This is a genomic window from Bradyrhizobium sp. USDA 3262 (genome assembly GCF_054060035.1).
Genome location: NZ_JBSSCT010000001.1, coordinates 4,965,998 through 5,077,044, shown reverse-complemented (window position 1 = coordinate 5,077,044; position 111,047 = coordinate 4,965,998). Strand labels below are relative to the sequence as shown.

The 111,047-nt window shown below is 65.0% G+C and carries 110 protein-coding genes and 4 pseudogenes (2 of these 114 running past the window's edge); 67 read left to right on the top strand and 47 right to left on the bottom strand.

The window, feature by feature from the left end; translation table 11 throughout:
* Window positions 1–172, top strand: the 3' portion of a protein-coding gene (locus ACVWYP_RS23290) for a DapH/DapD/GlmU-related protein (RefSeq protein WP_304500006.1). Its footprint begins 461 nt before the window's first position; only the last 172 of its 633 coding nucleotides appear in the window; its start codon lies off the left edge, out of view; the stop codon is at window positions 170–172.
* Window position 173: 1 nt separating this feature from the next.
* Here the strand turns inward: ACVWYP_RS23290 and ACVWYP_RS23285 are convergent, their stop codons facing one another.
* Window positions 174–1,796 (bottom strand): ABC-F family ATP-binding cassette domain-containing protein, encoded by a 1,623-nt coding sequence (locus tag ACVWYP_RS23285; RefSeq protein WP_304500005.1) that lies wholly within the window; start codon window positions 1,794–1,796, stop codon window positions 174–176.
* A 159-nt stretch (window positions 1,797–1,955) separates the two neighbouring features.
* On the opposite strand from ACVWYP_RS23285, the gene ACVWYP_RS23280 reads away from it, so the two are divergent.
* Window positions 1,956–2,399 (top strand): DMT family transporter, encoded by a 444-nt coding sequence (locus ACVWYP_RS23280; protein ID WP_016843015.1) that lies wholly within the window; start codon window positions 1,956–1,958, stop codon window positions 2,397–2,399.
* An 11-nt stretch (window positions 2,400–2,410) separates the two neighbouring features.
* Here ACVWYP_RS23280 and ACVWYP_RS23275 read toward each other — a convergent pair whose 3' ends face one another.
* Window positions 2,411–3,115 carry a GrlR family regulatory protein gene (locus tag ACVWYP_RS23275; RefSeq protein ID WP_304500004.1) on the bottom strand — a complete coding sequence of 235 codons (705 nt, stop codon included), beginning with the start codon at window positions 3,113–3,115 and terminating at the stop codon, window positions 2,411–2,413.
* A 284-nt stretch (window positions 3,116–3,399) separates the two neighbouring features.
* On the opposite strand from ACVWYP_RS23275, the gene ACVWYP_RS23270 reads away from it, so the two are divergent.
* From ACVWYP_RS23270 to ACVWYP_RS23255, 4 genes are all read left to right on the top strand, one after another.
* Window positions 3,400–4,491 carry a hypothetical protein gene (locus tag ACVWYP_RS23270; protein ID WP_304500003.1) on the top strand — a complete coding sequence of 364 codons (1,092 nt, stop codon included), beginning with the start codon at window positions 3,400–3,402 and terminating at the stop codon, window positions 4,489–4,491.
* 144 nt (window positions 4,492–4,635) lie between these two features.
* Window positions 4,636–7,410, top strand: a complete 2,775-nt coding sequence (locus ACVWYP_RS23265) for a xanthine dehydrogenase family protein molybdopterin-binding subunit (RefSeq protein ID WP_304500289.1) — start codon at window positions 4,636–4,638, stop codon at window positions 7,408–7,410.
* Window positions 7,407–7,931, top strand: a complete 525-nt coding sequence (locus ACVWYP_RS23260; protein ID WP_038383760.1) for a (2Fe-2S)-binding protein — start codon at window positions 7,407–7,409, stop codon at window positions 7,929–7,931. Before ACVWYP_RS23265 ends, ACVWYP_RS23260 begins: the two co-directional genes overlap by 4 nt.
* Window positions 7,932–7,942: 11 nt before the next feature.
* Window positions 7,943–8,560, top strand: coding sequence for an Isoquinoline 1-oxidoreductase subunit (locus ACVWYP_RS23255; protein WP_304500002.1), 618 nt, complete (start codon window positions 7,943–7,945; stop codon window positions 8,558–8,560).
* Between the two features lie 16 nt (window positions 8,561–8,576).
* Here ACVWYP_RS23255 and ACVWYP_RS23250 read toward each other — a convergent pair whose 3' ends face one another.
* From ACVWYP_RS23250 to ACVWYP_RS23230, 5 genes are all read right to left on the bottom strand, one after another.
* Window positions 8,577–8,726 carry a hypothetical protein gene (locus ACVWYP_RS23250; protein WP_016843021.1) on the bottom strand — a complete coding sequence of 50 codons (150 nt, stop codon included), beginning with the start codon at window positions 8,724–8,726 and terminating at the stop codon, window positions 8,577–8,579.
* 63 nt (window positions 8,727–8,789) lie between these two features.
* Window positions 8,790–9,608, bottom strand: a complete 819-nt coding sequence (locus tag ACVWYP_RS23245) for a tetratricopeptide repeat protein (RefSeq protein ID WP_304500001.1) — start codon at window positions 9,606–9,608, stop codon at window positions 8,790–8,792.
* 32 nt (window positions 9,609–9,640) lie between these two features.
* Complete coding sequence (locus ACVWYP_RS23240) at window positions 9,641–10,327, bottom strand: substrate-binding domain-containing protein (RefSeq protein ID WP_304500000.1); 687 nt, start codon at window positions 10,325–10,327, stop codon at window positions 9,641–9,643.
* A gap of 5 nt (window positions 10,328–10,332) precedes the next feature.
* The gene (locus ACVWYP_RS23235; protein ID WP_304499999.1) at window positions 10,333–11,037 is read right to left on the bottom strand and encodes a GrlR family regulatory protein; all 705 of its coding nucleotides are present in this window, start codon (window positions 11,035–11,037) and stop codon (window positions 10,333–10,335) included.
* A gap of 197 nt (window positions 11,038–11,234) precedes the next feature.
* Window positions 11,235–12,269: a glutamine synthetase beta-grasp domain-containing protein gene (locus ACVWYP_RS23230; protein ID WP_024581543.1), complete on the bottom strand. Its 1,035-nt coding sequence runs from the start codon at window positions 12,267–12,269 to the stop codon at window positions 11,235–11,237.
* 539 nt (window positions 12,270–12,808) lie between these two features.
* On the opposite strand from ACVWYP_RS23230, the gene ACVWYP_RS23225 reads away from it, so the two are divergent.
* Window positions 12,809–13,021, top strand: a complete 213-nt coding sequence (locus ACVWYP_RS23225) for a DUF2735 domain-containing protein (RefSeq protein WP_304499998.1) — start codon at window positions 12,809–12,811, stop codon at window positions 13,019–13,021.
* 90 nt (window positions 13,022–13,111) lie between these two features.
* On the opposite strand, the gene ACVWYP_RS23220 is transcribed toward ACVWYP_RS23225, so the two are convergent.
* Window positions 13,112–13,423 (bottom strand): MliC family protein, encoded by a 312-nt coding sequence (locus ACVWYP_RS23220; protein ID WP_028344849.1) that lies wholly within the window; start codon window positions 13,421–13,423, stop codon window positions 13,112–13,114.
* A gap of 85 nt (window positions 13,424–13,508) precedes the next feature.
* On the opposite strand from ACVWYP_RS23220, the gene ACVWYP_RS23215 reads away from it, so the two are divergent.
* Window positions 13,509–14,252 (top strand): tyrosine-protein phosphatase, encoded by a 744-nt coding sequence (locus tag ACVWYP_RS23215; RefSeq protein WP_028344848.1) that lies wholly within the window; start codon window positions 13,509–13,511, stop codon window positions 14,250–14,252.
* Between the two features lie 75 nt (window positions 14,253–14,327).
* Here ACVWYP_RS23215 and ACVWYP_RS23210 read toward each other — a convergent pair whose 3' ends face one another.
* Window positions 14,328–14,534, bottom strand: coding sequence for a hypothetical protein (locus ACVWYP_RS23210; protein WP_035634033.1), 207 nt, complete (start codon window positions 14,532–14,534; stop codon window positions 14,328–14,330).
* A gap of 120 nt (window positions 14,535–14,654) precedes the next feature.
* Window positions 14,655–15,344, bottom strand: a complete 690-nt coding sequence (locus ACVWYP_RS23205) for an SGNH/GDSL hydrolase family protein (RefSeq protein ID WP_051448198.1) — start codon at window positions 15,342–15,344, stop codon at window positions 14,655–14,657.
* A 125-nt stretch (window positions 15,345–15,469) separates the two neighbouring features.
* Here ACVWYP_RS23205 and fabG (ACVWYP_RS23200) point away from each other — a divergent pair, with 125 nt between their 5' ends.
* Window positions 15,470–16,150, top strand: coding sequence for a 3-oxoacyl-ACP reductase FabG (gene fabG, locus ACVWYP_RS23200; RefSeq protein WP_028344847.1), 681 nt, complete (start codon window positions 15,470–15,472; stop codon window positions 16,148–16,150).
* 48 nt (window positions 16,151–16,198) lie between these two features.
* On the top strand, window positions 16,199–16,408 hold the full coding sequence (locus ACVWYP_RS23195) for a hypothetical protein (protein WP_411783709.1): 210 nt from the start codon (window positions 16,199–16,201) through the stop codon (window positions 16,406–16,408).
* Window positions 16,409–16,687: 279 nt separating this feature from the next.
* Here the strand turns inward: ACVWYP_RS23195 and ACVWYP_RS23190 are convergent, their stop codons facing one another.
* The gene (locus ACVWYP_RS23190) at window positions 16,688–17,032 is read right to left on the bottom strand and encodes a GrlR family regulatory protein (RefSeq protein ID WP_035634127.1); all 345 of its coding nucleotides are present in this window, start codon (window positions 17,030–17,032) and stop codon (window positions 16,688–16,690) included.
* A 134-nt stretch (window positions 17,033–17,166) separates the two neighbouring features.
* On the opposite strand from ACVWYP_RS23190, the gene ACVWYP_RS23185 reads away from it, so the two are divergent.
* The 3 genes from ACVWYP_RS23185 to ACVWYP_RS23175 all read left to right on the top strand — a co-directional run bounded on the left by ACVWYP_RS23185 (window position 17,167) and on the right by ACVWYP_RS23175 (window position 18,655).
* Window positions 17,167–17,850, top strand: a complete 684-nt coding sequence (locus ACVWYP_RS23185; RefSeq protein ID WP_304499997.1) for a DUF2161 domain-containing phosphodiesterase — start codon at window positions 17,167–17,169, stop codon at window positions 17,848–17,850.
* Window positions 17,851–17,957: 107 nt separating this feature from the next.
* Entirely contained in the window at window positions 17,958–18,257 is a 300-nt protein-coding gene (locus ACVWYP_RS23180) for a putative quinol monooxygenase (protein WP_304499996.1), read from the top strand.
* Between the two features lie 89 nt (window positions 18,258–18,346).
* Window positions 18,347–18,655, top strand: coding sequence for a hypothetical protein (locus tag ACVWYP_RS23175; protein ID WP_016843036.1), 309 nt, complete (start codon window positions 18,347–18,349; stop codon window positions 18,653–18,655).
* 136 nt (window positions 18,656–18,791) lie between these two features.
* Here ACVWYP_RS23175 and ACVWYP_RS23170 read toward each other — a convergent pair whose 3' ends face one another.
* Together ACVWYP_RS23170 and ACVWYP_RS23165 are read right to left on the bottom strand one after the other, a co-directional pair.
* Complete coding sequence (locus ACVWYP_RS23170; RefSeq protein WP_304499995.1) at window positions 18,792–19,415, bottom strand: GNAT family N-acetyltransferase; 624 nt, start codon at window positions 19,413–19,415, stop codon at window positions 18,792–18,794.
* Window positions 19,416–19,555: 140 nt separating this feature from the next.
* Entirely contained in the window at window positions 19,556–19,954 is a 399-nt protein-coding gene (locus ACVWYP_RS23165; protein ID WP_028344842.1) for a PaaI family thioesterase, read from the bottom strand.
* 148 nt (window positions 19,955–20,102) lie between these two features.
* Between ACVWYP_RS23165 and ACVWYP_RS23160 the strand changes: the two genes are divergently transcribed.
* Window positions 20,103–20,891 (top strand): cobalamin-binding protein, encoded by a 789-nt coding sequence (locus tag ACVWYP_RS23160; RefSeq protein ID WP_304500288.1) that lies wholly within the window; start codon window positions 20,103–20,105, stop codon window positions 20,889–20,891.
* A gap of 210 nt (window positions 20,892–21,101) precedes the next feature.
* On the opposite strand, the gene ACVWYP_RS23155 is transcribed toward ACVWYP_RS23160, so the two are convergent.
* Together ACVWYP_RS23155 and ACVWYP_RS23150 are read right to left on the bottom strand one after the other, a co-directional pair.
* Complete coding sequence (locus tag ACVWYP_RS23155; RefSeq protein WP_304499994.1) at window positions 21,102–22,379, bottom strand: ArgE/DapE family deacylase; 1,278 nt, start codon at window positions 22,377–22,379, stop codon at window positions 21,102–21,104.
* Window positions 22,380–22,433: 54 nt separating this feature from the next.
* A complete protein-coding gene (locus ACVWYP_RS23150; protein WP_304499993.1) occupies window positions 22,434–23,126 on the bottom strand; it encodes a pyridoxamine 5'-phosphate oxidase family protein in 693 nt (230 codons plus the stop codon).
* Between the two features lie 106 nt (window positions 23,127–23,232).
* On the opposite strand from ACVWYP_RS23150, the gene pdxR reads away from it, so the two are divergent.
* The 3 genes from pdxR (at window position 23,233) to ACVWYP_RS23135 (ending at window position 25,300) form a co-directional block, all read left to right on the top strand.
* Entirely contained in the window at window positions 23,233–24,747 is a 1,515-nt protein-coding gene (pdxR, locus tag ACVWYP_RS23145) for a MocR-like pyridoxine biosynthesis transcription factor PdxR (protein WP_304499992.1), read from the top strand.
* Window positions 24,748–24,893: 146 nt separating this feature from the next.
* Entirely contained in the window at window positions 24,894–25,043 is a 150-nt protein-coding gene (locus tag ACVWYP_RS23140; RefSeq protein ID WP_016843044.1) for a hypothetical protein, read from the top strand.
* Window positions 25,044–25,054: 11 nt separating this feature from the next.
* On the top strand, window positions 25,055–25,300 hold the full coding sequence (locus ACVWYP_RS23135) for a DUF6719 family protein (protein WP_304499991.1): 246 nt from the start codon (window positions 25,055–25,057) through the stop codon (window positions 25,298–25,300).
* 51 nt (window positions 25,301–25,351) lie between these two features.
* On the opposite strand, the gene ACVWYP_RS23130 is transcribed toward ACVWYP_RS23135, so the two are convergent.
* Both ACVWYP_RS23130 and ACVWYP_RS23125 read right to left on the bottom strand, forming a co-directional pair.
* Entirely contained in the window at window positions 25,352–25,759 is a 408-nt protein-coding gene (locus ACVWYP_RS23130) for a hypothetical protein (RefSeq protein WP_304499990.1), read from the bottom strand.
* A 40-nt stretch (window positions 25,760–25,799) separates the two neighbouring features.
* Entirely contained in the window at window positions 25,800–25,949 is a 150-nt protein-coding gene (locus tag ACVWYP_RS23125; protein WP_196238897.1) for a hypothetical protein, read from the bottom strand.
* 441 nt (window positions 25,950–26,390) lie between these two features.
* On the opposite strand from ACVWYP_RS23125, the gene ACVWYP_RS23120 reads away from it, so the two are divergent.
* The gene (locus ACVWYP_RS23120) at window positions 26,391–26,615 is read left to right on the top strand and encodes a hypothetical protein (protein ID WP_028344836.1); all 225 of its coding nucleotides are present in this window, start codon (window positions 26,391–26,393) and stop codon (window positions 26,613–26,615) included.
* A gap of 43 nt (window positions 26,616–26,658) precedes the next feature.
* Here ACVWYP_RS23120 and ACVWYP_RS23115 read toward each other — a convergent pair whose 3' ends face one another.
* On the bottom strand, window positions 26,659–27,216 hold the full coding sequence (locus tag ACVWYP_RS23115; protein ID WP_439711179.1) for a CreA family protein: 558 nt from the start codon (window positions 27,214–27,216) through the stop codon (window positions 26,659–26,661).
* Between the two features lie 223 nt (window positions 27,217–27,439).
* On the opposite strand from ACVWYP_RS23115, the gene ACVWYP_RS23110 reads away from it, so the two are divergent.
* From ACVWYP_RS23110 to ACVWYP_RS23095, 4 genes are all read left to right on the top strand, one after another.
* Window positions 27,440–29,143, top strand: coding sequence for a L,D-transpeptidase (locus ACVWYP_RS23110; RefSeq protein WP_304499988.1), 1,704 nt, complete (start codon window positions 27,440–27,442; stop codon window positions 29,141–29,143).
* Window positions 29,144–29,250: 107 nt separating this feature from the next.
* Window positions 29,251–29,820, top strand: coding sequence for a glutathione peroxidase (locus ACVWYP_RS23105; RefSeq protein WP_304499987.1), 570 nt, complete (start codon window positions 29,251–29,253; stop codon window positions 29,818–29,820).
* Between the two features lie 171 nt (window positions 29,821–29,991).
* Window positions 29,992–30,990, top strand: a complete 999-nt coding sequence (locus ACVWYP_RS23100; RefSeq protein ID WP_304499986.1) for a polysaccharide deacetylase family protein — start codon at window positions 29,992–29,994, stop codon at window positions 30,988–30,990.
* Between the two features lie 17 nt (window positions 30,991–31,007).
* Window positions 31,008–31,565: a dihydrofolate reductase gene (locus tag ACVWYP_RS23095; protein WP_304499985.1), complete on the top strand. Its 558-nt coding sequence runs from the start codon at window positions 31,008–31,010 to the stop codon at window positions 31,563–31,565.
* A gap of 106 nt (window positions 31,566–31,671) precedes the next feature.
* Here the strand turns inward: ACVWYP_RS23095 and ACVWYP_RS23090 are convergent, their stop codons facing one another.
* Together ACVWYP_RS23090 and ACVWYP_RS23085 are read right to left on the bottom strand one after the other, a co-directional pair.
* Window positions 31,672–32,124: a DoxX family protein gene (locus ACVWYP_RS23090; protein ID WP_028344830.1), complete on the bottom strand. Its 453-nt coding sequence runs from the start codon at window positions 32,122–32,124 to the stop codon at window positions 31,672–31,674.
* A gap of 154 nt (window positions 32,125–32,278) precedes the next feature.
* A complete protein-coding gene (locus tag ACVWYP_RS23085) occupies window positions 32,279–34,588 on the bottom strand; it encodes an NADP-dependent malic enzyme (RefSeq protein ID WP_304499984.1) in 2,310 nt (769 codons plus the stop codon).
* 232 nt (window positions 34,589–34,820) lie between these two features.
* Between ACVWYP_RS23085 and ACVWYP_RS23080 the strand changes: the two genes are divergently transcribed.
* Together ACVWYP_RS23080 and ACVWYP_RS23075 are read left to right on the top strand one after the other, a co-directional pair.
* Window positions 34,821–35,426, top strand: coding sequence for a hypothetical protein (locus ACVWYP_RS23080; protein ID WP_304499983.1), 606 nt, complete (start codon window positions 34,821–34,823; stop codon window positions 35,424–35,426).
* Window positions 35,423–36,811 carry a hypothetical protein gene (locus ACVWYP_RS23075; protein ID WP_456684140.1) on the top strand — a complete coding sequence of 463 codons (1,389 nt, stop codon included), beginning with the start codon at window positions 35,423–35,425 and terminating at the stop codon, window positions 36,809–36,811. The genes ACVWYP_RS23080 and ACVWYP_RS23075 overlap by 4 nt, the downstream gene beginning before the upstream one ends.
* A gap of 120 nt (window positions 36,812–36,931) precedes the next feature.
* Here the strand turns inward: ACVWYP_RS23075 and aspS are convergent.
* Window positions 36,932–38,846: pseudogene (aspS, locus tag ACVWYP_RS23070) on the bottom strand (aspartate--tRNA ligase).
* A 199-nt stretch (window positions 38,847–39,045) separates the two neighbouring features.
* On the opposite strand from aspS, the gene ACVWYP_RS23065 reads away from it, so the two are divergent.
* Window positions 39,046–40,518, top strand: a complete 1,473-nt coding sequence (locus tag ACVWYP_RS23065) for a protein adenylyltransferase SelO (RefSeq protein WP_304499980.1) — start codon at window positions 39,046–39,048, stop codon at window positions 40,516–40,518.
* Window positions 40,519–40,568: 50 nt separating this feature from the next.
* Here ACVWYP_RS23065 and ACVWYP_RS23060 read toward each other — a convergent pair whose 3' ends face one another.
* Window positions 40,569–41,312: a hypothetical protein gene (locus ACVWYP_RS23060; RefSeq protein ID WP_304499979.1), complete on the bottom strand. Its 744-nt coding sequence runs from the start codon at window positions 41,310–41,312 to the stop codon at window positions 40,569–40,571.
* 260 nt (window positions 41,313–41,572) lie between these two features.
* On the opposite strand from ACVWYP_RS23060, the gene ACVWYP_RS23055 reads away from it, so the two are divergent.
* The 5 genes from ACVWYP_RS23055 (at window position 41,573) to ACVWYP_RS23035 (ending at window position 45,883) form a co-directional block, all read left to right on the top strand.
* Entirely contained in the window at window positions 41,573–41,776 is a 204-nt protein-coding gene (locus ACVWYP_RS23055) for a hypothetical protein (RefSeq protein ID WP_304499978.1), read from the top strand.
* Window positions 41,777–41,798: 22 nt separating this feature from the next.
* Complete coding sequence (locus ACVWYP_RS23050; RefSeq protein ID WP_304499977.1) at window positions 41,799–42,296, top strand: YciE/YciF ferroxidase family protein; 498 nt, start codon at window positions 41,799–41,801, stop codon at window positions 42,294–42,296.
* A gap of 175 nt (window positions 42,297–42,471) precedes the next feature.
* The gene (locus tag ACVWYP_RS23045) at window positions 42,472–42,993 is read left to right on the top strand and encodes an OsmC family protein (protein WP_304499976.1); all 522 of its coding nucleotides are present in this window, start codon (window positions 42,472–42,474) and stop codon (window positions 42,991–42,993) included.
* Window positions 42,994–43,440: 447 nt separating this feature from the next.
* The gene (chrA, locus tag ACVWYP_RS23040) at window positions 43,441–44,664 is read left to right on the top strand and encodes a chromate efflux transporter (RefSeq protein WP_304499975.1); all 1,224 of its coding nucleotides are present in this window, start codon (window positions 43,441–43,443) and stop codon (window positions 44,662–44,664) included.
* 70 nt (window positions 44,665–44,734) lie between these two features.
* Window positions 44,735–45,883 (top strand): acyltransferase family protein, encoded by a 1,149-nt coding sequence (locus tag ACVWYP_RS23035; protein ID WP_453946037.1) that lies wholly within the window; start codon window positions 44,735–44,737, stop codon window positions 45,881–45,883.
* Window positions 45,884–46,033: 150 nt separating this feature from the next.
* Here ACVWYP_RS23035 and ACVWYP_RS23030 read toward each other — a convergent pair.
* Window positions 46,034–49,502 (bottom strand): annotated as a pseudogene (locus ACVWYP_RS23030) (ATP-binding protein).
* A gap of 778 nt (window positions 49,503–50,280) precedes the next feature.
* Between ACVWYP_RS23030 and rnd the strand changes: the two are divergent.
* Together rnd and ACVWYP_RS23020 are read left to right on the top strand one after the other, a co-directional pair.
* Window positions 50,281–51,429, top strand: a complete 1,149-nt coding sequence (gene rnd / locus ACVWYP_RS23025; RefSeq protein ID WP_018271312.1) for a ribonuclease D — start codon at window positions 50,281–50,283, stop codon at window positions 51,427–51,429.
* Between the two features lie 349 nt (window positions 51,430–51,778).
* Entirely contained in the window at window positions 51,779–51,982 is a 204-nt protein-coding gene (locus ACVWYP_RS23020) for a cold-shock protein (protein WP_016847412.1), read from the top strand.
* A 77-nt stretch (window positions 51,983–52,059) separates the two neighbouring features.
* Here the strand turns inward: ACVWYP_RS23020 and purN are convergent, their stop codons facing one another.
* Together purN and purM are read right to left on the bottom strand one after the other, a co-directional pair.
* Window positions 52,060–52,710, bottom strand: a complete 651-nt coding sequence (purN, locus tag ACVWYP_RS23015) for a phosphoribosylglycinamide formyltransferase (protein ID WP_304499972.1) — start codon at window positions 52,708–52,710, stop codon at window positions 52,060–52,062.
* Window positions 52,707–53,780, bottom strand: coding sequence for a phosphoribosylformylglycinamidine cyclo-ligase (gene purM / locus ACVWYP_RS23010; RefSeq protein WP_304499971.1), 1,074 nt, complete (start codon window positions 53,778–53,780; stop codon window positions 52,707–52,709). Before purM ends, purN begins: the two co-directional genes overlap by 4 nt.
* 160 nt (window positions 53,781–53,940) lie before the next feature.
* Here purM and ACVWYP_RS23005 point away from each other — a divergent pair, with 160 nt between their 5' ends.
* The 4 genes from ACVWYP_RS23005 (at window position 53,941) to ppx (ending at window position 59,101) form a co-directional block, all read left to right on the top strand.
* Entirely contained in the window at window positions 53,941–54,483 is a 543-nt protein-coding gene (locus tag ACVWYP_RS23005; protein ID WP_016847415.1) for a CDP-alcohol phosphatidyltransferase family protein, read from the top strand.
* A gap of 88 nt (window positions 54,484–54,571) precedes the next feature.
* Window positions 54,572–55,249: a P-loop NTPase family protein gene (locus ACVWYP_RS23000; protein WP_304499970.1), complete on the top strand. Its 678-nt coding sequence runs from the start codon at window positions 54,572–54,574 to the stop codon at window positions 55,247–55,249.
* 132 nt (window positions 55,250–55,381) lie between these two features.
* Window positions 55,382–57,586 (top strand): RNA degradosome polyphosphate kinase, encoded by a 2,205-nt coding sequence (locus ACVWYP_RS22995; protein WP_304499969.1) that lies wholly within the window; start codon window positions 55,382–55,384, stop codon window positions 57,584–57,586.
* Window positions 57,587–57,598: 12 nt separating this feature from the next.
* Window positions 57,599–59,101, top strand: coding sequence for an exopolyphosphatase (gene ppx, locus ACVWYP_RS22990; protein WP_304499968.1), 1,503 nt, complete (start codon window positions 57,599–57,601; stop codon window positions 59,099–59,101).
* A gap of 25 nt (window positions 59,102–59,126) precedes the next feature.
* Here ppx and ACVWYP_RS22985 read toward each other — a convergent pair whose 3' ends face one another.
* Together ACVWYP_RS22985 and ndk are read right to left on the bottom strand one after the other, a co-directional pair.
* The gene (locus tag ACVWYP_RS22985) at window positions 59,127–59,966 is read right to left on the bottom strand and encodes a TerC family protein (RefSeq protein WP_304499967.1); all 840 of its coding nucleotides are present in this window, start codon (window positions 59,964–59,966) and stop codon (window positions 59,127–59,129) included.
* Between the two features lie 110 nt (window positions 59,967–60,076).
* Window positions 60,077–60,499 (bottom strand): nucleoside-diphosphate kinase, encoded by a 423-nt coding sequence (ndk, locus tag ACVWYP_RS22980; protein WP_016847423.1) that lies wholly within the window; start codon window positions 60,497–60,499, stop codon window positions 60,077–60,079.
* A gap of 348 nt (window positions 60,500–60,847) precedes the next feature.
* Here ndk and ACVWYP_RS22975 point away from each other — a divergent pair, with 348 nt between their 5' ends.
* The 3 genes and pseudogenes from ACVWYP_RS22975 (at window position 60,848) to ACVWYP_RS22965 (ending at window position 63,476) form a co-directional block, all read left to right on the top strand.
* Complete coding sequence (locus ACVWYP_RS22975) at window positions 60,848–61,111, top strand: hypothetical protein (protein ID WP_028344813.1); 264 nt, start codon at window positions 60,848–60,850, stop codon at window positions 61,109–61,111.
* A 223-nt stretch (window positions 61,112–61,334) separates the two neighbouring features.
* The gene (locus tag ACVWYP_RS22970) at window positions 61,335–61,505 is read left to right on the top strand and encodes a hypothetical protein (protein WP_304499966.1); all 171 of its coding nucleotides are present in this window, start codon (window positions 61,335–61,337) and stop codon (window positions 61,503–61,505) included.
* Between the two features lie 107 nt (window positions 61,506–61,612).
* Window positions 61,613–63,476, top strand: a pseudogene (locus ACVWYP_RS22965) (ABC-F family ATP-binding cassette domain-containing protein).
* 234 nt (window positions 63,477–63,710) lie between these two features.
* Here the strand turns inward: ACVWYP_RS22965 and ACVWYP_RS22960 are convergent.
* The 3 genes from ACVWYP_RS22960 to ACVWYP_RS22950 all read right to left on the bottom strand — a co-directional run bounded on the left by ACVWYP_RS22960 (window position 63,711) and on the right by ACVWYP_RS22950 (window position 66,338).
* Window positions 63,711–64,220 (bottom strand): hypothetical protein, encoded by a 510-nt coding sequence (locus tag ACVWYP_RS22960; protein ID WP_439711178.1) that lies wholly within the window; start codon window positions 64,218–64,220, stop codon window positions 63,711–63,713.
* Between the two features lie 144 nt (window positions 64,221–64,364).
* Complete coding sequence (locus ACVWYP_RS22955) at window positions 64,365–64,817, bottom strand: DNA polymerase III subunit chi (protein ID WP_028335176.1); 453 nt, start codon at window positions 64,815–64,817, stop codon at window positions 64,365–64,367.
* A gap of 15 nt (window positions 64,818–64,832) precedes the next feature.
* A complete protein-coding gene (locus ACVWYP_RS22950; RefSeq protein WP_304499964.1) occupies window positions 64,833–66,338 on the bottom strand; it encodes a leucyl aminopeptidase in 1,506 nt (501 codons plus the stop codon).
* Window positions 66,339–66,708: 370 nt separating this feature from the next.
* Here ACVWYP_RS22950 and lptF point away from each other — a divergent pair, with 370 nt between their 5' ends.
* The 8 genes and pseudogenes from lptF (at window position 66,709) to ACVWYP_RS22910 (ending at window position 76,807) form a co-directional block, all read left to right on the top strand.
* On the top strand, window positions 66,709–67,875 hold the full coding sequence (lptF, locus tag ACVWYP_RS22945) for an LPS export ABC transporter permease LptF (protein WP_028335174.1): 1,167 nt from the start codon (window positions 66,709–66,711) through the stop codon (window positions 67,873–67,875).
* Window positions 67,872–68,970, top strand: a pseudogene (gene lptG / locus ACVWYP_RS22940) (LPS export ABC transporter permease LptG). The gene lptF and the pseudogene lptG overlap by 4 nt, the downstream one beginning before the upstream one ends.
* Window positions 68,971–69,047: 77 nt before the next feature.
* Window positions 69,048–71,471, top strand: a complete 2,424-nt coding sequence (locus tag ACVWYP_RS22935; protein WP_304499963.1) for an LPS-assembly protein LptD — start codon at window positions 69,048–69,050, stop codon at window positions 71,469–71,471.
* An 86-nt stretch (window positions 71,472–71,557) separates the two neighbouring features.
* A complete protein-coding gene (locus ACVWYP_RS22930) occupies window positions 71,558–72,505 on the top strand; it encodes a SurA N-terminal domain-containing protein (protein ID WP_028344807.1) in 948 nt (315 codons plus the stop codon).
* Between the two features lie 17 nt (window positions 72,506–72,522).
* Window positions 72,523–73,524, top strand: coding sequence for a 4-hydroxythreonine-4-phosphate dehydrogenase PdxA (gene pdxA, locus ACVWYP_RS22925; RefSeq protein ID WP_304499962.1), 1,002 nt, complete (start codon window positions 72,523–72,525; stop codon window positions 73,522–73,524).
* Window positions 73,525–74,379 carry a 16S rRNA (adenine(1518)-N(6)/adenine(1519)-N(6))-dimethyltransferase RsmA gene (gene rsmA, locus ACVWYP_RS22920; RefSeq protein WP_038383706.1) on the top strand — a complete coding sequence of 285 codons (855 nt, stop codon included), beginning with the start codon at window positions 73,525–73,527 and terminating at the stop codon, window positions 74,377–74,379.
* 19 nt (window positions 74,380–74,398) lie between these two features.
* The gene (locus ACVWYP_RS22915) at window positions 74,399–75,457 is read left to right on the top strand and encodes an alcohol dehydrogenase (RefSeq protein ID WP_304499961.1); all 1,059 of its coding nucleotides are present in this window, start codon (window positions 74,399–74,401) and stop codon (window positions 75,455–75,457) included.
* Between the two features lie 291 nt (window positions 75,458–75,748).
* Entirely contained in the window at window positions 75,749–76,807 is a 1,059-nt protein-coding gene (locus ACVWYP_RS22910; protein ID WP_453946039.1) for a hypothetical protein, read from the top strand.
* A 61-nt stretch (window positions 76,808–76,868) separates the two neighbouring features.
* On the opposite strand, the gene gmk is transcribed toward ACVWYP_RS22910, so the two are convergent.
* The 9 genes from gmk to ACVWYP_RS22865 form a co-directional block, all read right to left on the bottom strand.
* Window positions 76,869–77,522: a guanylate kinase gene (gene gmk / locus ACVWYP_RS22905; protein WP_304500286.1), complete on the bottom strand. Its 654-nt coding sequence runs from the start codon at window positions 77,520–77,522 to the stop codon at window positions 76,869–76,871.
* Window positions 77,523–77,525: 3 nt separating this feature from the next.
* Window positions 77,526–78,413 (bottom strand): YicC/YloC family endoribonuclease, encoded by an 888-nt coding sequence (locus ACVWYP_RS22900; protein ID WP_172648060.1) that lies wholly within the window; start codon window positions 78,411–78,413, stop codon window positions 77,526–77,528.
* A 213-nt stretch (window positions 78,414–78,626) separates the two neighbouring features.
* Window positions 78,627–79,877: an endolytic transglycosylase MltG gene (mltG, locus tag ACVWYP_RS22895; protein WP_016844279.1), complete on the bottom strand. Its 1,251-nt coding sequence runs from the start codon at window positions 79,875–79,877 to the stop codon at window positions 78,627–78,629.
* A gap of 127 nt (window positions 79,878–80,004) precedes the next feature.
* Window positions 80,005–81,270, bottom strand: coding sequence for a beta-ketoacyl-ACP synthase II (fabF, locus tag ACVWYP_RS22890; protein WP_028344799.1), 1,266 nt, complete (start codon window positions 81,268–81,270; stop codon window positions 80,005–80,007).
* A gap of 96 nt (window positions 81,271–81,366) precedes the next feature.
* Window positions 81,367–81,606: an acyl carrier protein gene (locus ACVWYP_RS22885; protein ID WP_002716125.1), complete on the bottom strand. Its 240-nt coding sequence runs from the start codon at window positions 81,604–81,606 to the stop codon at window positions 81,367–81,369.
* 289 nt (window positions 81,607–81,895) lie between these two features.
* Window positions 81,896–82,633, bottom strand: a complete 738-nt coding sequence (gene fabG / locus ACVWYP_RS22880) for a 3-oxoacyl-[acyl-carrier-protein] reductase (RefSeq protein WP_024581467.1) — start codon at window positions 82,631–82,633, stop codon at window positions 81,896–81,898.
* 21 nt (window positions 82,634–82,654) lie between these two features.
* Window positions 82,655–83,608, bottom strand: coding sequence for an ACP S-malonyltransferase (gene fabD, locus ACVWYP_RS22875; protein ID WP_028344798.1), 954 nt, complete (start codon window positions 83,606–83,608; stop codon window positions 82,655–82,657).
* 276 nt (window positions 83,609–83,884) lie between these two features.
* The gene (locus ACVWYP_RS22870; RefSeq protein WP_304499959.1) at window positions 83,885–84,910 is read right to left on the bottom strand and encodes a fatty acid desaturase family protein; all 1,026 of its coding nucleotides are present in this window, start codon (window positions 84,908–84,910) and stop codon (window positions 83,885–83,887) included.
* Entirely contained in the window at window positions 84,907–85,623 is a 717-nt protein-coding gene (locus ACVWYP_RS22865; protein ID WP_304499958.1) for a TetR/AcrR family transcriptional regulator C-terminal domain-containing protein, read from the bottom strand. The genes ACVWYP_RS22870 and ACVWYP_RS22865 overlap by 4 nt, the downstream gene beginning before the upstream one ends.
* A gap of 341 nt (window positions 85,624–85,964) precedes the next feature.
* On the opposite strand from ACVWYP_RS22865, the gene rpsF reads away from it, so the two are divergent.
* The 4 genes from rpsF to rplI all read left to right on the top strand — a co-directional run bounded on the left by rpsF (window position 85,965) and on the right by rplI (window position 88,427).
* Window positions 85,965–86,432: a 30S ribosomal protein S6 gene (gene rpsF, locus ACVWYP_RS22860; RefSeq protein ID WP_026192679.1), complete on the top strand. Its 468-nt coding sequence runs from the start codon at window positions 85,965–85,967 to the stop codon at window positions 86,430–86,432.
* Between the two features lie 6 nt (window positions 86,433–86,438).
* Window positions 86,439–86,678, top strand: a complete 240-nt coding sequence (gene rpsR / locus ACVWYP_RS22855) for a 30S ribosomal protein S18 (protein ID WP_016844287.1) — start codon at window positions 86,439–86,441, stop codon at window positions 86,676–86,678.
* 126 nt (window positions 86,679–86,804) lie between these two features.
* Window positions 86,805–87,773, top strand: coding sequence for a YybS family protein (locus tag ACVWYP_RS22850; RefSeq protein ID WP_304499957.1), 969 nt, complete (start codon window positions 86,805–86,807; stop codon window positions 87,771–87,773).
* Between the two features lie 51 nt (window positions 87,774–87,824).
* A complete protein-coding gene (gene rplI, locus ACVWYP_RS22845; RefSeq protein WP_212057593.1) occupies window positions 87,825–88,427 on the top strand; it encodes a 50S ribosomal protein L9 in 603 nt (200 codons plus the stop codon).
* A 40-nt stretch (window positions 88,428–88,467) separates the two neighbouring features.
* Here the strand turns inward: rplI and ACVWYP_RS22840 are convergent, their stop codons facing one another.
* The 3 genes from ACVWYP_RS22840 to ACVWYP_RS22830 form a co-directional block, all read right to left on the bottom strand.
* Entirely contained in the window at window positions 88,468–88,929 is a 462-nt protein-coding gene (locus tag ACVWYP_RS22840; RefSeq protein WP_028344793.1) for a PaaI family thioesterase, read from the bottom strand.
* A complete protein-coding gene (locus ACVWYP_RS22835; RefSeq protein ID WP_304499956.1) occupies window positions 88,926–89,522 on the bottom strand; it encodes a TetR/AcrR family transcriptional regulator in 597 nt (198 codons plus the stop codon). The genes ACVWYP_RS22840 and ACVWYP_RS22835 overlap by 4 nt, the downstream gene beginning before the upstream one ends.
* An 87-nt stretch (window positions 89,523–89,609) precedes the next feature.
* The gene (locus ACVWYP_RS22830) at window positions 89,610–90,590 is read right to left on the bottom strand and encodes a hypothetical protein (protein WP_304499955.1); all 981 of its coding nucleotides are present in this window, start codon (window positions 90,588–90,590) and stop codon (window positions 89,610–89,612) included.
* A gap of 258 nt (window positions 90,591–90,848) precedes the next feature.
* On the opposite strand from ACVWYP_RS22830, the gene ACVWYP_RS22825 reads away from it, so the two are divergent.
* Window positions 90,849–92,102 carry an SAM-dependent methyltransferase gene (locus tag ACVWYP_RS22825; protein WP_304499954.1) on the top strand — a complete coding sequence of 418 codons (1,254 nt, stop codon included), beginning with the start codon at window positions 90,849–90,851 and terminating at the stop codon, window positions 92,100–92,102.
* Window positions 92,103–92,122: 20 nt separating this feature from the next.
* Here the strand turns inward: ACVWYP_RS22825 and ACVWYP_RS22820 are convergent, their stop codons facing one another.
* A complete protein-coding gene (locus tag ACVWYP_RS22820) occupies window positions 92,123–92,443 on the bottom strand; it encodes a hypothetical protein (protein ID WP_304499953.1) in 321 nt (106 codons plus the stop codon).
* A 34-nt stretch (window positions 92,444–92,477) separates the two neighbouring features.
* On the opposite strand from ACVWYP_RS22820, the gene ACVWYP_RS22815 reads away from it, so the two are divergent.
* The 14 genes from ACVWYP_RS22815 to ACVWYP_RS22750 all read left to right on the top strand — a co-directional run bounded on the left by ACVWYP_RS22815 (window position 92,478) and on the right by ACVWYP_RS22750 (window position 107,875).
* Window positions 92,478–92,600, top strand: a complete 123-nt coding sequence (locus tag ACVWYP_RS22815) for a hypothetical protein (RefSeq protein WP_304499952.1) — start codon at window positions 92,478–92,480, stop codon at window positions 92,598–92,600.
* A gap of 292 nt (window positions 92,601–92,892) precedes the next feature.
* On the top strand, window positions 92,893–94,395 hold the full coding sequence (locus tag ACVWYP_RS22810) for a replicative DNA helicase (RefSeq protein ID WP_028344789.1): 1,503 nt from the start codon (window positions 92,893–92,895) through the stop codon (window positions 94,393–94,395).
* A 48-nt stretch (window positions 94,396–94,443) separates the two neighbouring features.
* Window positions 94,444–95,769: an alanine racemase gene (gene alr, locus ACVWYP_RS22805; protein WP_304499951.1), complete on the top strand. Its 1,326-nt coding sequence runs from the start codon at window positions 94,444–94,446 to the stop codon at window positions 95,767–95,769.
* A gap of 30 nt (window positions 95,770–95,799) precedes the next feature.
* Complete coding sequence (locus tag ACVWYP_RS22800; RefSeq protein WP_304499950.1) at window positions 95,800–96,570, top strand: exodeoxyribonuclease III; 771 nt, start codon at window positions 95,800–95,802, stop codon at window positions 96,568–96,570.
* Between the two features lie 342 nt (window positions 96,571–96,912).
* A complete protein-coding gene (locus ACVWYP_RS22795; RefSeq protein WP_369525585.1) occupies window positions 96,913–97,854 on the top strand; it encodes an IS110 family transposase in 942 nt (313 codons plus the stop codon).
* Between the two features lie 112 nt (window positions 97,855–97,966).
* On the top strand, window positions 97,967–98,692 hold the full coding sequence (locus ACVWYP_RS22790) for a sulfite exporter TauE/SafE family protein (RefSeq protein WP_028335150.1): 726 nt from the start codon (window positions 97,967–97,969) through the stop codon (window positions 98,690–98,692).
* A gap of 452 nt (window positions 98,693–99,144) precedes the next feature.
* Window positions 99,145–99,432: a hypothetical protein gene (locus ACVWYP_RS22785; RefSeq protein WP_225159092.1), complete on the top strand. Its 288-nt coding sequence runs from the start codon at window positions 99,145–99,147 to the stop codon at window positions 99,430–99,432.
* A gap of 174 nt (window positions 99,433–99,606) precedes the next feature.
* Window positions 99,607–100,221 (top strand): hypothetical protein, encoded by a 615-nt coding sequence (locus ACVWYP_RS22780; protein ID WP_304499948.1) that lies wholly within the window; start codon window positions 99,607–99,609, stop codon window positions 100,219–100,221.
* Between the two features lie 96 nt (window positions 100,222–100,317).
* Window positions 100,318–101,808 carry a DNA repair protein RadA gene (gene radA, locus ACVWYP_RS22775; RefSeq protein ID WP_304499947.1) on the top strand — a complete coding sequence of 497 codons (1,491 nt, stop codon included), beginning with the start codon at window positions 100,318–100,320 and terminating at the stop codon, window positions 101,806–101,808.
* A 205-nt stretch (window positions 101,809–102,013) separates the two neighbouring features.
* Window positions 102,014–102,649 carry a CvpA family protein gene (locus ACVWYP_RS22770; protein WP_026192677.1) on the top strand — a complete coding sequence of 212 codons (636 nt, stop codon included), beginning with the start codon at window positions 102,014–102,016 and terminating at the stop codon, window positions 102,647–102,649.
* A gap of 34 nt (window positions 102,650–102,683) precedes the next feature.
* Window positions 102,684–104,210 carry an amidophosphoribosyltransferase gene (gene purF, locus ACVWYP_RS22765; protein ID WP_028344783.1) on the top strand — a complete coding sequence of 509 codons (1,527 nt, stop codon included), beginning with the start codon at window positions 102,684–102,686 and terminating at the stop codon, window positions 104,208–104,210.
* A 176-nt stretch (window positions 104,211–104,386) separates the two neighbouring features.
* The gene (locus tag ACVWYP_RS22760) at window positions 104,387–105,127 is read left to right on the top strand and encodes an SDR family NAD(P)-dependent oxidoreductase (RefSeq protein ID WP_304499946.1); all 741 of its coding nucleotides are present in this window, start codon (window positions 104,387–104,389) and stop codon (window positions 105,125–105,127) included.
* Between the two features lie 232 nt (window positions 105,128–105,359).
* Window positions 105,360–106,499 (top strand): NHL repeat-containing protein, encoded by a 1,140-nt coding sequence (locus ACVWYP_RS22755; RefSeq protein WP_304499945.1) that lies wholly within the window; start codon window positions 105,360–105,362, stop codon window positions 106,497–106,499.
* Between the two features lie 149 nt (window positions 106,500–106,648).
* Window positions 106,649–107,875: an ABC transporter substrate-binding protein gene (locus tag ACVWYP_RS22750; RefSeq protein ID WP_028344780.1), complete on the top strand. Its 1,227-nt coding sequence runs from the start codon at window positions 106,649–106,651 to the stop codon at window positions 107,873–107,875.
* 48 nt (window positions 107,876–107,923) lie between these two features.
* On the opposite strand, the gene ACVWYP_RS22745 is transcribed toward ACVWYP_RS22750, so the two are convergent.
* From ACVWYP_RS22745 to ACVWYP_RS22730, 4 genes are all read right to left on the bottom strand, one after another.
* Window positions 107,924–108,490, bottom strand: a complete 567-nt coding sequence (locus tag ACVWYP_RS22745) for a DUF2147 domain-containing protein (RefSeq protein ID WP_304499944.1) — start codon at window positions 108,488–108,490, stop codon at window positions 107,924–107,926.
* Between the two features lie 52 nt (window positions 108,491–108,542).
* Complete coding sequence (locus ACVWYP_RS22740; protein ID WP_453946041.1) at window positions 108,543–109,205, bottom strand: DUF3313 domain-containing protein; 663 nt, start codon at window positions 109,203–109,205, stop codon at window positions 108,543–108,545.
* A gap of 392 nt (window positions 109,206–109,597) precedes the next feature.
* Complete coding sequence (locus tag ACVWYP_RS22735) at window positions 109,598–110,272, bottom strand: TetR/AcrR family transcriptional regulator (RefSeq protein WP_304499943.1); 675 nt, start codon at window positions 110,270–110,272, stop codon at window positions 109,598–109,600.
* A 169-nt stretch (window positions 110,273–110,441) separates the two neighbouring features.
* On the bottom strand, window positions 110,442–110,702 hold the full coding sequence (locus tag ACVWYP_RS22730) for a hypothetical protein (protein ID WP_028344776.1): 261 nt from the start codon (window positions 110,700–110,702) through the stop codon (window positions 110,442–110,444).
* Between the two features lie 194 nt (window positions 110,703–110,896).
* Between ACVWYP_RS22730 and ACVWYP_RS22725 the strand changes: the two genes are divergently transcribed.
* Window positions 110,897–111,047, top strand: the start of a protein-coding gene (locus ACVWYP_RS22725; RefSeq protein ID WP_304499942.1) for a nuclear transport factor 2 family protein. It continues 242 nt past the right edge of the window; 151 of the gene's 393 nt are visible here — the first part of the coding sequence; it begins with the start codon at window positions 110,897–110,899; the stop codon falls past the right edge of the window.

Below are 111,047 nucleotides of genomic sequence, written 5' to 3'. Positions count from 1 at the left end.
CATCGTCGGCGGCGTGCCGGCCCGTCCGATCAAGGAGCGGTTCAACCGCAAGATCGCCGCCGAGCTGTCGCAGATCGCCTGGTGGAACTGGCCGGCTGAGACCATCTGGGAGCGCCTGCCGGAATTCCAGTCAGGCGATGTCGAGGCGTTTTGCGCGCGGTGGAGAGCTTGAGCTAGCTCCGCAGTCCCGGCGCTTCCTGGCCGGTACGCGCGACATACTCAGTGTAGCCGCCGCCATATTGGTGGATGCCGTCAGGCGTCAACTCGAGCACGCGGTTGGAGAGCGCCGCGAGGAAATGCCGGTCGTGCGAGACGAACAGCATCGTGCCCTCGAACTCGGAGAGCGCTGATATCAGCATTTCCTTGGTGGCAAGATCGAGATGGTTGGTCGGCTCGTCCAGCACCAGGAAGTTCGGCGGATCGAACAGCATCTTGGCCATGACGAGCCGCGCCTTCTCGCCGCCCGAGAGCACCCGGCACTTCTTCTCGACGTCGTCACCGGAGAAGCCGAAGCAGCCGGCGAGCGCGCGAAGACTGCCCTGGCCGGCCTGCGGAAACGCGTCCTCCAGCGACTGAAACACGGTGCGCTCGCCGTCGAGCAGGTCCATCGCATGCTGGGCGAAATAGCCCATCTTGACGCTGCCGCCGACCGCGACCGCGCCGTCATCGGGCTCGGTTGAACCGGCGACCAGCTTCAGCAGCGTCGACTTGCCGGCACCGTTGATGCCCATCACGCACCAGCGCTCCTTGCGGCGGATCATGAAGTCGAGCCCGTCATAGATGCGCCTGCTGCCATAGGTCTTGTGGACGTTCTTCAGGCTGACGACGTCCTCGCCGGAGCGCGGCGCCGGCTGGAATTCGAACGCCACCGTCTGCCGCCGCCGCGGCGGTTCGACCCGCTCGATCTTGTCGAGCTTCTTGACACGGCTCTGCACCTGGGCGGCGTGCGAGGCGCGCGCCTTGAAGCGCTCGATGAACTTGATCTCCTTGGCGAGCATCGCCTGCTGCCGCTCGAACTGCGCCTGCTGCTGCTTGTCGGAGAGCGCGCGCTGCTGTTCGTAGAACTCGTAATTGCCAGAATAGGTGGTGAGCTGGCCGGCGTCGATCTCGACCACCTTGTTGATGATCCGGTTGATGAACTCGCGGTCATGCGAGGTCATCAGCAGCGCGCCCTCATAGCCTTTCAGGAACTGCTCGAGCCAGATCAGGCTTTCGAGATCGAGATGGTTGCTCGGCTCGTCGAGCAGCATGACGTCCGGACGCATCAAGAGGATGCGCGCCAGCGCCACCCGCATCTTCCAGCCGCCGGAGAGTTTGCCAACGTCGCCGTCCATCATCTCCTGGCTGAAGCCGAGACCCGCCAGCGCTTCGCGCGCGCGGCCGTCGAGCGCGTAGCCGTCGAGTTCCTCGAATTGATGCTGCACCTCGCCATAGCGCGCGATGATGTCGTCCATCTCGTCGGCTTTGTCGGGGTCGGCCATCGCGGCCTCGAGTTCCCTGAGCTCGGCCGCGACCACGCTGACGGGCCCTGCCCCATCCATGACCTCTGCGACCGCGCTGCGGCCGGACATCTCGCCGACATCCTGGCTGAAATAGCCGATCGAAATGCCGCGATCGAGCGAGACCTGGCCCTCGTCCGGGATTTCCCGGCCCGAAATCATCCGGAACAGCGTGGTCTTGCCGGCGCCGTTCGGCCCGACGAGGCCGATCTTCTCGCCCTTCTGGAGCGCGGCGGAGGCTTCGATGAAGAGGATCTGGTGGCCGACTTGCTTGGAGACGTTATCGAGGCGGATCATGCTTTAATACTGGGGAACTGAGGGTTTGCGGCCTCTTATTCGATCTGGGACGTGGGTGGAAGCCTATTCCGCAGGTTCGTGCCGCGTTTCGTGCATGCCACGATCGTTGCCGATCGAATATGACATGAAGCGGTTCGATGATCGGTTTTGGGGCATCTTATGCAAGTCTGGTTTCTCTATCTCCTCGCGCTTGGCGCCGGTATCTGCGTTGCCGTTCAGCAGGTCCTGAACGGCAATCTCAGGTCCGCCCTCAACTCGCCGGCCTGGGCCGGGCTCGTCAGCTATCTCGGCGGGCTCGTGACCATGGCGGTCGTGCTGGTCGCGACGCGCGAGCCGGTGCCGTCCTGGAAGCTGGTGACGGCTGTGCCGTGGTGGGCCTGGAGTGGCGGCGTCCTCGGCGGCATCTTCATCCTGTTGATGATCCTGCTGCTGCCGCCACTCGGCGCTGCGACCCTGCTGGCACTGGTGGTTGCGGGTCAAATGCTCGCGGGCATCGCGATGGACCATTTTGGCCTGTTCGGGTTGGCGCAGCACCCTGTGTCGGTGTCACGGCTGGCCGGCATCGCGCTGATCATCGGCGGCGTGCTTCTGATCAAGGATTGACGGACCTCTAGTCAGGCGCGGCGCATCAGCCGCAATTCGGCCGACAGGCGAAGGCTGCGCTTGCCGGCCAGCGCGATGCCTTCCAGCTCGGCACCGTCAGCACCGCACGAACCGGCGAAGCCGATGCCGACTTCATAACCGCCGAACACCGGGTACTCGCCCTTCGCCGGCGTATGCTCCTGGTTGACGATCTCGCCTCGCCAGCGGCCATCCGCGGACGAATACGAACCGAGATAGTAGAAGAACGCATCGCCGCCGAGGATGCGGCCGTCCATCAGCAGCATGACCCCGGTGAGCCCCGCGTCGACACCGTCGAGCGCGCGCAGATGGATGGAGTACAGTCCGTTGACGATGCCGCCGGGACCGACCGCCCCGCGCGGCGGCAACGCCTCGTCGTCGAGCGGCGCCAAATTCGCCCAGAACACGCCGTCCGGCATCGCGTCGGCCTTGCCTTCGAGCAGGATGGTGGACCCCTCGCTCCTGCCGCGCACCTTGATGACGGTGACGTCGGCGCCCATCAGCGGCTTGAAGTTCGGATCGTCATTGTGGCGCTCGGTGATCACCTCGGCGGCGATCTCGCCTTCTGTCACCTGATAGGTGCCGAGATGGGCAAAGGCCGAATTGCCGCCCAGCATCTTGCCGTCATGCATGCACATGATGCTGCGGCCGAATGCGCCGTTGATGCCGTACTCGACCTTGTAAAGTCCATTGAGCACGCAAAAATCCAAAAAATAAAATTGATTCTGTTCGCCACATAGCACCGGGCCGAACGCCGCACCATTGCGTCTTTTGGCGCAGGCAACCCCGCAATGTCCGGGTGTGGACAGCAGCCGATTCGTCGCTTAGCTGTAGGCACCGTCCGCGTCGTGTTGCGTCACGCGGGATCCGGTCTGCCGGTTCTCTACTCTCCCAGTTCATTGTGTCCAAGCATTTGCGCATTCCGCCAATGGTCGCGCGGCCGCACCCGGCCCGACGCAGGCGAGGCTTCGAGGAGCATCACATGATCAATCGCTTTGGCCTGGCCGCCGCGCTGGCGCTGCTGCTCGGCAGCAGCGGCACAGCCCTGGCCCAGTCGCTGCCCGACTATATGGGGCCGATCTCCGGTAAGACCTCATCAACGCCGGCCGACGTCGCGACCAAGGACGTGCTCGCGCTCAACACCGGTATGTTCGAGCTCTATGGCGATGCGGCGCGGATCTTCCAGAAGAACATCCTCGACAAACACCCCGTGATCCTCGGCCTGTTCTCCGGCGCCGGCGGCCGTCTGATCCTGTACCGGCCGGGCAAGCCGCCGACCGAAGCACCGCAGGTGCCGATCGTCTATCAGCTGCTCAAGTCGGTCGGCCACAGCACGATGGCGCTGGCCGAGGTGGTCGGCCCCTATGTCAACAATCCCGACGACAAGGCATGGCGCGGATCGATGCAGGCCTATCGCAGCCGGATGCAGTCGGCGCTCGACGGGCTCGATGCCACGCCGATGCAGGCGGACTGGCGCGACAACAACCGCGCCATCCTCAAGAACAACCTCGCCTTCATGGATGAATGCCTCATCGCCGGCGCCATTCCCTTCGCGACGCTGGAGGCGTTCGGCAAGAAGCAGGCGCCGCTGCTCGCCAAGAACGTCGCCTGGGCCGCGCAGACCCAGGTCGCGCACTGGATGACGGTCATGGCCGACTGGAAGAGCCAGCTCGGCGCCGACTGGGACAAGACCTATGGCGCGAGCAACACGATCTATGTGGCGCGGCAGAACAACGTGATCTTCAGCGTGCTGGCGCAGTTCTTCGGGCCTGACGCCATCAACAGCCGCCTGATGCTGATCGAGACGATCTCCTTCACCACGACGCCGTCGGACATGCTGGAGTCGCTGACCCGGATCATCGCGGACCGCTCGGTCGGCGCGCTGTTCTTCGGCAGCTATCACCTGATGGACTATGAGCTGATGGGGGGCGACGCGCGCGAGGCGATCATCGCCGAGACCAAGAAGCGCGGCATGACGGCCTTCCTGCCGCCGCTGGTGCCGTTCGGTTCCAAGCAGTGGCCGACGCTGATCACGCCAGGTCCTGGACCGGCCACCATCGCCGACCTCAAGTGAGGCCAAAGCTACAGTGAGGCAGCTACGACCTATTGCGGCGTTGCGGTTGCGCTCGCTTTGCCGCAATACTTTCGCGTGTATTGCACAAATTGTTAAACCCCGGCGCGATATGCCGTCGTCGAGGTGTCGATGAAAGATCAGACCATGCGGCCTTCACGACGCGAATTCGTGAAGTGGTTGTCGGCAGGCGGCATCTCGGTCAGCCTGTCGCATCTGGCGCTGGCGAAGGAACCGGCTTTCGCGACCCGCGAGACGCTGCCCGGGCGCGGCCATTTCAATCCGGCGGAAAAGGGCGCCGGCCGCGTCGACGGCGTGGCCAAGGTCACCGGCGCAAAGCTCTATGCGTCCGACTTTCGCGCCGCCGACATGCCGGGCTGGCCCGCGACCACCGCGCACGCCATCCTGGTCCGCGCCGATGACGCAACGCATGTCTATGCCGGCATGGACCTCGCCCGCCTCGATGGTACGGCAAAGCCGTCGGTTGTCGTGACCGCTGCCGATCTCGACCGGATCGGCACGCGGGTCCCGGAATTCTATACCGGCGACCTGTTCTGCCCGGTCGGCAAGACGCCGCTCTACCTCGGACAGCCGGTCGCGCTGTTGATCTTCGAGCAGTTCGACGCCTTCGACCGCGCGCGCCTCGCGCTGCGCGACGGCGGCTTCGTCAAATTCGGCGACGAGACCGGACCGGTCATCCTGCCGAACTACGGCGCGTATCGCTTCACGCGCGTGGCGGGCGCCACGCCTGACGCGCCCGACCTCTATTCGCCGATCCTGGCCGGCTGGGTTTCGCCGAGCCGCATCCAGAACGCGGCGCTGCCGGTCTGGCTGCCGCTCGCCAAGGAGACCAAGGCCGACTACGCCAAGGCCGCGACCCATGGCGAAGCGATCCGCGCCCAGCTCGCCAAGGACGAGCCGACACAGCTCGTGCTCGACCGCGAGTTCGAGACCCAGTCGGTCGATCCGATGTTCCTGGAGCCGGAGAGCGGTCTCGCCTGGTACAGCGACAACAGCGGCAATCTCGAACTGGTGCTCGGCGTGCAGTCGCCCTATGAGGCGACCGAGTCGATCGCCTTCATGCTCGGCAAGGCCCGCCCGCCGTTCCGGCCCTCGCACATCAACGCGCAGTTCGCCCATGTCGGCGGCGGCTTCGGCGGCCGCGACCATACCTCGTTTGTGCTTTACGTGGCGCTGGCGGCGATGTTCTTCCCGGGCCGGCCGGTGCGGCTGGCGCAGGACCGCTACCAGCAATTCCAGGGCGGCATCAAACGCCACCCGATCAAGATGCGCTCGCGGATCGGCATCGATCGCGCGAGCGGCAAGATCACCGCGTTCGCCGCCGACCATGTGCTCGACGGCGGCGGGCTCGCCAACTTCTCGGCAAATGTCGCGGTCGTCGCTGCGACCGCCGCGATCGGCATCTACGACATCCCCAAGGTCGACGTCACCACCGTGGCGCTGCATTCGCGCGGCGTCACCGCAGGCTCGATGCGCGGCTACGGCACACTGCAGACCATGACCGCGCTCGAAGTCCTGATCGACGAGGCGGCGAGCGAGCTCAAGGTCGATCCGATCGCATTCCGGCGCAACAATGCGCTGAAGCAGAACGGCCGGACCATGACCGGCAATCCCTACATCGTATCGGTGCGCACGCCAGACATCCTCGACAAGCTCGAGACGCATCCGATCTGGCGGCAGCGCGCTGACTTCAAGGGGAAGGCGCCGGAGGGACGGCTGGTCGGCACCGGCGTCGCCTGCGTCACCAAGGACTACGGCTCGGGCGCGGATTGCTCGCTCGGCCGGGTCGAGATCGATTCCGGGGGACGGATCGCGATCCACTGCGACCACGTCGAGATGGGCAATGGCGTCGGCACCGCGCTCGCCAACCGGGTCGCTAGCCATCTCGGCGCCGTCGCCGACGAGGTCGCCGTCTCCCGCGTCGACAGCTATGACGCGCTTGGCCTGGTCACCTCGGGCGATCCCTACACGATGGATCAGAAGACCCAGGATATCGCCGAGAAGAATCCGCGCTGGGTGCCTGCGATCAGCTCGGCGACCAGCGCGTCGATCGGCGCCCATGTCGGCACCCACTCCTCGGCCGAGGCGGCCCGCGTCATCTTCCGCTTCGGCCTGTGGCCGGCGGCGCTCGAGCTCTGGCACATCGGCAAGGCCGATCCCCGCGCCCGGCAATGGGACAGAGCGCGCTGGCAGGACGGACAGCTCGTGCTCGATGATCTCGCACCGCTGCCGTTGGCAAAGCTTGCCGCGACCGCGCATACGCGCGGCTTCGTCACCGGCGCCATCGCGCACAGCTTCTCGCGCTGGGCCTGGTCGCGCGCCCGCTTCCCGCTGTTCGGCGAACAGTACCGCGCCGAGATCGATGCGCTCGCTGTTCGTCGCGGCCGGAGCCAGTTCGAGCGGATTGACCGAACAAGCGTGAAATTCCCGCCGACCGACAACAACCGGATCGGCACCGCCTACACCTCGATGTGCGGCACGCTGGTCCGCGTCGAGATCGAGCGCGCGACCGGCAGCTTGCGCATCGCCAAGGCCTACAGCGTGTTCGAATGCGGCCAGGCGCTGGTGCCTGAAGTGGTGCTCGGCCAGTCGCATGGCGGGTTCGCGATGGGCGTCGGCTACGCCCTGCTGGAAACCCTGCCGCCGTTCGAAGGCGGGCCCGGCAACGGTCAGTGGAATCTCGGCCAGTACCTGATCGCGCGCGGCTCCGACCTGCCGCTGCACGATCTCGAGATCGAGATGCTGCCGCCACTGACGCCGGACGAGCCGCCGAAGGGCATGGCCGAGGTGGTGATGATCCCGATCGTGCCGGCGCTGCTCAACGCCATCAACGATGCGACCGGCCACCGCTTCCGCTCACTGCCGGTGACAACGAGCCTGCTCAAGGGAGCGCTGGCGTGACGACGCTCAACCTCACCATCAACGGCCAGAAGCACGGCCCGATCGAGGTCCGCGACGACCTCTCGATGAACGATTTCCTTCGGGAAATGCTCGGCATGACCGGCACCAAGTTCGGCTGCGGCGCCGCGCAATGCCTGAGCTGTGCCGTTATCATCGATAATCCCGACGGCACGAGCTACACCACCCCGACCTGCGTGGTGCCGGCGGCCAATTTCGACGGCAAGGCGATCCGCACCGTCGAGGGCCACGCCAGGAACGGCGAACTCTCGGCGTTGCAACGCGCCTTCATCGATCACTTCGCGTTCCAGTGCGGCTATTGCACGGCCGGCTTCCTCAACGAGGGCCAGGTGCTGCTCGAACGGTTGGCGAAGACGCCGGTGGCGCGGGACCAGCTCGAGAGCGTCATTGCGGATGCGCTCGACGGCCATCTGTGCCGCTGCACCGGCTACATCAAATATCACCAGGCGGTGCGCGACGTGATCCTCGCCGATTCCAAACGCTATCTGACCGCCAACAAATGAGCGCGCGAGCAATGCCATCGGAAACGCGGTTTCGGATCGTTGCGGTGCTGACGGCGCTCGCGACCAGCCTGTGCGCAGGCTACGCGGCGTCGGAGAGCGCGAACCATGCCCTCGCCTCGCCGGAAAGCTTTGCCGGCATCGAGAATGTCGAGCAGCGCTCGGCGGCGATCTTCACCGAGCTCGGCAAGGTTCTGACGCATCCGCGCTGCACCAATTGCCATCCCGCCGGCGACAGCCCGCGGCAGGGCGATATCGGCCGCATGCATCAGCCACCAGTGACGCGCGGTGCCGACGGCCACGGCAAGGACGCCATGCGCTGCTCGATCTGTCACCAGCACGCCAATTTCGATCCCGGCCGGGTGCCGGGCCACCCGGAATGGCACCTTGCACCGCGCGAGATGGCATGGGCCGGCAAGACCGTCGGCGAGATCTGCGCGCAGATCCGCGACCCCGCGCACAATGGCGGCCGCAAGGTCGAGGAGCTGATCGAGCATATCGGCAAGGACACGCTGGTGGGCTGGGCGTGGCATCCCGGCTTCGGCCGCGCACCGGCACCGGGCACGCAGGCGCAGGCCGGCGCGCTGGTCGAGGCCTGGGTGAAAACCGGCGCCGCCTGCCCCGCACCCTAGTCGCCCGACGTCCGAACTAGTGGCGCTTGAAATACTGCACGTCGCGCTCGTGCTTCTCCGCCGCCGCGCGCGACTTGAAGGTGCCGAGATTGCGGCGCTTGCCGGTCTTCGGATTGACCTTGCGGGAATAGAGTCGGTACTCGCCGGAACGCAGTTTGCGGATCATGACATCGCCTCGCCAATGCCTTCCGCATGTCAACGACATGTCGCGGTGGGCGTTCCAGTTCGGTCAGAAGCAGAGATTGGTCACGGCATTGCCGCGCTTGTCCTTGATGACATAGGGACAGCGGGCCCGCTCCAGCGCCTTCTTGGCATCCTCGTCGCCGAGCGCCGCCGCCCGCTCGTAATAGGCCTTTGCGGCATCGCTATCCTTCGGGCCGCCGCGGCCGGCTTGCGCGAAGGCGCCCATCCGCTCCAGCGCGCCGGGATGGTTCTGCGCGGCGGCCTTCTCGAACAGCGCCCGCGCGCCGGCATCGTCCTGCGCGCCGCCCTTGCCTTCGGCCAGCATCATGCCGAGCTGGTACTGCGCTTCGGCATTGGTCTCGGCGGATTTGGCGAGCAATTCGCGCGCGCGTGCCGGATCAGCCGCCGCGCCGCCGCCGAGCGCGGCGAGATTGCTGACGCCACGCGCGTTGCCGGCCTGCGCCGCGCGCTCGAACAATTTGCGCGCCTGCGCCTCGTCTTTGGCAACGCCGGTGCCGTTGCCGTAGAGCACGCCGAGCTCGACCATCGCCGATGTCGAGCCCTTGTCGGCCGCCTTGCGCCAGGCGCTTGCGGCTTCCGCGGTCTGCCGGTTGGCGGCATAGGCCCGGCCGAGCTCGTACATCGCCCGGCGCGACGATCTTGCGGCCACCGCGCAGTACTTGATCGCGGTCGCGATGTCGGCCGACGCGATGTCGGGCACGCCCTTCACGTCGGCCGGCTTGTCGGGATCGGTGGGATCGGCGGCAAGCCGGTCGCACAGCGCGAGGTCGGCCGATTGCGCATGGGCAAGCACGGGCGCGGCCAGCGCCACAGCGAAGACAATCGCGTGAAGTGGTTTGAGCATGACCAGCAGGTTGCGTCGCGGTGCGGGCAAATTCAAGGCTCGAGCCCGGTCTCGCGCAGCACCGGCGCGACATCGGCCGACGACAGATAGCGCAGCAGATGATCGGCGGCCGCTGCGCGTTGCGACGCTGCCATGCGGCCGGCGGAGAACACCGCCGGGGTCTGCAAATCCAGCGGAATCGGCCCGACGACCTCGATGCCCTGGATCTGCTTCAACTCGCTGACCTGCTGGATTGCGAGATCGGCGTCGCCAGTGACGAGCCTCTCCGCGGTGAAGCCGCTCGGAATGATCACCGCCCGCGCGTTGATCGCCTCGACAATGCCGAGACGCTCGATCAGCTGCGCGAACAGGATGCCGCTGGCGCCGAGCCGCGAATAGGCCACCGCCCGCGCACCGAGCAGCGCCGCACGCAGCGCGGCTTCGGTTGCGATGTCGGGATGCGCGGCCCCCGCCTTCACCGCGACGCCCACATAGGAGCGCGCGAGATCGACAGCACTTTCCCGCGCAACGCGGCCCTCGCCGATCATCTCATCGAGGCCCTCGCGGGTCAGGATCACGAGGTCGGCGCCCTCGCCGCCGCGCAGGCGTTCGAGCAGCGCCAGCGTCGGGGCGAAATCTGCGTCGATCGCAACGCCGCTCGCCGCCTGATAGGCGGCGGCAAGCCGCGCGACGGCGCCCCTCAGCGCCAGCGTCGAAAGAACGCGAACCGAATTGCCCATATGGCCTATGCCCGCCGCATCAGCTTGAGCGCGGCCGTGAGGCGCAGGCTGCGCTTGCCGGCAAGCGCGGTCGCCTCCAGCACGGCGCCCTCGGCGTCGCAGGTGCCGGCAAAGCCGATGCCGACCTCGTGGCCGCCAAAGATCGGATTCTCGCCCATCGCCGAAGTGTGCTCCTGATTGAGGATCTGGCCCTTCCAGCGGCCTTTCTCGGAGGTGTAGGTGCCGAGATAGTAGAAGAAGGCGTCGCCGCCGAGGATGCGACCGTTGTTCAGCAGCATCACGCCGGTGAGGCCGCCGTCGACCCCGTCGAGCACGCGGATGTCGATTGAATAGAGCCCGTTGATCACGCCGCCCTCGCCGACCCCGCCGGCGATCGGGATGTCCTCCCCGGTGATCGGCGTCATCACCGACTGGAACGGCACGCCGGGCAACTCCTTCAGCTCGCCCTTGAAGCGATAAAGTTCGCCGTCCGGCCGGCCTTTGGCAATCAGCGTGGCGTCATCGGTACCGGCCATCGCGCGGTAGTTCGGATCGGGGTTGTGGCGGACGGTCTGGATCTCGACTGCGACCTCGTCGCCGGCTTTCTGGTAGGTGCCGATATGGGCGAACGCCGAATTGCCGCCGAGCATCTTGCCGTCGCCGACATACATCACGCTGCGGCCGACGGCGCCGCCGAGTTCGAACCGGACCTTGTAAAACCCCTCAAACAAGCGCCGCGTCCCCGGCAGCCAAGATGTACCCGTTATCTAGCGCGGTTCATAACGCAGCGAAACCGGTTTCGGCGGAGGCGGTCTGCAAAGGGTATCGCTAAATAGCGAAGGTCCGCCAAGGCTGTCACCCTGGCGGACCCGATTTGCGGTACCGGATGGCTCCATCCGGGTCCGATAGCAGCTTAGGCCGCAGCCATTTAAGCCGCAGCCTTGGCGCCGGTCGGAACCTCGGAGATCGTCTTCAGGATCTGCGAAGCGATCTGGTAGGGGTCGCCTTGCGAGTTCGGGCGGCGGTCTTCCAGATAGCCCTTGTAGCCGTTGTTGACGAACGAGTGCGGCACGCGGATCGAGGCACCACGGTCAGCCACGCCGTAGCTGAACTTGTTCCAGGGCGCGGTCTCGTGCTTGCCGGTCAGGCGCTTGTCGTTGTCCGGGCCGTAGACGGCGATGTGATCCATCAGGTTCTTGTCGAAGGCCTTCATCAGGCTCTCGAAGTACTCCTTGCCGCCGACTTCGCGCATGTACTTGGTCGAGAAGTTGGCGTGCATGCCCGAGCCGTTCCAGTCGGTATCGCCGAGCGGCTTGCAATGGAATTCGATGTCGATGCCGTAGCTCTCGGTGAGGCGCAGCATCAGGTAGCGGGCCATCCACATCTGGTCAGCGGCGGTCTTGGAGCCCTTGCCGAAGATCTGGAATTCCCACTGGCCCTTAGCCACTTCGGCGTTGATGCCCTCGTGGTTGATGCCAGCGGCGAGGCAGAGATTGAGATGCTCTTCGACGATCTTGCGGGCGACGCTGCCGACGTTCTTGTAGCCGACGCCGGTGTAGTACGGGCCCTGCGGCGCCGGATAACCCTCTTCCGGAAAGCCGAGCGGACGGCCGTCCTTGTAGAAGAAGTATTCCTGCTCGAAGCCGAACCAGGCGCCTTCGTCATCCAGAACGGTGGCGCGCTTGTTCGAGACATGCGGCGTCTTGCCGTCGGGCATCATGACTTCGCACATCACCAGCACGCCGTTCTCGCGCGCGGCGTCGGGATAGCAGGCTACCGGCTTCAGCACGCAGTCAGAGCTGTGGCCTTCAGCCTGCTGGGTGGATGAACCGTCAAAGCCCCACAGCGGAAGCTGTTCGAGGGTCGGGAACGACGCGAATTCCTTGATCTGCGTCTTACCGCGCAGGCTCGGCGTCGGCGTATATCCGTCGAGCCAGATATACTCGAGCTTGTACTTGGTCATTGAACCTCTCTGTTGATGATGCAAAACCGTGAGGAACCGAAAGCCAGTCGGCCGCCGCACGCGTACCCGGCCACCATCGGCCGGCTCTTACTAAGCAATTAAAATGCCAGTCGCTGCACTGCGGCGCGCGCCCGGTCGCGGATGTCCACAGCGGACATCGCATTTTTTTCTGCGACATAGCAGCGCGGCTGGCATGCGCCGCGGTCAGTCAAAATCTTCTCTCAGCGCCCTCCGCCGCCCGTTTCTGCAGCAAATTCGGCTACGGCATCGCCTGCCGCTTAATGCGGCGGCAGCGCCATGTGACAGTTCGTGTCCAACGGTCGGGCGCCCTGCAACCACCGCCACGGCTCAAGCGTTGGTCAGCTGCATCCTGCCTCACAGGAAGCAAACCAGAATCTGCCTACGAATTAGCCAAACAATGACTATTTCTTGGTCACTTGCACCCCGCCCAGCCCGGGCCGATATCGAAAACACGGTAACCACACGCGAATGAGTCGGGCGCACCATGGAGGCTCGCTCCGGCCAGAGGAGACTTCGACATGATCACCACGGGCCAAAACCAAGGACCGATCCAGGGATCGGCAACGATCTATCAATTTCCGGCAGGGGGCCGCGCGGCTCTCGGCGGACGCCGCTACGGCGAGACGCGGACCGCGCTCGAACTCGCCGCTCAAGTCGAGACGTCGGCCTGCAGCGAGAGCTGGTACCATCAGGCGGCCATCGACGACGCCAAGCCGGGCCGCGATCACTGATGCCGACGCGACAGAGAGGCGTGACGCAAAAACGTCAGACAGCAGCAGAGCAATAACAAGGGTCGGAACGCGAGCGTTTCGGCCCTTTTTTCATGCCAGCTCGCAGGTCGTCGCCGGCCGCCTCGCATGCCGGAGCCTGGCAAGCCCAGCCCGGTTGATCTCGAGCGTGACCCCGCCACCCCTGTAGCGTGTGCCCGTCAGCGACAGGCGCTTCTTCAGCGTCACCGCCTTGCCGTCGAGCTGTAGATGCGCGCGCGTATCCCCGTTGAAGAACCCGGCAATGAACTGCGTGCCGTCGGCACAGCGATAATTCCGGAAGGCGGACTGCGCCGACACGTTCGCGGAACCGAAGAGCTCGAAAAGAATTGCGCCGATGACAATGGCGCCCCCGCGATAAGTCATATTCTCCCCCTGACGGGCCGGTTATAGACCTGTCTGCGCCGCTATTCCTGCGCCAAGACCTCATCAGCTGCAACAGGCCCGCCCGATGTCCGAAGCCCCTGCCCGTCATCTCAATCTCGCCGGCGCCAGCAATTTTCGCGACCTCGGCGGCTACCAGACGCGCGACGGGCGGACGGTGCGCTGGCGCCAGATCTTCCGCTCCAACCATCTTGCGCATCTCACCGAGCACGACGTCGCCGTGGTGCGCTCGCTCGGGGTCAGAAGCGCGTTCGATTTTCGCGGCGTCGCCGAGCGCGCCGAGGCGCTGTGCGGCATGAGCGACGTCACCGTGCATTCGCTCCCTGTCGAGCCGACCGTGGTGGCTTCGCTGCGCGAGATCGCCAGCAACCGTCAGCTCTCCGAAGCCGATGCGATCGACGTGATGCGTGATTCTTACCGGGGCTATGTGCAGGACAACACCGCGCGCTACCGCACGCTGTTCGCCCATCTATTGGAAGACCGGGCGCCGCTCGTGATCCACTGCACCGCCGGCAAGGACCGCACCGGCTTTGCCTGCGCGCTGATCCTGCATGCGCTCGGCGTGTCCGATCAGGTGATCGCGGACGACTATCTCCTGACCAACCAGTTCTACAAACGCGACCCGGCCCACAGCACCGAGCTGCCCGATGATGTCAAGCAGGTGCTCGGCACGGTGCGCGCGGCGTTTCTGGAGGCTGCATTCGAGGCGATCGATGCCGATTACGGCAGCCTCGACGGTTATTTCCGCGACGGCCTCGGGCTCGGCGAGGCCGAGCGCAAGGCGCTTGAAGGCCGCTATCTGCAGGCCTGATCCGTCCGCGCGACAGCGTTTTCGAGCGGAGTGGACACCGGTTCGCGTGAAGAAAACGCGGCCAAGCCGAAAAGCTCAGGCCGCCGCGGCCTCGAGCTCGAGCTCCGCATCGAGGTCGGCAATCACATCCTCGAACGCCGAGATCGCCTGCTGGATCGCCGCGATCTGCATCAATTCCCAGCTGCCCACTGGTCCCTTGCGGTTTTGCAGCGCCACCACGAGATCGCGCCGCTGCTCCTTAAGCTGAACGAGCGGTAAACCGTGGTCCGGAAGATTTCCCATTCGCATAACCCCTACCTTGGCTGGAGTTCCGCTTCTAAGGAAAGGGTTCTGCAAACGACTTACGGAACTGCTGCAAATTTTATCCATCCGGCCCTACCCCGTAGTCTTACGTAGTCGGCGTCACGTGATCGCCTCCGGCTTCAATGCGTCGTCGATCGCGCCGAACAGCGACTGGGTCACGCAATTGGTCGCCCACTCGCTGGTGTGAAGCTGTCCGCCATCGTCGAGCTCGCCAAGCGGAATCCCGTCATCGGTCCAGCGCTTCATCAGCGCGAAGCGGCTGAACAGATTCACCTTCCTGCTTGCGGCCACTTCGGCGATCATCGGCATGATCACGTTGGCGAGATTGAGCGCAGCTTCCGTGCCGACGATCGCCTGCGTGTACTGGGAATCCATCACGACCACGTCAAGCGGAAGCGCTGTGAGCACGTCGAGCCCCGCCTCCAGCGTGGCGCGCACTTCGGCGGGATTGTAGCTCTTGTAGACGGCGTTGGTGCCGACCTGCCAGATCACCAGCACCGGCGCCTCAACGGTCACGTCGGACTCGATGCGCGAATACTCCTCCGGCGCCTCCTGGCCGCCGATCCCCCGGTTGATCACGTCGATCATCCGGCCGAAGAAGCGTTGCCGCAGCAGCATCTCGAGCCGCGGCGGGAACGGCAGGATGTTGTCGGCGCCCGCGGTCGACGACGATCCGAGCGCCACCAGCTTGATCTTGCGCTGATGCCGGAGCGCATCCGCGAAGTGCGGCAGCTTATGTCCGAATTTGACGAGATCGAGATGGGTTTCGCACGGTCTGGGCGTCGGCATCGCAAACATCCTTGAGGCGAATGAATTGATGAATGCGCGCAGTAGGAGGCGAAATTGGCGGCATTGCAAATGAATTCCGCCTGATCATAGTGGGCATTCGTTTGCTCGCGAATGCGGAGACCGCCATGCACGGAAAAGCCATCGTCATCACGGGCGCGCTCGGCGCGCTTGGCAAAGTGGTCGCCACAGAGGCGCTGGCGCGCGGCGCGCGCGTCGCCGGCATCGATCATGCCGCGTCAACGCTTGCGGCGACGGCCGACCATATCGAGCTGGGCGGTGTCGACCTCACCGACACCGCGCAGGCGACCGCGGCGATCGACAAGGCGGCCGCGCATTTCGGCCGGCTCGACGGGCTGATCAACATCGCCGGCGGCTTTACCTTCGAGGCGGTCAGCGACGGCGACCCGGCGACCTGGCAGCGCATGTATGCGATGAACGTGATGACGGCGCTCAACACCTCGCGCGCCGCCATCCCGCATCTCACCAAGTCGGGCGCCGGGCGGATCATCAATATCGGCGCACTCGGCGCCTTGCAGGCCGCCTCCGGCATGGGTCCCTACGCCGCCTCGAAGGCCGGCGTGCACCGCCTCACCGAGTCGCTCGCCGCGGAACTCAAGGGCAAGGTCACGGTCAACGCGGTGCTGCCCTCGATCATCGACACTGCAGCCAATCGCGCCGCGATGCCGAAGGCCGACATCTCCAAATGGGTGACGCCGAAGGAGCTTGCCGAGGTGATCCTGTTCCTCGCCAGCGATGCCGCGAGCGCCGTCACCGGCGCGCTGCTGCCGGTCAACGGGCGGGTTTAGACCCGCCCCTCTCCTGGACGCCTTTCGGGTCGATCCGGCCAATGCTATATGTTCGTGATGACTACTGCAGAAGACATCGAAAAGGCCGTCGAACGGCTGCCTCCTCGTGAGCTGGCCCGCTTTCGCGCCTGGTTTGAAACGTTCGATGCCGAACGTTTCGATGCAGCGATCGAACGCGACGCAAAGGCCGGGAAACTCGACGCCTTGGCGGACGGGGCCTTGGCAGTTCATCGCGCCGGACAGTCGCGCGACTTGTGAAGCACTCGGCCTCCCCCAAATTTTGGACTGCCTACGAACAACTACCCGTTCCAATCCGCGAGCTTGCCGACGCGAACTTTGCGCTGTTGAAGCGCGATCCACGTCATCCATCCCTACAATTCAAGAAGATCGGGCGATTTTGGTCCGTTCGGGTTGGCTAGCGTTATCGCGCGCTCGCTGTCGAAACAAACGAGGGATATCTCTGGTTCTGGATCGGCTCTCACGCAGAATATGACCGCCTGATCAGCTGACGCCGCGGGCGCGGCCAGCATCGGCAGTTCAATCCGCTACCAGCAGCCGCAGTTTCGACCTGAAGCGGATGCTCTGCTTGCCGGCGAGCGCCATGCCGTCGCCTTCGGCGGTCTGATCGGTATAGGTGCCGGTAAATCCGATCGTAACCACCTTGCGTTCCCACACCGGGCGCTCGCCATAGGTCGGCGAATGCTCCTCGTTGGTGACCTCGCCCTTCCACTTGCCGTCGGCTGCGGTGTAGCTGCCATAGGCAAAGAAAAACGAGTCGCCGCCGCGCATCTGTCCGTCGCGCAGCACCATGACGCCCTGGTTGCCGCCAGAGACGCCGTCGAGAAATTCGACGGTGATGTGATAGAGCCCGTTCCGGATCATGAGCTGCGCCTGGTCCCGGTTCCGACAATAGCCGCTCGGCCGTGCCTTGAGCAAATTCCATCCGCTTCGGCGGACGCAATTCCGCGCTATGCTGGCGCACCGAGTCGCGGCCGGATGCCGCAGGAGCCTGCCTGTTGGAAACCGCGCTTTATCTGCCCGTCAAACGCTTCCTGGAAAAGCTCGGCTTCACGGTGAAGGGCGAGATCGGTGGCTGCGATCTCGTGGCGTTGAGCGGCGATGATCCACCGGTCGTCGTGGTCGGTGAACTCAAGCTCGCCTTCAATCTCGAACTGATCCTGCAGGCGGTCGATCGCGCCGGCGCCGCCGACGAGGTGTGGATCGCGGCCAAGGTGTCGGCCCGCGGCAAGGGCCGCGAGAGCGACGCGCGCTATCGCAATCTGTGCCGGCGGCTCGGCTTCGGCATGCTCGGCGTGACCGATCGCGGCGACGTCGAGGTGCTGGTGCCGCCGCCGACCGCGGCGCCCCGCCGCAATCCGAAGAAGCGTTCACGCCTGATCACCGAACACCGGAAGCGCAAGGGCGATCCCGCCATGGGCGGATCGACGCGGGCGCCGATCATGACCGCCTATCGTCAGCAGGCGCTGGCCTGCGCCTCGGCGCTGTCGGATGGGCCCCGGCGGGTGCGTGACCTCCGCGCGGATATTCCCGACGCCGGCAAGATCCTGCTGCATAATGTCTATGGCTGGTTCGATCGCGCCGAGCGCGGCATCTATGTGCTGACCGATGCCGGCCGCGCCGCGCTGAAGCGCTGGCCGCAGCAACAGATGAGTGCATCCGGGGCAGAAGCCACCCCGTAGAGCATGATCCGGAAAAGTGCGAAGCGGTTTTCCGAAAAGATCATGCTCAAACAAGAACCTAAAGCGCGATGATGACCTGGCTTCATCGCGCATTGGAGGGGGATATCATGATCGTCGTCACCGGCAGCGTCACCGCCCGCCCCGACTCGTTCGACGAGGTACGGCGCTTGAGCCTCGAGCATGTCCATCGCTCGCGCACCGAGCCCGGCTGCATTTCGCATGCGGTCCATGTCGACTGCGAGAATCCGCTCAGGCTGGTGTTCTTCGAGCAATGGGCCGATCGCGCCGCGCTGGCTGCGCATTTCACGGTCCCTGCGTCACGCGATTTCGTCCGCTCGCTGCAATCTCTCGCGGCCGCGGCGACCACCATCGAACTTTATGACGCTCACAAGATTGAGAGACTCTAGCTGCATGGCTGGATTGCCATCTCACATTCATATTGCAATGCAACATTGGGGACCTTACGTATCTCCCGCGATTCAAAGATGAGGCGGCGATGAGCGGAGACTGGAATACCAAGTATGGCACCCGGCGCGTGCGGCATGATCCCCCGACGCTGGAGGAAGCAATCTTCGCTGCCATCGGCATCACCGATGACGTGGAGGCCCAGGCCGAGATCGCGTCGGCCCTGATGGGGCTGCCCTATGACGATGTGCTCGCCGAGGTGAAGAAGACCGCGCGCGTCAGTGCCCGCACCGGCACGGCAACCCGCGTCATCGCCGGCGAACAGGGCGCGCAGCGCTCCGTTGTGGTCGAGCGCCGCGTGGTCCGCCGCTTTGCGACCGACAAGCGCACCGGCACCTGAGAAGCACCATCCAACTGCTGAAAGAAAAAGGGCAATCCATTGAATGGATTGCCCTTTTTCGTTTGATTTGAGATTCTTGCTGGACGCGTTTCCTTCACGCGAACCGGTATCCACTTCGCTTGGAAACGCTACCGGCTCAGGCCGCCCGGCCCCAGCCGGAGATCTGCATCACCATGCGCCAATAGGCGCGGTTCATGTCGACGATCGCGCGCGCGGCGTCGACCGGCGTCACGGCGGCGACAGCCGGCGCCGCTTGGGGCTGCTGCTGCTCGGTCAGGTCGATGCTGCCGGTCGACTCCCCATGACGGAAGGTCAGCTGGGCACCGAACTTGGTGGCGAGCGCCCGCATCGCATCGTTCTGGGCGCCGGTGGTGATGCGCAGGCTGCTATAGCCCTTAGCATGCGCCTCGGCGATCAGCTTGCGGAACAAGGTGCTGCCGACGCCCTTCCGCCGCGCCGACCGCTCGACGCTGAAGGCGATCTCGGGCTGTGCATCCGGAGACTGCTCCGGGGGATGCAATTCGGCCGCGCCGCGGACCACGCCGTGCTCGAAATAGGCGATGATGACGGTGCCGTCATTGGCGCAGCGCTCGGCGTATCGGCGGATGAAGCTGTCGTCGATGAAGCCATGAAAACGATCATGACGGCTGGTGCGATCCAGCCGCAACAGGTGATCGCGCAGCAGCGGAAGCTCTTCCTGCTGAATCAACGTCCGCACGGTGCCCTTGGCGGGCGTCGGACGAATGGAATCATAGTTCATTTCATAACTCCTCTTGGTAGCCCTCGAGGAGGCGTCGAGTCCCTAGCAATTGCTATATTGTGCGACGCACCATAAAATTCAAGTACCCAGATTCATTCAATTAAGGCATGTGGTGATTAGAAAATCACATTATCGCCCCATCATAGTACCAGCTGTGTCTGGGTCACCACCGCGACCAGCTTGCCGTCTTCGGTCTCCAGCCTGGTCTGCCACACCTGGGTCCGCCGCCCCCGGTGAACCGGTGTTGCCGTCGCAATCACGGTCATCCCCTCCTTGGCGCCGCCGATGAAGTTGGTCTTGCTCTCCAGCGTCGTGGTGCCCTTGGCGTCCTCCGGCAGGTTGATCACGGTCGCGGCGGCGCCGACCGAATCCGCAAAGGCCATCACCGCGCCGCCATGGATCGTGTTGCGGAGGGTGCAGAGGTCCGGCCGCACCACCATTTTCGCGACCACCCGGTCCTGGTCGGCCTCGGTGAAGGTGACGCCCTTCAGTTCCGCAAACGGCATCTTCATCGATTGGATCTTTTCGAGCGGCGTCATGGGCACTCCCTGCTTCGTGGCCTTCTTCGAGGTTGATATCGGCATGATGGATTGCCTGAGCGGGCCCGGCAATGACGTCTGAGGTAATGGCGCGAATGACGTCATGACATCAGTGACAATGTGGCGCCGAGCCTGCATACCGTCATCGATGCGCGACTTCCCTCCCCGCCGGATCGTCTGCCTGACCGAAGAGACGGTCGAGACGCTCTATCTGCTTGGCGAGCAGGACCGCATCGTCGGCGTCTCCGGCTACGCGGTGCGGCCACCGCAGGTCCGCCGCGAGAAGCCGCGCGTTTCGGCGTTCATCTCCGCCGACATTCCAAAGATCCTCGCGCTCGATCCTGATCTGGTGCTCGCCTTCTCCGATCTGCAGGCCGATATCGTCGCCGATCTCGTGCGCGCCGGCGTCGCCGTTCACGTCTTCAACCAGCGCGACGTTGCCGGCATCCTTGCGATGATCCGCAGCCTGGGCGCAATGGTCGGTGCCGCCGACCGCGCCGACCGGCTCGTGCAGAACCTCGAACAACGGCTGGCCACGATCGCGGCAACGCCGCGTCCGGCACCGCGGCCAAGGGTCTATTTCGAGGAATGGGACGATCCGCTGATCAGCGGCATCGGCTGGGTGTCTGAACTGATCGAGATCGCCGGTGGCACCGATGCGCTGCCGCATCTGCGCGCGCACAAGGCGGCCAAGGATCGCATCGTCACGCCTGACGCGGTACGTGCGGCGATGCCCGACGTGATCCTGGCGTCCTGGTGCGGCAAGAAGGTCGTGCCCGACCGCATCCGCAAGCGTGAGGGCTGGAGCGACATCCCGGCGGTACGCAACGACCGCATCGTCGAGATCAAGTCGCCGATCATCCTGCAGCCCGGCCCCGCCGCGCTGACCGACGGGCTCGATGCAATCGTGAAGGCGTTGTGGGGGAAGCACGCATAAGCTTTCGCCGTCGTCCGGCCGGGTGCGCGATTGCGCACGGAGCCGGGACCCATAACCACAGATCTTGCTTGTTGTGCGGCTCTGCAAGGACGAGTCCCGATCACAACATCCGCCGCGGAGTATGGGTCCCGGCTTTCGCCGGGACGACAGCGAATTTGTTGCGCTATCGCGCGCAAGACTGTCATTGCAATGACGTGAGCGAGAGGCTGCCTACGCCTTCTCCACGCCGCACCATTCCGCGATGAACAGCGCCATCGCCTTGGTCGCTTTCCGCAGCGACTCCAGTTCGACATATTCGTTGAAGCCGTGCATCGCCGCGCCGGTGGCGCCGAAACAGAGGCTCGGGATGTTGTGGTTCAGGCCGTAGAAGCGCGTGTCGGTCAACGCGGTGAAGGCGCGGTCTTCCACCGCGCCGCCATAGACGACCTGGTGCGCCTTGGCGAAGGCAGCTTCCGGTGCCTCGGAGTTGACCAGCTCGTAGCCTTCCGAAAGGAAGCCCGACCATTCGACCTGCGGCGGATTGTTGGAGAGGAAGCGATGATCGCGCGCCGCCGCCGACACGCACGCCAGAATCTCCTTCTGGCACTCGGCGATCGACCAGCCCGGCAAGACCGCGATGCGGCAGTCGACGTCGCACCAGGCGGGCACGCTGGAGGCCCAGTCGCCGCCCTTGATGATGCCCGGATTGAAATTGATCGGGTGATTGACGTCCTTGAAATGGCGGTCGGCCTTGGCGCGCTCGTTCCAGGCGATCTCAAGCTTCTCCAGCGCATGCACCAGATGATACGCCGCCATGATCGCGTTCGAGCCCGCGCCGGCCTCGAACACATGCACCGGGAAACCGCGCACCTTCAGGCGGAACCAGATCACGCCGACCTGCGAGCGGATCATCGTGCCGTTGGTCGGCTCCGGGATGAAGCACGCATCGGCGCGATAGCCGCGCTGCAGGGTCGAGAGCGCGCCGACGCCGGTGCTCTCCTCCTCGATCACGGACTGGAAGTGAATCCGCGCCGTCGGCTTCAACCCAGCCTTCCTGATCGCGTCGAGAGCATAGAGCGCGGCGATGGTGCCGGACTTCATGTCGCAGGCGCCGCGACCATACATCCTGCCGTCCTTGATGACGGGCGAGAACGGCGGCGTCTCCCACATCTCGAGCGGACCGGTCGGCACCACGTCGCAGTGGCCCTGCAGGATCAGCGATTTGCCGACATTGGCGGCCGGGCGGTAGGTGCCGACCACCGTGCGCGCCTTCGAGAAATCATGCTCGATCGGGCCGAAGCCGCGCAAATCCTTGAGCTCGTCGGGATTGATGTGCCAGTCGTCGACCTCGTAGCCGCGCTCGCGCAGGAGATCGCCGACCATGTCCTGGCACGGCCCCTCGGCGCCGCGGGTCGAGGGGATCGCGACAAAGGCCTGCGTCGTCGCAAGCTGCGCATCGAATCCCTCGTCAACGGCGCTAAGGATTCGTTGTTGCGTCTCGGCAGTCATGCTTTGGCTCCATCGGGAAAACAGATCAGGCGGGAGCCGCAACGTAGCCCGAATTCACTCCGCCTTGTATTGCGCAAAATAGGCATCCCGCAATGCATCTTCGAGCAGCCGGCCCTCCGAATAGCCATCGAGCGTCTTCGGCCGCGTCACGCCGTCGAGCAGCCGCGGACACGGCTCGGGCGCGCCGAGCACGGTGCGCACCGGAATGCGCTCGGCATAGATCGGCAACTCGTAATCCTCGTCATCATCGGCGACGCCCTTGGCGCGAATTTTTGCCGCAGCCTCCTCGATCTCCATCGCGATGAACGAGGTCGCCTTGATCTCCTGCTTGTTGCTGGCACGCAGGCTCGCGGTGCGCTCGGGAAAGAAGCGGTCGACCATCGCGACGATCGCGCGTTCCTTCTCTGCCGGGTCGGTGACGAGATAGGCTGACCCGAACGCCATCACCGCGCGATAGTCGGCCGAGTGGTTGAAGCCGCAGCGCGCCAGCACCAGGCTGTCGAGATGGGCGACCGTCAGGCACACGCGTTGCCCTTCGGACTGGTTCTCCAGCATGCGGCTCGCGCTCGAGCCGTGCCAGTAGAGCCTGGTGCCCTCGCGCCAGAAGAAGGTCGGCGTGCAATAGGGCTGGCCGTCGATCACGTAGGAGACGTGGCACAGCATCGAGGCGTCGAGGATCCTGTGCACGGTGGCGTGGTCGTAGAAGCCGCGGTCGTGGCGGCGCTTCACCCGGTTGCGGGAGGACATGGGGTAGGACGGAGCGGATGCGCCTTCGGTCACGGTGGTGCCTTTCGAAATCTGGAATCTGTCCAGAGTTGTAGCGGCCCATTTGGTCTGCGATAGTGCCAATTCCATGCGAAAAATTCCGACCAATTCCCGGGAGCCCGCGGCGCGCAAGGCCGAGCTGCCGCTCGACCTCGGCGGCCCGCATGTGACGCCGGGCGCGGCCTCGCAGCAGCGGCTCTATCAGGCGCTCTGCCACGCGATCGTCGGCGGCCTCGTCAAGCCGGGCGAGCCGCTGCCCCCGTCGCGCGCGCTCGCCAGGCAGACCGGCTTCCGCCGCAACGCCGTCACCACGGCCTATGAGCGGCTGATCGCCGACGGCTTTGCGGTGGCAACCACGGGCTCCGGAACCTTCGTCGCGGCGCGCATTCCGGCGCAGGCCGCCGCGCCGCGCCGCGCAAGGATTGCGATCGAGCCACCGCAGCACAATGCGCTGTCGCTCGGCTGCACCCATATCGACGAGCGCGCGCTACAGCGCTTCCGCGCCTTTGCCGGCCGCAGGCTGCGCGCGTTCGGGTCCGAGCATCTGCATTACGGCGACCCCCGCGGCAGCAGCGAGCTGCGCGCCGCGATATCGGACCATCTGCTGTCGGCGCGCGGGCTGCGCTGCGACCCCGACCAGATCATGCTGGCCTCGGGGACGCTGCATGCGCTGCGCATCGTGCTCGGGGCGATCCTCAGGCCCGGCGACCAGGTGTGGTGCGAAGACCCCGGCTATCCGGCGGCGCGGCGTGCGATCGAGCATTGCGGCTATCGTCCGGTGTCGGTGCCGGTCGACATGTCGGGCATGCGCATCGACAAGGGGCGCGCGTCCGCGCCGCAAGCGCGCGCCGCCTATGTCACGCCCTCGCACCAGTTTCCGCTCGGCGTGCAGATGTCGATGCCGCGCCGGCTCGAGCTGCTCGACTGGGCCAGGGATGCCGGCGCCTTCGTGTTCGAGGACGATTACGACAGCGAGTTCCGCTATGACGGCGCGCCGCTGCTGTCGCTCGCCGGCATCGATCATCTGCGCCGCGTGATCTACATGGGCACGTTTGCGAAGACGCTGTTTCCGGGATTGCGGATCGGCTATTGCGCGCTGCCCGAAGCCTTGATCGGCCCGGTGACGGCGGCGCGCGCCGCGCTCGACCGCTTTCCCGCCACGTTGATGGAAGGCGCGGTCGCCGACATGCTGAACTCCGGCGCCTTCGCGGCCAACTTGCGCAAATCGCGCAAACTCTATCGTGAGGCGCGCGACATCCTGGCGTCGACGCTCGCTAATGCCTCCGAGGGCGAGCTCACGGTTCCCGTGCCCTCGCAGGGCCTGCACCTCGTGGCGCGGCTCGATCCCGCGACCGATCCGCTGATTGCCGCGCAAGCAAAGGCCAATGCCGGCGTCGGCGGCTGGCTGCTCGCCGAGACCTATCATCGCGCGCCGCCACTGCCCGGCTTCGTGCTGGGATTTTCCGGCCATCCGGTTCCGCAACTCGTCGCGTCGGCGGAACGACTGGCGAAGACAACGCTCACCGCGCTGCGCGCGACGCGCAAGACATCGGTCAAGCCATCCGCCAAGCCGCGGCGCTCTAGGAGAATCGCAGTCACCTGACTAAGGTCGCACGCGTTGAGTCAGGGCCTTCCGTTCCGGTGGAATCGGAACGGGGCTCTTGATCCTTGTTTCGAAGCGTTTTCTTCACGCGAACCGGTATCCACTTCGCTTGAAAACGCTCCAGTGCGAGCTTACGGAGATACCGGATGCCAAATCGCAACGTCCTGTATCTCGTGATCGCCGCGCTGGTCGTGATCGCAGGCATGCTCGGCTACAATCTTTACCAGGCGAAGAAGCAGCCCGAAGGCCTTCAGATCAATGTCGGCCCCGACGGGCTCAAGATCCAGAACAAGTGAAGGAGGCTGCGATGCTGCGCTTGGGATTCATCGCGCTGGTCAGCGTCGCAGCTCTTGGCGCGATGGCGCAATCCGCCGCAGCAGAGCAGTCCTACATGCGTGAGGGCGACATCGTCGATCTCAGGGTCGGCCAGCGCGTCCTTGTCGATGACGGCTCGTGCCCGGCCGGGCAGATCAAGCAGGTCGTCGGCTCCAGGCTGAGCCAGAACGGCGTGGTGCGGACCAGCAGCTGCGTGCCGCGCCTCGCCAAAAAGTAAAACGCCCCGCTGTCGCGAGGCGCTGCGGTCCTCATTGCTATGAGGCGCGGCTCAGTTCGAGACCGGCTCGAACATGCATTGCAGGGTCGGCTTGGCGATCTTGGTGAAGGTCGGGCCGATCTCGCCCTGCTTGGACGGCGGCACCCAATCGGTCTCGATGGTCGGCACACCGGTCTCGCTGATGCCGCGCAGCAGCGCCTGGCGCAGGTCGGGATCGTCCACCGTCGCGGCGGCGTGGTCGTGCAGGCAGCCGCACACGGCCTCGGGATGCGCCCAGCGGCCAAGCATATGCGGCGCGCATTGCCGCACGAACTCGTCGCGCGGTTCGGGCACGCGGTACAGCGAGCGGATCTGCATCGATTCGAGCGGGAGCTGGGATTGGGCCTGCGCGGCGCCCGCAAAGGGGCCCATCAGGACGAGCGATGCCAAGATGGCGGCGGAACAGATACGGAGCACCATGGGGGAGCCTTTACCGGCAGTTCTATTTTTTGCGTCGCGATCAGTTAGCCTGTGCCATCACCATCGGGGCCGGGGTGACCACCGGCGAGCCGTTATAGGAGAAGGTGCCGATTCCGGGCAAACCGCTGTCCGGGGAGCCTGCCATCGACGAACCGGCCATCACAAAGGCGAAGGCGAGGATCAGGCTCATGGTCCGCATCTGACAGTCTCCGTTATTCCGCTCGGCATTCGGCGCCGTTGTGTGACGGTCTGATAACGATCTGCCGTTTCCGGAGTTCTGCGGAACAAGCCGAAAATGGTTTCGTCGGACCTGGAATTGTTTCGTCGACCAGCGGTCCACGAAACATTCGCCGGAAAACACCAATGATTTCAGCGGTAGGAGCGTGCCTGGAAAGGCTGTTGAAAACTTCACGCGACAATGCCCGCCCCCGGCTACTGCCGGAGCGACGGCCAATTATGCATGCAAACTGAACGAGCTAGCGGGCTTTGTTAACGTTCCTCTGCTGAGAGAGGAAGCAGCACAGCAAGTACGGCGGTGAACCTGGCGGCGGTTTGGCCGACTCATATCTGGGCGCCGTGCAACCATCTTCGCGGTGGCACGTTGTGATACTCCCTCCCGATCCAACGAAGGATGTCAGTCGTGGGCAATGGCAACATCGGTGTTGGCAATGAATCCGCGGCGAGCAAATCCGGCCAGCAGCAGATGACGGCCGCGATGCCGCAGCAAGGCGCCTACGTCATGGGCGACAATGAGTGCGCGCCGCAGAAGCTGGTCCGCCTCGTCGGCTGCCGCGACTCGAAGGTCAAGCCGGGCCTTCGCATCAGCGCGAAGCAGTTCGGGCAAACCGAGCGCTAGCTCGCCCACCGCCTCAGCCGCTTGGGCCAAGCCCCTGCTCCAGCTATTGAATGAACTCGCCACACTTCTGCACGGCGGCATCGGCCGCGCCCCACGGCATGATCGGTACCGACGACGTCGAGTTCTTTGGCGAGCCCTCGATCAGGCGGTCCGAATACACCATGTAGACCAGCACATTGCGCTTGGCGTCGCAGCCGCGCACGATCTGCATCTTCTTGAAGAACAGCGACCGGCGCTTGCTGAACATGTCGTCGCCCTGCCCGAGCTTGGTCTTGAAGCGGATCGGCCCGATCTGCCGGCACGCCAGCGAGATATCGGAGACTTCCTCGGCAAGGCCAAGCCAGCCCTTGAAGCCGCCCTTCTCCGGCACCGTGAAGTGACAGGCAACGCCCTCGACCTCGGGATCGTCGACGCCATAGGTCGCGAGCTTGTCGTTGGGGCTCACCCATTTGAACACGGTGGAGCGGCGGAAGATCAGGTCCGGCTCGTCGGCCGCGGCCGCAGGACGTGCCTGCCCCAAAGCCAGCAACATCAGCAGCGCCGCGCACCCCCAGCGAGACAACCGTCGCAGGTCACACAAGCTCACAGTTCTCGATGTCATTGAGGTCTCCGCGGGGTGGGTCCCGCCTATGTAGTGCGCAAACGCCGCACAGGAAGGCGCTGACAGTTCGGTGATCGGACCGCGCGCTTTAACCTCTTGTGAGGCTTTTTTGCTACTCTTTCGTCGAAAATTCGCCCCTCACGGAAGGGTTAGAACGCTTGCGCTGGTGAACGCGTTGTGCGTCTGCGACAACCAACAGGTAGTTTGGACTGGGATTCGGAATATGCGCGCAGGTGGACGGCGGATTTCGATTTTTGATCTTGCGAATGAGCGGTTCTGGCAGTTTGCAATTCTGACGACCGCCGGCACCGTCGCCGCCTCCACACAGGCCGATGCAGCGCTCTATTACTGGAACCGCGACTCCGCCTTCTACGGCGACTACGAGCCGATGCCACAGCCGCACCGGCAGAAGCCGAAGCGCAACACGGCCAAGAAGAATCCGGCGCTCGAGAAGGAGGCCGGCAGCAAGCCGCAAGGTCCCCTGATCATCTCGGTCTCAATCGACCAGCAGCGGGTCAGCCTCTACGACGCCAACGGCCTCTATGCCGAGAGCCCGGTGTCAACGGGCATGAAGGGGCACTCGACCCCGATGGGTGTCTTCAGCGTCATCCAGAAGCAGAAGTATCACCAGTCCAACATCTACAGCGGCGCGCCGATGCCGTATATGCAGCGCGTTACCTGGTCGGGCATCGCCATGCACGCCGGGGTGCTGCCCGGCTATCCGGCCTCCCATGGCTGCATCCGCATGCCGATGTCGTTCGCGGTCAAGATGTACAACTGGACGCGAATGGGCGCCCGCGTGTTCGTCACGCCGGGCACGATCTCTCCGGAGAGTTTCTCGCATCCGCTGCTGGTCACGCAGAAGGTGGCGCCGCAACAGCCGGTCGCCGACGACATCCTGAAGATGGACGCGCCGCTCGGCGTGAAGAGCGACAAGGGCGCCGACAAGCAGTCCAGTCTCGATTTGCGCAGCAGCGTCGGCCATGCCGCCGCGTCGCTGCGCGACAACACCCACACCGCCGACGCCAGCAGCGCGATGCCGGCAGCGAGTGCGTCAGTGACAATGTCCGATGCGTCCTCTTCCACAGCGCGCGACGCCATCGCGGAGAAGCTCGCAGCGGACAAGCCCGAGACGGTGAAACCCGAGACGGCCGCCGCCGACAAGCCGGCCGAGACCAATTCCGCCGCCGCCCGCGAGAGCAACACGACCACGGATGACAACACGGTCGGCGAAACCACCGCCAGCACCGACACGCCAAAGAGCGAGGTCTCCGCAAGCGATCCGGTGAAGGCGGAGGCCAAAGCCGACGAGCCGAAGGCGGACACCGCCAAGCCCGGCGTTGCCGAGGTGCCCAAGACCGACGCATCGAAGGCCGCTGACAAGCCCGCCGAGGCTGCCACCGCCGCCGATGCGCCCGACGCCAAGAAGGATCCGGCGCGGCTGCCGGGCACCGCGAGGATCGACGCGCCAAAGCGCGCCGGCCAGATCGCGGTGTTCATCAGCCGCAAGGATTCCAAGCTCTATGTGCGGCAGAATTTTGCGCCGCTGTTCGAGGTGCCGGTGACGATCGCGGCAAGCGACCGGCCGCTCGGCACGCATGTGTTCACCGCGCAAGTCGACAAGACTGATACGAACCTGCTGCGCTGGTCGGTGGTGACGCTGCCGACCCGCAACGCCGCCCGCATCGACGTCGAGGAGCGCGCCTCGCATCGCCGCAAGGTCGCGGCCGCGGCGGTGGCCGAGGCTAAGCCGCAGCCGCTGACCAACACTCCGGCCGAGGCGCTCGACCGCATCTCCATTCCGGCCGACGTGATGGCGCGGATCAGCGAAGCGCTCGGCACCGGCGGATCGATCATCGTCTCCGACCTCGGCGTGAACCAGGGCGAGACCGGCGAAGGCACCGACTTCATCCTGCCGCTGCGCTGAGGTGTCCGTTCGGGCGACCCACTGGGCCCGCCCATAACGCCTTCTTGAAAGCCTGAGCCGGCCCGCTGGATTATGATGTCCACGACATCTGTTCCGGGGACGAGACCATGATGGACCGCAGGACATTGATCGTGACGGCCTTTGCCGCGGCCGCAGGATCCGGTGCGCTTCATGCCGAGCAGCCCGCGATGAGCCGGATCACCGCCTACGCCTTCTCATTTCCGGCACTCGGCGGCGGCGATATCAGACTTGCCGACTATGCCGGCCGTCCCCTGATGATCGTGAACACGGCCTCGCTCTGTGGCTTCACGCCGCAATATGCCGGCCTGCAGCAACTCTGGACCGAATTCCGCGATCGCGGCTTCGTCATCATCGGCGTCCCCTCCAATGATTTCGGCGGCCAGGAGCCCGGCGGCCCGACCGAGATCGCCGAGACTGCGCAGCATCAATATGGCGTCACCTTCCCGATCGCGGCGAAAGCAATCGTCCGCGGCGCGAGCGCACATCCGTTCTACCGCTGGGCGGCGGAGGCCCGGCCCAAGGACGTGCCGCGCTGGAATTTTCACAAATACCTGATCGGCCGCGACGGCTACATCGCCGACGTTTTCGCTGAGTCGGTTGCGCCCGACGACACGCGCATCAAGACCGGGATCGCACGGGCATTGGCGGCCGCCTGAGATATGGCGATAATCCCCGGAATTAACTGATCCGACGAGGATTTTGGGCACGCGCTCGCCACGTTCATTGCCTTGGCGTCGCCACTGCGACTAGGGTACGATCGGTTGGGGGCGAAGCGACCCGGTCGCGGCATTGCCGGCGCCGGGAGCGCGATCAGCAGGGAACACGCCATGCGCATTGCGACAGGTCTGATTTTCGCAGGGACCGTATCGTTGCTCGCGTCGAGCGCAGCTTGGTCGCAGACGCCGCCCGCCAAGGGCGCCACCGCGGCACCGGCAGCACCAGCGGCCGCGGCTCCCGCGCCCACCGCCGCAGCCCCGCCACCAACCGCAACGGCAGCCCCGGTTCCGCCGAAGCAACCGCCGCAGCCGGCGCGCGCCGCCTGCAACAATCCGAACGCGCTCGGCGTCGGCCGCACGGTCGAGATCGACACCACCGGCGGTCCCGGCTTCGGCTTCGAGCATTTCAAGCAGCTCGACTTCCTGCGCGACCATGAGGTGGTGCTGACCTTCGACGACGGCCCGTGGCCGGGCAACACGCCGGCGGTGCTGAAGGCGCTCGCGGATGAATGCACCACGGGCATCTTCTTCCCGATCGGCAAGCATGCGACCTATCACCCCGAAATCCTGCGGCAGGTCTATGCAGCCGGCCACACGGTCGGCGCCCACACCTGGTCGCACGCCAATCTGAACAACAAGAAGCTCACCGAGGATCAGAAGAAGGACGAGATCGAGCGCGGCTACGCCGCGGTCAAGTGGGCGCTCGAGACCTCACCCTCGCCGTTCTTCCGCTTCCCGGCGCTGCAGCATCCGCCGGAGATGGTGACCTATCTCGGCAACCGCAACATCGCGATCTTCTCCTGCGACCTCGACTCCTTCGACTTCAAGGCGAGCAAGCCGCAGCAGGTGATCGACACTGTGATGAAGAAGCTGAACAAGCTCGGCAAGGGCATCATCCTGATGCACGACTTCCAGAAGCACACCGCGGAAGCCCTGCCCACGCTGCTGACGCAGCTCAAGGCCGGCGGCTACAAGGTGGTCGCGATGCGCGCGAAGTTCCCGGTGACGGTGCTGCCGCAATACGAGCAGGAGCTCGCCAAGGACGTCAAGCTGCCGACCGTAAGCTCGCGCCCGGTGAACAGCGTCGTCACGACCGTCGATCAGCAATAGCGCCGGCGACAATCCTGGTGCCGGCGTTGCGCATCGAAGGCTTCGTCATCGTCTCCGCCGATGGCCGGCTGGCGAATGCGCGGAATGTGATGCCCGACGACCTCAAGATTGAGGGCGACAAGCGGTTCTTCACGGCGGCCCTCGACCGCGCCGACCTCGTCGTGCATGGCCGCCACTCCCGGGAAGAGCAGCCGAACGCGCCAAAGCGGCGGCGCCTGATCCTGACCCGCAAGGTCGCGGCCACTGCGCCCGACCCTGACAATCCGAAGGCGCTGCTGTGGAATCCCGCCGGCTGCCCGTTCGAGGCGGCGAGCCGCGAGGCCGGCGTGACCTCGGGCATGGTCGCGATCATCGGCGGCCCCGGCGTGTTCGGCATGTTCATGGACCGCTACGACACGTTCTGGCTCTCGGTCGCGCCGAACGTGCGCATCCCCGACGGCGAGCCGTGCTTTCCCGGCGTCCCCGCCCGCACCCCGCAGCAGGTGCTGTCAACGCACGGCCTGCACGCCGGCACGCCGGAACTGATCGACGCCGCGCATGATGTCAGCGTGACGCCGTGGCGGCGCGTGGGTTGAAAGCGGCAATGCCCGTAGGATGGGTAGAGCGAAGCGAAACCCATCGATTGCTCGGCACAAAGATGATGGGTTTCGCTGCGCTCTACCCATCCTACGCTGCCGCGTCCTACACGTCCCCATAGGCCGGGTCGTCACGGCGCGGGCCGCGGCCGTAGCCGGCGATGATGAACAGCGCGCCGATCAGCGACAGGTTCTTCAGCGCATCGATCAGCGTCCTGAGGTTGTCGGGCGCCGGCTGATTCCAGAAATCATGAAAGTAGAAGGTGGCGAAGCACACGAAGATGATCAGGAGGATCGCGAAGAACCGCGCCAGCACGTTCACCGCGATCATCAGCCCCGCGACGATCTCGAAACCGCCGATCGTGATCGCCAGCAGCTGCATGAACGGCATGCCGACGGCGGCTTCGATCTGCTGCGTATAGGGCGCGACCACCGCCGGGATCGTCACCTTGGCCGCGAGCAGATCCGCCGTCGCCTGGATGCCGAACAGCTTGCTCGCTCCCGAATACAGGAACAGCACGGCGAACAGGATCCGCCCGAAGGTGATGAACGCTGGCATGGGTCGGCCTCACTGGATGGCGGAAATCGGACGAAGCAGGCGAAGCGATTATGGTCGCTCCGCCTGCCTCGATCAAATCGAATCCATCCCGGTTCAAACACGATGCGGAAAACCGCTGCGGTTTTCCGAACATAACGTGCTCAAACAACGGCCGTCAGCCGAACAGCGTCGGCTGCGCGCGGCCGGCGCGCTCCTGGGCTTCGACGGCGGCGACCGCCGTCATGTTGAGGATGCCGCGCGCCGTCACGCCGGGGGTGAGGATGTGCGCGGGGCGGGCCGGACCGATCAGGATCGGCCCCACCGGCAACGCGTTGGCGAGCGATTTGATCATCTGGTAGGCGATGTTGGCGGCATCGAGGTTCGGCATGATCAGGATGTTGGCCTCGCCTTCCAGCCGCGACTGCGGCAGCACCAGTCGCCGCGCCGCCGCCGACAGCGCGGTGTCGCCCTGCATCTCGCCGTCGGCCTCGATCTCCGGATGTTTGTCCTTCAGGAGCTGGGTCGCCCGCCGCATCTTGCGCGAGGAATCCGTGTCATAGCTACCGAAGTCGGAATGTGACACGAAGGCGACCCTCGGCTTGAAGGCGAAGCGCTGGACGTGGATTGCCGCGAGCGACGCCACTTCAGCGAGTTCCTCCGCGCTCGGGTTCGGCCGCACCTGGGTATCGGCGAGGAAATGGGCGCCGGTGGAGGTAATCATCAGCGCCAGCGCGGCATAGTCGCTGACACCCGGCAGGAAGCCGATGATCTCGCGGACATGGCGCAGATGGCTCATGTAGCGGCCCTCGACGCCGCACAGCATGGCGTCGGCCTCGCCACGCGAGACCGCAAGCGCCGCGATCACGGTATTGTTGGTGCGGACCACGGTCCGCGCGGCCTCCGGCGTCACGCCGCGCCGGCCGGCGACGTCGATATAGGACTGCACATAGGAACGGTAGCGCGGATCGTCCTCGGGATTGATCAGGTCGAAATCGCGGCCGGCCTTGATCGACAGACCGAAGCGCTTGATCCTGGTCTCGACCACCGACGGCCGGCCGACCAGGATAGGCCGCGCCAGCTTTTCCTCGAGCACCACCTGCGTCGCGCGCAGCACGCGCTCGTCCTCGCCTTCGGCGTAGATCACGCGCACCGGCTGGGTCTTCGCCTTGGCGAACACCGGCTTCATGGTGAGGCCGGAGCGGAAGGCGAAGCGTTCGAGATTGGCTGCGTATTCGTCGAAATTGGCGATCGGCCGGGTCGCGACGCCGGACTCGATCGCGGCCTTGGCCACCGCCGGCGCGATGCGCAGGATCAGGCGCGGATCGAACGGGCTCGGGATCAGCGAGCCCGGGCCGAACCCCTGGGTCTCGCCGCTCTCGAAACCATGGGCCACCGCATCCGACGGCGGATCGCGCGCGAGCTGCGCGATCGCATCCACCGCGGCGTGCTTCATCGCCTCGTTGATCGCGGTGGCGCCGACATCGAGCGCGCCGCGGAAGATGAAGGGGAAGCAGAGCACGTTGTTGACCTGGTTCGGGAAGTCCGACCGTCCGGTGCAGATCATCGCGTCGGGACGCGCCAGACGCGCCTCATCCGGCATGATCTCCGGCACCGGATTGGCAAGCGCCATCACCAGCGGCTTGTCACCCATCTGCTTGACCATTTCGGGCTTCAGCACGCCCGGCGCCGACAGGCCGATGAAGATGTCCGCGCCCGGAATGACGTCGGCGAGCACGCGTGCGTCGGTCTTCTGGGTATAGACCGCCTTCCAGCGATCCATCGTCGTGTTGCGGCCCTCATAGACCACACCGTCGATGTCGCAGACCCAGATGTTCTTGCGCTGCGCCCCCATCGAGACCAGCAGATTGAGGGTTGCGATCGCAGCCGCGCCCGCGCCCGAACAGACGATCTTCACGTCGGACAGTTGCTTGCCGTTCAATAACAGCCCGTTGACGATCGCGGCGGCGACGATGATGGCGGTGCCGTGCTGGTCGTCATGGAAGACCGGAATCTTCATGCGCTCCTTGAGCTGCGCCTCGATCTCGAAGCACTCGGGTCCGCGGATGTCCTCGAGGTTGATGCCGCCGAAGGTCGGCTCCAGTGCGGCGACGGTCTCGACCACGCGCTCGATCGTGTCGGCCTTGATCTCGATGTCGAACACGTCGATGCCGGCGAATTTCTTGAACAGCACCGCCTTGCCTTCCATGACGGGCTTGGAGGCCAGCGGACCGATATTACCGAGACCGAGCACCGCGGTGCCGTTCGAGACCACGGCGACCAGATTGGCCCGGGCGGTCAGCGTCGCCGCCTCGGCCGGGTTCTTGGCGATCTCGGTGCAAGCGGCGGCCACGCCCGGCGAATAGGCCAGCGCCAGGTCGCGCTGGTTGGCAAGCGGCTTGATCGCCTGGATCTCAAGCTTGCCCGGCCGCGGCAGCCGGTGATAGGCGAGCGCCGCGTTATGGAGTTCTTCAGACGATGACGACATGCGTACTCCCCGCGTTTCCGGCCCAAATTTCTTGTTTCTGTGCTAATCCAGGCGAAAGTCATTTGTCCGGCAAATCGAGCCGGATGTGAAGCATGTCCAGCCGCTTGGATGCAACATCCGATAATGTCCCCGTCAACAGGCCCGGGCCGGCCGTTCATCGACGCCTGCCCCTCCCCGCGCCATTCGGCCGGGATTGGCAATTTTTTCCCCTTGATCATCCGGAGTTGACCGAATGAAGAAAATTCTGCTCGGCCTGATCGCCGTGGTTGTGATCGCGGCCGCCGGCTTCTTCGGTTTCGACTTCTATGCCCAGCGCCGGGTTACGCGCGACGTCGAGGCCGCCTTCGAGCAGGTCCGTGCCACCGGCGCCAAGGCGAGCCACGGCAAGATCACCTTCGACGTCAAGAGCCGCACCCTGACGATCGCGGACGTCGCCACCGAGTCGGGGACGCAATCCCCGGTCAGCGTCAAGATTGCCCGTCTCACGATGACAGGCCTCGGTCAAACCGATACGGCACGGGTCTCCGCCGGCAACGTCGAGTTCAGCGATATCGAGATCGGCGTGGCGGGACCGACCCCGACGATCACCTCACTGACCTACAAGGCGCCGCGGATCACGGTGAAGGATTATTCCGGCCCCGCCAGCCTGCCCCCGCTTCCGGCCTCGTCGTCGATCTTGGAGCTGTACCGGTCCGCGTTCGGACTGCTCGCGAGCATCAACGCGTCATCGGTCACTGCGCCCAACTTGACCGGAACGATAACCTTCAGCGCCGCCGCAAAAGCCGGCGACGGCGCCAGCGGCGAATTCGCCTATTCGGCATCGCCATCGAAAACATGAAGGACGGAAAGATCGCGTCCAGCAAGACCGGCAAGGTTGTGTTCACGATCAACCAGCAGGCAGCAGGCAAGCCGATCAAGCTGACTGGCGAACTCGCCAATGTCGCCGCGGCCGACATCGACGTCGGCGCGATGGCGGCGATATTCGATCCAGGCAGGGCCAACGATGACAGGGAGTACCGGGTTCAGGGACGCGTTTCGGCCGGTCCGTATGTCATCACCGCGACGCCAGGCGTGAACATGCGGATCGACGGCATCACCGTCGACGACGTCAGGATCAACCCGGCACGGATGCAGCTGCCGGCGCTGCTGGCAATGATCCCGCCGCAAGGGAGCTCGCCGCCGTCTGCCGCCCAGGCACGCGAACTGCTGGACAAGGTCGCCAGCCTCTATTCGGGCGTCGGAATTGGAAATGCGGAGATGCATGGGCTCTCGGTCGAGACGCCACAGGGCCCGCTCAAGCTCGCCTCGATGCGGTTCAATTTCGAACACGGCAAGATCGGCGAGCTTGCGGTCGAGGGACTCGATACCCGTGCGCCGAACGGTCCCATCAAGGTCGGACGCTTCGCGCTGAAGTCGCTGGACATTGCCAGCTTCATGCGGCTCTCGGCGCAGTTCGCCGCGCAGAAGCCGTCCGCTGAACAGGCGCTGGCGTTGTTCCCGCTGATCGAGGGCGTCGAGGTCAAGGGCGTCGCGTCGCCCTACAAAGCCACCGGCAAGCCGGTCAACATCGACGTCCTCAGCCTCGACTGGGGTCAGTTCGTCGGATCGATCCCGAGCAAGCTGCGGCTGATCGCGAAGCTGGCGGCACCGCTGGACGCCGCCGATCCGCGGCAGCAACCGCTCGTCGCCGCCGGGATCGACCGGATGGCGGTCGACGCCGATCTCGGCGCCGTTTGGACCGAGACCTCACGCGCGTTCGCGCTCGAGCCGGTCAAGCTCGACATGGCGGGCCTGCTCAATGCGTCGGCCAGGGTCGCGCTCGGCAACGTGCCGCGCGAGGCATTCTCGACCAGCCCCGCGGAAGCCATGGGCGCGGCCGCGCAGATCGAAGCCGGCACGATCGAGCTCACGGTCCATGACCTCGGCGTCATCGATCTCGCGATCGCTCAATTTGCGCGCACCCGGAACATCAGCCGCGACGAGGCGCGCAAGGTCATCCTCGACGCCATCAAGGCGCAGGGCGGCGAGATCGGCGGGGGTAATCCCGACGCCACCGGCCTCCTCACCGCGATCAGCCAGTTCATCGAGACGCCGGGACAGACGCTGGTCATCAAGCTGACCCCGCGCGCGAAAGCGCCGGCGCTTCAGCTGATGCAATTGCTCAAGACCGACCCGCAATCGGCGCTGGCGCAGTTCCGGATCGACGCCTCGACGGGGTTGTGATTCTCCCACCCGTAGCCCGGATGGAGCGAAGCGCAGTCCGGGAACAGCGTCGCCGCAGGAGGGACCGCCCCGGATTTCGCTTTCGCTCCATCCGGGCTACGGTTTCACTCTTCCTTCCGCCTAACCCTTCGCCGGCAGGTTGGTGCGGATGTGCAGCTCCTTGAGCTGCTTCGGGGTCGCTTCCGACGGCGCGCCCATCAGCAGGTCCATGGCCTGCTGGTTCATCGGGAACAGCGATATCTCGCGCAGATTGTTGGTGCCGCAGAGCAGCATCACGATGCGGTCGAGGCCGGCCGCCATGCCGCCATGCGGCGGCGCGCCATACTGGAACGCACGGTACATGCCGCCGAAACGGTCGATGACCTCCTGCTCGCCATAGCCCGCGATCTCGAACGCCTTCACCATCGCTTCCGGCTTGTGGTTGCGGATGCCGCCGGACGCGATTTCGTAGCCGTTGCAGGCGATGTCGTACTGGAACGCTTTGATGGTCAGCGGGTCCTGCGACGTCAGCGCGTCGAGGCCACCCTGCGGCATCGAGAACGGGTTGTGCGAGAAGTCGACCTTCTTGTTCTCCTCGTCGTACTCGTACATCGGGAAGTCGACGATCCAGGCGAGCTCGAACCGGTCCTTGTCGATCAGGTTCAATTCCTCGCCGAGCTTGGTGCGCGCGAGGCCTGCGAACTTCCAGAACTTCTCGGGATCACCGGCGACGAAGAACGCCGCATCGCCTTCGCCAAGGCCAAGCTGACTGCGGATCGCATCAGTCCGCTCGGCTCCGATGTTGTTAGCAATCGGACCCGCACCAGCCACCTTTGGTTCGCCGCCCAATTCCGTCGGATTCACGCCCAGATATTTGTTCGCTTCGACGACCTTTCCTTCCTTGAGGAGTTGCTCAACGATATCCCGATCTTTCTTCTGATCGGGTTTCGCGAGATCAAGCGTAACGTCTCCAGCGCGCCACATGATGTAGCCGAGGCCAGGTTGGCCTTCTCCCTGCGCCCATGAATTCATACGATCGCAGAAGGCACGGGATCCGCCCTTGGGTGCCGGGATCGCCCAGACCTGGTTCTTCGGGTCCTCCAGCATCCGCGCAAACACCTTGAAGCCGGAGCCGCGGAAGTGCTCGGAGACTTCCTGCATCACGATCTTGTTGCGCAGGTCCGGCTTGTCGGAGCCGTATTTGCGCACGGCCTCGGCGAACGGAATCCGCGGCCAATTCTTCGTGACCGGCTTGCCCTTGGCAAAGTCTTCGAACACGCCGGTGATGACAGGCTCCATCGCCGCGAACACGTCGTCCTGGGTCACAAAACTCATCTCGACGTCGAGCTGATAGAACTCGCCCGGCAGGCGGTCGGCGCGCGGGTCCTCGTCGCGGAAGCACGGCGCGATCTGGAAGTAGCGGTCGAAGCCCGACATCATCAGCAGTTGCTTGTACTGCTGCGGCGCCTGCGGCAGCGCGTAGAACTTGCCGGGATGAATGCGCGAGGGCACCAGGAAGTCGCGCGCGCCTTCCGGCGAGGACGCCGTCAGGATCGGGGTCTGGAATTCGAAGAAGCCCTGCTCCTTCATCCGCTTGCGCATGGAATCGACCACCGCGCCCGCGGGTCATGATGTTCTGGTGCAGCTTCTCGCGACGCAGGTCGAGGAAGCGGTACTTGAGCCTGATATCTTCGGGATATTCCTGCTCGCCGAACACCGGCAGCGGCAGCTCGGCCGCCGGGCCCAGCACCTCGATCTCCTTGATGTAGATCTCGACCATGCCGGTCGGCAGCTCCGGATTGTCGGTGCCGGCGGGACGGCGGCGCACCTTGCCGTCGATCCGCACCACCCATTCGGAGCGGAACTTCTCGACCTCGGTGAACGCCGGCGAGTCCGGATCGGCCACGCATTGGGTGATGCCGTAGTGGTCGCGCAGATCGACGAACAGCACGCCGCCATGGTCGCGGACCCGGTGAACCCAACCCGAAAGCCGGACCGTCTGGTCGATATCGCCCTCTCGGAGCGCGCCGCATGTGTGTGACCGGTAGCGATGCATAGTCTGTCCAAAAACTGATGTCGGAGGAGAATCGCGATAGGAAACTTCCTATCCGAAGGCGCTGGGTTTACCCGAGCCCGCTCGGGGCGGCAACCAAGGGAACGCCCGCTTTTGGCCCGAAACTGCAGATTTTGCCGCGATCCGGCGCCAGGGGCCGCCAACCGTTTGCCTATTCGGCCGGCAGGCCTATCTTCGGGATATGACCATTCATTTCCCGTTCCAGAACACCTATTCGGCGCTGCCGGCGAACTTTTTCGCCCGCGTCGCGCCGACCCCGGTCGCAGCCCCCCGGCTGATCAAGCTGAACCGGGCGCTCGCGGTCCAGCTCGGGCTGGACCCGGACCTGCTCTCGACGCCGGAGGGCGCCGAAATCCTTGCCGGCAAGCGGCTGCCTGACGGCGCCGACCCGATCGCCATGGCCTATGCCGGCCACCAGTTCGGGCACTTTGTTCCGCAGCTCGGCGACGGCCGCGCCATCCTGCTCGGTGAGGTCATCGACAAGGACGGCGTCCGCCGCGACATCCAGCTCAAGGGATCCGGCCCGACCCCGTTCTCCCGCCGCGGCGACGGCCGCGCCGCGCTCGGTCCGGTCTTGCGCGAATATATCGTCAGCGAGGCGATGTTCGCTTTGGGCATCCCGACCACCAGATCACTTGCGGCGGTCGTTACCGGCGAGCCCGTGATGCGCGAGACCGCGCTGCCCGGTGCGGTGCTGACCCGCGTCGCCGCGAGCCACATCCGCGTCGGCACCTTCCAGTTCTTCGCCGCCCGCGGCGACACCGACGGCGTGCGCGCCCTCGCCGACCATGTCATCGCCAGGCACTATCCCGAGCTGAAGGACGCCGCCCAGCCGTATCGCGCCCTGCTCGCCGGCGTCGTGGCGCGGCAGGCCGCGCTGGTCGCGCGCTGGCTCCTGGTCGGCTTCATCCACGGCGTGATGAACACCGACAACACCTCGATCTCGGGCGAGACCATCGATTACGGCCCCTGCGCCTTCCTCGATGCCTACAACCCGGCGCAGGTGTTCTCCTCGATCGACGAGATGGGCCGCTACGCCTACGCCAACCAGCCGCGCATCGCGTTGTGGAATCTGACCCGGCTCGCCGAATGCCTGCTGCCGCTGTTCGCGGACGATCAGGAGAAGGCGATCGAACAGGCGCAAGTGATCCTCGGCGAATTCCCCGAAAAGTTCACCGCAGCCTATAATGCCGGGCTGCGCGCCAAGGTCGGCCTGTTCACCGCGCGCGACGGTGACGAGGCGCTGATCCAGGATCTGCTGGACGCGATGGCCAAGAACGCGGCCGACTTCACGCTGACCTTCCGCCATCTCGGCGAGGCGGCGACCGATGATGCCGCCGACGTCCGCGCGCAGTTCACCGATCCCGCGGCGTTCGACGAATGGGCCGCGCGCTGGCGCGCCCGCCTCGCGCTGGAACAGCAGACGCCGGCCGAGCGCAAGGCCGCGATGGGTGCCGTCAATCCGGCCTTCATCCCGCGCAACCACCGGATCGAGGCGGTGATTGCGGCTGCGGTGAACTCGGATGACTACACGCCGTTCGAGGAATTGCTGACGGTGCTGGCAAAACCCTATGAGGACCAGCCGCACTACGCGGCCTATGCCGATCCGCCGCTCCCCGAGCAGCGCGTGACGCAGACGTTCTGCGGGACGTGAAGCCACTCACGGACGAAAAAGCACCAGCAAATGCCGGGTGACCCGCCGAATTATCCGGCCCCCATCTCGGATGCTAAGGGCACCGGACGATGAGCCAGAGTCTCGGTCATCACCTCGCCGCCAGCTTCGAGCAGCGCTTTCGATAGCTCCTCTGCAACTTTTGCAGCGCCATCGCTATCGATGATGGCACGCACGGCGCCACCCGCAGCCAGCCCACCGACGCCCCCGACGATCTTCCCAACCATGGAGAACATCTGCTTGCGTCGCGCGGTTTGCTTGATCGCTTGGGTCAGTTCAATCGGAAATTCGACTCTCGTAAGCGATGCGAATGTTCGCCGCGCTGGCGCTGCTGCAAGCCGGGCAAACAGCGCGGTCAGGCCCAACCAAACGCAAAACGCAAGGATTGTGATCCATACTCCGCGCTCGAAGACAAGGAACATCGCAGCATAGAACGCGGCGATCCAGGCAACCACAAGGCAGATACTGATGCGTCGATCGCGCGCGCGCAATGCGGTCATCGTGTGCCAATCGATGATATGACCGTGCGAGGGATCCGCCACGGTAATCACCCAAAGACGATCGTTAGTACCACCGGCCCGATTTGGCTTCAGTTCGTCCGGACAGGACAGGATAGGAATTTCCTTCTTGGTCACGGCGCGAAAATAGGCGTCATACGAACTCTTGATCCACTGAGCCGTTCTCGGCGTGGCCACAATGCGAACCGTCGGGGAATTCATCTGCCATCCCAAAATAGATTTGCTCTTATCGGGGATCGACGCTCCAACAATGGACATCGACCCGTACCGCTCAACTATGATGCCAGACTACAACCAAACGGCGAGCAAGAGAAGGCCAGGTCCACGCCCGAGCAATCGATCGCCGCTCGCGCAGCTCCCGTCGGCCCTCCCCATCCTGTGCATCCCGGCCGGTGGCGTGGCGCCGCGCACCTGATTTGTTTGCAACGATTTCGCGCGCGCATCGTTGGCCGGGCAGCGCGGAACGTGCGGCCTCGTCCGATCCAGGTTCCGTGCCGCCGAGATGATGGAGCGCCAGCATGAACCAGCGCGATGACGACCTGAAAACTGCGATCGAGCGCAGCAACCCGAACGGCGTCGAGCAGCCCTTCTCCGAGGACGATCTGCAGCGCCAGCAACTCGGGCCGCGCGGCGTGCCCGGGCAACCGGATCCGGCGAAGATGACGCCACAACGTGCCAAGAAAACGCCGATCGATTCCGGTTCCGGCGGCCACACCGCCTGAACGCCGAAACAAGAAGGGTTTCATGATGAGGATCACCAGCTTCAAGGACATGTATGTCGCCGAGCTTCAGGAACTGGCAAGCGTCGAGGAGCAACTCGCCGTGGCGCTGGCGCGGATGGCGGAGATCGCTTCGCATCCGTCGCTCAAGGATGCGTTCAGCCGCCATCACCGCGAGACCATCGTGCAGGGCGAGCGGTTGAAATCGTTGCTGCGGATGCATGGCGCCGATCCGCTGGAGCACACCGACCAGGCCATGCAGGCGCTGATCCACGAGACCGCCAAGATGGTCTCGCTGCTGCCCGACGACAATTTGCGCGATGCCGGCCTCGTCGCGTCGGCGCAGAAGCTCGCACATTACGAGATCGCCGCCTATGGCAGTGCGGCCGCCCTCGCCGGCCAGCTCAACCTGCGCGACGACCAGCGGCTGCTGCACGACAGTCTCGACGAAGAGCGGCACGTCGACACACTGCTGACGGCGCTCGCCAAGGGCGAGATCAACCAGGACGCCCTCACCGCGTAACGCCGGATGTGTAGAGCCGTTGGCTCTACTCATCCTACGCATCTACGCGTTCGGGAAAAATGCTGCTGAAAATTTCGCGCTTCGCGGAGCTGCCGTCGTTTTTATCCCGCGACTATTGCCCTGCGTGAGCCGTTCGATCAGCCTCGCATCATCGATGCCATGGGGAAGACGAACGATGAGCTTCAGGTTCAAGCAGGTTTTCGCAGACACCCGGCAGGCGCTCGGCGCCGATCCGGCGCAGGCGCAGGCCGTGTTCCAGGCGACTTCGCAACTCGGCGACGGCGTCAATAGCCGCGTTGCCGTGCGGCAATTCAACGTCAGCGTCGACGAGCCGCCGGCGCTCGGCGGCCAGGACACCGCACCGAACCCGGTCGAGTACATCCTCGCCGCGCTCGGCTCATGCCAGGAGATCACCTATCGGCTCTATGCCGACGCGCTCGGCATTCCCCTCAAGGGCGTGTCCGTCAAGCTGTCAGGCGCGATCGATCTGCGCGGCTTCTTCAGCGTCGATCCAGACGTGCGAGCTGGTTTCCAGCAGATCGAGGCCGAGGTCGCCATCGACAGTCCGGCCTCCGCGGCCGACATCGCTCGGCTGAAGGAAACCGTCGACCGTCATTGCCCCGTGCTGGACATCCTGCGGAACCCGACGCCGGTGGATCTGAAGCTGCGCACCGGACCGTTGAGCGTGGCCGCCTAACGCATGATCCGGAAAAGTGCAAAGCGGTTTTCCGGCGCGACAAGCGCGGAACGCATTTGCGCGGAGATCATGCGCAAACTCAGAACTCAAGCGCGGTGACCACCGCGCTTGAGTTCCCCCATGTGAGCGTTAACTCACTCTCCACCATGCGCCGAGGCCGGCTGCGGTAACCATAAGGCTTAACAGCGCGTCAACGCTCCCCCAACAAGTCTAACTGTTTCTGATGGGGGAGAATGGCCCGTGGACGCATTTGCATTCGAATTTATGGGATTGGCGATGATCGCGCTCTGTCTCGTCGTGCTGGCGATGCCCGCCGCGCGCCGGCCGTCGAAGAACATCCGCTACGAGTGAGCCGCGCGAAATAGCTCGATCAAACGTCATCGAATGGCGATATGCTCGCGCTGACGAGTCCTGACCTGGGACGCAAATTGCGGGAATTGACGACGCTTGAACGACACCGACGTCCCGCAGCCCGGCACACCGCCCGCCACCGCGAGCTCGACGCACTCGCCGCTGGAGGTGCTGCTGATCTTCTTCAAGCTCGGCGTCAGCTGCTTCGGCGGCCCGATCGCCCATATCGGCTATTTCCGCGACGAGTTCGTCACCCGCAGGCGCTGGCTTGACGAACAGGCCTATGCGGATCTGGTCGCGCTCTGCCAATTCCTGCCGGGCCCTGCGAGCAGCCAGGTCGGCTTTTCGCTCGGCCTGATGCGCGCCGGGTACCTGGGGGCGCTGGCGGCCTGGACCGGATTCACGCTGCCCTCGGCGATCGCGCTGGTGCTGTTTGCCTTCGGCGCCAGCGGATTGAGCGGCCCTGCGGGTACCGGCCTGGTGCACGGCCTCAAGCTGGTTGCGGTGGCGATCGTCGCCCAGGCCGTCTGGGGCATGGCGCGCTCGCTCTGCCCCGACCGCGAACGCGCCTCGATCGCGACGGTCGCAGCACTCGTCATCCTCGCCAGTTCGTCGTCGATCGCGCAGATCGGCGCCATCGTTCTCGGCGCCATCGCCGGGCTTTGGCTCTGCCGGGCGCAACCGGCCAATGGGGTCACCCATATCGCGATGGCGGTATCGCGCCGCGTTGGCGTCGCAGCGCTGATCCTGTTCGTCGCGCTGTTGGTCGGACTGCCGCTGCTGTCGCGGACATGGCCCGGCCTCGGCCTGTTCGAGGCCTTCTACCGCTCGGGCGCGCTGGTGTTCGGCGGCGGCCACGTCGTGCTGCCGCTGCTGCGCGAAGCCGTGGTGACGCCGGGCTGGATCGGCGACGATGCGTTCCTGACCGGCTATGGCGCCGCGCAAGCGGTGCCGGGCCCGCTATTCACCTTTGCCGCCTATCTCGGCGCCGTGATCGGCGGCGTGCCGGACGCGATCGTCGGCCTCGTCGGCATCTTCCTGTCGGGAATTCTCGTCCTGCTCGGGGCGCTTCCGTTCTGGGACAGCTTTCGCAAACGGCCGGCGGCGCAGGCGATGATGCGCGGCGTCAACGCCGCCGTCGTCGGCATTCTGGGGGCCGCGCTCTACAATCCGGTGTGGACCAGCAGCGTCCACCGTCCGCTCGATTTCGGCATCGCGCTGGCCGGCTTCGTCCTGCTCACGGCGTGGCGCGCACCGCCGCTCGTGGTGGTGGTGCTCAGCGCGGCCGCCGGCATCGCCACGGGGCTCCTGCAATCGTGAACGATCGCGCAGTGGTTTCGCCGCGCGGATTAAGAACGCCTTCATGCCTCGCCGCCACGATAGCGGATATATGCCGAGCGTTTCTAAACAACCGACCCGGGTTCCCGTGCTGGACCTGCTGCGGCTTGCCGCGGTCGGGGCCGTGATCCTGTATCACTACGGCTTCTGGGGCGTGGCATCGAACGGCGTGCAAAAGGTGGCGATGCCGTACCTCGCCCCGATCGCGCAATACGGCTTCCTCGGCGTCCCCGTGTTCTTCGCGATCTCCGGCTTCGTCATTGCCTATTCCGCCGAAGGCCGCACGCCGATCGGCTTCGCGATCGCCCGCTTCAGCCGCATCTATCCGACCTTCGTCATCTGCATGACGCTGACCTTCCTCGCGACGCTGCTGCTGGGCCACGCGTACTTCCACGTGACGTGGGGGCAATGGCTGGCAAACCTGTTCATCGCGGCCCCGATGCTCGGTCAGCCCTACATGGACGACGCCTATTGGTCGCTGGTGATCGAGGTCGTGTTCTACGCCTGGATCGCGCTGTTCCTGGCCTGGGGCATCTTCCCGCGGCGGATCGACACGATCATCGTGGCGTGGATCGCGATCACCTTTGCCAACGAACTCACCATCGACGTTCCCCTGTTCGAGAAACTGTTCATGGCCGACGACAGCGGCTTCTTCGCCGTCGGACTGCTGATCTATGAGCATTACCGCGGACGGCGCGACACCAGGCTGTACAGCCTGCTGTCGCTCGCGATGGGCACGGCGACATTCCAGGCCGTGCACAAGCTGGAGCGGCTCGGCGTCCACACCCATGGCAGCTTCGATCCACGCGTCGTCACGGTGATCTGCATCGTCTCGCTCGGCATCGTGTTCGCGGCCACCCGCATCAAGTCTGTAGCCTTGCCGGAAGGCTTCGTCAGGGCCGTGGGAGGCATCACCTACCCGCTCTATCTGCTGCATCTGCAGCTCGGCTACGTCATCCTGCTCCTGATCACACCAACGCCGGACGCGCTGTCGACCATGCTGGTCGTGACGGGCATGGTGCTGCTGGCCTGGTTCGTCTGGCGCTTCCTCGAAGACCCCGCGCATTATCTCGTCAGGGACAAGCTAACGACGCTGGCCTCGCGGCACGGGTGGCCGTCACGCATTCGTGCGGGCGAAGCGCGGATCGATCGGGACGACGTTGCCCCGCCAATCGAGGCCAGCAGCATCGCCAACCGCTGATCCGTCCGGCGCACATCGCCGGAGCAGCATCCGACGTTGCCGCCGTCGCGAACCTTGGGCCGAAACGAACACCGTCATTCATCTGCGATGCGTGGTGACGACGGTCAGGCGCAAGCGGGCGGATGGCGCCCGGGGGGCGACTCGATATCCTCAGACCCGCCCGCTCCATTCATGATCTCCGGGCATTTCCATTGCCAGTTCATTCGCCAGCTCGAGCGCTTCCTTGACGTCAGGCGTAGACAGACCTTCCGTGAACGTTCGGACGACGGGTAGCAGCAACTCGGCCGCTCGCTCATGTTTGCCGGAATGTCGCCAAAGGCGCGCCAGGCTGCCAGCTGACCGCAATTCAAAGGACCGCGCGCTTTGCCCGCGCGCCAGCTCGATCGAGGCGAGGAACATTCGCTCGGCGGATTCGACGGACGATGATTTCGCGTAATTGAGCGTCATCTCACCTTGCAGACGATAGATCTCGGCTTCGTAAAAATGCTCTCCCGTTCTTCTCCCGATCGCCGATGCGCTGTCGAGTTCGCGCAAGGCAGCATCCGGCAAGCCGGCACTTGCATAAGCCTTCGCGAGCAGGCTCCTGAACCAGCAACTGGCGAGCCGGGCGCTCATGCCCTCGTAGCCGTCGATAGCCATTCGCATCTGGTTCAATCCCTCGTCGACATTGCCGAGCTCAGTCATCGCCCATCCTCGCAGGATGGTCGTCTGATGCTTCCAGTGCAGGAAGCCGTGTTCCGATGAGAGGGCCAGTGCCCTGTTGGTGTAATCGTGGGTCCCTTCGACATCGCGGAGATGCTGGCAAACGTAAGCGCCGAATGTCAGCGCAAACGACAGCGTGAAGGGGTGGCGAAGGTCTTCCGCTTCCGAAATAGCCTGCTGGCTGTATCGGCGTGCCGCGTCAGGACGGCCCAGAAACCACGACACGTACCCGAGATACGAGAGCGAGACGATGCCAGGATGGATGCCATGCGTTGCCGTCAGGGCGCCGTGTAGATCAGGGCTGTACAGATTCCTGAAGCGATGAAAGGTGATGTTCGGCGGCGACAAACCGCCCGCGGTACAGCATGGTCATCGCAATCGCCCGATGCGCCTCGATCAGATATCCGGTCTGTTGCGTCGCCGACGAGCTTTGATTCGACGCCTCGCGCCTTGCGAACTGCAGGAGCTCCGCGCTCAGCTCATGCGCCCGTGCGAGATCGCCGCGGATAAAGTGGCACACCCAAAGTCCGCGCGTCGCCGCAAAGACCTTCGCCATGTTGTCGAGATGCCGGCCGAGTTCGAGCGCGCGAACATAATTCTCCTCGACTTCCTGGACGGCGTACCCCTTTGCCGCGATCAGGGCGGTGCCCAGGGCGATGCGAAGCTCAAGCTCGGACTCGTTTCGCCCCTGCATGCCGGGTGAGGCTTGCAGAACCCCTAGCCCACGACGCAGATGACCGATCGCCTCCAGAGTCGCACCCTTCATTGCGGCCTGCTTTCCGGCCTTGAGCCAGAAACCCGCAGCCGGCTCGCTTTGGCCGGACTCGGTCAGGTGGTAGGCGAGAAGCTCCGGTTCGCGCTCGATCTTCTCCGGATATTTTTCGGCCAGCACGCGTGCGATCTTGGCGTGCAGCGTTCTTCTTTCCCTGTGCAGCAAGCTTTCATGCGCCGCATTCTGGATCATCACGTGCTTGAACGAGTACAGCGCCTCCGGCAGAAAGCCGAAGCGGACGATCAAGCCGGCTGCCTCCAGATGGTTCAGGGCGGCTTCGATCTGGTCCGCCGGCGCCTCGGCAACCTCGCGAAGGATCTCATAAGAGAACTCGCGGCCGATGGTGGCGCCGATCTGCGCGATTTTCTTGAACGATCCCATCCGGTCGAGGCGGGCCATCAGGGAATCGTTCAATGTCGCGGGAATAGCGAGCTGATGCCACGGACCGGACAAGACGTAACGTCCATGTTGCTCAGTCAAGACGTCGGACTCGAGAACGGCCTTGGTCAGCTCTTCAAGGAAGAGCGGCACGCCATCGGTTTTGACAATGATGTCCTCAATCACCTCTCTGGGAAGCTCCTTTTCTCCAGCCACACGTTCGACCAATATCGTGCGGACCTGTCGGCCGAGACGCTTGAGGTTCGCACTGATGGTGTGCGCGTGATCGTTCCAGCCCGGCTGAAACTCCGGACGACAGGTGATCACGACAAGGATCGACGCGCTGCGAACGTTCTCCACCAGCAGATCGAGCACGGCCCGCGAGGTGGGATCGATCCAATGTGCGTCCTCAAAATCGATCAGGAGCGTCTGCCCGCGCGCTTGCGCGAGCAGATGGTTGACGAGCGTGGCGATCGTCGCATCCTTCAGCTGTTGCGGCGAGAGATCCAGGGCCGCGTAGCGGTCACCGGTGGGAATTGAAAGCAACGCCGCAAGGATCGGCACCACTGTGTCCGCCTCGCCGTTCGAGGCGGCGACGCCGGCTTCAAGCTTTGTCAGCCAAAGCGCAGACGCGTTCTCGCCGTCAAGGCCGAGCGCGAATTTGAGATGCTCGATGAAGGGATGAAAAGCGGTGCTGCTGTAATAGGGAGAGCACTGGAACGAAACTTGTCCGTGTTGATCACCTGCGATCCGCTCCCGCAATTCCTGAACGATCCTGGATTTTCCAATTCCCGGCTCGCCCGTCAGCAGCACGACCTGCCCCTCACGGGCTTTCGCTTGCTGCCAACGCGTGAGCAGCAACGCCATCTCTTCGGTGCGGTTGACCAGCGGCGTCAATCTGGAGCCCATGGCCGCGGCAAATCGCGTCTCGGCGCGGCAGGGCCGAACCACGAGCCAGGCCTGGGCCTTCGCGGATATCCCCTTCAGCGCGTGAAATCCTAAGTCCTGGTAGTCGAACTTTCCTCTCAGCAGGGATTGCGTCGAAGACGCAATGACGACGCCGTCCGGAGGCGCCAAGGCCTGCAGACGGGCAGCCAGATTTGGCGTCTCGCCGACTGCGGAATCGTGCTCCTCGGTGTCCTGTCCAACCAGGTCTCCGACGACAACAAGGCCGGTCGCAATCCCGATGCGCACACTGGGCCCATGACTTGTAACGTCGCGGGCGTCACTCGCTCTCGCCGACGACAGGCTCCGTACAATTTCGAGCGCCGCACGCACCGACCGCTCGGCGTCATCCTCATGCGCATTCGGATAGCCGAAATAGACCAGAATGCCGTCCCCGAGGTAGCGGGCCGCGAAGCCTTCGTACCGCTTGACCACGCTGACGCACTTTTCCCTGAAGCTCGCGATCATGTCGCGGACGTCTTCGGGATCGAACTGTTCGGACAGCGAGGTCGAACCGACCATGTCGCAGAACATCACGGTCAGCTGGCGCCGCTCGGCGCTCACCGCCGCGCTTTCCGCGACGCTCCTGCCGCCGGCGGGACCTTTTGCCGAACGGGTCAGGGAAGCAACCGCGCGCTGCAAGCGCCTGCGGTCTCCCAGCGGAAGTCCAAGTTCGACCAGATCCTGCTCGGTCAAATCGGGCAGGATGTCCAAACCGATGCGATGCAGGACAAAGAGGTCGCTATACTGGCCGAGATCAACGGTTTCGAGCCAGTGCTTGAGAGCAGCCTCCATATCGGCGCTTGGCCGTTTCTCCGGCATTGTGATCCGTCCGACTGCGGGCCATTGGCGACAATGGGCCTCGTTCGACGATGCCAAAGGGCTTGTTTACCCCAGACTGGACGCGTTCACAAAGTGCGAAACGCGCGGCGCCATCCGATTTCGCGCGCGATGACTCGGACGCGTCAGCGCCGCGAGGATGTGGATGTGTGACTCACAGACCGCGCCACACACTCAATGTCGTCCTGGCGAAAGCCAGGACCCATTACCCCAAATGAGAGTTGTTGCGCGACGCTGGGGCCACGATCCCGTTCATGATCAAATGCGGTGGTTCTGGGTCCTGGCTTTCGCCAGGACGACGATCGTGTGTGGCATCCGCACTGTCATCGCCCGGCTCGCCGCCTCCGTTGAAGCTTCGGCGCGCCAAGGATGCATAGCGTCATCGAAGCCTTGGCGATGACGGGACCGGGCGATGACACCGACATGAAGTACGCAATGACGATGCGCCGTATCGCGCGAGAACCACCCTCATCGTCCGTCCTGGCGAAAGCCACGACCCATTACCCCCAATGCCCATTGCCGCGCGCGGCCGGGGCCGCGATCGCCCGACCAACGAATTCCGGCGGTTATGGGTCCCGCCTTTCGCCCGCACGACCGCCGAATTCCCGGCACGACCGGGCCGAAAACACCCTCGAATCACGCCCAATCAATTCAAAAATGGCCCGTCCCTCACCCCGCGCAGGGCCAAAATCCCTGCAAGACCCTTGACATAGCTGCCCTTTCGGCAGAACGCGTGTGGTTAAGCCGTTATGGACACTTCATGGATTTGATTAGCACGACCTCCGACCTCGCCGCCGCCTGCGACCGGCTCGCCAAACATAAGGTCATCACTGTCGACACCGAGTTCCTGCGGGAGACGACCTACTATCCGCTGCTCTGCGTCGTGCAGATGGCGAGCGCGGAAGAAGCCGTCGTGGTCGACGCGCTGGCACCCGGCATCGACCTCAAGCCGTTCTTCGACCTGATGTCGAACGAGGCCGTGCTCAAGGTATTCCACGCTGCGCGGCAGGACATCGAAATCGTCTGGCACCTCTCTGGCACGATTCCGCATCCGATCTTCGACACCCAGGTCGCCGCCATGGTGCTCGGCTATGGCGACAGCATCGCCTATGACCAGCTCGTCGACCGCGTCACCGGCCACCGCCCCGACAAGACCCACCGCTTCACCGACTGGTCGCGCCGGCCGCTGAGCGACGAGCAGCTGCATTACGCCGTCTCCGACGTCACCCATCTGCGCGAAGTGTTCGCGGCGCTCGACGCCGATCTGAAGAAGCGCGACCGCAGCGACTGGGTCAGCGAGGAGATGGAGGTCCTGACCTCGCCCAAGACCTACGACTTCCATCCCGAACGTGCCTGGGAGCGGCTCAAGACCCGCGTGCGCAAGCCGCGCGAGCTCGCGGTGCTGATCGAGGTCGCGGCCTGGCGCGAGCAGGAGGCGCAGAGCCGCGACGTGCCGCGCTCGCGCGTGCTCAAGGACGATGCGGTCGGCGATATCGCCACCCACGCGCCGACCTCGCTGGAGAAGCTCGGCAATCTGCGCTCGCTGCCGAAAGGATTCGAGCGCTCCAAATGGGGCGCCGACATCATTGCTGCCGTGCAGCGCGGCCTCGCCCGCGACCAGGCCACGCTGCCCAAGCTGGAAAAGCCGAGAAACAATTCCAACGGCGCGGCGACCGTCGAGCTGTTGAAGGTGCTGCTGCGCATGACCTCGGAGCGGCACGGCGTCGCCAGCAAGGTGATCGCCACCGTCGACGATCTCGAGCAGATCGCGGCCAGCGATCAGGCCGAGGTCGGCGCCCTGCACGGCTGGCGCCGCGAACTGTTCGGCGAGGCCGCGCTCAAGCTCAAGCACGGCCAGCTCGCGCTCGCGATCGACAAGGGCCGCGTGGTGCGGGTGGACCGGGGCTAGCGCGCGCCGCCTGCCCGGTGCGCGGCAGGTTCCACCGGCAGTCGGCCAGTGGCCGAACGCGTTGCGCCGGAGTTCGACCGGCACAGGCTGAGGTTGCGTCACGCAAAACCACCGCGCTTGCTAAGGCGCAATTTTCGTGTTGCAATCGCTTCACAATCGGATTGCGGCCGTTCGACTGTGCGTTTCGCGACGTTGACATCCAAGGCTTCGATCGAGAGGCGAAACTTCGGACTTGAAGACTTTGGATCTGACGACCCGGGAAGTGAACAGAGAGCGCAAAGTCCGCTTGCGGCGTGGCACGTGGAAAACGTGGCCGCGTCTTTTTTATGTCTAAACTGGGAGAGAGACGATGCCGAAGGGTACCGTCAAATGGTTCAACCCGACCAAAGGTTACGGGTTCATCAAGCCAGCCGTCGGCGACAAGGATGTGTTCGTCCACATCTCCGCGGTCGAGCGCGCGGGCCTCAGCACATTGAACGAGAACCAGTCCGTCGAGTACGAGCTGGTGGAGAACCGCGGCAAGGCGTCGGCCGAGAACCTCAAGGTTCACTGAACGCCGCTGCCAGCGGAATTCATCGGGATGCCTCCCCCGGCAGCATCACCCCGGGGGACCTCTCGTGCTACCGCGCGCTAAGGCGCGGGCGCGATCAGCGTGCTGTCCGTCGGCGCGCTCCCAAGCGTCTTGCAGAGGTCGCCTTCGAGCTTGAGCCGGCCGCTCGCCAGAAGCCGCAGCGCCTCCGGATAGATGCGATGCTCGATGGTGATCACGCGCGCGGCGAGCGTCTCGGCCGTGTCGTCGTCAGCGACCGTGACCGCGCCCTGCATCACGATCGGTCCGGCGTCGGTCTCCGGGATCACGAAATGCACCGTCGCTCCGGACAGCTTGACCCCTGCGCGCAACGCCTGGCCGTGCGGATCGAGGCCGGGAAAACAGGGCAGCAGCGAGGGATGGATGTTGAGCATCCGCCCGTACCAGTGCCGTACGAACTCGGCGGTGAACAGCCGCATGAAGCCGCCGAGGCAGATCAGTTCGACCTGCCTGTCGTCGAGCGCGCGCTGCAGCACGGCCTCGAAGCCGGCGCGGTCCTTGCCGAACGGCTTGCTCTCGATGACGATGGTCGCAATGCCGCTTGCGGCGGCCTTTTCGAGCCCGGCAGCATCGGCGCGGTTCGAGATCACAGCCACGATCTCGGCCGGGAAATCCTGAGCCTTCGCAGCCTCGATCAGCGCGGCCATGTTGGAGCCGCGGCCGGAGATCAGGATGGCGACGCGGCGCTTCATCGCGAGAGATCGAGATGACCGTTATAGACCACGCGATGCTCGCCTTTGGCCTCGATCACCTCGCCGAGCAGCGTCGCGGTCTCGCCGCCGGCGGTGAACGCCTCGGTCACGGCGTCGACCGCATCAGCCTTGACGATCGCGATCATGCCGATGCCGCAGTTGAAGGTGCGCAGCAGCTCGAGCTCGGCGATGCCGCCCTGCTCGGCCAGCCATTTGAACACCGGCAGCACCGGCAGCCGCGCCAGATCGATGCCGACGCCGAGATGCTTCGGCAGCACGCGCGGAATGTTGTCGGTGAAGCCGCCGCCGGTAATGTGGGCGAGCCCCTTCACCGCGCCGGTGTCACGGATCGCGCGCAGGCAGGATTTCACATAGAGCCTGGTCGGCGTCAGCAGCGCCGCGCCGAGCGTCATGACCGGCGCGAACGGCGCCGGCGCGTCATAGGCAACGCCGGACTGCTCGACGATCTTGCGCACCAGCGAATAGCCGTTGGAGTGCACGCCGGAGGAAGCCAGCCCGATCACGGCATCGCCCGCCGCGATATCCGCGGTTGGCAGCAAGGTGCCGCGCTCGGCCGCGCCGACCGCGAAGCCGCCAAGGTCGTAATCGCCATCCTTGTAGAGGCCGGGCATCTCGGCGGTTTCGCCGCCGATCAGCGCGCAGGCGGATTCGCGGCAACCTTCGGCGATGCCGGCGACGATCTGCGCGGTGGCCTCCGGATGCAGCTTGCCGCAGGCGAAATAGTCGAGGAAGAACAGGGGTTCCGCGCCCTGCACGACGAGGTCGTTGACCGACATCGCGACCAGATCGATGCCGATGCCGCCATGAATGCCGGTCTCGATCGCGATCTTCAGCTTGGTGCCGACGCCATCGGTCGCGGCCACCAGGACCGGGTCCTTGAAGCCGGCGGCCTTGAGGTCGAACAGCCCGCCGAAACCGCCGATCTCGGCGTCCGCGCCGGGCCGCGCGGTGGCCCGCACCATCGGCTTGATCAGATCGACCAGTCGATTGCCGGCGTCGATATCGACACCCGAATCCGCGTAAGTGAGCCCGTTTTTGCGCTCGGTCATGCCCAATTCCAGATGATCAGGGGCTGGTTACGAGGAATTCCGCCCCCGCGCAATGGCTCGCGGCGCTGCCGCCGCGATACTATGTAGATAACACAAGGCGGCTGCGCAAAAGAGCCGGATATCGAGTAAAATCAGGCTTCTAGCCGGGAAGCGATCCAAGTTGAGCATTCCGAACATCATCACCCTCGGCCGCATCATCCTGGTGCCGGTGATCGTCTGGGCCATCGTGTCCAGCCAGATGGAGATTGCGTTCGCGATCTTCGTGATCGCCGGCGTCTCGGACGCGGTCGACGGTTTCCTCGCCAAGCGCTTCAACATGACGAGCGAGCTCGGCGCCCTGCTCGATCCGCTCGCCGACAAGGCGCTCCTGGTGTCGATCTATGTCGCGCTCGGAATCTGGGGCGCGGTGCCGCGCTGGATCGTGATCCTCGTGGTGTCGCGCGACATCATGATCGTCTCCGCCGTGATTGTGTCATGGTTGTTCGACAAGCCGGTCGAGATGAAGCCGCTGATGGTGTCGAAGCTGAACACGGTGGCGCAGGTCGCGTTCGCGGCGCTGGTGCTGGCCTCGCTCGGCTTCGGCTTCGAGCCGCATCCTTACGACTGGATCCTGATGGGCCTGGTCACGATCTTTACTTTGGGTTCGGTGTCCCTCTATCTCGTGGAGTGGGTGCGGCACATGAGCACGATCGAAGCTCGGTAGGCGGGATCCGGAAAAGTCGAAGCCGGTTTTCCCGCGACAAACGCGACGCGTTTGCGCATAGCTAAAATAAGGTGGTTTGGAGACTTGTGTGGCCAGTAGCGTTCAACCTCGTCAATTGGCCTTGGCGCTGCCGCACGAGGAGAAGCTGACCCGCGACGATTTCCTCGAGGGCCCTGCCAATGAGGCTGCGCTGGCGCTGATCGACGGTTGGCCGGACTGGCCGAACCGAATCATGCTGCTGGTCGGGCCTGACGGCGCCGGCAAAAGCCACCTCGCCGCGATCTGGGCCGAGAGCGCCGGCGCGCGCTCGACCGCGGCGCATGCGCTGACCGCCGACACGGTGCCGACCGCGCTTGCGACCGGTGCGCTCGTCGTCGAGGACTTGAGGCCGGCGGATTTCGACGAGCGCGCGATGTTTCATCTGATGAATCTGGCGCGCCAGGACGATGCCTACGTGCTGATCACGGCGCGCGTTCCGCCCTCGGCGTTCGAGATCGAATTGCGCGACCTGCGGTCGCGGCTCCGCGCGGTGCCGACTGTGACGCTGCTGCCGCCGGACGACCAGCTGTTCCGCGGCCTGATCGTCAAGTTCTGCGCCGACCGCCAGATGAGCGTGGACGAACCGCTCGTCAGCTATCTGAGCAACCGGATCGAGCGTTCCTACGTTGCCGTCCGGCAGGCGGTCGAGTTGCTCGATACCGAGGCACTCCGGCTCGGCCGTCCCGTCACACGGGCGCTGGCGGCGGAGCTGTTGCGCGATGCCTGATCCATCCCCGCGGCTTGACGGCGCAGGGAAGCGGAACATCAATGTCATCGAAACGTCATCGCAATATCACATGGTTTCTGCGGCTCTCGGCTAGACCGCCCCGGCCCCTGCCCTGAATTGGACCAGCACTTGATGGACTCGGCACAAGCTACTGAAATCAAAGAAAAAGAGGCGGAATTTCCCGCCATTCCCGCAATCGCGACCAGCCCCGAGCGCTTCATCAACCGGGAGCTCTCCTGGCTGCACTTCAACCGGCGGGTGCTCGAGGAATCGGTCAATCTCGGCCATCCCGTGCTGGAGCGGGTCCGCTTCCTGTCGATTTCGGCGAATAACCTCGACGAGTTCTTCATGGTCCGTGTCGCCGGCATCAAGGCGCAGGTCCGCGAGGGCATTACCGAGCGCAGCCCGGACGGCCTGCTGCCGGCCGAGCAGCTCGTGATGATCAACAAGACCGTCTCGCAGCTCGCCTCCGACCAGCAGGCGATCTGGAGCGACCTGCGGGATATCCTGGCCAAGGTCGGCATCCAGCTGGTCGACGGCCGCGACGTCACCAAGTCCGAGCGCAGCTGGATCGAGGATCACTTCCTCCACAACATCTTCCCGCTGCTGACGCCGCTGGCGATCGACCCGGCGCATCCCTTTCCGTTCATCCCGAATCTCGGCTTCACGGTGGCGCTGCAATTGTCGCGGATCGCCGACGGCAAGGCGATGAACGCGCTGATCCGCATGCCCGGCAAGATCGACCGATTCATCCGCATCCCCTCCACCAAGGAAGGCGCGCCGGCGCGGCTGATCACGCTCGAGCAGGCTACCGGTCTGTTCATCGGCCGCCTGTTCCCCGGCTACACCGTCAAGGGCCAGGGCGCATTCCGCATCATCAGAGACTCCGAACTCGAAATCGAGGAAGAGGCCGAAGACCTCGTTCGCCTGTTCGAGACCGCGCTCAAGCGCCGCCGCCGCGGGTCGGTGATCCGGCTCGAGATCGAGGCCACGATGCCCGAGGAGCTGCGCATCTTCGTGCAGCACGCCTTGTCGGCCGCCGACGACGAAGTGATCCTGGTCGACGGCGTGCTGGCGATGAACGAGCTGTCGCAGCTCACCCGCCTCAATCGCCCCGACCTCGAATTCCCGCCCTATGTGCCGCGCCATCCCGAGCGGGTGCGCGATCATGGCGGCGATATCTTCGCCGCCATCCGCCAGAAGGACCTCGTGGTCCATCACCCCTACGAATCCTTCGACGTCGTGGTGCAGTTCCTGCAGCAGGCGGCACGCGATCCCGACGTGGTCGCGATCAAGCAGACGCTCTATCGCACCTCGAACAATTCGCCGATCGTGCGCGCGCTGGCGGAAGCCGCCGAAGCCGGCAAGTCGGTGACCGCGCTGATCGAGCTGAAGGCGCGCTTCGACGAGGAAGCCAACATCCGCTGGGCCCGCGACCTCGAACGCGCCGGCGTGCAGGTGGTCTACGGCTTCATCGAATTGAAGACGCATGCCAAGCTGTCGATGGTGGTGCGCCGCGAGGGCGGCAATCTCACGACCTATGTGCACACCGGCACCGGCAACTATCACCCGGTCACCGCGCGCATCTACACCGACCTCTCCTACTTCACCTCGGATCCGATCATCGGCCGCGACGTCGCGCGGGTCTTCAACTACATCACCGGCTATGCCGAGCCGAGCGACATCGAGAAGATGGCGGTGTCTCCGCTGACGCTGCGCAAGCGGATCATCGAGCACATCCACGGCGAGATCGCCCACGTCAAGCACGGCCGGCACGGCGCGGTCTGGATGAAGATGAACGCGCTGGTCGACCCTGATATCATCGACGCGCTGTACGAGGCCTCGCAGGCCGGCGTCTCGGTCGAACTCGTGGTGCGCGGCATCTGCTGCCTGCGGCCGGGGCTGCCGGGATTGTCCGAGAACATCCGCGTCAAATCGGTGATCGGCCGGTTCCTGGAACACGGCCGAATCTATTGCTTCGGCATGGGCCAGGGCCTGCCGAGCACAAAAGCTGCTGTGTATATCTCGTCCGCTGACATGATGCCGCGGAACCTCGACCGCCGCGTCGAGGTTCTCTGTCCGCTGCAAAATCCCACGGTGCATCAGCAGGTTCTCGAACAGATCATGGTCGCGAATCTGAAGGACACCGAGCAGAGCTGGCAATTGTTGCCGGATGGGTCGTCAACGCGTATGAAGGCCGCGAAAGGCGAAGAGCCCTTCAATCTGCATGACTACTTCATGACAAATCCGAGTCTGTCCGGCCGTGGTAAGTCTCTCAAGGAATCTTCACCGCGCCGTCTCACGCGTCGCAACGAGCGACAGCAGCCATCGTCTTAAGGGGGCCTTACGGTGAAGCGACCGCGGAAGCGCGCTTCCAGCGTCGCTGTCATCGATATCGGCTCGAACTCGGTTCGTCTCGTGGTTTACGAGGCGATGGCGCGCAGCCTCATCACCATCTTCAACGAGAAGGCGCTCTGCGGGCTCGGGCGCGAGGTGCAGAGCACCGGCCTGCTCGCAACCGATGCCGTCAACAAGGCGCTCACCGCGCTGCGCCGTTTTCGCGCGCTGTGCAGGATCCAGCAGGTCGGCCGCGTCTACGCGATCGCGACCGCGGCCTGCCGCGACGCCAAGAACGGTCCGGACTTCATCGCCAAGGCCGAGCGCATCTGCGGCGCCAAGATCGAGATTCTCACCGGGCCGCGTGAAGCAAAGCTGTCCGCGCTCGGCGTCGTCTCGGGCGTGCACAATCCGAACGGCATCGTCGGCGATCTCGGCGGCGGCTCGCTCGAACTGATCGACGTCAAGGGCAACCGCGTGCGCAGCGGCGTGACGCTGCCGCTCGGCAGCCTCGCGCTGCAGGACCTCTCCAACAAATCGCTCAAGCGCGCCGAACGCATCGTCAAGAACGAGCTGCTGGGCGTCGCCCAGCTCAAGACCGGCCGCGGCCGCACCTTCTATGCGGTCGGCGGCACCTGGCGTGCGCTGGCGCGCATACACATCATCCAGAGCGGCTACCCGCTCAAGGTGATGCACGGCTATTCGATCCCGGCGGCGGACGCGCTCGACTTCGCGCAGCGGCTGCGGCGGCTGGCGGCCACCAACATGCTGGCCAATATCGAATCGGTCGCCGATGCGCGGCGGCCGCTATTGGCCTACGCCGCGCTCGTGCTCGAATACATCATCCGCGTGGCCCAGCCGAAGACCATCGTGTTCTCGACCTTCGGCGTGCGCGAGGGCTTGCTCTACGAGATGCTGCCGCCGGCCGAACGCGCCAAGGACGGGCTGCTCTGCGCCGCGCAGAACCTCAACGAATTGCTGTCGCGCTCGGCCCGCCACGCCCAGGAGCTGACGGCGTGGACCGACCGGCTGGTGCGTGTCGTCAGGCTGCGCGAGACCGAGGAAGACCGCAGGCTGCGGCATGTCGCCTGCCTGCTCTCCGATATCGGTTGGCGGGTGCATCCCGATCATCGCGGCGAGGAAACCCTCAGCCTGATCATGAACGGCAATTTCGGCTCGATCACGCATCAGGGCCGCGCCTTCGTCGCACTCTCGGTGTTCTATCGCTACGCCGGCCTCAGCGAAGAAAACGAGCCGCCGCCGCAGATCCGCGCGCTGGTGACGCCGGCGATGGACGAGCGCGCCCGCGTGCTCGGCGCCGCGTTCCGCGTGGCGCATCTGATCACGGCGGCGCGCACCGGCGTGCTGCCGGCAACCCATTTCCGCACCCAGGGCCGCAAGCTGATGCTGGTGTTCGAGCACCGGATGGTGGATCTGGTCGCCGACCGCGTCGGCAGCCGCTTCAAGCAATTGGCGCGGCTGGTCGGGCGCGTCGGCTCGATCGTGCGGCGCTAGGGCTCACGCCGCCTTGGTCAGGGACTCACGCCGCCTTGGCGGCGTGCTTTGCCTTGCGGAGTGCGCGGCGGCGCCAGATCGACCCCGCGACCAGCACCACGATGATGCCGAGCACCGCGAGCACGATCTCGCCGCCGTTGCCGCCATGGGCGAATTGCGGCGACATCCCGACCGACGTCAGCCAGGAATCGAGCTTGGCACCGAGCGGTCCGGCGAACAGCGCGTCCAGCTTCGGATGCACGGCCGGATCGGTCGCGATGACATCGCCCGCGATCCAGCCGAGCAGCGCGGCACCGGCCCAGACCAGGACCGGCAGCTTTGTGAGCAGCGCCATGATCAGCGCCGCGCCGGCAACGATGAGGGGAACGCTGATCGCAAGGCCGAGCACCAGCAGCGGCACGCTGCCATTGGCGGCGGCGGCCACCGCGATCACATTGTCGAGGCTCATCACGATGTCGGCGACCACGACGATCTGAACCGCGGCCCACAAATGCGAGGCCGCGTGCACGCTGTCCTCGTCTTCCTGCTCCGGCACCAGCAGCTTGGCGGCGATCACGATCAGCGCCAGCCCGCCGACCAGCTTCAAATAGGGAAGCTCCATCAGGCTGGCGACGATACCGGTGAAGATGACGCGCAGCAGCACCGCTGCGGCGGCGCCGAGAATCATACCCCACAGGCGCTGGCGCGGCGCGAGCCCGCGGCAAGCGAGCGCGATCACGAGCGCGTTGTCGCCCGACAACAGGACGTTGATCCAGATGATCTTGCCAACGGCGACCCAGAAGGTCGGCGTCGCCATCTCGTTCTTGAATTCGGTGAAGAACGCGCCGATGTACGCCGGATCAAAGATCTGCCACAGCCAGTCCACAGCGAGTCCTATTCGGCCTTGCGGCCGCCCCTGACGGCGATCGTCCGCCGCTCCCCGGTTTGTTTCGACGCGGTCCCCTCGGGAGACCGCGCCACTTCAGCAATACGGCGTTAGCCGACGATCTCGTTGCCTGCGAAGAACTGCGCGATCTCGATCACGGCGGTCTCCGGCGCATCCGAACCGTGCACCGAATTCTCGCCGATCGACTTCGCATAGAGCTTGCGGATGGTGCCTTCGGCGGCCTTTGACGGATCGGTCGCGCCCATCACGTCGCGATATTTCAGGATGGCGCCCTCGCCTTCCAGCACCTGGACCACGACCGGGCCCGAGGTCATGAAGTCGACCAGTTCGCCGAAGAACGGACGCGCCTTGTGGACGGCGTAGAAGGTCTCGGCCTGGCCGCGGGTCATGCGGATGCGCTTCTGCGCCACGACCCGCAGGCCCGCCTTCTCGATCACCGCATTGACCGCGCCGGTCAGGTTGCGCTCGGTGGCGTCGGGCTTGATGATCGAAAAGGTGCGTTCAATCGCCATGATTTCGTCCTTGTAAACGTGGCTGGGAGTTGCCGGGGCTTATATCGGCGCGATGGGGTAACGGCAAGCGACCCTGTGACGCGTTAGCCTTTAGTTTTGACGGATTTTCACGACGAAAACCGTCGTTTGGGTGCCCTCCGGACCAGCGGCCGGCTGGACCAACTTACCGCGATTTCACCTAGGTGAACCCATTCTGTCAGCGCCGTGCCGCTGCCGTTCAGCTCCACCCACATAGGCTCTGCAGCGATCGGACGCCTTGCTGGCAACCCCATCCGCAAGCCTCACAGGACGTCTCGGGAAATGTCACCGCGGGCGCGTCGCGCGCGCCCATAGCTCGAGGAGACGATCATGTTACGCAAACTCTCGCTTGCCGCCATCGCCGCGGTTTCGCTCGGTGCCGCCGCGCTCGCCCCGACCTCCGCCTCCGCCTGGGGTGGCGGGCATGGCGGCTGGCACGGTGGATGGCACCACGGCTGGTGGGGCGGCCCGCGCGTCATCGTCGGCGGCCCGGCCTATTACGGCGGTTATGGCTATGGCGGCGGCTGCTACGTGCGCCGCGTCGTGCCGACCCCGTGGGGCCCCCGCTGGCGGCTGGTCAACCGCTGCTACTGATCCATCGAATCTGTCGACTGCTCCCCTGACTTGCTTCTCGCCCCGGCCCTCGCGCCGGGGCTTTTTTCAGGTCCGCCGGGGAACCCGGGCATATGATGGGGCCCACTACCTCAAGGCGAGAGTAAGGCGCGGAAACCAAATTCGGCGTCGCGACTTGTCATGGCGAGGAGCTACTCGAACACGCGAGGTGGAACTCGCCAAGAGATGTGCCATGACGATGACAATGACCAAGATCGACAAGGACGCCGATCAGATTGATCACAAGACCTGCCGTTACATCTGCGATGCCGTGGGTGAACGGCTTCAGCAAAGCATGCGGCCAGAGCCCGCGCTTTCGTCTCGCCTGCAGCAGCTCCTCGACGAGATGCAACGGCGGGAAGCCGATCGCCATTAGATGTTGAGGGCTGCCCAGCAGCTCAATTGCGTTTTTGCAACAGCGCCCGGGAGAGATTTTACAGACAGACGGGTTGCGTTTGGCGGCGGGTCCGGTGACAACGCTGCATGCTCTCCATCACTGACATCTCGGTCCGGATCGCCGGACGGCTGTTGATCGATCACAGTTCGGTACAAATTGTGCCCGGAGCCCGCGTCGGATTTGTCGGCCGCAACGGCGTCGGCAAATCGACGCTGTTTCACGCCGTCCGGGGCGACATCCCGACCGAGAGCGGCAGCATCGCGCTCCCGCCGCGCTGGCGTATCGGCAGCCTCGCGCAGGAAGCTCCCGACGGGCCCGAAAGCCTGATCAACGTCGTGCTGAAGGCCGATCTCGAGCGCGACGCGCTGCTGCGCGAGGCCGAGACGGCGCACGATCCGCACCGGATTGCCGAAATCCAGACCCGGCTGGTCGATATCGACGCCCATTCCGCGCCCGCCCGTGCCGCGGCGATCCTCTCCGGCCTCGGCTTCTCGACATCAGACCAGGCGCGGCCGTGCGCGGAATTTTCCGGCGGCTGGCGCATGCGCGTCGCGCTGGCGGCGACGCTGTTCTCCGCGCCCGACCTTCTCCTGCTGGACGAGCCGACCAACTATCTCGATCTCGAAGGCACGTTGTGGCTCGAGAACCATCTCGCCAACTATCCGCGCACGGTGATCGTGATCAGCCACGACCGCGATCTCCTGGACACTTCGGTCGATCAGATCCTGCACCTCGATCGCGGCAAGCTGACGCTCTACAAGGGTACCTATTCCTCGTTCGAGGAACAGCGCGCCGCGCGCGAACTGCTCGACGCCAAGCACGCCAAGCGGCAGGCCGATGAGCGCAAGCGCCTGCAGGATTTCGTCGACCGCTTCAAGGCCAAGGCATCGAAGGCACGGCAGGCGCAGTCGCGCGTGAAGATGCTGGAGCGGATGAAGCCGATCACCGCGCTGGTGACCCAGGATGTTCACGAGATCTCGTTCCCGGCACCGGAGAAGCTGCTGTCGCCGCCGATCATCGCGGTCGATGACGTCTCGGTCGGCTACGAGCCCGGCAAGCCCGTTCTCAATCGCGTGACGCTGCGCGTCGATACCGACGACCGCATCGCGCTGCTCGGGGCCAACGGCAACGGCAAGTCGACGCTGGTCAAGCTGCTGGCGGGCAAGCTCGCGCCGTTTGCCGGCAGGATCACGAGGGCCGACAAGCTGTCGGTCGGCTATTTCGCCCAGCACCAGGTCGACGAGCTCAATCTCGACGGCTCGCCCTATGATCACATCCGCAAGCTGATGCCGGAGGCGCCGGAGACCAAGGTGCGCGGCCGCGTCGGCGCGATCGGTTTCTCAGGCAAGGCCGGCGACACGCTGGTGAGGAGCTTGTCGGGCGGCGGAGAAGGCGCGGCTGCTGCTCGGGCTTGCCACGTTCTACGGCCCGAACATGATCATCCTGGACGAGCCGACCAACCATCTCGATATCGACAGCCGTGCGGCGCTGGCGGAGGCGATCAACGAATTCCCCGGCGCGGTCATGATGGTCTCGCACGATCGTTATCTGATCGAGGCCTGCGCCGACCGCCTGTGGGTCGTGGCGAACCAGACCGTGACCGCCTATGACGGCGATCTCGACGAGTATCGACGCATGATCCTGTCGGCCAATGATGGCCGGCCGGCCTCGCGCGAGCGCGTCAAGGAGCTCGCCAAGCTGGAGCGCGCCCGCAACGAGAAGCGTGCTTCACCCAGACAGCGGGTCCAGCAAGCCGAGGCCGAGATCGAGCGCATCAACGGCATCATCGCCAAGATCGATACCGCGCTCGCATTGCCCGATATTTTTACGCGCGACCCCAAGCAGGCCGCGCAACTGACCAAGGCGCGCGCCGGCGCCGAGAGCGCGCTACAGCGTGCCGAGGAAGACTGGCTGGAAGCCAGCGCCGAACTCGACGAAGCCGCGAATTAGATTTGCCCCACCGGGCGGAGCCACATATTCGGTGTCGTCCCTGCGACAGCAGGGATCCATAACCACAGCTAGTTATTGTTGCACGATGGTGGAACGACGAGCCCCGTTCACAACACGGGCCGCGGAGTATGGGTCCCTGCTTTCGCAGGGACGACGGTGGAGGGAGCGCCAGGGCTCTGTCCGGTGTGATGCCAGCGCAAGCAGGCATCGACCTGCCGCTGCGGCGAAAATACCCTAACCCTGCGAGGTCTTTTTCTTCTTCGGCTTCGCCTGCTTCGGCTCCGGCACAGGGTCCGCACCGCGCTCGACGGACGACAGGCGCCCTGAGGAGAAGGTGTAGATGCCGGCGCGCGCGCCACGCGACCAGGTCACGACCGCAACACGCTCGCCGCCCGGCCCATTGGACAGGTTCACACTGTCGGGAGCACCGATGCCGCGCACGACGTCGCATTCAGTGTGGCCGAGTGCAACGCTACCGCCGGTTGGCTGCGGCGGCGGTGCACCGCCGGCCTGCGCGTTGGCATCGGCGGCGCCCGGCGGTGCCATGCCTGGACAGCTGCCGTCGGCACTGACGAGATCGTCGTTGGTTACCGGCTTGTCCGGCGTCAGCGGCGGCGATTCGATCGAGATGTTGCGGATGAACACCCGCCCGGGACGCGAGAACCATTCCGCATCGCGCGAAAACAAGTCGGATCCGGCGCCCGAACAGCCGGCAAGTCCCGGTGCAAGCACCAGCAAGGCCAACAGAGACTTCCGACTGAATGTTCCGTCCTGCACGATCGACAAAGCTCCTACCCCTTCACCTAAGGGCTTGTCCGAACATCACTTTGCGGCATGACCGTGGCCCGCCCCAAGAAACGTCGAATTATCATTAATTAGTAGCTATCGCTATTGGCGCCGCTGCCAGCGTCCCCGCTCGTCGGTCTGCCAATAGGTGACCTCGAAGCCGCGGGCCTTGCAAGCAGTCCAGCTTTCCCTGGCCGAGGCCACCGCGTCGGGATCGTCGCCATTGAACACGAGGACCACCCGCTCGTAGCTGTCGCAGTCGGCCGGCAGCGCCGCATTGTCGACCAGGAAGCGGACATTGGCCCGATTCGGGTTGCCCTCCTCGATCGACAGGATGATCGGCTGGTCCTGCGCGTCGGCAACGCGCGAGGTCGCGTGCGGCAGGAATGAATCGTCGCTGTAGGTCCACAGATGCGCGTCGAGCGTCTCGGCGCGCTCCTGCGACGTCGATTGCACGACCACGCGCCAGCCGCGCTCGAGCGACTTCTCAAGCAGCGGCGGCAGCACGCTCTCCAGCGTCATGTTCTGCAGATGGTAGAACAGAACCTCGGTCATGCGCCGGCCGACACTCTATTTCCCAGCTTCATAATAGTCGGAGACCAGCCGCTCGAGCAGCCGGACGCCATAACCCGAACCCCAGCTCTGATTGATCTCGGTCTTCGGCGCGCCCATCGCGGTGCCGGCGATGTCGAGATGCGCCCACGGCGTGCCGTCGACGAAACGCTGCAGGAATTGCGCTGCCGTGATCGAGCCGCCGTTGCGCCCGCCGGTGTTCTTCATGTCGGCGAATTGCGAATCGATCTGCTTATCGTATTCGGGACCAAGCGGCATGCGCCACACCTTCTCACCGGTCTCGAGGCCGACCGTGGTCAGGCGCTCGGCGAGTTCGTCGTTGTTGGAGAACATGCCGGCGTGATCGGTGCCGAGCGCGACCATGATCGCGCCGGTCAGCGTGGCCAGATCGACCATGAATTTCGGCTTGAACTTCTTGGCGACGTACCAGAGCACGTCGGCGAGCACGAGGCGTCCCTCGGCGTCGGTGTTGATGATTTCGATGGTCTGGCCGGACATCGAGGTGACGATGTCGCCCGGACGCTGCGCATTGCCGTCGGGCATGTTCTCGACCAGGCCGATGGCGCCGACCACATTGACGCGGGCCTTGCGCGCCGCGAGCGCGTGCATCAGCCCGACCACGCAGGCCGCACCGCCCATGTCACCCTTCATATCCTCCATGCCGCCGGCCGACTTGATGGAGATGCCGCCGGTGTCGAAGCAGACGCCCTTGCCGACGAACGCGACCGGCGCCTCGCTCTTCTTGCCGCCGTTCCAGCGCATGATCACGGTGCGGCCGGGCCGCGCCGATCCCTGCGCGACGCCGAGCAGCGCGCCCATGCCGAGCTTGGTCATCGCCTTGACGTCGAGCACCTCGACGCTGACGCCGAGCTTGCGAAGCTGGCTGGCGCGGCGTGCGAATTCCTCGGGATACAGCACGTTCGGCGGCTCGTTGACGAGCTCACGCGCCAAATTCACACCATCGACGACGGACGCTTCGGGCGCATACGCCTTCCTGGCGGCGGCAACATCGTCGACGGCGATCGAGACGTCGGCCCGCAGGGCGGCGCCGTCCTCGCCATCCTTCTTCTTGGTCTTGTAGCGGTCGAACTTGTAGGCGCGCAGACGGATGCCGGTGGCGATCGCGGCGGCCTGGCCGGCGGCCATCGCGGCATCGGGCAGTTCCGCGATCACGGTCATCGAACCGCTGCCGGCATTGAGCTTGCCGGCCACCGCGCCGCCAAACTTGAGGAAATCCTTCGCCTTGAGGTCGGCTGCCTTGCCGGTGCCGATCACGATCAGCCGCTCGACCTTGATTCCCTCCGGCGCCAGGATGTCGAGGATCGCCCCGCTCTTGCCCTTGAACTGGTTGGCGGCCGCAGCCCGCTTGACCGTCTCGGCGGCGGCTCCCAGCGCCTTCCGGGTGGCGGCTCCCAGCTTCAATTGCTCGTCGCAAAAGGCGACCAGAATACCGCGAGCGGACGCGGAGAATGGGACAAAGCCGACCTTGACGGCGTCGGACATAGGAAAATCCTCCAGAACTCAGGGTGTTGCTCGGACCTGAGGCGGTCCTTCCGGCACGCGGGGTGAGCATTGCGATGGCGGTCCGGAACCAGCCCGGACCGGGCTTGTCACGCACTATGACCCGTCGGCTGCGTCGCTGCCAAGCGCCGGAGTGGCCGGAAGGCCACAAAAGCGATTAATTAACCATAAATTAAGCGTGCCTTGGCCCGGCCATTTTGTTGACGGATCAAAGGGATGGTAGTGAGAGAGTGACTAGAGAGTGAGCCGGACGGGTCCGCGGCTCGACCATAGGGGAACCCGGGTTGACGGGGATGGTCGAAAGCCGTGCGTTTGGTTGCGTGCAGGGGGCCTTGGGGGTCGTGCGGTAGCGATGGGGTCGATCGACAAGTACATCTTTAAAACGACGCTGGCGTCGTTTGCGCTTGTCCTGGTCAGCCTCACCGGCGTGATCTGGATTACGCAGGCGCTGCGCGGCATCGACCTGATGACCAGCCAGGGTCAGACCATCCTCACCTTCCTTGGCATCACCGGTCTCGTGATTCCCGCCCTGGTGCTGATCATCGCCCCGATCGCGCTGATGATCGCGATCTCCCATACGCTGAACAAGCTCGCGACCGATTCCGAAATCATCGTCATGAACGCGGCGGGCTTCTCGCCGATCCGGCTGTTCCGGCCGTTCTTCCTTGCCACCTGCGTGGTAGCGGCCCTGGTCGCCTTCATCGGCGCCTATCTCGCCCCCGACGGCATGCGCCGAATCAAGCAGTGGGACGCCGAGATCACCGCCGACGTGCTGACCAACATCCTGCAGCCCGGCCGCTTCGCCCAGCTCGACCAGAACTTGACGATTCGCATCCGCGAGCGCTTGCCCGGCGGCGTGCTCGGCGGCGTCTTCGTCGACGATCGCCGCGATCCGCAGGAGCGCGTCACCATCATCGCCGACCACGGCACCGTGCAGAAGACCGATCGAGGTTCGTACCTCGTGCTCTATGACGGCAATCTCCAACGGTTCGAGGTTGGCAAGCGCGATCCGGCGCTGGTCGCATTCGCCCGTTACGCCTTCGACATGTCGAAATTCTCGCAGGGCCGCGACGTCACGCTCGGGATTCGCGAGCGCTATCTCTGGGAGCTGATGTGGCCGGACGAGGAAGACAAGACCTATCAGCAGCTGTCGGGCCAGTTCTTCGCCGAGCTGCATGATCGCTTCATGGCGCCGATCTATCCGTTTGCGTTCGCGGCCCTCACCTTCGCCTTCCTCGGCGCACCGCGCACCACGCGCCAAAGCCGCAATTTCTCGATCGGCGGCTCGGTATTCGCGGTGTTCGGCCTGCGCATGGTCGGGTTCGCCTGCTCCGTCATGGCGGTGAAGACGCCGCTCGCGGCGCTGGTGCAATATCTGATGCTGTTCGGCGGCATCGGCGTCGGCATCTGGATGATCGTCGGCGGCGTGGTCGTCGAACCGCCGCCGCGGCTGATGGAAGCGATCAACAGGAACAACGAGCGCATTGCGCGCCTCTTCCGGAGGCCGGCAACCGCATGAGCATGGTCACAAACACGCTCGGGCGTTATTTCGCCGGCCGCTTCGTGGTCGCGGCGGTGGGCGTGTTCGCGGGCATCTTCGTGCTGCTCGTGCTGGTCGACTACATCGAGATGGTGCGCAAGACGTCGGGCCTCGTCTCGGCCTCTGCGATCACGGTCGCGGAGACTTCGCTATTCCGGGTGCCGCAGCTGCTCGAGAAGCTGATGCCGTTCTGCGTGCTGATCGGCGCGATGACCTGCTACCTCGCTTTGTCGCGGCGGCTGGAGCTCGTGGTGGCCCGTGCCGCCGGCGTCTCGGCCTGGCAATTCATCTCACCGGCGCTGGCCAGCGCGATCATGCTCGGCATCTTCGCGACCACCGCCTACAATCCGGTATCGGCCAATCTGCGCGAGCTCTCCAAACGCATGGAAGCCGAACTCTTCGGCTCGGCGCCCGGCGGCGGCATTCAGGACGCGTCCGGCTTCTGGCTGAACCAGATCAACGACGAGGGTCAGGCGATCATCAATGCGGCCCGCAGCGAGCAGCAGGGCGTCCGGCTGACCGGACTCACCGTGTTCCGATTCGACACGGCGCTCCAGTTCAAGGAGCGAATCGAAGCGCGCGAAGCGGCGCTCGAAGACGGCCGTTGGGTGTTCAAGGGAGTACGCCGATTCACCCTCGATAAGCCTCCGGTGGACCAGGACACCTTCTACCTGACCACCACCCTTACCCCGGCACAGGTGCGCAACAGTTTCTCCACCCCGGAAACTGTGTCCTTTTGGCAACTGCCGAACTACATCCGTTCGTCGGAGAGCTCAGGGTTCGCGACGGCTGGCTATCGCTTGCAGTATCACAAGCTCATCGCACAGCCGTTTTTGCTGGCTGCGATGGTGATGTTGGCGGCTTCTGTGAGCCTCCGCTTCTTTCGGATGGGCGGCGTGCAGAAGATGGTTTTGAGTGGCGTGGGCGCAGGCTTTCTGCTCTACGTGCTGTCGAAAGTAACTGAAGATTTGAGCAAGGCTGAGTTGATGCATCCCATCGCTGCGGCGTGGTTGCCCGCTCGTTGTGGGCAGCCTCACCGGTTTCTTAGCCTTGCTGTACCAGGAGGACGGGTAGTGGCTATCGTCGCCGCCCGCCAGTTGAGGTCGCCTGCTCTCGGGCGGCGCAGTGTCCTGCGCCGTCAACGGAGCCGCATGGCCGCGTTTGGCGTTTCGATCTCAGCTCTCCTCGCCGCGTTCGTCGTGGTCAGCGCGCTCGATGTTGTCGCGTCGACGCCGGCTGCCGCTCAGGCGTTCACCTACAATCCGCGTCCGCCGAAGCCGCCCCGCCCGCCGGCCAAGAATGACGGGCAGATGCTGGTTCAGGCGACCGAGGTCGATTACGACTACAACAACCAGCGCATCTCGGCCGTCGGCAACGTCCAGATGTTCTACAACGGCACCAGCGTCGAGGCCGACAAGGTCATCTACGACCAGAAGACCAAGCGTCTTCATGCCGAAGGCAACATCCGCATGACCGATGCGGAAGGCAAAATCACCTACGCCAACATCATGGATCTCAGCGACGACTACCGCGACGGTTTCGTCGATTCGCTGCGCGTCGACACTGAAGACCAGACCCGCATGGCGGCGACCCGCGCCGATCGGTCCAGCGGCAATTACACGGTGTTCGACAACGGCGTTTATACCGCCTGCGCTCCCTGTAAGGATGATCCGAAGAAGCCGCCGCTCTGGCAGGTCAAGGGCGCGCGCATCATCCATAACCAGACCGAGAAGATGCTCTATTTCGAGAACGCCCAGCTCGAATTCTTCGGCGTTCCGATGGCCTATCTGCCCTACTTCTCGACGCCCGATCCGACCGTGAAGCGCAAGAGCGGCTTCCTGATGCCGGGCTTCACCACGTATTCGGCGTTCGGCGTCGGCGTCGAAATCCCCTATTACTTCGCGCTCGCGCCGGACTTCGACGCGACCTTCAATCCGCGCATCACGTCGAAGCAGGGCGTGCTGTTCCAGGGCGAATTCCGCCAGCGTCTGTCGAACGGCGCCTATCAGATCCGGCTCTACGGCATCGACCAGCTCGATCAAGGCGCCTTCGCCGGCCAGCCCGGCGACCGCCAGTTCCGCGGCGGCATCGAGACCAAGGGTCAGTTCGCGCTGAACGACAAGTGGACTTGGGGCTGGGACGGCGTGCTGCTGTCCGACTACTACTTCATGTCCGATTACCGGCTGGCCCAGTACAAGGACCCGTTCGGATCGTTCCTGTCGCTGCCGACCGAGGCGATCTCGCAACTCTATCTGACCGGCGTCGGCAACCGCAGCTTCTTCGACGCGCGCGCGATCTATTATCTCAGCTACTCGGGCAACCAGAACCAGGTTCCGGTGGTCGCGCCTGTCATCGACTACAACAACGTGATCAACAGCCCGATCCTCGGTGGCGAGTTCAGCTACAAGGTGAACTTCACCAGCCTGACCCGCGAAACCGCGGTGTTCGACCCGATCACGGCACAGGCCGCCAACCCCCTTAACCCGTTGTGCACGACCACGTCCGCTGATCCGATGGCGCGGACGCCGTCGCAGTGCCTGCTGCGCGGCATGCCGGGCACCTACACAAGGCTGACCGCCGAGGCGCAGTGGCGCAAATCCTATACCGACCCGCTCGGCCAGATCTGGACGCCGTTCGTCGGCGTCCGCGCCGATGCCATCAACGCCGACATCTCGAACCAGCCGGGCGTTTCCAACTTCCTGCCGGTCGGCGACACCCAGACGGTCCGCCTGATGCCGACCGTTGGCTTCGAATACCGCTACCCCTTCATCAACGTGCAGCCGTGGGGCACGACGACCATCGAGCCGATTGCGCAGGTCATCATCCGGCCAAACGAGCCCGACGCCGGCAAGCTTCCGAACGAGGACGCGCAGAGCCTGGTGTTCGATACCTCGAACCTGTTCGCGGTCGACAAGTTCTCCGGCTACGACCGCGTCGAGGGCGGCAGTCGCGCCAATGTCGGCGTGCAGGCCACCACGCAGTTCGATCGCGGCGGCAGCGTCAAGGCGATGTTCGGACAGTCCTACCAGATGTTCGGATTGAACTCGTTCGCGGTCGCGGACGTCACCAACACCGGCGTCGACTCCGGCCTGCAGAATCCGCGCTCGGACTATGTCGCCAGCCTCGCCTACTCGCCCAACCGCACCTACACGTTCAGCGTCCGCTCGCGGATGGACGAGGCGACCTGGAACATCAACCGGTTCGAGGCCCAGGCCAGCGCGAACTTCGACCGCTGGTCGGTCAGCCTGATGTACGGCGACTATGCCGCGCAGCCGGAACTTGGCTATTTGACGCGCCGCGAAGGCATCCTCGCCAGCGGATCGATCAAGGTGGCGGCGAACTGGGTGGTTCAGGGCGCGGCGCGCTGGGACCTTGAAGCGAACAAAATCAACCAGTACGCGTTCGGCGCGGGCTATGTGGACGACTGCTTCGTGCTGGCCGCCAACTATGTCACGTCCTATACCTATCAGGCGGGCTCGACGCCGCCCGTCCTCAGTCACGCGTTCATGTTCCAGATCGGGCTGCGGACGATCGCCCAAACCTCCACGACCAGCAGTTCGGCTGGCATGCAGTAGCGAGCGAGCGGTCTGGCGGGGGGCGTGGATTGCCTGCAGGCCTGTGGCTCCGGCTTGAATTGGTTTAAACGGCTGACATGACGATAATGACGACCGCTAGCCTGCCAACGCGCCGCTATCAGCTAGTGTTGAGTTTCCTGCTGGCTCTTTTCCTCCTGCTTGGAGGCGGTGCGCGACTGCATGCCCAGACCATCGCCGTGATGGTCAATGGCGAGCCCATCACCAATTACGACATCGAGCAGCGCGCCAAGCTGAACGCGCTGACCGGCGGCAAGACCCCCGATCGGAAGACCGTCCTCGACGAACTGATCGACGAGAAGCTGAAGATCAAGGAAGCCAAGAAATTCGGCGTCGATCCCTCCGCCGGCGATATCGACCAGTCCTTCGGCGGCATGGCGCAGCGGATGCGGCTTTCCGGCGACCAGCTCACCAAGGTGCTCGAGGGCAAGGGCATCCGCCCGGACACGCTGAAGCAGCGCATCAGGGCCGACATGGTTTGGACCAGCCTGGTCCGCGGCCGCTTCAAGGAAAGCCTGCAGGTTGGCGAAAAGGACGTCGCCAACGCGGTCAAGGAGACCGGAGGGACGGCTGAGGCCGAGGCATTCGAATACAGGATGCAGCCGGTCGTTCTGATCGTGCCCCGCGGCGCGCCGCAGTCGGAGTTCGAGGGGCGCCGCAAGGAAGCGGACAGCCTGCGCGAGCGCGTCACCAGCTGCGAGGAAGCCAACACCTCCTTCAAGTCGATGCGCAACGCCGCGATCCGCGAGATCGTCGTGAAGACCTCGGCCGACCTGCCGCAGTCGCTGCGCGACATCCTGGACAAGACCCCGGTCGGCCACCTCACCCCTCCAGAGGTCACCAAGCAGGGCATCGAAATGGTCGCCCTCTGCGGCCGGAAGGCAACCACCGTCGACACGCCGAAGAAGCGTGAGATGCGCGACAAGATGTACGTGCAGAAGTACGAGGCGAAGTCGAAGGCCTATCTGCAGGAAGTCCGGAAAGCCGCGATGATCGAATATCCAGGCGGGCGATGATCGACTATCGTTGACGCATGGCTCAACCTCTCGCACTGACATCCGGCGAGCCCGCAGGCATCGGCCCCGATATCACGCTCGCCGCATGGCTGCGACGCCGCGAACTCCATCTCCCGCCGTTCTATCTGCTCGGCGACCGTGCCGCGCTTGCCGAACGCGCCAAGACGCTCGGGCTTGCCGTCGAATTGGCCGAGGTCAGCGCCGAGGAGGCATCCGCGACGTTCGCACGCGCCCTCCCCGTCGTTGCGACCGGCAAGGCGGCGAAGGCGCTACCGGGCCAGCCCGACGGCACGAGTGCGGATGCGGCGCTGGCGTCGATCCGGCAGGCCGTCGCCGATGTCGCCGCTGGCAAGGCCAGCGCCGTCGTCACCAATCCGATCGCCAAGAACGTGCTGTACCGCGCCGGCTTCCGGCATCCCGGCCACACAGAGTTCTTGGCCGAGCTTGCCGCAAGCGGCGGGCGCGCGCCGCAGCCGGTGATGATGCTGTGGTCGCCGGCGCTCGCCGTCGTCCCGGTGACGATCCATGTGTCGGTCCGCGAGGCGCTGGCGCAATTGACGACCGACTTGATCGTGTCAACCGCTCGGATCGTGGTCGCGGACATGAAGGCGCGGTTCGGCCTCGCGGCGCCGCGGCTCGCCATTGCCGGCCTCAATCCGCATGCCGGCGAAGACGGCACGCTCGGCATGGAAGACGTCGAGATCGTCGCGCCCGCGGTCGAGATCCTGCGCCGCGATGGCATTGCCGTCCGAGGCCCGCTGCCGGCCGACACCATGTTCCACGCAGCCGCGCGCAAGACCTATGACTGTGCGATCTGCATGTATCACGACCAGGCGCTGATCCCGATCAAGACCGTCGCGTTCGAGGACGCCGTCAACGTCACCCTGGGACTGCCGTTCATCCGGACGTCGCCCGATCACGGCACCGCGTTCGATATCGCCGGCACCGGCAAGGCCAATCCGTCGAGCCTGATCGCCGCCCTGCGGCTCGCCGCGCGCATGGCCGCGGCATCAAGCTAAGTGAGCACGATCGACGATCTGCCGCCGCTGCGCGACATCATTCGCGAGCATTCGCTGTCGGCGCGCAAATCGCTGGGCCAGAATTTTCTGCTCGATCTCAACCTCACCGCGCGCATTGCCCGCGCCGCGGGCCCGCTGGAAGACTCCACCGTGATCGAGGTCGGCCCCGGTCCCGGCGGCTTGACGCGCGCGCTGCTTGCGCTGGGTGCCAAGCGCGTGATCGCCATCGAGCGTGACGAGCGGGCGCTGGCCGCGCTCGACTACATCGCGAAGCGCTATCCTGGCCGCATCGAGATCGTGCATGGCGACGCACAGCACTTTGACCCGCGTCCCTTGCTCGATGGCGCCAAGGCCAAGATCATCGCCAACCTGCCCTACAACATCGCGACCCAGCTGCTGGTCGACTGGCTGTCGATCGAGCCGTGGCCGCCTTGGTACGATATGATGGTCCTGATGTTCCAGCGCGAGGTCGCCGAGCGCATCGTCGCCCATGAGGACGAGGAGGCATATGGCCGGCTCGCGGTGCTCGCCAACTGGCGCACCGAGACCAAGATCCTGTTCGACATCTCGCCCGCGGCCTTCGTGCCGCAACCGAAGGTCACGTCCTCGGTGGTACGACTGATACCGCGCGCCGCACCCGAGCCGTGTGACCGCCGCATGCTCGAGCAGGTCGCGGCCGCCGCCTTCGGCCAGCGCCGCAAGATGCTGCGCCAGAGCCTGAAATCGCTGTCGGTCGATCCGGCGCGACTTGCTGCCGCAGCCGGTATCGACGCGACACGGCGCGCCGAAACCATTCCGGTCGCGGGCTTTGTTGCCATGGCCCGGGAATTGGCCGATATACGGGCCACAAAATAGAACAACAGGAGAAAACGTGATGGCGCGCATGGTTCGCCAATCCCTCGTCAAATTCGATGCACCGCTGTGCGAAACCATCGTCGACACGCCGAAGCCCCAGGGACGCGAAGTGCTGGTACGCATCGAGCGCTGCGGCCTGTGCCATTCCGATCTCCACATCCAGGACGGCTACGCCGATCTCGGCGGCGGCAAGAAGCTCGATACCACCCGCGGCATGACCCTGCCCTTCACGCTCGGCCATGAGATCGCGGGCGTGGTCGACGAGGTCGGCCCCGATGCGCCGAAGGATCTGATCGGGACGAAGAAGGCCGTCTTCCCCTGGATCGGCTGCGGCCAGTGCCGCGACTGCCTCGCCGGCGACGAGAATCTCTGCGTCAAGCAGCGCTTCCTCGGCGTCTCGATCGACGGCGGCTTCGCGACCCACGTGCTGGTGCCCGACGCAAAATATCTGCTCGATTACGATCCGCTGCCGGTCAACCAGGCCGCCACCCTGATGTGCTCCGGCGTCACCGCCTATGGCGCGCTGAAGCGCCTGGTCGATCGTCCGCGCCAGCGCAATTTGCTGCTGATCGGTCTCGGCGGCGTCGGCATGATGGGCCTGTCATTCGCACAGGCGATGTTCAAGCAGCCGATCACGGTCGCCGATCTCAGCCCTGCGGCGCGCGAGACCGCGCTGAAGAACGGCGCGGCGGCCGCCTATGACCCGGCAGAGCCCGATGTCGTCAAGCGCATGCTGAAGGAGAGCGACGGCGGCTTCGACGGCGTCGTCGACTTTGCCGGCAACGAGAAGTCGATGGCGTTTGCGGTGTCGACGGTCGCGCGCGGCGGCAAGATCGTGGTGTCCGGCCTGATGGGCGGCCAGTTCACGCTGCCGATGGTGCAGTGGGTGTACAAGCGCATGACCATCGAAGGCTTCATGGTGGGCACGCTGGCCGAAGGTCAGGAATTGATGGCGCTCGCCCGCGCCGGCAAGATCAAGCCGACGCCGATGAAGGAAGAGCCGATGGCCGGCGTCCAGAAATGGATCGACGAGCTGCGCGCCGGCAAGGTCGTCGGACGCATCGTCCTGAAGAACTAGAGCATGATCCGGAAAAGTGTGACGCGGTTTTCCGAAAGACCATGCTGAGACATGACGTCCCGCCGGTGCTGCTACCGCCGGCGGGACGCGGCCGCTCCGGTGGTACCCGACAGTCGAACGAAGCCGTCGTTCGGTTCGTGTTCCGCGGCCACCGGCCCGCCGCAATTGCGGCACCCCGCGAGCCCCAATTAAGCCCTACCCGTTCCGGATTTGCGGCGCATTGCGACCCAACTCTTTGCCGACATTGGAATCTCCAGCGTTTGCGTAAAAAAAGAGATACCGGGGACGCGTATGTCAAATCGTTCAGCGAAATTCGCTGCGGCGCTTGCCGCCAGCATGCTGGCCGGCGCCAGTTTCGGCGCCATGGCCCAGACCGCCGCCAATACGGCCAATAGCACCAACGCGGCGGACACCTGTCTGTCCGCGCCCAAGGGAACCGCGCCTGCGGGAAGCCACTGGTTCTACCATCTCGATCGCAGCAAGAAGAAGTGCTGGTATCTCGGCGAGGCCAAGAACAAGGCGGCCAAGACGGCGACCACGACCGCACAGCCGCCGCCGCCGGCGGCAGCCGCGCCCGATACCACAACGGCCGACGCGACGCCTCCACAGAGCCAGCCGGCGCCGCAGAGCCAGCCCGCGCCGCAGCAGCCGGCGATGCGCAAATCAGTCGCCGACGCCCATGCCGAATGGCCCTCACCGCAGGTCGCGGCTGTGCCTGCGCCAAGCGCCGACGCCACCCAGGTCGGTGGAACGGCAGCCGCCACCGATCCGGCAGCACCGGGTCCCAACGCCCAGCCGTCCGACGTGAACGCCAGGTGGCTGGATGCCTCGAGCATGGCCGGAACCAACGGAACCCGGCGCGCCGCGGACCCGCCGACCGTGGTCGCGCAGGCTGACGCGACACCGCAACAGGCGGCCGCGCCGGCGCCTGCCGCCACAGCCGAGGCGTCGGTGGAGAAATCATCGTCGACGCAGATGTTGCTGATCGTGATGGTTGGAGCGCTGGCGCTGGCCGGCATGGTCAGCGCGCTGGTGTTCGGGCTGACCCGCAGGCGCTCGGCGCCCTACCAGACCGAGGACGAGTGGCACGCGCCGTGGGATTCGCTGCACACCGAGCCGGCGCCCCCGATGGCAGTTGTCAGCCGGGACCGTCCGCTGCGTCTGTCCGAGGCTGCGCCGCGCCGCGCGGAGACGCCCGTGCCGCGCCATGCCGAGACGCCTCCCGCTCCACGCCGCGCCGAGACGGCGGCTGCTCGCCGGGAGGCTGCGCGCGATCGGGATCAAAGAGAGCAGGACAACAAGCAGATCGCCGCAATGCTGCAGCGGCTTGCGCGCAGCGCTGCGAACTAGAGTGCGCTGAAGGAAATGACCGTGATGCGATCCCCCGCGATCGCGTCACGGCTTCAACCTGCTACTTCTCGAGCTGACGCTGCAGGCCGCGCACGAATTCGGTGAGGCCGGTGCGGCGCTCGCGCTTGAGGCGCTCGGCCTTCAGGATCGACTGCACCTCGGCAAATGCATCGTCGACGTTGTGGTTGACGACGATGTAGTCGTATTCCGCCCAATGGCTCAGCTCATGACTGGCGCGGCTCATCCGTCCGCGGATGACCTCTTCCGAATCCTGCGCCCGGGTATGCAGCCGCTTCTCGAGATCGGCGGCCGACGGCGGCAGGATGAACACCCGCACCACATCGGCGCTGGCTTTCTGGTGGAGCTGTTGCGTGCCCTGCCAGTCGATATCGAACAGAACATCCTGCCCCACCGATAGGGCGGCCTCGACCGGCGCGCGCGGCGTGCCATAGCGATTGTCGAATACGGTGGCCCATTCGAGCAGTTCACCCTGCTCGACCATCGTCTCGAACTTCTTCTTGTCGACGAAGAAATAGTCGCGGCCCTCGACCTCGCCCGGCCGCATCGGCCGCGTCGTCGCCGACACCGACATCTTCAGGCCCAGCTCGCGCTCCAGCAGCATGCGCGACAGCGTGGTCTTGCCGGCGCCCGAGGGCGACGACAGGACGAACATCAGTCCGCGCCGCTCAACGCCGTCAAAACCCCGCGCCGTCATCATTCACTCCAGATTCTGGACCTGTTCGCGGAACTGCTCGACCACGTTCTTCATTTCAAGCCCGGTGTTGGTCAGCTCGACGTCATTCGACTTCGAGCAGCAGGTGTTCACCTCGCGATTGAATTCCTGGGCGAGGAAGTCGAGCCGGCGCCCGACCGGACCGCCCTTGCCGATCATCTCGCGCGCCTGGGCGATGTGCGAGGCGATGCGGTCGAGCTCCTCGCGGATATCTGCCTTGGTGGCGATCAGGATCGCTTCCTGGTTCAGGCGGTCGGCATCGAAGCGGTCGGAGGTCTCGAGCAGGGCCGCGATCTGCTCGGCAAGCCGCGCCTTGATCGCCTCGGGCTTGCGGCCGGGAGCGGTCTCGGCGCGCTTGGCGAGCCGCTCGATCTCGTCCATCCGCTGCATCAGGATCTGCCCCAGCGCATCGCCCTCGCGGCGGCGCATCTCGACAAGGCTCCCGAGCGCCTGCTCGAAGGCCATCGCTGCCGCCTCGCGCGCGGCCTTGTCCTCGTCCTCGTTGCTCTCGGGCTCGACCACCTCGATGACGCCCTTGATGCCGAGCAGTCCGTCGATGCTCGGTGCCACCGCGTCGATCCGCTGCGCGAGCGTGCCGGCGACCTTCACCACGGCGGCGAGCACGTCCTCATTGATCCGGATCGTCTGCGCCGCGTCGGTGCGCTTGACGCTGAGATTGGCGTAGACCGTGCCGCGCGACAGCAGCTCACCGGCCCGTTTCTTGGCAAGCGCTTCCAGTTCGTCCCAGCCCGGCGGAAGCCGCAACCGCAGGTCAAAGCCCTTGGCATTGACCGACTTCAGCTCCCACTCGAACGTGTAGGGACCGCTTGCGCCATGGCTTCGGGCAAAGCCAGTCATGCTCGACAGCGCCATCGCGTGAACTCTCCAACAGAAGGATATGGGACTCACCCGGAGCCTGCGAGACTCGTGGGGAGCCGGTGCGACCTTAAAACGGATTCCGTGAAAGTGGAATTACGTTCCACCTCCGGAAACGCAGAGCTACAGCATGATCCGGAAAAGTGTGAAGCGGTTTTCCGAAAGATCGTGCTCAAACAAGAAGCTAAAGCGCGACGATCGCATCGCGCTTTAGCGCTGCACCACCGGCGGCGAATTGGTCTGCTGGGCTGCGCCCTGCCGACCGCGCGGCGGCTTCTTTTGATTGGTGGGCTTCGGCGTCGTCGCCGTGGGATTGGTATCGGCGCCGGGCGCCGCGGCGGCAGGCGCCGGATCATCCGCGGGCTCGACCGTGTCGTTCTGGATCTGCTTCTCAGACGCGCGCAGCTTGGCGACGTTCTTCGCGTGCTGGTCGTAGGTTTCGGTGAAGGCGTGGCCGCCGGTTCCATCGGCGACGAAGAACAGGTCGCGGGTACGCGCCGGGTTGGCGGTCGCCTCCAGCGAGGCGCGGCCGGGATTGGCGATCGGCCCGGGCGGCAGGCCGTCGATCACATAGGTGTTGTAGGGCGACGGCTGCGTGATCTCGCTGCGCTTGATCGGACGGCCCAGCGTTCCCTTGCCGCCCACCAGTCCGTAGATGATGGTCGGATCGGACTGCAGCTTCATCCGCTGGCGCAGGCGGTTGACGAACACGGCGGCGACGCGGCTGCGCTCGTCGGCACGGCCGGTTTCCTTCTCGACGATCGAGGCCAGCGTCACCAGCTGGTCCGGCGATTTCAGCGGCGTGTCGGTGTTGCGGCGTTCCCAGATTTCGGCGAGCACGCGCTTCTGCGCCTGCTGCAGGCGCTGGATCACCTGGTCGCGTGTGGTGCCGCGCGGGAACTTGTAGGTCTCCGGCAGCAGCGTGCCCTCGCGCGGGATCTCGCGCACCGAGCCGGTGAAGATGTCGTTGTCGGACAGCCGCGTCACGATCTGCTCGGAAGTCAGGCCTTCCGGTATCGTGATGGCGTGCTGCACCACCTTGCCGTCGACGATGGTGGCGATGACGTCGCGCAGGCTGGCATTCTTCTGGAACGAATATTCGCCGGGCTTGAGATCGGAGCTTGCCTTCAGCGCGAACACGCCGCCGATGAAGACCCACGGATTGACGTTGATCACGCCCTCACGCGAGAGCACGTCGGCGATGTCACGCTTGCCGGCGCGCGCCGGGATGTTGACGATCTTGTCTTCCTGTAGCGGTCCCGGCGATTCCAGCGCCTGCTTGCCGTAGTAATACGTCGCTCCGGCGCCGATCATCAGGATGATCAGGATGGTGAAGATGGCATTGCCGACGATCACGAAGGGATTGCGGGCGCGATCCGAGCGCTTGGGCGGCGGCGGAAGCTGTTCGGGCTCCAGCGCGGCGCGTGGACTCCTCGGTGAAATGGGCGGCCTCTCACTCATCGATGCAAACCAATACCCTGCCGGTTGAATCGTGGCCGGACAAACCCCTGCCCTGCCAATAGCATACGCCCGCTATTAGGAGTCACCGCGGAATACGGCAAAACGGTGGACTAGTTCTAAAGACCTACTAATTGGTCACGCGCTGCACGATCACGGAGGCGTTTGTGCCGCCGAAACCGAAGGAATTGGACAGCGCCACATTGACGTCACGCTTGCGCGACGTATGCGGCACAAGATCGATCGCCGTTTGCACCGACGGATTGTCGAGATTGATGGTCGGCGGCACCACGTTATCGCGAATCGCCAGGATCGCGAAAATCGCCTCGATCGCGCCGGCCGCACCGAGCAGATGTCCGGTCGCGGACTTGGTCGACGACATCGAAACCTTCGAGGCCGCATTGCCGAGCAGACGCTCGACCGCGCCGAGCTCGATCTCGTCGCCAACCTGCGTCGAGGTGCCGTGCGCATTGATGTAGTCGAGGTCTGATGCCGCAAGGCCGGCGCGCTTCAGCGCCATGCTCATGCTGCGGAAGCCGCCATTGCCGTCCGGCGGCGGCGAGGTGATGTGGAAGGCATCGCCCGACAGGCCATAGCCAGTGACCTCGGCATAGATCTTCGCGCCGCGGCGCTTCGCGTGCTCGTATTCCTCGAGCACGAGGACGCCGGCGCCCTCGCCCATCACGAAGCCGTCGCGATCCTTGTCGTAAGGCCGCGATGCCTTTTGCGGGGTGTCGTTGAAGCCTGTGGACAGCGCACGCGCCGCGCAGAAGCCTGCGATGCCGATGCGCGAGATCGGCGATTCGGCGCCGCCCGCGACCATCACCTCGGCGTCGCCGAGCGCGATCAGCCGCGCTGCGTCGCCGACCGCATGCGCGCCGGTCGAGCACGCCGTGACCACCGCATGATTGGGTCCCTTCAGGCCGTGCTCGATCGAGACGTAGCCGGATGCCAGATTGATCAGACGGCCCGGAATGAAGAACGGAGAGACCCTGCGCGGACCGCGCTCCTTCAGCAGCACCGCGGTCTCGGCAATGCCGGTGAGGCCGCCGATGCCGGAGCCGATCATCGTGCCGGTGGCGAACTGGTCCTCATCCGACTTCGGATGCCAGTTGGCATCGTCCAGCGCCTGCTTGGCCGCGCACATCGCATAGAGGATGAAGTCGTCGACCTTTCGCTGGTCCTTCGGCTCCATCCACTGATCGGGATTGAAGGTGCCGTTGGAGCCGTCGCCGCGCGGAATGTAGCAGGCGACCTGGCTCGGCAGGTCGGACACGTCGAACGTGTCGATCGTCTTGCCGCCGCTGTCTCCAGCGAGGATGCGCGCCCAAGTTGCGTCAACGCCGCAGCCGAGCGGTGTAAGCATGCCCAGCCCCGTGACGACAACTCGTCTCATTTCCACGTCTCCGGCCAGCAATGCGCGGCTGATAATAAGAAGCCGGGGGACCGCTCGATCGCAGTCCGTCCGGCCCCGTCAAATTCGCGATCGGCGTCAGCTCTTCGCGTTCTTCTCGAGAAACTTGGTCGCGTCGCCGACGGTCAGAATCGTCTCCGCCGCGTCGTCGGGAATCTCGCAACCGAATTCTTCTTCGAATGCCATCACGAGCTCGACCGTGTCGAGGCTGTCGGCGCCGAGGTCATCGATGAAGCTCGCGCTATCGACCACCTTCTCGGGTTCGACACCAAGGTGCTCGACCACAATCTTCTTAACCCGCTCGCCAATCTCACTCATCGTTCAACCTCGTTGTTCCATTGGACCCGACCCCAAGACGATACGAGCCATCGTGGTCGTCTCGATTACTCAGTCGCGCATAGTCTTGATTCGGCCCGGTCGTAGCCGACTAAAGCCCCGGCGAACGGCAGGCGTCGCCACGCCAATATACAGGGTTTCAAAATCCTGCAATGGCGTTCTTTGCCCATCCACGGGGGCTTCAGCTACCATACTTCCCAAGCCTTGACTACACGCCTGAACCGGCTCCCGAAAACGGCTTTTCGCCGCATTGCGAGAGCCGGCCAGCAGCTCAAATCATAGCCATCCCGCCGTTGACGTGAATCGTCTGTCCGGTGACGTAGGCGGCCTCGTTCGAGGCCAGATAGACCGCCGCAGCAGCGATGTCCTCGGGCGTTCCGAGGCGCGCCGCAGGAACCTTCGCCAGGATGGTTTCGCGCTGCTTGTCGTTGAGCGCATCCGTCATCGGCGTCTTGATGAAACCCGGCGCGATGCAATTGGCGGTCACGCCGCGCTTGGCGTATTCGGCGCCCAGCGTCTTGATCAAGCCGATGATGCCGGCCTTCGACGCGGTGTAGTTGCCCTGCCCCGGATTGCCGGTGACGCCGACGATCGAGGTGATCGCGATGATGCGGCCGAAGCGCTTGCGCATCATCAGTTTGGTCGCGGCGCGCGCCAGGCGGAACGTCGCGGTCAGGTTGACCGCGATCACGTCGTCCCAATCCTCGTCGCGCAACTGCACGAACAGGTTGTCGCGGGTGATGCCGGCGTTGGCGATCAGGATGTCGACCTGCCCCATCGCAGCTTCCGCTGCCGGCACCAGCGCCTCGACATCATCCTTGCTGGAAAGATTGCAGGGCAGCACGTGCACGCGCTCGCCGAGCTTGGCCGCAAAGCCGTCCAGCACCTCGCGCCGCGTCCCCGAGATCGCCACCGTCGCGCCCTGCGCATGCAGCGCCTGCGCGATCGCGCCGCCGATGCCGCCGGTTGCGCCCGTGACGAGCGCCGTCTTGCCAGTCAGATCAAACATCGAATTCTCCTTCCGGCTGCTTCAAGCCGAAGCTGTGAGCGCGTCCTTGGCCGCAGCAATATCGTTCGGACCGCCGACTGACACGCCGACCGCGCCGTCGGCAATGCGCTTGACGAGGCCGCTCAGCACCTTGCCGGCGCCGATCTCGAAGAACCGCGTCACGCCGTGCCCTGCCATATAGGCGACCGACTCGCGCCAGCGAACCGTCCCGGTAACCTGTTCGATCAGGCGGCGGCGGATCTCGTCGGGATCGGTGATGGCGGAGGCCAGCACGTTGCAGACCAGCGGCGCCGCAGGCGCCTTGATGGTCACGCCGGACAACGCCTCTGCCATCGCATCGGCCGCCGGCTGCATCAGGTTGCAATGGAACGGCGCCGACACCGGCAGCAGCATGGCGCGCTTGGCGCCCTTGGTCTTGGCGATTTCGACCGCGCGATCGACCGCGGCCTTGTCGCCGGAGACCACCACCTGGCCGCCGCCATTGTCGTTGGCGGCCTGGCAGACTTGTCCCTGCGCCGCCTCGTTGGCGACCGCCACGGCGGTTTCGTAGTCGAGACCGAGCAGCGCGGCCATCGCACCGACGCCGACCGGCACCGCCTTCTGCATCGCGAGTCCGCGGGTGCGGAGCAGCCGCGCGGTGTCGCTGACGGAGAGGCTCCCGGCGGCAGCCAGCGCCGAATACTCGCCGAGCGAGTGCCCGGCAACAAAGGCCGCGTTGCGGCCGACCGAGAAGCCGGCCTCGCTCTCGAGCACGCGCAAAGTGGCGATCGACACCGCCATCAGCGCCGGCTGGGCATTTTCGGTGAGCTGCAATGTCTCGCCGGGACCGTCCCAGATGATCGCGGTCAGCTTCTCGCCCAGCGCGGAATCGACCTCGTCGAACACCGCCTTGGCCGCCGGAAAGGCGTCGGCCAGGGCCTTGCCCATGCCAACCGCCTGCGAGCCCTGCCCGGGAAACGTAAATGCTGCCGTCATCGGCGATCCCTACCTTGTTGAGCGTGATCTCCGCGCAGGCGCTTTAGGCCTGGCAGGGGAAAACGGTATCCGCGTCGCGCAAAACGCGCCACGGCGGGTCCGGGCCAATCCTTGCAAACCAAGCCTTAACAACCAGCCTTGGCAATCAGGCCTTGGCAACCAAGCCATGGCAGCCCAGCCTTGCAACCGGCCTCGGACCGGGCCGTAAGACACTGACGGAGGCGGTGCTGTCAAGCCGCGACGGAGGAACCCTGGGGATGCCGGTCCGGCTCCGGGCTAGAACCCGCCGGCATTCTGGTCGGCGTTAACCTTGGCGCCGGCCCTCGCCCGGCGTGCACTGTTGACCAGCTGGCCCGGACGATCCTCGTTGGCGGGCCTGGCGGTCGCAAGCCGCAGCACGGCGGCGTAGCCCGGCTGCACTTCCATCCGGCCAGCATAGCGGCTTTCGCTCAGGATGCGGTGGACGCGCGGCAGGTTGTAGCAGGGCACGTAGAACAGCAAATGATGCTCGAGGTGATAGTTCACGAAGTACGGCGCGATGAACAGACGCTCGAGGACGTTGGCCCGCGTGGTGCGGGTGTTGCGCAGGGGATCGGAGCTGTCAGGCACGACGGCGTGTTCGGCGATGTTGCGGATGCGCGTGATCACCATCATCCAGGTCAGCAGCGGCACCAGCCACAACAGCGGATAGGCCCACCACACGCCCGCGGCGGCGAGCCCCGCGAACAGCAGCGCGTTGGTGACGCATTGCGGCCCGAGCTTCTGCCAGAAGTTGGCGGCGCGCCGCGACAACGGCCACTCCTTCGGCCCGATCGCATTGAGCAATTGCGCCTTGCGCTGCTGGTAGCCGGTCTGCCCGGTGATATCGCGGAAGAACTTTCGGCGGTAGCTCATCTTCGTGATCGGAAACGGCGCCGACAGCACGAGATCGGGATCATCCTCCTGCTGCGTCCGCGCATGATGCTGCAGATGATAGCGGCGATAGCCGCGGGTCTCCGCGAAGATCGGATAGGCGCACAACCACTGGCTCAGCGTCAGATTGGTCCTCTCGTCCGCCGACAGACAGCCGTGCGCCCCGTCATGCATCAGGATCGCGAGCCCGAGTTGGCGCGAGCCGATGATCGCAACCGCGAGCAGATAGGTCAGCGGATTGGGCCACCACGCGACCAGCGCGATCGCGCCCAGGATCAGCGCCCAGGCGTGCACGATCAGGGCTGCGCCCTTCCACGTCGTGCGCTCGCGCACCGCGACCAGTTCGTCCTCTGTCAGGAAATCGCGGGCTCGCATGCGAAGCGCGGTCATGTGCTTGTCTCCCCGTCCGTTGAGGATGAAGTGTTGGGATCGCCGACCAGGCGCAGACGCGTCGCATCATTGGCCGACGTCGAAGTTGATGTCGCCTGCTCGCCGAGCGCGCGCAGCAATTCGCGGCACATTTCCTCGGAGCCACGGCCCATGGCGAAACCTTCGACGATCACGCCGATCGCAATCGCCCAGAACCGCCGCGAGCTCTCCTCGGGCGCGCGCAGCGAGCGCCAGCCATGGCGCTCGACCTGGCCCGCATAGGCGCGCGCGCCTTCGCTGTGCAGGCGTTCGATGGTGCGCTCGACGAGGGGCGCGAGGTCCTGCCGGCGCCGCGTAAGGGTCAAGGCCTCCGCGAAAAAGGCGACCGTGTCGGTCGCGGTCACGGTCTCGGCCAGGGCGTGGGTGTAGTCCCGCGGGGTGTGGGCATTCAGGGCGGCCTGTTCGGTCGCGCGCGCGAGATAGAGCATGTCGCGGCTGGCCGCCTCGACGAACAGCGCTTCCTTGGTGCGGAAGTAATAGGTGATCTGGCTCGGAAAGGCGTCGGCGGCCGCGGCGATATCGGAGATCGAGGTGCCCGAGAGCCCGCGCTCCTTGAACAGGCGGCTGGCGGCATCGAGCAGCAGCGAGCGCATCTTGCGCCCCGCCGACCGCGTCGCGCGGGCCGCGTGCTTCGGATCGGGCGCAGACGTGCCGCTGGCGGTCTCCGAACCCATACCTCTCGTCCTCCCGGAGATATTTGTATGATATACAAACAAAGAAATCAACGGGAAAACGCCTGAGGTTGCCTCAAACGGCCTGGAGGGCTACGACGCCTCGCGCATCCGGAGGCCGAGAACCCTTGCTTTCGCGGCCAAAATCCGTATAAGCGCGCCATTCGTGGGCTCCGGCCGGGAGCTGAACGGACGGTCTCAGCAAATTCACCTGTTGATTTTGATGTGGCAGGGCCAGTCGGCCCGTCGTCCCGTGCTCCCGCCTTCTGAGCAGCTCGAGTCCTTTCCGAAGGTCTCGAAGGGCTTGTCGCCGGAAACCCGCGCCAACACAGGAAAGGACAACCATGCCTCTTTACGAGCATGTTTTTCTCGCGCGTCAGGATGCGAGCACCCAGCAGGTGGATGAACTGACGGCCCAGATGACGGGCATCGTCGAACAGGGCGGCGGCAAGGTCACCAAGACCGAGAGCTGGGGCGTGCGCTCCCTCACCTACCGCATGAACAAGAACCGCAAGGCGCATTTCGTGCTGATGAACATCGACGCACCGTCGGCTGTCGTCACCGAGATCGAGCGTCAGGAGCGGATCAACGAAGACGTCATCCGCTATCTCACCGTGCGCGTCGAAGAGCATGAGGAAGGCCCGTCCGCGATGATGCGCAAGGCCGACCGTGACCGCGAGCGCGATGACCGTGGTGGTGGCTTCCGTGGCGACCGCGAAGGCGGCTTCCGTGGTGACCGCGATGGTGGTGGTTTCCGTGGCGACCGTGGCCCGCGCCGTCCGCGCGAAGAAGAAGCTGCGACCGAGGAGTAATGAATCATGGCTGATGCTGGTGCCCGCCGTCCGTTTTTCCGTCGTCGCAAGTCCTGCCCGTTCACGGGCGCGAATGCGCCGAAGATCGACTACAAGGATTCCAAGCTGCTGATGCGTTACGTCTCCGAGCGCGGCAAGATCGTGCCGAGCCGCATCACGGCCGTGTCCGCCAAGAAGCAGCGTGAGCTCGCCCGCGCCATCAAGCGCGCGCGCTTCCTCGGCCTGCTCCCTTACGTCATTCGCTAATTGACGACGGCCGGCGGCACGCGCCGCCGGCCGCTCATTCTCATAAGGCTTCCGGGTCGTCCGGTCGCCGATGGTTGGGGTTCTCGATGCAGGACCCCTAACCGCTCGAAGGGGGCGGGACAGCTGATGATCGGAATATTCACCGTTGCACTCGCAGCCGGCGCCGCGTCGGCGCTGATGTTCGCCTCGATCAGTTCGGGCGCGCTGATCTCGATATTGCTGTTCTATCTCGCATCGCTGCCGATCATGGTGGCGGCGCTCGGCTGGGGCCCCCTCACCGCCGCTATTGGTGGAGTGGGTGCGGCATCCGTGCTCGGCACGATCTTCGGCCTTCCCTACAGCATCGCGTTTGCGATGATGGTCGCCGTGCCCGGCTGGTGGCTCGGCCACCTCGCCCTGCTCGGACGGCCGATCGCGGGCGCAGCCGGCGACAGCGCCAAGCAGCAGCCGCCTGCGCTTGAATGGTACCCCGTCGGCCGCATCCTGCTCTGGATTGCAGCCTTCGCCATCGTCACCACGACCGCCGCGCTGCTCACGCTCGGCACCGATACCGACACGATCACCGGCACGCTGCGGCGCGGCCTGCTCAAGATGCTCAGCGCCGGCGAAGCGCAGCCCAGCGGTGACATCGAACGGCTGGTCGACGCGTTGGTGATCTTCGCGCCGCTCGCGGCGACGGTCATCTCCATGGTGACGCTGACGCTGAACCTTTGGCTCGCCGGCAAGATCACGCAAACCTCCGGGCGACTGAACCGACCGTGGCCGGAGTTCCGTCGCACCGCGCTCCCCGCCGTGACGCTGGTCGCGCTGATCGTGGCGGTCGGCGCCAGCTTTGTCGGCGGCATGCTTGCGCTGCTGGCGCAGATCGTCGCGACGGCGCTCGTGATCGCCTATGCGCTGATCGGCTTCGCGGTGCTGCACACCTTGACGCTGTCGCTCGCCAATCGCGGCTTCTGGCTCGGCGGCGTCTACGCCGTCGTCGCCATGTTCGGCTGGCCAATCGTGGCGATGTTCGCGCTTGGTATCGCCGACGCCGTGTTCGGGCTGCGCCGGCGCTATCTGCAGACAAGACCGCCGCCTTTGCCCGCGGCCTGAGATTCGATCCAACCACTTAAACCCGTACTTAGCATCTAAAGGAGAACGAAAATGGAAGTCATTCTGCTCGAACGCGTTGCCAAGCTTGGCCAGATGGGCGAAGTCGTGCGCGTCAAGGACGGGTTCGCCCGCAACTTCTTGCTGAAGCGCGGCAAGGCGCTGCGCGCCACCGAGGCGAACCGCGCCAAGTATGACGGCATGAAGGCCGAGCTCGAGGCCAACAACATCAAGGCCAAGGGCGAAGCGTCCGTGGTCGCCGAGAAGATCGACGGCCGCGACATCGTCATCATCCGCCAGGCTTCCGAATCCGGCCAGCTGTTCGGCTCGGTCACGGTGCGCGACATCGTCACCGCGCTGGCCGCCGACGGCGTGACGGTCTCCCGCCCGCAGGTCTGGCTCGACTCGCCGATCAAGGTGATCGGCGCGCAGAAGGTGACGATCGCGGTTCACCCCGAGGTCGAGACCAGCGTCACCGTGACGGTCGCCCGCTCCGCCGAAGAGGCCGAGCGGATCAAGCGCGGCGAGGACATCTCGACCCGCCAGGAAGACCAGGACGCTGCCGCCGAGGCGCTCGCCGCCGCCGGCGAATTCTTCGATCCGGAGGCCCAGCACGACGAGGAAGCTGCGCCGGCTCCGGCCGCCGAAGAGAAGTAAGCGAGTCCTCATCGCGCAATCGACTGAAGCCCGGCCCTAATCAGGCCGGGCTTTGGATTCGTGCCGCCGCCTTGTCGTCGAGCATGGCGATCGACGCCAACGCGGTCGCGGTGTGCTTCTCCTTGCCGTCGATGACGCAGAACACGTCGGCCGCAACGACGGCGACCTGACGTCCCGGCTTGATCACCCGCGCCCGGCAGATCAGACGATCGCCCGACGCCGGCGACAGCAGGTTCAGCTTGTACTCCGCCGTCAGCGCCGGCTGGCCGCGCGACGTCGCCGCCGCGATCGTGGTGGCGTTGTCGACCAGAAACGCCGTCACCCCGCCGTGAAACAGCCCGTGCTGCTGCAAGAGCTCCGGACGGCGGTCGACCGCGAGCGTGCACGTGCCGCGCGACAGCTCGGCCACCTCGGCACCGACAAGACCCATGAAGCCCTGCCGGCCGACATTGTCGCGAATTCGTGTCGCGATCGGTGCAAAGTCCGGATCGGTCTCACTCATGAAGTCCCTCCTGCTCGCTCCGGCGCACCCGGCGCCACCACCGCGCGGATCGCGCAGGCGATCAGCGTCTCGACCTGTTCGCGCGGATCGCCGGTATGGCGGCCCGACAGCCAGGCGCGGCAGAAGATCTGCGCCGGCCCGATGATCTGGCTGAAGAACAGCACGGCGCTCATCGGCAGCAATTCGCCACGCGCGAGCAGCGGCGCGCGCCAGCGCTCGATGCCATCGGTGAGCCGCGAATTCTCGCTGCGCTGCGCGCCGCGCACCTCCTCGCTGCGCGAAATCTCGAACAGGAAGCGCGCCTCGCGCCGGTTGCTCACGACCCAATCGAGATGGGCGTGGATCAGCCGCGCGACGCCCTCGCCGGCGCCGCAGCTGTCGTCGACCGAGGTGATGATCGCGGCGTGATAGGCCTGCAGGATTTCCAGGAACAGGGTCCCGGCGAGCTCCTTCTTCGAGGCGAAGAAGTGGAAGAAGCTGCCGTTGGACGCGCGGGCGCGGGAGCGGATCTCGGCCACCGTGGCGCCCTCAAAGCCGTCGCGGTCGAACACCGCCAGTCCCGCCGCCAGCAGATCTTCGCGCGCCGTGCTCAAGTCGTCCTCCCCTAGATTGACACTCTAGAGCGCTACTCTAACGGTGGTCAAACGAATACGCCGGACCTTGCGGCCCGGCGTTGGCGATCATTTCGAGGTCGGGGCTTCCGGTGGGCCGGAGCCAGGCGTCGTGGGCGGAGGTGGCGGCGGCGCGGTCGCAGTCACCGGCGGCGCGGCCGGCGCCGGAGCGGGTGTTGCGGCTGCGGCCGGCTCGGACGCGGCAGGCGCCGCTGCCGCAGGCGCCGGTGCGACCTGCGGAACCGGATCGGATCGCACGGCAGCCGGTTCGCCGCCGCCATTGCTCTTCGGCGCGTCGACCTTTGCCGTGTCGGGCTCGGCGGCGGGCTTCGCCGGCTTCTCGGCTTCACCCTTGTCATCATGCCTGGTGGACGTCTTGGGTTCGGTCTTGGGCTCTGTCTTGGGCTCGTCGCTGGTCGCCGCGCCCTTGGGCGTCTCCTCGGACTTCGGCTCCTCGACGGGCTTGCCGCGACGCCCGTGCTTCTGACGCGACGGCTTGCCCTCGCCCGCGGCCTGCGGCGTCTGGCCGTCGTCCGGCTTCGCGCCCTCCGGCGCCTCGCTCGGGCGCGCCATCCGCTTGCCGTGGCGACCCGGACGCCCTTCGGGATTCAAGCCATCGGCGTCGGGTTTGGCACCTTCCTGCGGCGCGGCATCCTGGTGCCGTCGGCGGGCCGGACGCTCGGACGGCTGCTCCGGCGACTGGTTGGCTTCCTGCCTGCCGTCCCGGCCCTTGGCGCCCTCCTTGGCCCCCTTGGGCTGATCCTTGGCCTGATAGCGCGGGTCGTTGGCGCCGTTCGAAATCAGATAGGACGCAAGCACGCCGGCCATGTCGCTGGACGTCGTGTAGTGCTGGCGCAGGAAGCCCGGCAGCGAACCGGCCGGCACCGACTTCAGCAGGCCGCGCGGGCTCTTGTGGCAAGCAGCGCAGGTGCTTGCGAAGATCTGGGAGGGGCTCTTGCCGGCCTCGAGGTTTTGCGCTTGCGCCGAAACGGCTGACAGGCAGCCAATCAGAAGCGCCACCGTCGCCAGACTGAGGGCTCGGCTCAACATTCCTTAAGTCTCCAGATTCCGGAAAAATCGCCGCCAGCGCCTGATGGATCGGCCGCGGCGGTCACCTTTTAGCCGATTATCGCGCGAATGGAAGCGCGCCCATGACGCATCCACGCAATTGTCACATTTTGGAATATCGGCTTTGACCACAACGCTATAGCGCGATCTAATTCCCTGCCTATCTTGAGGTTGGGGACACATTGGGGTGATCAGCTCCGGTGGTGTCGGTGTGCAGCTTGCCGTTCCGTTGGTGTTTCGATGGACCGATTGTTGCGATACTTCTTGGGGCGCTTCATCCGCCGCGGTTCGATCACGTTCACGACCGCGAGCGGCGCTCAATTCACCTGCGGTGACGGCACGGGCGTACCGGTCGCCGTGCGCTTCATGACGCGGGCGGCCGAACTCCGCATCCTGGTCGATCCCGAACTTTATCTCGGCGAAGCCTTCATGGACGGCACGTTCGTGGTGGAGCAAGGCACCATCGCCGACGTGCTGGCGGTCCTGATGGGTCAGGCAGCCATGCTGCCGAACTTTGCCAGGCTGCAGGCCTGGGTGCGCTTCGTCGGACGCCGCGCCCAGCAGATCAATGTGCGCGGCCGATCCAGGAGCAATGTCGCCCGTCATTACGATCTGGACGGCCGCCTCTATTCCCTCTTCCTCGACGCGGACAAGCAATACAGCTGCGCCTATTTCGAGACGCCGGACGCCACCCTGGACGATGCGCAACTCGCCAAGAAGCGTCACCTCGCCGCAAAACTCCTGATCAGGCCCGGGCACCGCATCCTCGACATCGGTTCCGGCTGGGGCGGCCTTGGGCTCTATCTCGCCGAGATGAGTGGCGCCGATGTCACCGGCGTCACGCTGTCGACCGAGCAGCTGCAGATTTCCAACGCGCGGGCGACGGAGCGGAACCTGGCGCACTCCGCGCGTTTCCTGATGCAGGACTACCGCGACATCCCCGGACCGTTCGACCGCATCGTCTCGGTCGGCATGTTCGAGCATGTCGGGGTCGCCTTCTATGAAACCTTCTTTGCGCGCTGCGCCGAACTCTTGAGCGACGACGGTGTCATGGTGCTGCATTCGATCGGGCGCTCGACCGGCCCCGATGTCACCAGCCCCTGGATCCGGAAATACATCTTCCCCGGCGGCTACATTCCGGCGCTGTCCGAGGTCATGCCGGCGATCGAGAAGGCCGGTTTGCTGATCTGCGACATGGAGATCCTGCGCCTGCACTATGCCGAGACGCTGAAGGCGTGGCGCGAGCGCTTCATGGCGCGGCGCGAGGAGGCAGTGCGGCTCTACGACGAGACCTTTGCCCGGATGTGGGAATTCTATCTGGCAGCCTCGGAGATGTCGTTCCGCGTGCAGAACATGATGAACTTCCAGCTGCAGCTCACCAAGCGCCAGGGCGTCGTGCCGATGACCCGCGACTATATCGGTGGCGAAGAAGCCCATCTGCGGCTGAAGGAGGCCGGCGCGGCCAAGCCCCGGCTGCAACTCGCCGGCGAATAGGTCTGACGGAACAGGTGCTGCTAGTTGCGCAGGCTGTAGACCGACCTGCAATGGGCGAAGGTCGGCGCGGGACGGGCCAGATGTGCCGCGGCGGCGGAAATCAACTGGGCATCGCAGGGACCATTGCGGACCTCCGGACGCGCCGCCTGTTCCATCGCCTCGACAAGCGAAGCCAGCCAGCGGCGGTCCATGCCACCTGCCCGGCCAAGCCCTGATCGCGCTGTCTGAAACTCTCGAGCCATCGCCGCCGTATCTTCCCTGAGCGGAGACAACCCGGAATCCGCCGGGTCGTTCCCGCGAACCTGCCGCAAAAAAAATGCGGCGCATGTGATCTGCTTCACAGAGGTCTGTCCCGGGCTGTCGTAGTGGTCCGGAATGACCCGAGAAACACGCCAGACGATGTTGGACCCGCAGCGCGATATCGCGACCGACTACGCCCTGATCGCCACTGGCGTGGTGGCCGCCTTGATCGCGCTGGCCTTCCTCATCCTGGTCTGAGAAATCGACGCCAACAGCCGCCTCGCCCCTCCATGGGTCCGCTCGCCTGGCAAAAGGTTCAGGCTGCGTCCGATTTTTGCCAACGACTGTGCTGATCGGCCGGGTCCCGCCCGGTTTCGGACAAAACCCCCGTCAAGCGGAATGCATCCGACTGTTTCGGATTCACACCTCGCGTTGTGTGAATCGTGCATAAGAAACATCCGTCCTTTCGCTTCGTGCCGGGCTGGCGCTTCATCGCGCCCCCACATCCGAAAATCTCAGTAACGACGAAATCAGAAGAATAAGCTCGTCCATGGCCTTGATTGATTCGAACGTCCACAAGCTCGCGCCCGACGCCGCATCCCCGGCCTACCGGAGTGCGCCGCACAACATCGAAGCGGAACAGGGCCTTCTGGGCGCAATCCTGGTCAATAACGACGCCTTCTACCGGGTCTCCGATTTCCTGGAGCCGAAGCACTTCTTCGAGACCATCCATCAGCAAATCTATGAAACCGCCGGAAGCCTGATCCGGATGGGCAAGGTCGCGAACCCCGTGACCTTGAAGACGTTCCTGCCGGCCGAGCTCGACATCGGCGGCATGACGGTCGGTCAATACCTCGCCCGGCTTGCCGCCGAAGCGACCACCATCATCAACGCCCAGGACTACGGACGCACCGTTTACGACCTCAGCCTGCGCCGCAACCTGATCCAGATCGGCGAGGACATCGTCAACGTCGCCTACGACGCGCCGGTCGACTTCGCGCCGCGCGCCCAGATCGAGGATGCCGAGCGGCAGCTCTACGGCCTTGCTGAAACCGGCCGCTATGACGGCGGCTTCCAGCGCTTCGCACAGGCACTGACGATCGCCGTCGACATGGCGGCGAAGGCGTTCCAGCGCGACGGCAAGCTGTCGGGCATTTCGACCGGTCTGCGCGACCTCGACGCCAAGATGGGCGGCCTGCAGCCGTCCGACCTCATCATCCTCGCCGGCCGTCCCGGCATGGGCAAGACATCGCTCGCCACCAACATCGCCTACAACATCGCCAAAGCCTATGTGCCCGAGGTCCAGGCGGACGGCACCACCAAGGCAGTCAATGGCGGCTGTGTCGGCTTCTTCTCCTGCGAAATGAGCGGCGAACAGCTCGCCACCCGTATTCTCGCCGAGCGCACCGGCATCCCCTCGAGCCACATCCGCCGCGGCGGCATCAGCGAACTGGATTTCGAGAAGATCCGCGACTGTTCGATCGAGCTGCAATCGCTGCCCTTCTACGTCGACGAAACCGGTGGTCTCTCGATCTCGCAGCTCACCGCGCGGGCGCGACGGCTCAAGCGCCAGAAGGGCCTCGACCTGATCGTGATCGACTACATCCAGCTGCTGCAGGGCTCGGGCAAACGCGGCAACGACAACCGCGTGCAGGAAATCACCGAGATCACCACCAACCTGAAGGCGCTGGCCAAGGAACTGAACGTTCCGATCATCGCGCTGTCGCAGCTGTCGCGTCAGGTCGAAAATCGCGACGACAAGCGGCCGCAGCTGTCCGACCTGCGTGAATCCGGCTCGATCGAGCAGGACGCCGACGTCGTGATCTTCGTCTATCGCGAAGAATACTACCTCGCCAACAAGGAGCCGCGCGCGGGCACGCCGGAATATGAGAAGTGGCAGATGGACATGGACCTTGCCCACGGCAAGGCCGAAGTCATCATCGGCAAGCAGCGCCACGGCCCGACCGGCACGGTCGATCTGCACTTCGAGGCCAGCGTCACGCGCTTCGGCGACCTCGCACCCGACGGTCAGGTTCCGGATCACGGCCACTGAGATCCGGACTCGGTTGAACGACGCAGGGCACCCGCGTACAACTGAGCCATGAACATCGTGACTGACGCGAAATCGCAGCTGACGCCCGAAGCCAGTTTGCTGGCGGCCCACCCGACCGCCAGCGGTATCCTCACCATCGACCTCGACGCCATCATCGCCAACTGGCGCAAGCTCGAGAAGACCGCGGTGCCGGCCGAATGCGCCGCCGTGGTCAAGGCCAACGCCTATGGCTGCGGCGCCGAGCAGGTTTCGCGGGCGCTGGCCAAGGCCGGCTGCAAGACCTTCTTCGTCGCCAGCGTCGAGGAGGCCGCCGCGGTGCGCGCGGCCGCTCCCGAGGCGACGGTGTATTCGCTCGGCGGTTTCTTCCAGAACACCGGCGACGCCTATGCCAGGATCGACTGCAAGCCGGTGATCGGCGATCTCAACGAGCTCGCCGAATGGGATGTGTTCTGCCGCCGCTCCGGCTGGTCCGGCGGCGCCGCCATCCATATCGACACCGGCATGAACCGGCTGGGCCTCACGGTCAGTGAGGCGCAGGGCATCATCCCGCGGATCAATGCCGGCGACCACGGCATCACGCTGGTGATGAGCCACCTCGCCTCCGCCGAATTGCTCAACAATCCCGCCAACGCCAAGCAGCTTGCGAGCTTCCGCGAGATCGCGAGCCTGTTCACCGGCGTGCCGGCCTCGCTGGCGAATTCTTCCGGCGTATTTCTTGGCGCGCAATTCCAATTCGAGATGGTGCGGCCGGGCTGCGCGCTCTACGGCGTCAATCCGACGCCGGAGGCCGACAACCCGATGCAGCAGGTGGTCGATCTCAAGGCGCGCATCGTGCAGATCCGCAACATCGACCGCGGCGAGACCGTCGGCTATGGCGGCACCTGGACCGCGCGCCGGCCGACCCGGCTTGCGATCGTCTCCGCCGGCTATGCCGACGGCTATTTCCGCGCCGCCAGCGCCAATGACGGCACCCGCGGCGCCGAGGTCGTGGTCGCCGGCAAGCGCTGCCCGATCGCCGGCCGCGTCTCGATGGACCTGATCGCGGTCGATGTCACCGACCTCGACAAGAATGCCGTGCGGCGCGGCCACATGGTGACGCTGATCGGCGAAGGCATCACGGTCGACGAGGTCGCGCATCATTTCGGCACCATCGGCTACGAGGTGCTGACCAGCCTCGGCCGCCGCTTCGTGCGCATCTACAAGGGCGGCGATGCCGTCGCCGCGAGAAGCGATACGGTCGCCGAAAGAAGCGACGCGGTCGCCGAGACGAGCGAGCCGGCTGCCACGCCCGCTGCGCCGCCAGTCTTGCCAACAGCAGCGCCCGCTGCGCCGCCGCCACTGCCGGCCGCCGAGCCAACGGCGACGTCCACCTGACATGACCAAGGTTCGCGATTGCCGGTGCGCATGAAGATCGCGACCTTCAACATCAACAACATCAACCGCCGCCTGCCCAACCTGTTGCGCTGGCTCAAGACCGCCAAGCCCGACATCGTCAGCCTGCAGGAACTGAAGGCAAGCGACGCCGAGTTTCCCGCGGCCGCGATCGAGCAGGCCGGCTACGGCGCGGTGTGGCAGGGACAGAAGACCTGGAACGGCGTCGCCATCCTCGCGCGCAAGGCCGAGCCGGTGCTGATCCGCACCGCCCTGCCCGGCGATGCCGGCGATCACGAAGCGCGCTACATCGAGGCCGCGGTGCGCGGCATCGTCGTCACCAGCCTCTATCTGCCGAACGGCAATCCGCAGCCCGGGCCGAAATTCGATTACAAGCTCGCCTGGTTCAAGCGGCTGCGCGCCCACGCCGCCAAGCTGCTCAAGCAGGACGTCCCGGTGGTGCTCGCCGGCGACTACAATGTCGCGCCGACGCCCCTCGACATCTATCCGACGCGCTCCTGGGACAAGGATGCGCTGATCCAGCCGAAGAGCCGCGCCGCCTTCAAGGCGCTGGTCGATCAGGGCTGGTGCGACGCGATCCGCACCCTGCATCCGGACGCACCGATGTTCACCTTCTGGGACTACAAGCGCCAGCGCTGGCGACGCGATGCAGGTCTCCGGCTCGATCATCTCCTGCTCAGCCCCGCAGTGGCGCCGCGGCTTGTGAAAGCCGGCGTCGACCGCGCCATCCGCGGCGAGGACGGCGCCAGCGATCACGCGCCGGCGTGGGTGGTGCTGAGGTGATGCACCGGCATCACGCCTCGTGACAATCAGCATGATGGTGGTCGCGACGCGGATCGGATGATGCCGCACACACCGCCGTCGTCCCGGCGAAAGCCGGGAACCATAACCACAGGATTGGCTTGGTAAGTAAAGCTGTGGCCCCAGCGTTGTGCAACAATCACCTTCGGTGGCTATGGGTCCCTGTGTCTTGGAAGTCTGTCAGGATGAGGGTGGGCGGGAAGCCGTTGGGTCCTTGGCGCTTGACGCCGTGAGCCGGCTCGGTCTCCCGCCCGTTCCATCTATCAACCTGAACAGTTGCACGAGGCTGCGCCAAACAGACCTCGCATCACAGGGACAGGCACCGTGATCATAGCTCTTCGTTACGTCGGAATCGACATCTCCAAAAACCACCTCGATATCTTTGATGAGGCTGACGGCGTGCCGAGGCGCATTGCCAACGCGACACAGGCCATCACACAGCAGGTGGCGCGTTGGCAATGCGATGCGCTGGTCGTCTTCGAGGCGACGGGTATCTATGACCTCGCGCTTCGCGAGGCGCTGCGTCAGGCCGGGATCCAGTTCGCACGGATCAACCCGGCCCGTGCCCGCGACTTTGCACGGGCTAGCGGCCTACTCGCCAAGACCGATCCGATCGATGCGCGGATGCTGGCGGCCTTTGCGCGGGCCATGCAGCCCGCCCCCGAGCAGGTCGCCGATCCTGCACGGGGCGCCTTGGCGAGGCTTGCAAAACGGCGGGATCAGCTGGTCCTCATGCGCGCCCAGGAGAAGAACCGGCGCAGCGAGGCCGACGATCGCGCCATGGCCGAACGCATTGGCCGCCTCATCGAGGTCCTCGACAGCGAGATCGCCGAGATCGAGGCCGACATCAGCGCATTGATTAAAGCCGAAGCGGAGATCGCGGACGATGCGAAGTTAATGCGTTCGCTGCCCGGCGTGGGTCCCGTGGCCTGCATGCAGCTCATCGCGCAGATGCCGGAACTCGGGCGGGTCGGACCGAAACAACTCGCAGCGCTCGCTGGCCTTGCTCCCTTCAACGTCGACAGCGGCACCTTCCGCGGCAAGCGCAAGATTGCGGGCGGCCGAAAGCGCGTTCGTGACGCCCTTTATATGGCGGCCCTCAACGCAGTTCGCAGAGCTGATCCGTTCAAGGCCTTCTATGCACGACTGCGACAGGCCGGAAAACCAGCCAAACTCGCCCTCATCGCCATCGCCAGGAAGCTGCTCACGGTCCTCAATGCCATGATGCGAGACCGAAAGCCGTACCTACAGACCAAACCAACATAACAGTTGCCGGCCTGCGCCGGGACGACATCGAGTTTGTTGCGCGAGCTGCGGGGGCTTGCGCGGTCAGGCAACTCAGAGGTATGGGGCGATCACACCTCACCGGAGCGCGCAGGTGGGCTTCCTGTTCGTCCTCATCGTCGGCCTGGTCGCCGGCACCATTTCCGGCATCGTCGGCACCGGCTCGTCGATCATGCTGATGCCGGTGCTGGTCTATCAGTACGGGCCGAAGCAGGCGGTGCCGATCATGGCCGTCGCCGCCGTGATGGCCAATCTGTCGCGCATCCTCGCCTGGTGGCGCGAGGTCGACTGGCGTGCATGCATCGCCTATTCGATCACGGGCATTCCGGCCGCCGCACTCGGCGCGCGCACCTTGCTCGCGCTGCCCTCGCATGCGGTCGATATCGCGATCGGCGTATTCCTGATCGCGATGGTGCCGGTGCGACACTGGCTGGCTCGGCACAGGCTGAAGGCCAATCTCTGGCATCTTGCAATCGGCGGCGCTCTCATCGGCTATCTCACCGGCATCGTGGCCTCGACCGGTCCGCTCAGCGTGCCGCTGTTCCTGTTCTACGGTCTCAGCAAGGGCGCGTTCCTCGCCACCGAAGCCGCAAGCTCGCTCGGGCTCTATGTCAGCAAGTCGGTGACGTTCGAGCGCTTCGGCGCACTGACGCCGGACATCGCACTGAAGGGCCTGATCGCCGGCGCCTCGCTGATGGCCGGCGCCTTCATCGCCAAGCGCTTCGTGCTGCAGCTGAAGCCGGAGTCATTCCGCCTGATCATGGACGGCATCATGCTGGCGGCGGGCACGGCGTTGCTGTGGTCTGCAATGACGCAGTAAAATTCCGACATCGACTGCGTGAGACCAGGCCTTGGGCAAACGGATTTCACCGTGACGAACACCAACATCCTCCCGATGACGACGTAATTCTACGGGGCTTTGCGCATCGGGTGGCGTGTACCCCGAAAGAGTTTTGTTGAGCGCTCACCTTCCGTTGTTATCCGGATTGCCACCATCCGGCCACTGCGTTTATGACAATCTCATTACTTGCACTTGATCGTTTGCGGAAAAGAACTTTGCTCCAGCAGGCATCACAGGGTTGATCGACGACCCGGATGCGAGTCCCGAGAGTTCAGGCGACACGAGTTCAGCGACACATGGCGTGCAGATCGGGCGCAGAGCCCGGCGCCTGATGTCGCCGATGTCGGCCTGACGAATTCGAGATCGCAAGTCGAAGCATTGGGAGTCGCGGGTTGTCAAAGCCCACGACAGGCGGGAAAGGCAGGCGCGCGATGCGCAAGATGATGATCACGACTGCAGCGATTGTGACGTTGGCGGTTGCCGGCTCGGCGTTCTGGCCGACGGCAAAGCCCGATGTCGCGCAGTTCGGCGACAGCGTTTACGAGACGATCTGGGTCTGGCGCATTCCGGCCTACGCCAACAATCCGTCCTGGCGGGTTCGCTGGAGCTGGAGCGATCCGTTGCGCGCGCAGGCGAGATGCTGCCGGGCTCTGCCGACGAGTTTGACGCCGCGCGAGAATCCGCCGCTGCTGCTGTCGAGGCGGGACCTCCACGTTTGACCGCGCGTGCAAGCGAGGGCGGTTCCCTTTGCGCGAAAGCGCATTTGATTCAAATTCTCGCTGTAGTTGAACTTACTTTTTATCCTTAACCAGAAACCTGATCTTTGATTTACATCTGCAAGATGCGGTTTACCCTGTCTCCGCAAGCACAGCGGATTCAGGGACAACAACAAGATGCGCCAGCCAAGCCTCACCCTGTGGTTGACCGTGTTTCTGGCGGCACAAGGTTTGAGCGTCGCGGCAGACGATACAAGACCGGGACAACCGGGTGCCGTTGCCGCCGCTGACCGCGTCGCATGTTCCCTGCAGCCGAAAAGCGAGGAACCGTCCGATCCGTCGTCGACCTCGGCAATTCCCCACGCCGAAAAATTCGTCGCGCGGGAACATTTCAAGGAGGACATCGCCTCGAGCGCGCCGGTCAGGATTTCCTGGTTGGGCGCGACCTTCGCGCAGCGCTTCACGAACAAGGTCGAGGACGATAGCGCCGGCGCATCGTTGCAGACCTTCATCCTCAGCGCAGCCTCGAGCGACAAGGAGATCCTCGCCAAACTGGGTCAGAGCCGCGAGAGCAGGCTGGCCGACGTCTGGTGCGCGTTGAGGCGACAGCCCAGCGGCAGCACCGGCCCGCTGGAAGTCAGCGCCAAGCCGAACGTGTTTTACGTCCGCGACAGCGCCGGTGAGCTTGGTGCGGTCGACGTGCTGTGGGGCGGCGTCGGATGGGAAATCGGCGCAAGCCCGGTCGGCGACAAGCCGCGCTGGCCGAGCGGAACGCGGGTGTTCTCGCGCTGAGCCGGCCCCGCCATCGGGCGCTCCGTCTTCGATGGATCGTGCGCGGCGGCCGAACCGTGTTATGCATCGTGCTCGATAGCGCGACTCACCTGCTCCATGGCCAAATCCACCCTCTCCTTCGTCTGCCAGAACTGCGGCGCGGCGTATAATCGCTGGCAGGGCAAGTGCGACTCCTGCGGCGAGTGGAACACGCTGGCCGAGGAAGACACCACAGGCTCGGTGCCGGTTTCGATCCGCAGCAAGCGCAAGGGGCGGACGTTTGCGCTGGAATCGCTGTCCGGCAAGACCCAGGACGCGCCGCGGCTGTCCTCCGGCATGGCCGAGCTCGACCGCGTCACCGGCGGCGGCTTCGTCCGCGGCTCGGTGCTTTTGGTCGGCGGCGATCCCGGCATCGGAAAATCCACGCTGCTGACCCAGGCGACCAGCATGATGGCGCGTGCCGGCCACCGCGCGGTCTACATCTCCGGCGAAGAGGCGGTCGCCCAGGTGCGGCTGCGCGCCGAACGGCTCGGGCTCGCGGACGCGCCGGTGCAGCTGGCTTCGGAAACCTCGGTCGAGGACATCGTCGCGACGCTGTCGGAAGGCGCGGTGCCGCGCCTGATCGTGATCGATTCGATCCAGACGATGTGGACCGACACGGTGGAATCCGCGCCCGGCACGGTGACCCAGGTCCGCGCCTCCGCGCAGGCCCTCATTCGCTTTGCCAAGAAGACCGGCGCCGCGATCATCCTGGTCGGCCATGTGACGAAGGACGGCCAGATCGCCGGCCCCCGCGTGGTCGAGCACATGGTCGATGCGGTGCTGTCGTTCGAGGGCGAAGGCTCGCAGCAGTTCCGCATCCTGCGCTCGGTGAAGAACCGTTTTGGCGCAACCGACGAGATCGGCGTGTTCGAGATGACCGGTCTCGGCCTGCGCGAGGTCACCAACCCCTCGGAATTGTTCCTCTCCGAGCGCGAGCTCGGCAGCCCCGGCACGGCGGTGTTCGCCGGCATCGAGGGCACCCGTCCGGTGCTGGTCGAATTGCAGGCGCTGGTGGCGCCGACTTCGCTCGGTACGCCGCGTCGCGCCGTGGTCGGCTGGGATCCGAGCCGGCTGTCGATGGTGCTCGCGGTGCTGGAAGCGCATTGCGGCGTCAAATTGTCCGGACATGACGTCTATCTCAATGTCGCCGGCGGCCTGCGCATCCAGGAGCCGGCGGCGGACCTTGCCGCGGCTGCCGCGCTGGTCTCCTCGCTGGTGAATGCGCCGCTGCCGACGGACGCGGTCTATTTCGGCGAGATTTCGCTATCGGGCGCGATCCGCCCGGTGGCGCAGACCCCGGCCCGGCTCAAGGAGGCCCTCAAGCTCGGCTTCGCCCGCGCCATCCTGCCCGAATCGGCCCGCGGCGAGAGCGGCGGCGATTCAGGGCTCACCCTCAACAGCGTCAGCAATCTCACCACGCTGGTCGCCGAAATTGCGGCACGCGGAACGCCAAGAGGCGACCGGGGAACACCGCGAGGCGACCGGCGCGACCCGGGCGGCTCCGGAGGCCCTGATGCGGCTGAGAAAAATGCCACACCGGCCCGATTCCGTCGCGAGACCAGCTAAAGCGGGCGTGACGTATCAGCCCCCCGCCGCTATACATCCGCCGCGCGGGACAGGTGGCGCTCTGGCCTTGCCGGATGCCCCCAATGCGCCTCAGTTAGGACGGCACCGACTTTGCCGATTCGCGAGAGCCCTTAGCAGCGTAAGCCCTTAACAACGTAAGCCCTTAACAGCGTACCGAAACGTACCCAGCGGACCTGACAAGCCGATGCCCATAACGATACTTGATCTCGTCCTGCTCGGCGTGATGCTGATTTCGGGCCTGCTCGCGATGGTGCGCGGCTTCATGCGCGAGATCCTGTCGATCGCGGCCTGGGGCGCCGCGGCGTTGGTCACGCTGTATGCGTTCTCGAAGCTTCTGCCGACCGCCAAGACCTACTTCAATAACGACACGGTCGCGGCCGTGGTCGTGGTGGCCGGCGTCTTCATCGGCACGCTGATCGTGGTCTCGATCGTCACGGTGCGGATCTCGGACATGATCCTGGATTCCCGGATCGGCGCACTCGACCGCACCCTCGGCTTCCTGTTCGGGCTCGCCCGCGGCCTTTTGATCGTGGTCGTGGCGTTCATGTTCTTCACCTGGCTGGTTCCGGACAAGCAGCGGCCCGATTGGGTGACCGGGGCGAAGTCCCGGGTGGTGCTGCAGGGAACCGGGGATTGGCTGATGTCGCTCTTGCCTGACGACCCCGAGAACACCATCTTAAAGAAGTTCAAGAAGAATAAGCCAGACGACGATTCTGCGGCCGATACCAATGATCAGGCGACGCCGGCGTCGGGTGATGGCTATAGCAAACCTGCGCGTGACAGCTTGAAGAAGCTGATCGAGAAACCCGCGGGCCGATAAACTATTTGGGCCCTTACGAGAGGCGATGAACGAGATGCAGACCCCTTCGGATCATACCGACCAAATGGATCTCGACCTCGGCCCGATCGAACTGCAAGACCCTCTCAGATATCACCCGGATCTCGATGGCGACACGCTCCGCGAGGAATGCGGCGTGTTCGGCATCTTCGGCCATCCCGAGGCCGCCGCGATCACCGCACTCGGCCTGCACGCCCTGCAACACCGCGGCCAGGAAGCCGCCGGCATCGTCTCGTTCGACGGCAGCCGCTTCCACAGTGAACGCCGCCTCGGCCTGGTCGGCGACGCCTTCTCCCGCCGCGAGGTGATCGAGCGCCTGCCCGGCAACGCCGCGGTCGGCCATGTCCGCTACTCCACCACTGGCGGCACCATCCTGCGCAACGTGCAACCGCTGTTCGCCGAGCTCAGCGCCGGCGGCTTTGCGGTCGGCCACAATGGCAACCTCACCAATGGCCTGACCCTGCGCCGCGAGCTGGTCAAGGGCGGCGCCATGATGCAGTCGACCACCGACACCGAGGTGATCCTGCATCTCGTGGCGCAGTCCAAGCGCACCCGCTTCATCGACCGCTTCATCGAGGCGCTGCGCACCATCGAGGGCGCCTATGCGCTGGTTGCGCTGACCAACAAGAAGCTGGTCGGCGCGCGCGACCCGCTCGGCATCCGCCCGCTGGTGCTCGGCGATCTCGACGGCCGTCCGATCCTGACCTCGGAGACCTGCGCGCTCGACATGATCGGCGCGAAATACGTCCGCGACATCGAGCCCGGCGAGATCATCGTGTTCGACGAGACCGGCGCGCACAGCCACAAGCCGTTCCCGCCGAAGCCGGCCCGGCCCTGCATCTTCGAATACATCTATTTCGCGCGGCCGGACTCGATCGTCGGCGGCCGCTCGGTCTACGACGTGCGCAAGGCGTTCGGCGCGCAGCTCGCGCGCGAGAGCCATCCCGAGGTCGACGTCGTGGTGCCGGTGCCGGATTCCGGCGTGCCCGCCGCGGTTGGCTACAGCCAGTATTCCGGCGTGCCGTTCGAGCTCGGCATCATCCGCAACCACTATGTCGGCCGCACCTTCATCCAGCCGACCCAGAGCGTGCGCGAGCTCGGCGTGCGCATGAAGCATTCGGCCAACCGCGCCGCGATCGAGGGCAAGCGCATCATCCTGATCGACGACTCGCTTGTGCGCGGCACCACCTCGAAGAAGATCGTGCGCATGATGCGCGACGCCGGCGCCCGCGAGGTGCATTTCCGCCTCGCCTCGCCGCCGATCCTCTATCCCGACTATTACGGCATCGACCTGCCGGACCGCGGCGGCCTGCTCGCCGCGACCCATTCGCTCGAGGAGATGCGCGACATCATCGGTGCCGACTCGCTCGCCTTCCTGTCGATCGACGGCATGTACCGCGCGATGGGCCATGAGGGGCGCGACCCGGCAAATCCGAGATTCGCCGACCATTGCTTCACCGGCGCCTATCCGACCCACCTGACCGACCAGAGCGAAACCGAGGCGCCGCCGCGCCAGCTCTCGCTGCTGGCCGAGGCGAGCTGAGGCCCATCCACGGTGTCGTCCCTGCCTAGGGCGCGATTGCGCTCCGGAGCAGGGACCCATAACCACCGGCCTATCTGGCTGGGCAGCGTTAGCCACGAGCACTGTCTTCCATTATCGCCGTTACGGCGTATGGGTCCCTGCTTTCGCAGGGACGACGATTTGTTAGAGTCCCTTCCATGACAAAGCCCCTCGCCTCCCGTATCGCCCTCGTGACCGGCGCCTCGCGCGGCATCGGCTATGCGACATCGCTCGCGCTGGCCAAAGCCGGCGCGCATGTCGTGGCGGTGGCGCGCACGCAAGGCGGGCTGGAAGAGCTCGACGACGAGATCCGCAAGGCCGGCGGCAGCGCCACCCTGGTGCCGCTCTCGCTCACCGACTACGACGGCATCGCGCGGCTCGGGCTCGCGCTGCATGAGCGCCACGGCAAGCTCGATATCCTGGTCGGCAATGCCGGCACCGCAGGTCCCTCCTCGCCGCTCGGCCATATCGAGCTGAAGCCGTGGAACGACGTGTTCGCGATCAACGTCAACGCCAATTTCCAGCTGATCCGCTGCGTGGACCCGCTGCTGCGCCAGTCCGACGCCGGCCGTGCGGTGTTCGTGACGTCGGGTGTGGCCCACAAGGCCAACGCCTATCTCGGCCCCTATGCGGCCTCGAAGGCCGCGCTGGAGGCACTGGTGCGCTCCTGGGCCAACGAGACCGCCAACACGGCGCTGCGCGTCAACCTGTTCAGCCCCGGCCCGATCCGCACCCGGATGCGCGCGCAGGTGTTTCCCGGCGAAGACCCGATGACGCTGGATACGCCCGACATGGCCGCCGAATTCATCGTGCCGATGTGTTCGCCCGCGTGGACCGAGACCGGCAAGCTCTACGACTACAAGGCACGCACGCTGCGGACCTTCCAGCCGCCGGTGTGAGGCAGCCACGCATTCGATGTCATCCCCGCGAATGCGGGGATCCAGTATTCCAGAGACGATAGCGTTTGAATCGAGACGCCGCGGCGTACTGGATCGCCCGGTCCAGCCGGGCGATGACACCTTTTATGACGCGTCGGCTTGCCTTTCCCTTGCGATTGACTCCTTCTCCTCCCCACGATTGACTGCGCTTCCCAGCGGAACCACCGCCAAGAAAAATCTCGGGAGGCAACCAATGACGCCGACCTTCAATCGCGCGCGCTCCATTCTGTCCGGATTGTTTCTCTCCGCCTGCATCGCATCATCGGCCCTTCTCGCTCTGCACGCGCCCGCCAGGGCCGGCGATGTCCCGACCTTCGCGGTCGATGCGTCCTGGCCAAAGCCGCTGCCGAACAACTGGATCCTCGGCCAGGTCGGCGGCATCACGGTGGATTGGCAGGGCCATATCTGGATGATCCACCGGCCGCGCTCGCTGACCGACGACGAGAAGGGTGCGAGCCTCACCCCTCCGCGCTCGAAATGCTGCATCTCGGCGCCGCCGGTGCTTGAATTCGATGCTGACGGCAATCTGCTGCGATCCTGGGGCGGTCCGGGTGACGGCTATGAGTGGGTTGGCCGCGAGCACGGCATCGAGGTCGACGAGCGTGGCTCCGTCTGGATCGGCGGCAACGCCGACAATGACAATGCGATCCTCAAGTTCACCCTCGACGGCAAATTCGTCTCGCAGATCGGCTCGATCGCACCGAGCAAGGGCAGTAACGATACCACCCAGCTCGGCAAGCCCGCCGAGACCGCGATCGACAAGGAGGCCAACGAGATCTACGTCGCCGACGGTTACGGCAACCGGCGCGTCATCGTGTTCGATGCCACCACCGGCGCCTACAAGCGGCACTGGGGCGCCTATGGCAACAAGCCCGATGACGCCAAGCAGCCGCCCTACGATCCGAAGGCGCAGGTCGCGCAACAGTTCGGCAATCCCGTGCACTGCGTGAAGATCGCCAATGACGGACTGGTCTATGTCTGCGACCGCATCAACAACCGCATCCAGGTGTTCAGAAAGGACGGCAGCTTCGTGAAGGAGTTCTTCTTCGAGAAGAGCACGCTCGGCAACGGCGCGGTGTGGGACATCGCGCTGTGGCCCGATCCCAAGCAGACCTACCTGCTCTCCGCCGACGGCGAGAACAACGAGATCCGCATCATCAGGCGTGACGACGGCGCGGTGGTCGGCAGCTTCGGCCGCAACGGCCGCAACGCCGGGCAATTCCACTGGGTGCACGCGCTCGCGGTCGACGCCAAGGGCAACGTCTATACCGCCGAGGTCGACACCGGAAAGCGGATCCAGAAATTCAAGCTGACCTCCGACGCGCTCAAGTAGGGATTTCACCGGATGACGCTTCGACGCAGGCCCACCCGGCTTTAGGCGGATTGCCGCCTCCCCCGGGAAAGGGTAAGCGGGAACTTGTGCGACCGGCAAAAAGGCTCCGCAAGAGGGCTGCCCGGACTTTAGACAGTGGAGGGAATTTCATGACAACGACGTTTGCGCGGCGCTGCGCCGCGCTTCTTGCTTGCGCTGCACTCGGCTTCTCAACCTCTGCGTTCGCGCAGGACAAGACCGTCAAGATCGGCGTGCTGAACGATATGTCGAGCCTCTATGCCGACATCGGCGGCCCGAACTCGGTGGTCGCGATCAAGATGGCCGTCGAGGATTCCGGCCTGCTCAAGAAGGGCTGGAAGATCGACGTCCTGAGCGGCGACCACCAGAACAAGCCCGACGTCGGCGTCAACCTCGCCCGGCAATGGGTCGACAACGAGAAGGTCGACGCGATCGCCGACACGCCGAACTCCGGCGTGGCGCTTGCGGTCAACAATCTCGTCAAGGAGAAGAACATCGTCCTGCTGAATTCGGGCGCGGCGACCGCCGACCTCACCGGCAAGGCCTGCACGCCGAACACGATTTCATATACCTACGACACCTACATGCTGGCCAACGGCACCGGCAAGGCACTGACGAAGGCCGGCGGCGACACCTGGTTCTTCCTGACCGCCGACTATGCATTCGGCCATGCGCTTGAGCGCGACACCACCGCGGTCGTCAACGGCAATGGCGGCAAGGTGCTCGGAAGTGTCAAGCATCCGATCAACACCGCCGATTTCTCGTCGTTCCTGCTGCAGGCCCAATCGTCCAAGGCCAAGGTGGTCGGCCTCGCCAATGCCGGCGGCGACACCACCAACGCGATCAAGCAGGCGGCCGAATTCGGCATCGTTTCCGGCGGCCAAAAACTCGCGGCGCTGCTGCTGTTCATCAACGACGTGCATTCGCTCGGATTGAAGACCGCGCAAGGCCTGACGTTCACGGAATCCTTCTACTGGGACATGAACGACCAGACCCGCGCCTGGTCGAAGCGGTTCTCCGCTTTGGCCAACAAGAACGCGATGCCGTCGATGACCCAGGCCGGTAACTACGCGATGGTGCTGCACTATCTCAAGGCGATGGAAGCGCTCGGCGGCAATCCGCATGACGGCGCCAAGGTCGTCGCCAAGATGAAGGAATTGCCGACCGACGATCCGCTGTTCGGCAAGGGCCCGCTGCGCGCCGACGGCCGGCGCCTGATTCCGGCCTATCTGTTCGAGGTGAAGAAGCCCGAAGAGTCCAAATACCCCTGGGACTATTACAAGCTGATCGCCACGATCGCGCCGGAAGACGCCGCGAAGCCGCTTGAGGCCAGCGACTGTCCGCTGGTGAAGAAGTAAACGAAGTCCGTAGGGTGGGTTGGCGAAGCGCAACCCACCCTGCACTCATCACTTCGCGGCGGACTTCCGCGCCGGCGGCGGCAGCGATGCCCATTCCCTGTCGGCGCGCGGGCCGCCGACATCGCCGGTCAGGCCGACGAGCTGGCCCGGCTGCACGTCGAGCGTCTGCGTCCAGGTCTGGGTCTGGCACAGCAGCTTGAGCAGGCATCCCTTGAGCTTCAGCCGGTCGGACCTGTCGCGCCACAGCGAGACCGCGTAGGACTTGCCGTCCTCGGCGTTGTAGATGTCGCCGTCGAACTTGCCCTCCGGCGTCAGCTTCAATCCGAGGATCAGCTGATGGCCGAGCAGCGCACGCGTCCGCTTGTCGGGGTCGGGATTGAAGCTGTCGCGGAACGGCTGGCTGTGTGAATCGAGCGGATCCTTCATCCACACGATGAAGCCGCAGATGCGGTCATGCACAGGGCCGCAGCGCTCGAGGCGGATGCGTGCGCGGCCGTCTTCGGTCAGCCAGGTGCCGCTGGGATCGGCAGGCGCCATCGTCTCGGCGCGGCCGGTCGAGCTCATCAGCAAGGCAGCGACGAGGCTGCGCAGAAACATGCGAACCAGAAAGTTCATGGTAAAGGGACCTTTCAGTGTCGGGATGGTTTGCGGACGCGGGAGGCGCGCCTCACTTCAATTGCGCCATGAACGCATCGGCACCCTTGTCGATGCCGGCGGTGGCCGCTGCGAGATCGCCGACGCTGGCCTTGATGTCGTAGGCGTTGGGATATTGCTTGCTGACATAGGCGCCGAGCAGGCGCGAGGTCGAGCTGTCGAACATCTCGACGGCATAGATGACGGAGCCCGTCATCGTGCCCTCGCCGTCGCGCGCGGCCTGCACGCCGTTGTAGACCGCGCCTGCCAGATCGAAACGCGACAGTGTGCCGAGCACCGGCGTGTTGGCGACCGCGCCGGTCAGCGTCAGCCGCAGGCGGAACGTGTTCGGACCGCGCGTGTTCACCAGCGTGAAGCGGCCGCGCAGCTTGTCGGCGAAGCGGGTCTGCATGTAGGCGGCGAGCGTCTGCTTGTCCTTCTCGGACGTGTCGCCGAACTGATGATCCGCGCCGCGATAGATCACGACCGGATCGATCATCACCTTGTTGTAGCTCCGCCAGTCGACCGGCGGCGCATAGCGATACGGCACACGCCCCGAAGAATCGGACGTGTCCGGCGTCATGTAGGCCGACGATGCCACATCCGAATAGGCCACCGGCGTGACGGCGGCACATCCTCCGGCGAGGACGCAAAGCGCCATCGCTCCCAGACCGCGCGCGGCGATCGAGCTCTCCATTCCAATCTCCTCATCCGATCCTAAAGCGGAAGAGCAGCTCGGCCGCAGCCGCGTCCGGGGCTGAAAGTACGGCTGCGGCCGTCACTGCCGATCTGGCTCGCCGTCGCGGCGCCGCCAGATCTTGCCTCAGTGCGACGAACTATAAAACCGACCAGTTGGTTTGTAAAGTTGCAATTGCAGGAGCCGCGTTAGAAAAATGCGGCGGTCGAAATGTCGTGCTAGCTGGCGAGGCCGCTTCGCGAATGGCGGTCTCGCGTTGTCACAAACCCGAGATATCTCGTGTGATACGGCAGAAATCGCCGGGGGATTTCAGGGGCCCGGTGCCGATCCAACGCCGCCAAGCGATCCATATTCCGCTTGGGCGGCGTTGCGTTTTCGAAAGCGCCGGAAATTCAGCCGCGCTTGCGCGCGGATGCCGGCTTTGTGGCCGGTGCGCCGGCAGGCCGCGGCGATGCCGCGCGTGCCGCCGTCGCCCTGGACGGCTTTGTTGCCTCGGTCGCCCCCTGCTCCATCGCGGTCCATTTGCTGTCGTCGAGCAATCGCTCGAACAGGCGATCGCGCTCGGCCTCGGTCAGCGACAACATGCCGAACAACGAGCTCAGCAGCAGCCCCCGCGCCGCCGCCCAGCGCAGCAGCGCGAGATCGGGATCCCTCGCCTCGGCCTTCATCAGCGCGACCTTCTTGATATCGACATCGCGCGGCATCGCCATCAATTCGGGATTCTCGTTCATCGCCGCCAGCAGTGCGAACGCCCCTGCCCGGGGCGTTGAGATCGCCTCCCGCAGCGTCGCGATCTGCGCCGACAGTTCGGGCTGGTCCGTGGTCCCGCGTACCTTTTCGATGTAGCGGTTCGAGAATTCCTCGAAATGCGCCATCTGCTGCTCGAGCAAGGCGCGCAGCACCGCTTCCTTGGTGCGGAACTGATGCATCACGCCGCCTTTGCTGAGACCGCTCTCGCGCGCAATCGCGTCCAGCGTCAGGCGCCCCGGACCATCGCGCGTCACGATGGTGATCGCGGCGTCAAGTGCGGCGTTGCGGGAGCGTTCCGAGCGGGAAGGATTATCCATGGTGTACTCAGGAAGGAGTCGCTTGAGATCACAGTATCTCAGCGGCCTCGGTCAATCTCAAGCGCCGCATCTGATCTGCGAGGCAGCGCGAACGACGCCCGCGAAATGGCGGTGCCGGCCTCGAAAGACGCATCAATTTCAGGAATCGGTCATCGAGCCATCCGATCGCTCACGCGCACAAGCGAACCTTCTGCAGCAGGCCATGAAGGAAACCGTGGGCCATTCGGCCGACGACCCTTTCCCCACGACCGCGCGCGCGGGCCACGGACTGCGCGTCGGCATAACTCGCCGCGACGATCGTCCCGTGCCTGCCGCCATCGAGTTTCAGGTCGGTCAGGTAGACAAGGCCGCGCGACGTCAACAGCGCCGCCTGCGCGTCGCTGAAGCGGGTCAATTCATCGCAGATATCAACGGCCTCGTCGGTCACCATGCTGCTCCTGGCAGAGCGCCCCGGAGCGAGGCGCGCGTCTTCAACCGGTATCAGTTTTATACAAACCAACCGGATGGTTTGTAAACAGGCAAAATGACGCAATCCGAAAGATGCGGCCGGACGCAACAGCGTGTCGGATCGGCGCCCCCGCATTCGTCCTCGAAGCATCAGCCAACACTCGGAGCACGCGAGCGATGACACAGCAGAAACAGACGGCGGAAACCGAAATCAGGGCGCTCATCGACGCCTGGACGGACGCCGTCCGCCGACGCGACTATCAAGGCATCTTCGCCCGTCACGATCAGGACATCGTGATGTTCGACGTTCCGCCGCCGTTGCAGTCAC

Coding starts and splice junctions, on each gene's coding strand:
- ACVWYP_RS23110 (WP_304499988.1), top strand. CDS start 27,440: ATGCGCGCAGGTGGACGGCGGATTTCGATTTTTGATCTTGCGAATGAG.
- ACVWYP_RS22735 (WP_304499943.1), bottom strand. CDS start 110,272: ATGGATAATCCTTCCCGCTCGGAACGCTCCCGCAACGCCGCACTTGAC.
- ACVWYP_RS23135 (WP_304499991.1), top strand. CDS start 25,055: ATGCTGCGCTTGGGATTCATCGCGCTGGTCAGCGTCGCAGCTCTTGGC.
- ACVWYP_RS23050 (WP_304499977.1), top strand. CDS start 41,799: ATGATGAGGATCACCAGCTTCAAGGACATGTATGTCGCCGAGCTTCAG.
- rpsR (WP_016844287.1), top strand. CDS start 86,439: ATGGCTGATGCTGGTGCCCGCCGTCCGTTTTTCCGTCGTCGCAAGTCC.
- ACVWYP_RS23285 (WP_304500005.1), bottom strand. CDS start 1,796: ATGATCCGCCTCGATAACGTCTCCAAGCAAGTCGGCCACCAGATCCTC.
- ACVWYP_RS22955 (WP_028335176.1), bottom strand. CDS start 64,817: ATGACCGAGGTTCTGTTCTACCATCTGCAGAACATGACGCTGGAGAGC.
- ACVWYP_RS22870 (WP_304499959.1), bottom strand. CDS start 84,910: ATGACCGCGCTTCGCATGCGAGCCCGCGATTTCCTGACAGAGGACGAA.
- ACVWYP_RS22780 (WP_304499948.1), top strand. CDS start 99,607: ATGCGCCAGCCAAGCCTCACCCTGTGGTTGACCGTGTTTCTGGCGGCA.
- ACVWYP_RS23230 (WP_024581543.1), bottom strand. CDS start 12,269: ATGACCAAGTACAAGCTCGAGTATATCTGGCTCGACGGATATACGCCG.
- ACVWYP_RS22800 (WP_304499950.1), top strand. CDS start 95,800: ATGAAGATCGCGACCTTCAACATCAACAACATCAACCGCCGCCTGCCC.
- ndk (WP_016847423.1), bottom strand. CDS start 60,499: ATGGCGATTGAACGCACCTTTTCGATCATCAAGCCCGACGCCACCGAG.
- ACVWYP_RS22900 (WP_172648060.1), bottom strand. CDS start 78,413: ATGGCGCTGTCGAGCATGACTGGCTTTGCCCGAAGCCATGGCGCAAGC.
- ACVWYP_RS23280 (WP_016843015.1), top strand. CDS start 1,956: ATGCAAGTCTGGTTTCTCTATCTCCTCGCGCTTGGCGCCGGTATCTGC.
- ACVWYP_RS22865 (WP_304499958.1), bottom strand. CDS start 85,623: ATGGGTTCGGAGACCGCCAGCGGCACGTCTGCGCCCGATCCGAAGCAC.
- ACVWYP_RS23130 (WP_304499990.1), bottom strand. CDS start 25,759: ATGGTGCTCCGTATCTGTTCCGCCGCCATCTTGGCATCGCTCGTCCTG.
- ACVWYP_RS22760 (WP_304499946.1), top strand. CDS start 104,387: ATGACAAAGCCCCTCGCCTCCCGTATCGCCCTCGTGACCGGCGCCTCG.
- ACVWYP_RS22930 (WP_028344807.1), top strand. CDS start 71,558: ATGACGACCGCTAGCCTGCCAACGCGCCGCTATCAGCTAGTGTTGAGT.
- ACVWYP_RS23100 (WP_304499986.1), top strand. CDS start 29,992: ATGCGCATTGCGACAGGTCTGATTTTCGCAGGGACCGTATCGTTGCTC.
- rplI (WP_212057593.1), top strand. CDS start 87,825: ATGGAAGTCATTCTGCTCGAACGCGTTGCCAAGCTTGGCCAGATGGGC.
- ACVWYP_RS22935 (WP_304499963.1), top strand. CDS start 69,048: ATGGCCGCGTTTGGCGTTTCGATCTCAGCTCTCCTCGCCGCGTTCGTC.
- rnd (WP_018271312.1), top strand. CDS start 50,281: ATGGATTTGATTAGCACGACCTCCGACCTCGCCGCCGCCTGCGACCGG.
- ACVWYP_RS22730 (WP_028344776.1), bottom strand. CDS start 110,702: ATGGTGACCGACGAGGCCGTTGATATCTGCGATGAATTGACCCGCTTC.
- ACVWYP_RS23105 (WP_304499987.1), top strand. CDS start 29,251: ATGATGGACCGCAGGACATTGATCGTGACGGCCTTTGCCGCGGCCGCA.
- ACVWYP_RS23035 (WP_453946037.1), top strand. CDS start 44,735: ATGCCGAGCGTTTCTAAACAACCGACCCGGGTTCCCGTGCTGGACCTG.
- ACVWYP_RS22825 (WP_304499954.1), top strand. CDS start 90,849: ATGGACCGATTGTTGCGATACTTCTTGGGGCGCTTCATCCGCCGCGGT.
- ACVWYP_RS22915 (WP_304499961.1), top strand. CDS start 74,399: ATGGCGCGCATGGTTCGCCAATCCCTCGTCAAATTCGATGCACCGCTG.
- ACVWYP_RS23150 (WP_304499993.1), bottom strand. CDS start 23,126: ATGTCCTCCCGCAACCGGGTGAAGCGCCGCCACGACCGCGGCTTCTAC.
- ACVWYP_RS22975 (WP_028344813.1), top strand. CDS start 60,848: ATGTTACGCAAACTCTCGCTTGCCGCCATCGCCGCGGTTTCGCTCGGT.
- purM (WP_304499971.1), bottom strand. CDS start 53,780: ATGACCGAGCGCAAAAACGGGCTCACTTACGCGGATTCGGGTGTCGAT.
- ACVWYP_RS22970 (WP_304499966.1), top strand. CDS start 61,335: ATGACCAAGATCGACAAGGACGCCGATCAGATTGATCACAAGACCTGC.
- alr (WP_304499951.1), top strand. CDS start 94,444: ATGAACATCGTGACTGACGCGAAATCGCAGCTGACGCCCGAAGCCAGT.
- radA (WP_304499947.1), top strand. CDS start 100,318: ATGGCCAAATCCACCCTCTCCTTCGTCTGCCAGAACTGCGGCGCGGCG.
- ACVWYP_RS23075 (WP_456684140.1), top strand. CDS start 35,423: ATGAAGGACGGAAAGATCGCGTCCAGCAAGACCGGCAAGGTTGTGTTC.
- ACVWYP_RS23080 (WP_304499983.1), top strand. CDS start 34,821: ATGAAGAAAATTCTGCTCGGCCTGATCGCCGTGGTTGTGATCGCGGCC.
- ACVWYP_RS22785 (WP_225159092.1), top strand. CDS start 99,145: ATGCGCAAGATGATGATCACGACTGCAGCGATTGTGACGTTGGCGGTT.
- rpsF (WP_026192679.1), top strand. CDS start 85,965: ATGCCTCTTTACGAGCATGTTTTTCTCGCGCGTCAGGATGCGAGCACC.
- ACVWYP_RS23225 (WP_304499998.1), top strand. CDS start 12,809: ATGATCACCACGGGCCAAAACCAAGGACCGATCCAGGGATCGGCAACG.
- ACVWYP_RS22995 (WP_304499969.1), top strand. CDS start 55,382: ATGGACTCGGCACAAGCTACTGAAATCAAAGAAAAAGAGGCGGAATTT.
- ACVWYP_RS23085 (WP_304499984.1), bottom strand. CDS start 34,588: ATGTCGTCATCGTCTGAAGAACTCCATAACGCGGCGCTCGCCTATCAC.
- ACVWYP_RS23165 (WP_028344842.1), bottom strand. CDS start 19,954: ATGACGCCGCTCGAAAAGATCCAATCGATGAAGATGCCGTTTGCGGAA.
- ACVWYP_RS22755 (WP_304499945.1), top strand. CDS start 105,360: ATGACGCCGACCTTCAATCGCGCGCGCTCCATTCTGTCCGGATTGTTT.
- ACVWYP_RS22950 (WP_304499964.1), bottom strand. CDS start 66,338: ATGTCCGACGCCGTCAAGGTCGGCTTTGTCCCATTCTCCGCGTCCGCT.
- ACVWYP_RS22770 (WP_026192677.1), top strand. CDS start 102,014: ATGCCCATAACGATACTTGATCTCGTCCTGCTCGGCGTGATGCTGATT.
- ACVWYP_RS23120 (WP_028344836.1), top strand. CDS start 26,391: ATGTCAGTCGTGGGCAATGGCAACATCGGTGTTGGCAATGAATCCGCG.
- ACVWYP_RS23210 (WP_035634033.1), bottom strand. CDS start 14,534: ATGGGAAATCTTCCGGACCACGGTTTACCGCTCGTTCAGCTTAAGGAG.
- ACVWYP_RS23220 (WP_028344849.1), bottom strand. CDS start 13,423: ATGACTTATCGCGGGGGCGCCATTGTCATCGGCGCAATTCTTTTCGAG.
- ACVWYP_RS23255 (WP_304500002.1), top strand. CDS start 7,943: ATGCCATCGGAAACGCGGTTTCGGATCGTTGCGGTGCTGACGGCGCTC.
- ACVWYP_RS22745 (WP_304499944.1), bottom strand. CDS start 108,490: ATGAACTTTCTGGTTCGCATGTTTCTGCGCAGCCTCGTCGCTGCCTTG.
- ACVWYP_RS23175 (WP_016843036.1), top strand. CDS start 18,347: ATGAGCGGAGACTGGAATACCAAGTATGGCACCCGGCGCGTGCGGCAT.
- ACVWYP_RS23045 (WP_304499976.1), top strand. CDS start 42,472: ATGAGCTTCAGGTTCAAGCAGGTTTTCGCAGACACCCGGCAGGCGCTC.
- ACVWYP_RS23060 (WP_304499979.1), bottom strand. CDS start 41,312: ATGTCCATTGTTGGAGCGTCGATCCCCGATAAGAGCAAATCTATTTTG.
- ACVWYP_RS23115 (WP_439711179.1), bottom strand. CDS start 27,216: ATGACATCGAGAACTGTGAGCTTGTGTGACCTGCGACGGTTGTCTCGC.
- purN (WP_304499972.1), bottom strand. CDS start 52,710: ATGAAGCGCCGCGTCGCCATCCTGATCTCCGGCCGCGGCTCCAACATG.
- ACVWYP_RS23205 (WP_051448198.1), bottom strand. CDS start 15,344: ATGCCGACGCCCAGACCGTGCGAAACCCATCTCGATCTCGTCAAATTC.
- ACVWYP_RS23270 (WP_304500003.1), top strand. CDS start 3,400: ATGATCAATCGCTTTGGCCTGGCCGCCGCGCTGGCGCTGCTGCTCGGC.
- ACVWYP_RS23180 (WP_304499996.1), top strand. CDS start 17,958: ATGATCGTCGTCACCGGCAGCGTCACCGCCCGCCCCGACTCGTTCGAC.
- fabG (WP_024581467.1), bottom strand. CDS start 82,633: ATGTTTGATCTGACTGGCAAGACGGCGCTCGTCACGGGCGCAACCGGC.
- ACVWYP_RS23160 (WP_304500288.1), top strand. CDS start 20,103: ATGCGCGACTTCCCTCCCCGCCGGATCGTCTGCCTGACCGAAGAGACG.
- ACVWYP_RS23265 (WP_304500289.1), top strand. CDS start 4,636: ATGCGGCCTTCACGACGCGAATTCGTGAAGTGGTTGTCGGCAGGCGGC.
- ACVWYP_RS22910 (WP_453946039.1), top strand. CDS start 75,749: ATGTCAAATCGTTCAGCGAAATTCGCTGCGGCGCTTGCCGCCAGCATG.
- fabD (WP_028344798.1), bottom strand. CDS start 83,608: ATGACGGCAGCATTTACGTTTCCCGGGCAGGGCTCGCAGGCGGTTGGC.
- ACVWYP_RS23245 (WP_304500001.1), bottom strand. CDS start 9,608: ATGCTCAAACCACTTCACGCGATTGTCTTCGCTGTGGCGCTGGCCGCG.
- ACVWYP_RS22850 (WP_304499957.1), top strand. CDS start 86,805: ATGATCGGAATATTCACCGTTGCACTCGCAGCCGGCGCCGCGTCGGCG.
- ACVWYP_RS23190 (WP_035634127.1), bottom strand. CDS start 17,032: ATGATCCGGAACGGGCTCTATCACATCACCGTCGAATTTCTCGACGGC.
- ACVWYP_RS22815 (WP_304499952.1), top strand. CDS start 92,478: ATGACCCGAGAAACACGCCAGACGATGTTGGACCCGCAGCGCGATATC.
- ACVWYP_RS23170 (WP_304499995.1), bottom strand. CDS start 19,415: ATGAACTATGATTCCATTCGTCCGACGCCCGCCAAGGGCACCGTGCGG.
- ACVWYP_RS23195 (WP_411783709.1), top strand. CDS start 16,199: ATGTTCGTGATGACTACTGCAGAAGACATCGAAAAGGCCGTCGAACGG.
- pdxR (WP_304499992.1), top strand. CDS start 23,233: ATGCGAAAAATTCCGACCAATTCCCGGGAGCCCGCGGCGCGCAAGGCC.
- ACVWYP_RS23250 (WP_016843021.1), bottom strand. CDS start 8,726: ATGATCCGCAAACTGCGTTCCGGCGAGTACCGACTCTATTCCCGCAAG.
- ACVWYP_RS22885 (WP_002716125.1), bottom strand. CDS start 81,606: ATGAGTGAGATTGGCGAGCGGGTTAAGAAGATTGTGGTCGAGCACCTT.
- ACVWYP_RS22840 (WP_028344793.1), bottom strand. CDS start 88,929: ATGAGTGAGACCGATCCGGACTTTGCACCGATCGCGACACGAATTCGC.
- mltG (WP_016844279.1), bottom strand. CDS start 79,877: ATGAGTGAGAGGCCGCCCATTTCACCGAGGAGTCCACGCGCCGCGCTG.
- lptF (WP_028335174.1), top strand. CDS start 66,709: ATGGGGTCGATCGACAAGTACATCTTTAAAACGACGCTGGCGTCGTTT.
- ACVWYP_RS22810 (WP_028344789.1), top strand. CDS start 92,893: ATGGCCTTGATTGATTCGAACGTCCACAAGCTCGCGCCCGACGCCGCA.
- ACVWYP_RS23240 (WP_304500000.1), bottom strand. CDS start 10,327: ATGGGCAATTCGGTTCGCGTTCTTTCGACGCTGGCGCTGAGGGGCGCC.
- ACVWYP_RS23125 (WP_196238897.1), bottom strand. CDS start 25,949: ATGAGCCTGATCCTCGCCTTCGCCTTTGTGATGGCCGGTTCGTCGATG.
- ACVWYP_RS22830 (WP_304499955.1), bottom strand. CDS start 90,590: ATGTTGAGCCGAGCCCTCAGTCTGGCGACGGTGGCGCTTCTGATTGGC.
- ACVWYP_RS23090 (WP_028344830.1), bottom strand. CDS start 32,124: ATGCCAGCGTTCATCACCTTCGGGCGGATCCTGTTCGCCGTGCTGTTC.
- gmk (WP_304500286.1), bottom strand. CDS start 77,522: ATGACGGCGCGGGGTTTTGACGGCGTTGAGCGGCGCGGACTGATGTTC.
- ACVWYP_RS23020 (WP_016847412.1), top strand. CDS start 51,779: ATGCCGAAGGGTACCGTCAAATGGTTCAACCCGACCAAAGGTTACGGG.
- ACVWYP_RS23140 (WP_016843044.1), top strand. CDS start 24,894: ATGCCAAATCGCAACGTCCTGTATCTCGTGATCGCCGCGCTGGTCGTG.
- ACVWYP_RS23155 (WP_304499994.1), bottom strand. CDS start 22,379: ATGACTGCCGAGACGCAACAACGAATCCTTAGCGCCGTTGACGAGGGA.
- ACVWYP_RS22750 (WP_028344780.1), top strand. CDS start 106,649: ATGACAACGACGTTTGCGCGGCGCTGCGCCGCGCTTCTTGCTTGCGCT.
- fabG (WP_028344847.1), top strand. CDS start 15,470: ATGCACGGAAAAGCCATCGTCATCACGGGCGCGCTCGGCGCGCTTGGC.
- ACVWYP_RS23055 (WP_304499978.1), top strand. CDS start 41,573: ATGAACCAGCGCGATGACGACCTGAAAACTGCGATCGAGCGCAGCAAC.
- pdxA (WP_304499962.1), top strand. CDS start 72,523: ATGGCTCAACCTCTCGCACTGACATCCGGCGAGCCCGCAGGCATCGGC.
- ACVWYP_RS22740 (WP_453946041.1), bottom strand. CDS start 109,205: ATGGAGAGCTCGATCGCCGCGCGCGGTCTGGGAGCGATGGCGCTTTGC.
- ACVWYP_RS23065 (WP_304499980.1), top strand. CDS start 39,046: ATGACCATTCATTTCCCGTTCCAGAACACCTATTCGGCGCTGCCGGCG.
- ACVWYP_RS23215 (WP_028344848.1), top strand. CDS start 13,509: ATGTCCGAAGCCCCTGCCCGTCATCTCAATCTCGCCGGCGCCAGCAAT.
- fabF (WP_028344799.1), bottom strand. CDS start 81,270: ATGAGACGAGTTGTCGTCACGGGGCTGGGCATGCTTACACCGCTCGGC.
- purF (WP_028344783.1), top strand. CDS start 102,684: ATGCAGACCCCTTCGGATCATACCGACCAAATGGATCTCGACCTCGGC.